90 protein-coding genes, 5 pseudogenes and 3 riboswitches (2 of these 98 cut by a window edge) are annotated in these 115,343 nt (G+C 66.4%); of the genes and pseudogenes, 63 read left to right on the top strand and 32 right to left on the bottom strand.

All coding sequences use genetic code 11. The annotated features are described in order from the left end of the window. The 11 genes and pseudogenes from ytfQ to mmsB form a co-directional block, all read left to right on the top strand. A pseudogene (gene ytfQ / locus ACFLEY_RS30390) lies at nucleotides 1–6 on the top strand (galactofuranose ABC transporter, galactofuranose-binding protein YtfQ) (it extends 950 nt beyond the left edge of the window). Nucleotides 7–123: 117 nt separating this feature from the next. Next, nucleotides 124–1,668 (top strand): sugar ABC transporter ATP-binding protein, encoded by a 1,545-nt coding sequence (locus tag ACFLEY_RS30385; RefSeq protein WP_060911253.1) that lies wholly within the window; start codon nucleotides 124–126, stop codon nucleotides 1,666–1,668. After that, nucleotides 1,665–2,657, top strand: a complete 993-nt coding sequence (locus tag ACFLEY_RS30380) for an ABC transporter permease (protein WP_011085986.1) — start codon at nucleotides 1,665–1,667, stop codon at nucleotides 2,655–2,657. The genes ACFLEY_RS30385 and ACFLEY_RS30380 overlap by 4 nt, the downstream gene beginning before the upstream one ends. Beyond that, complete coding sequence (gene yjfF, locus ACFLEY_RS30375) at nucleotides 2,654–3,634, top strand: galactofuranose ABC transporter, permease protein YjfF (protein ID WP_060911254.1); 981 nt, start codon at nucleotides 2,654–2,656, stop codon at nucleotides 3,632–3,634. The genes ACFLEY_RS30380 and yjfF overlap by 4 nt, the downstream gene beginning before the upstream one ends. Continuing rightward, nucleotides 3,631–4,401, top strand: coding sequence for a FadR/GntR family transcriptional regulator (locus tag ACFLEY_RS30370; RefSeq protein ID WP_060911255.1), 771 nt, complete (start codon nucleotides 3,631–3,633; stop codon nucleotides 4,399–4,401). Before yjfF ends, ACFLEY_RS30370 begins: the two co-directional genes overlap by 4 nt. Nucleotides 4,402–4,403: 2 nt before the next feature. After that, nucleotides 4,404–5,330 carry a Gfo/Idh/MocA family protein gene (locus tag ACFLEY_RS30365; RefSeq protein WP_060911256.1) on the top strand — a complete coding sequence of 309 codons (927 nt, stop codon included), beginning with the start codon at nucleotides 4,404–4,406 and terminating at the stop codon, nucleotides 5,328–5,330. Nucleotides 5,331–5,332: 2 nt separating this feature from the next. Next, nucleotides 5,333–6,409: an aldose epimerase family protein gene (locus ACFLEY_RS30360; RefSeq protein WP_060911257.1), complete on the top strand. Its 1,077-nt coding sequence runs from the start codon at nucleotides 5,333–5,335 to the stop codon at nucleotides 6,407–6,409. Then, nucleotides 6,409–7,287 (top strand): SMP-30/gluconolactonase/LRE family protein, encoded by an 879-nt coding sequence (locus tag ACFLEY_RS30355; protein ID WP_211433965.1) that lies wholly within the window; start codon nucleotides 6,409–6,411, stop codon nucleotides 7,285–7,287. Before ACFLEY_RS30360 ends, ACFLEY_RS30355 begins: the two co-directional genes overlap by 1 nt. A gap of 72 nt (nucleotides 7,288–7,359) precedes the next feature. Continuing rightward, nucleotides 7,360–8,433, top strand: a complete 1,074-nt coding sequence (gene chvE / locus ACFLEY_RS30350; protein WP_011085992.1) for a multiple monosaccharide ABC transporter substrate-binding protein — start codon at nucleotides 7,360–7,362, stop codon at nucleotides 8,431–8,433. Between the two features lie 113 nt (nucleotides 8,434–8,546). Further along, on the top strand, nucleotides 8,547–10,124 hold the full coding sequence (gene mmsA / locus ACFLEY_RS30345) for a multiple monosaccharide ABC transporter ATP-binding protein (RefSeq protein ID WP_060911259.1): 1,578 nt from the start codon (nucleotides 8,547–8,549) through the stop codon (nucleotides 10,122–10,124). Further along, the gene (gene mmsB / locus ACFLEY_RS30340; protein ID WP_011085994.1) at nucleotides 10,121–11,311 is read left to right on the top strand and encodes a multiple monosaccharide ABC transporter permease; all 1,191 of its coding nucleotides are present in this window, start codon (nucleotides 10,121–10,123) and stop codon (nucleotides 11,309–11,311) included. Before mmsA ends, mmsB begins: the two co-directional genes overlap by 4 nt. Before the next feature lie 102 nt (nucleotides 11,312–11,413). Here mmsB and ACFLEY_RS30335 read toward each other — a convergent pair whose 3' ends face one another. Continuing rightward, entirely contained in the window at nucleotides 11,414–11,569 is a 156-nt protein-coding gene (locus ACFLEY_RS30335; RefSeq protein ID WP_091892367.1) for a hypothetical protein, read from the bottom strand. Nucleotides 11,570–11,738: 169 nt separating this feature from the next. Here ACFLEY_RS30335 and ACFLEY_RS30330 point away from each other — a divergent pair, with 169 nt between their 5' ends. The 15 genes and pseudogenes from ACFLEY_RS30330 to ACFLEY_RS30260 all read left to right on the top strand — a co-directional run bounded on the left by ACFLEY_RS30330 (nucleotide 11,739) and on the right by ACFLEY_RS30260 (nucleotide 26,926). Further along, nucleotides 11,739–12,314, top strand: coding sequence for a cytochrome c oxidase subunit 3 family protein (locus tag ACFLEY_RS30330; RefSeq protein WP_060911260.1), 576 nt, complete (start codon nucleotides 11,739–11,741; stop codon nucleotides 12,312–12,314). Between the two features lie 2 nt (nucleotides 12,315–12,316). Next, nucleotides 12,317–12,577, top strand: a complete 261-nt coding sequence (locus ACFLEY_RS30325) for a cytochrome C oxidase subunit IV family protein (RefSeq protein ID WP_049832431.1) — start codon at nucleotides 12,317–12,319, stop codon at nucleotides 12,575–12,577. Between the two features lie 95 nt (nucleotides 12,578–12,672). Then, nucleotides 12,673–13,125: a cytochrome c gene (locus tag ACFLEY_RS30320; RefSeq protein WP_060911261.1), complete on the top strand. Its 453-nt coding sequence runs from the start codon at nucleotides 12,673–12,675 to the stop codon at nucleotides 13,123–13,125. Nucleotides 13,126–13,162: 37 nt separating this feature from the next. Further along, nucleotides 13,163–14,509, top strand: coding sequence for a cbb3-type cytochrome c oxidase subunit I (locus tag ACFLEY_RS30315; RefSeq protein ID WP_028172167.1), 1,347 nt, complete (start codon nucleotides 13,163–13,165; stop codon nucleotides 14,507–14,509). 62 nt (nucleotides 14,510–14,571) lie between these two features. Continuing rightward, nucleotides 14,572–15,381 carry a CbbQ/NirQ/NorQ/GpvN family protein gene (locus ACFLEY_RS30310; protein WP_011086000.1) on the top strand — a complete coding sequence of 270 codons (810 nt, stop codon included), beginning with the start codon at nucleotides 14,572–14,574 and terminating at the stop codon, nucleotides 15,379–15,381. A 10-nt stretch (nucleotides 15,382–15,391) separates the two neighbouring features. Further along, nucleotides 15,392–17,311, top strand: a complete 1,920-nt coding sequence (locus ACFLEY_RS30305) for a nitric oxide reductase activation protein NorD (protein ID WP_060911262.1) — start codon at nucleotides 15,392–15,394, stop codon at nucleotides 17,309–17,311. Nucleotides 17,312–17,384: 73 nt separating this feature from the next. After that, nucleotides 17,385–18,047 carry an HAD family hydrolase gene (locus tag ACFLEY_RS30300; RefSeq protein ID WP_028172164.1) on the top strand — a complete coding sequence of 221 codons (663 nt, stop codon included), beginning with the start codon at nucleotides 17,385–17,387 and terminating at the stop codon, nucleotides 18,045–18,047. Between the two features lie 6 nt (nucleotides 18,048–18,053). Beyond that, nucleotides 18,054–19,004, top strand: coding sequence for a DNA-binding transcriptional regulator (locus tag ACFLEY_RS30295; protein WP_011086003.1), 951 nt, complete (start codon nucleotides 18,054–18,056; stop codon nucleotides 19,002–19,004). Nucleotides 19,005–19,350: 346 nt separating this feature from the next. Further along, nucleotides 19,351–20,661, top strand: a complete 1,311-nt coding sequence (locus tag ACFLEY_RS30290; protein ID WP_051000291.1) for a sugar ABC transporter substrate-binding protein — start codon at nucleotides 19,351–19,353, stop codon at nucleotides 20,659–20,661. Between the two features lie 96 nt (nucleotides 20,662–20,757). Continuing rightward, nucleotides 20,758–21,630, top strand: coding sequence for a carbohydrate ABC transporter permease (locus tag ACFLEY_RS30285; RefSeq protein WP_038966047.1), 873 nt, complete (start codon nucleotides 20,758–20,760; stop codon nucleotides 21,628–21,630). Nucleotides 21,631–21,633: 3 nt separating this feature from the next. Further along, nucleotides 21,634–22,460: pseudogene (locus tag ACFLEY_RS30280) on the top strand (carbohydrate ABC transporter permease). A gap of 15 nt (nucleotides 22,461–22,475) precedes the next feature. Further along, a complete protein-coding gene (locus tag ACFLEY_RS30275; RefSeq protein WP_060911264.1) occupies nucleotides 22,476–23,483 on the top strand; it encodes an ABC transporter ATP-binding protein in 1,008 nt (335 codons plus the stop codon). A 30-nt stretch (nucleotides 23,484–23,513) separates the two neighbouring features. Then, nucleotides 23,514–24,287: an SDR family NAD(P)-dependent oxidoreductase gene (locus ACFLEY_RS30270; RefSeq protein WP_060911265.1), complete on the top strand. Its 774-nt coding sequence runs from the start codon at nucleotides 23,514–23,516 to the stop codon at nucleotides 24,285–24,287. Between the two features lie 39 nt (nucleotides 24,288–24,326). Continuing rightward, a pseudogene (locus ACFLEY_RS30265) lies at nucleotides 24,327–25,973 on the top strand (FGGY-family carbohydrate kinase). A 17-nt stretch (nucleotides 25,974–25,990) separates the two neighbouring features. Next, nucleotides 25,991–26,926 (top strand): carbohydrate kinase, encoded by a 936-nt coding sequence (locus ACFLEY_RS30260; protein ID WP_060911266.1) that lies wholly within the window; start codon nucleotides 25,991–25,993, stop codon nucleotides 26,924–26,926. A 7-nt stretch (nucleotides 26,927–26,933) separates the two neighbouring features. Here the strand turns inward: ACFLEY_RS30260 and ACFLEY_RS30255 are convergent, their stop codons facing one another. Beyond that, nucleotides 26,934–27,821 carry a LysR family transcriptional regulator gene (locus ACFLEY_RS30255; protein ID WP_060911267.1) on the bottom strand — a complete coding sequence of 296 codons (888 nt, stop codon included), beginning with the start codon at nucleotides 27,819–27,821 and terminating at the stop codon, nucleotides 26,934–26,936. A gap of 134 nt (nucleotides 27,822–27,955) precedes the next feature. On the opposite strand from ACFLEY_RS30255, the gene ACFLEY_RS30250 reads away from it, so the two are divergent. The 6 genes from ACFLEY_RS30250 to ACFLEY_RS30225 all read left to right on the top strand — a co-directional run bounded on the left by ACFLEY_RS30250 (nucleotide 27,956) and on the right by ACFLEY_RS30225 (nucleotide 34,894). Then, nucleotides 27,956–29,377, top strand: a complete 1,422-nt coding sequence (locus ACFLEY_RS30250; protein ID WP_060913004.1) for an amidase — start codon at nucleotides 27,956–27,958, stop codon at nucleotides 29,375–29,377. A 99-nt stretch (nucleotides 29,378–29,476) separates the two neighbouring features. Continuing rightward, the gene (locus ACFLEY_RS30245; RefSeq protein ID WP_028172154.1) at nucleotides 29,477–30,427 is read left to right on the top strand and encodes an ABC transporter permease; all 951 of its coding nucleotides are present in this window, start codon (nucleotides 29,477–29,479) and stop codon (nucleotides 30,425–30,427) included. Next, on the top strand, nucleotides 30,424–31,326 hold the full coding sequence (locus tag ACFLEY_RS30240) for an ABC transporter permease (protein WP_060911268.1): 903 nt from the start codon (nucleotides 30,424–30,426) through the stop codon (nucleotides 31,324–31,326). The genes ACFLEY_RS30245 and ACFLEY_RS30240 overlap by 4 nt, the downstream gene beginning before the upstream one ends. Before the next feature lie 2 nt (nucleotides 31,327–31,328). After that, entirely contained in the window at nucleotides 31,329–32,342 is a 1,014-nt protein-coding gene (locus tag ACFLEY_RS30235) for an ABC transporter ATP-binding protein (protein ID WP_028172153.1), read from the top strand. Further along, nucleotides 32,339–33,343 carry an ABC transporter ATP-binding protein gene (locus ACFLEY_RS30230; RefSeq protein WP_060911269.1) on the top strand — a complete coding sequence of 335 codons (1,005 nt, stop codon included), beginning with the start codon at nucleotides 32,339–32,341 and terminating at the stop codon, nucleotides 33,341–33,343. Before ACFLEY_RS30235 ends, ACFLEY_RS30230 begins: the two co-directional genes overlap by 4 nt. A gap of 54 nt (nucleotides 33,344–33,397) precedes the next feature. Then, nucleotides 33,398–34,894 carry an ABC transporter substrate-binding protein gene (locus ACFLEY_RS30225; protein WP_028172151.1) on the top strand — a complete coding sequence of 499 codons (1,497 nt, stop codon included), beginning with the start codon at nucleotides 33,398–33,400 and terminating at the stop codon, nucleotides 34,892–34,894. A 418-nt stretch (nucleotides 34,895–35,312) separates the two neighbouring features. Here the strand turns inward: ACFLEY_RS30225 and ACFLEY_RS30220 are convergent, their stop codons facing one another. The 3 genes from ACFLEY_RS30220 to ACFLEY_RS30210 form a co-directional block, all read right to left on the bottom strand. Beyond that, the gene (locus tag ACFLEY_RS30220; protein WP_038952271.1) at nucleotides 35,313–36,581 is read right to left on the bottom strand and encodes an IS256 family transposase; all 1,269 of its coding nucleotides are present in this window, start codon (nucleotides 36,579–36,581) and stop codon (nucleotides 35,313–35,315) included. A gap of 544 nt (nucleotides 36,582–37,125) precedes the next feature. After that, complete coding sequence (locus ACFLEY_RS30215; RefSeq protein ID WP_231166669.1) at nucleotides 37,126–37,509, bottom strand: hypothetical protein; 384 nt, start codon at nucleotides 37,507–37,509, stop codon at nucleotides 37,126–37,128. Nucleotides 37,510–37,517: 8 nt separating this feature from the next. Beyond that, nucleotides 37,518–37,691 carry a hypothetical protein gene (locus ACFLEY_RS30210; protein WP_165448148.1) on the bottom strand — a complete coding sequence of 58 codons (174 nt, stop codon included), beginning with the start codon at nucleotides 37,689–37,691 and terminating at the stop codon, nucleotides 37,518–37,520. Nucleotides 37,692–37,875: 184 nt separating this feature from the next. Between ACFLEY_RS30210 and ACFLEY_RS30205 the strand changes: the two are divergent. Together ACFLEY_RS30205 and tnpC are read left to right on the top strand one after the other, a co-directional pair. Next, nucleotides 37,876–38,057 (top strand): annotated as a pseudogene (locus ACFLEY_RS30205) (ABC transporter substrate-binding protein); the annotation flags it as partial. Between the two features lie 702 nt (nucleotides 38,058–38,759). Then, entirely contained in the window at nucleotides 38,760–40,304 is a 1,545-nt protein-coding gene (gene tnpC, locus ACFLEY_RS30200; RefSeq protein ID WP_224517700.1) for an IS66 family transposase, read from the top strand. 200 nt (nucleotides 40,305–40,504) lie between these two features. Here tnpC and ACFLEY_RS30195 read toward each other — a convergent pair whose 3' ends face one another. The 10 genes from ACFLEY_RS30195 to ACFLEY_RS30150 form a co-directional block, all read right to left on the bottom strand. Next, nucleotides 40,505–42,058 carry a hydantoinase/oxoprolinase N-terminal domain-containing protein gene (locus ACFLEY_RS30195; RefSeq protein ID WP_060911270.1) on the bottom strand — a complete coding sequence of 518 codons (1,554 nt, stop codon included), beginning with the start codon at nucleotides 42,056–42,058 and terminating at the stop codon, nucleotides 40,505–40,507. A gap of 6 nt (nucleotides 42,059–42,064) precedes the next feature. Beyond that, complete coding sequence (locus ACFLEY_RS30190; protein ID WP_060911271.1) at nucleotides 42,065–43,171, bottom strand: DUF917 domain-containing protein; 1,107 nt, start codon at nucleotides 43,169–43,171, stop codon at nucleotides 42,065–42,067. Then, nucleotides 43,168–43,854, bottom strand: coding sequence for an AroM family protein (locus ACFLEY_RS30185; RefSeq protein WP_060911272.1), 687 nt, complete (start codon nucleotides 43,852–43,854; stop codon nucleotides 43,168–43,170). The genes ACFLEY_RS30190 and ACFLEY_RS30185 overlap by 4 nt, the downstream gene beginning before the upstream one ends. A 2-nt stretch (nucleotides 43,855–43,856) precedes the next feature. Further along, nucleotides 43,857–44,939 (bottom strand): ABC transporter ATP-binding protein, encoded by a 1,083-nt coding sequence (locus tag ACFLEY_RS30180; protein WP_060911273.1) that lies wholly within the window; start codon nucleotides 44,937–44,939, stop codon nucleotides 43,857–43,859. Next, nucleotides 44,936–46,000 carry an ABC transporter substrate-binding protein gene (locus tag ACFLEY_RS30175; protein WP_060911274.1) on the bottom strand — a complete coding sequence of 355 codons (1,065 nt, stop codon included), beginning with the start codon at nucleotides 45,998–46,000 and terminating at the stop codon, nucleotides 44,936–44,938. The genes ACFLEY_RS30180 and ACFLEY_RS30175 overlap by 4 nt, the downstream gene beginning before the upstream one ends. A 28-nt stretch (nucleotides 46,001–46,028) precedes the next feature. Continuing rightward, nucleotides 46,029–46,895, bottom strand: a complete 867-nt coding sequence (locus tag ACFLEY_RS30170; RefSeq protein ID WP_060911275.1) for an ABC transporter permease — start codon at nucleotides 46,893–46,895, stop codon at nucleotides 46,029–46,031. A gap of 8 nt (nucleotides 46,896–46,903) precedes the next feature. Then, the gene (locus ACFLEY_RS30165; RefSeq protein ID WP_060911276.1) at nucleotides 46,904–47,779 is read right to left on the bottom strand and encodes an ABC transporter permease; all 876 of its coding nucleotides are present in this window, start codon (nucleotides 47,777–47,779) and stop codon (nucleotides 46,904–46,906) included. Beyond that, on the bottom strand, nucleotides 47,776–48,558 hold the full coding sequence (locus tag ACFLEY_RS30160; RefSeq protein ID WP_011086029.1) for an IclR family transcriptional regulator: 783 nt from the start codon (nucleotides 48,556–48,558) through the stop codon (nucleotides 47,776–47,778). Before ACFLEY_RS30160 ends, ACFLEY_RS30165 begins: the two co-directional genes overlap by 4 nt. Nucleotides 48,559–48,727: 169 nt before the next feature. Then, nucleotides 48,728–49,354: an alpha/beta hydrolase gene (locus ACFLEY_RS30155; protein ID WP_060911277.1), complete on the bottom strand. Its 627-nt coding sequence runs from the start codon at nucleotides 49,352–49,354 to the stop codon at nucleotides 48,728–48,730. Beyond that, the gene (locus ACFLEY_RS30150; RefSeq protein ID WP_211433305.1) at nucleotides 49,351–50,289 is read right to left on the bottom strand and encodes a ring-cleaving dioxygenase; all 939 of its coding nucleotides are present in this window, start codon (nucleotides 50,287–50,289) and stop codon (nucleotides 49,351–49,353) included. The genes ACFLEY_RS30155 and ACFLEY_RS30150 overlap by 4 nt, the downstream gene beginning before the upstream one ends. 127 nt (nucleotides 50,290–50,416) lie before the next feature. Between ACFLEY_RS30150 and ACFLEY_RS30145 the strand changes: the two genes are divergently transcribed. After that, a complete protein-coding gene (locus tag ACFLEY_RS30145; RefSeq protein WP_060911278.1) occupies nucleotides 50,417–51,340 on the top strand; it encodes a LysR family transcriptional regulator in 924 nt (307 codons plus the stop codon). Here ACFLEY_RS30145 and ACFLEY_RS30140 read toward each other — a convergent pair. Both ACFLEY_RS30140 and ACFLEY_RS30135 read right to left on the bottom strand, forming a co-directional pair. Continuing rightward, nucleotides 51,333–54,026, bottom strand: a complete 2,694-nt coding sequence (locus ACFLEY_RS30140; RefSeq protein ID WP_211433306.1) for a hybrid sensor histidine kinase/response regulator — start codon at nucleotides 54,024–54,026, stop codon at nucleotides 51,333–51,335. The two genes, ACFLEY_RS30145 and ACFLEY_RS30140, sit on opposite strands and share 8 nt — an antisense overlap. Next, nucleotides 54,023–55,054: an ABC transporter substrate-binding protein gene (locus ACFLEY_RS30135; RefSeq protein ID WP_060913005.1), complete on the bottom strand. Its 1,032-nt coding sequence runs from the start codon at nucleotides 55,052–55,054 to the stop codon at nucleotides 54,023–54,025. Before ACFLEY_RS30135 ends, ACFLEY_RS30140 begins: the two co-directional genes overlap by 4 nt. Nucleotides 55,055–55,348: 294 nt before the next feature. On the opposite strand from ACFLEY_RS30135, the gene ACFLEY_RS30130 reads away from it, so the two are divergent. From ACFLEY_RS30130 to ACFLEY_RS30120, 3 genes and pseudogenes are all read left to right on the top strand, one after another. Further along, nucleotides 55,349–56,095, top strand: coding sequence for a hypothetical protein (locus tag ACFLEY_RS30130; RefSeq protein ID WP_028172137.1), 747 nt, complete (start codon nucleotides 55,349–55,351; stop codon nucleotides 56,093–56,095). Nucleotides 56,096–56,167: 72 nt separating this feature from the next. Then, nucleotides 56,168–73,222, top strand: a pseudogene (locus ACFLEY_RS30125) (leukotoxin LktA family filamentous adhesin). A 4-nt stretch (nucleotides 73,223–73,226) separates the two neighbouring features. Beyond that, entirely contained in the window at nucleotides 73,227–74,912 is a 1,686-nt protein-coding gene (locus tag ACFLEY_RS30120) for a ShlB/FhaC/HecB family hemolysin secretion/activation protein (RefSeq protein WP_060913006.1), read from the top strand. A gap of 125 nt (nucleotides 74,913–75,037) precedes the next feature. On the opposite strand, the gene bluB is transcribed toward ACFLEY_RS30120, so the two are convergent. The 3 genes from bluB to cobU are packed head-to-tail and all read right to left on the bottom strand — an operon-like array spanning nucleotide 75,038 to nucleotide 76,957. Continuing rightward, nucleotides 75,038–75,670, bottom strand: coding sequence for a 5,6-dimethylbenzimidazole synthase (gene bluB / locus ACFLEY_RS30115; RefSeq protein ID WP_211433307.1), 633 nt, complete (start codon nucleotides 75,668–75,670; stop codon nucleotides 75,038–75,040). A 4-nt stretch (nucleotides 75,671–75,674) separates the two neighbouring features. After that, nucleotides 75,675–76,457 carry an adenosylcobinamide-GDP ribazoletransferase gene (cobS, locus tag ACFLEY_RS30110; protein WP_060911281.1) on the bottom strand — a complete coding sequence of 261 codons (783 nt, stop codon included), beginning with the start codon at nucleotides 76,455–76,457 and terminating at the stop codon, nucleotides 75,675–75,677. Beyond that, on the bottom strand, nucleotides 76,454–76,957 hold the full coding sequence (gene cobU / locus ACFLEY_RS30105) for a bifunctional adenosylcobinamide kinase/adenosylcobinamide-phosphate guanylyltransferase (protein WP_060911282.1): 504 nt from the start codon (nucleotides 76,955–76,957) through the stop codon (nucleotides 76,454–76,456). Before cobU ends, cobS begins: the two co-directional genes overlap by 4 nt. Nucleotides 76,958–77,084: 127 nt before the next feature. On the opposite strand from cobU, the gene cbiB reads away from it, so the two are divergent. Next, nucleotides 77,085–78,026, top strand: coding sequence for an adenosylcobinamide-phosphate synthase CbiB (gene cbiB / locus ACFLEY_RS30100; protein WP_060911283.1), 942 nt, complete (start codon nucleotides 77,085–77,087; stop codon nucleotides 78,024–78,026). Nucleotides 78,027–78,037: 11 nt separating this feature from the next. Further along, on the top strand, nucleotides 78,038–79,003 hold the full coding sequence (gene cobD, locus ACFLEY_RS30095) for a threonine-phosphate decarboxylase CobD (RefSeq protein WP_060911284.1): 966 nt from the start codon (nucleotides 78,038–78,040) through the stop codon (nucleotides 79,001–79,003). Here the strand turns inward: cobD and ACFLEY_RS30090 are convergent. Continuing rightward, on the bottom strand, nucleotides 78,992–80,440 hold the full coding sequence (locus ACFLEY_RS30090; RefSeq protein WP_060911285.1) for a cobyric acid synthase: 1,449 nt from the start codon (nucleotides 80,438–80,440) through the stop codon (nucleotides 78,992–78,994). The two genes, cobD and ACFLEY_RS30090, sit on opposite strands and share 12 nt — an antisense overlap. 11 nt (nucleotides 80,441–80,451) lie before the next feature. Beyond that, entirely contained in the window at nucleotides 80,452–81,087 is a 636-nt protein-coding gene (gene cobO, locus ACFLEY_RS30085; protein ID WP_060911286.1) for a cob(I)yrinic acid a,c-diamide adenosyltransferase, read from the bottom strand. A 40-nt stretch (nucleotides 81,088–81,127) separates the two neighbouring features. Further along, nucleotides 81,128–81,348, top strand: a riboswitch (cobalamin riboswitch). A gap of 95 nt (nucleotides 81,349–81,443) precedes the next feature. Between cobO and ACFLEY_RS30080 the strand changes: the two genes are divergently transcribed. From ACFLEY_RS30080 to cobJ, 7 genes are read left to right on the top strand one after another with little or no spacing between them, the layout of a single operon-like run. Then, nucleotides 81,444–81,818 (top strand): DUF1636 domain-containing protein, encoded by a 375-nt coding sequence (locus ACFLEY_RS30080; protein WP_060911287.1) that lies wholly within the window; start codon nucleotides 81,444–81,446, stop codon nucleotides 81,816–81,818. After that, nucleotides 81,815–82,864, top strand: a complete 1,050-nt coding sequence (cobW, locus tag ACFLEY_RS30075) for a cobalamin biosynthesis protein CobW (protein ID WP_060911288.1) — start codon at nucleotides 81,815–81,817, stop codon at nucleotides 82,862–82,864. Before ACFLEY_RS30080 ends, cobW begins: the two co-directional genes overlap by 4 nt. After that, entirely contained in the window at nucleotides 82,864–86,112 is a 3,249-nt protein-coding gene (gene cobN, locus ACFLEY_RS30070; RefSeq protein ID WP_060911289.1) for a cobaltochelatase subunit CobN, read from the top strand. The genes cobW and cobN overlap by 1 nt, the downstream gene beginning before the upstream one ends. Continuing rightward, on the top strand, nucleotides 86,109–87,272 hold the full coding sequence (gene cobG / locus ACFLEY_RS30065; RefSeq protein ID WP_060911290.1) for a precorrin-3B synthase: 1,164 nt from the start codon (nucleotides 86,109–86,111) through the stop codon (nucleotides 87,270–87,272). Before cobN ends, cobG begins: the two co-directional genes overlap by 4 nt. After that, on the top strand, nucleotides 87,272–87,901 hold the full coding sequence (locus ACFLEY_RS30060; protein ID WP_060911291.1) for a precorrin-8X methylmutase: 630 nt from the start codon (nucleotides 87,272–87,274) through the stop codon (nucleotides 87,899–87,901). The genes cobG and ACFLEY_RS30060 overlap by 1 nt, the downstream gene beginning before the upstream one ends. Nucleotides 87,902–87,903: 2 nt before the next feature. Next, entirely contained in the window at nucleotides 87,904–88,635 is a 732-nt protein-coding gene (locus ACFLEY_RS30055; protein WP_060911292.1) for a precorrin-2 C(20)-methyltransferase, read from the top strand. Next, nucleotides 88,632–89,366 (top strand): precorrin-3B C(17)-methyltransferase, encoded by a 735-nt coding sequence (gene cobJ, locus ACFLEY_RS30050; RefSeq protein ID WP_011086051.1) that lies wholly within the window; start codon nucleotides 88,632–88,634, stop codon nucleotides 89,364–89,366. Before ACFLEY_RS30055 ends, cobJ begins: the two co-directional genes overlap by 4 nt. Here cobJ and ACFLEY_RS30045 read toward each other — a convergent pair. Then, on the bottom strand, nucleotides 89,342–90,088 hold the full coding sequence (locus ACFLEY_RS30045; RefSeq protein ID WP_011086052.1) for a cobalt-precorrin-6A reductase: 747 nt from the start codon (nucleotides 90,086–90,088) through the stop codon (nucleotides 89,342–89,344). The two genes, cobJ and ACFLEY_RS30045, sit on opposite strands and share 25 nt — an antisense overlap. Between ACFLEY_RS30045 and cbiE the strand changes: the two genes are divergently transcribed. From cbiE to cobT, 8 genes are all read left to right on the top strand, one after another. After that, nucleotides 90,087–91,268 carry a precorrin-6y C5,15-methyltransferase (decarboxylating) subunit CbiE gene (cbiE, locus tag ACFLEY_RS30040; protein WP_396604278.1) on the top strand — a complete coding sequence of 394 codons (1,182 nt, stop codon included), beginning with the start codon at nucleotides 90,087–90,089 and terminating at the stop codon, nucleotides 91,266–91,268. The two genes, ACFLEY_RS30045 and cbiE, sit on opposite strands and share 2 nt — an antisense overlap. Then, nucleotides 91,265–91,633, top strand: coding sequence for a cobalamin biosynthesis protein (locus ACFLEY_RS30035; RefSeq protein WP_028172124.1), 369 nt, complete (start codon nucleotides 91,265–91,267; stop codon nucleotides 91,631–91,633). The genes cbiE and ACFLEY_RS30035 overlap by 4 nt, the downstream gene beginning before the upstream one ends. After that, a complete protein-coding gene (cobM, locus tag ACFLEY_RS30030) occupies nucleotides 91,630–92,412 on the top strand; it encodes a precorrin-4 C(11)-methyltransferase (RefSeq protein ID WP_396604277.1) in 783 nt (260 codons plus the stop codon). The genes ACFLEY_RS30035 and cobM overlap by 4 nt, the downstream gene beginning before the upstream one ends. Beyond that, the gene (locus ACFLEY_RS30025) at nucleotides 92,412–93,722 is read left to right on the top strand and encodes a cobyrinate a,c-diamide synthase (RefSeq protein ID WP_060911293.1); all 1,311 of its coding nucleotides are present in this window, start codon (nucleotides 92,412–92,414) and stop codon (nucleotides 93,720–93,722) included. The genes cobM and ACFLEY_RS30025 overlap by 1 nt, the downstream gene beginning before the upstream one ends. Further along, nucleotides 93,719–94,450, top strand: a complete 732-nt coding sequence (gene cobA / locus ACFLEY_RS30020; protein ID WP_011086057.1) for a uroporphyrinogen-III C-methyltransferase — start codon at nucleotides 93,719–93,721, stop codon at nucleotides 94,448–94,450. The genes ACFLEY_RS30025 and cobA overlap by 4 nt, the downstream gene beginning before the upstream one ends. 54 nt (nucleotides 94,451–94,504) lie before the next feature. Beyond that, nucleotides 94,505–94,716, top strand: a riboswitch (cobalamin riboswitch). A 36-nt stretch (nucleotides 94,717–94,752) separates the two neighbouring features. Continuing rightward, nucleotides 94,753–95,430: an energy-coupling factor ABC transporter permease gene (locus ACFLEY_RS30015; protein ID WP_060911294.1), complete on the top strand. Its 678-nt coding sequence runs from the start codon at nucleotides 94,753–94,755 to the stop codon at nucleotides 95,428–95,430. Between the two features lie 46 nt (nucleotides 95,431–95,476). Continuing rightward, the gene (gene cobF, locus ACFLEY_RS30010; RefSeq protein WP_060913007.1) at nucleotides 95,477–96,226 is read left to right on the top strand and encodes a precorrin-6A synthase (deacetylating); all 750 of its coding nucleotides are present in this window, start codon (nucleotides 95,477–95,479) and stop codon (nucleotides 96,224–96,226) included. 10 nt (nucleotides 96,227–96,236) lie between these two features. Then, nucleotides 96,237–97,289, top strand: coding sequence for a nicotinate-nucleotide--dimethylbenzimidazole phosphoribosyltransferase (gene cobT / locus ACFLEY_RS30005; protein WP_060911295.1), 1,053 nt, complete (start codon nucleotides 96,237–96,239; stop codon nucleotides 97,287–97,289). Nucleotides 97,290–97,295: 6 nt separating this feature from the next. Here cobT and ACFLEY_RS30000 read toward each other — a convergent pair whose 3' ends face one another. After that, nucleotides 97,296–97,868: a histidine phosphatase family protein gene (locus ACFLEY_RS30000; protein ID WP_060911296.1), complete on the bottom strand. Its 573-nt coding sequence runs from the start codon at nucleotides 97,866–97,868 to the stop codon at nucleotides 97,296–97,298. Between the two features lie 72 nt (nucleotides 97,869–97,940). After that, a riboswitch (cobalamin riboswitch) is annotated at nucleotides 97,941–98,143 on the top strand. Nucleotides 98,144–98,255: 112 nt separating this feature from the next. On the opposite strand from ACFLEY_RS30000, the gene ACFLEY_RS29995 reads away from it, so the two are divergent. Beyond that, nucleotides 98,256–100,604 (top strand): TonB-dependent receptor, encoded by a 2,349-nt coding sequence (locus tag ACFLEY_RS29995; RefSeq protein WP_060911297.1) that lies wholly within the window; start codon nucleotides 98,256–98,258, stop codon nucleotides 100,602–100,604. Nucleotides 100,605–100,616: 12 nt separating this feature from the next. Then, complete coding sequence (locus ACFLEY_RS29990) at nucleotides 100,617–102,038, top strand: PepSY domain-containing protein (protein WP_060911298.1); 1,422 nt, start codon at nucleotides 100,617–100,619, stop codon at nucleotides 102,036–102,038. Nucleotides 102,039–102,181: 143 nt separating this feature from the next. On the opposite strand, the gene ACFLEY_RS29985 is transcribed toward ACFLEY_RS29990, so the two are convergent. Both ACFLEY_RS29985 and ACFLEY_RS29980 read right to left on the bottom strand, forming a co-directional pair. After that, on the bottom strand, nucleotides 102,182–103,549 hold the full coding sequence (locus ACFLEY_RS29985; protein ID WP_060911299.1) for an amidase: 1,368 nt from the start codon (nucleotides 103,547–103,549) through the stop codon (nucleotides 102,182–102,184). Beyond that, a complete protein-coding gene (locus ACFLEY_RS29980; protein WP_060911300.1) occupies nucleotides 103,530–104,726 on the bottom strand; it encodes an MFS transporter in 1,197 nt (398 codons plus the stop codon). The genes ACFLEY_RS29985 and ACFLEY_RS29980 overlap by 20 nt, the downstream gene beginning before the upstream one ends. A 26-nt stretch (nucleotides 104,727–104,752) precedes the next feature. On the opposite strand from ACFLEY_RS29980, the gene ACFLEY_RS29975 reads away from it, so the two are divergent. After that, nucleotides 104,753–105,088: a hydroxyisourate hydrolase gene (locus ACFLEY_RS29975; RefSeq protein WP_060911301.1), complete on the top strand. Its 336-nt coding sequence runs from the start codon at nucleotides 104,753–104,755 to the stop codon at nucleotides 105,086–105,088. Here the strand turns inward: ACFLEY_RS29975 and ACFLEY_RS29970 are convergent, their stop codons facing one another. Genes ACFLEY_RS29970 through ACFLEY_RS29955 form a run of 4 tightly spaced genes read right to left on the bottom strand, consistent with a single transcriptional unit; the run spans nucleotide 105,089 to nucleotide 108,957 of the window. Next, nucleotides 105,089–105,904, bottom strand: coding sequence for an ABC transporter permease (locus tag ACFLEY_RS29970; protein ID WP_028172112.1), 816 nt, complete (start codon nucleotides 105,902–105,904; stop codon nucleotides 105,089–105,091). Further along, the gene (locus tag ACFLEY_RS29965; RefSeq protein WP_011086069.1) at nucleotides 105,904–106,767 is read right to left on the bottom strand and encodes an ABC transporter permease; all 864 of its coding nucleotides are present in this window, start codon (nucleotides 106,765–106,767) and stop codon (nucleotides 105,904–105,906) included. The genes ACFLEY_RS29970 and ACFLEY_RS29965 overlap by 1 nt, the downstream gene beginning before the upstream one ends. A gap of 19 nt (nucleotides 106,768–106,786) precedes the next feature. Further along, on the bottom strand, nucleotides 106,787–107,833 hold the full coding sequence (locus tag ACFLEY_RS29960) for an ABC transporter substrate-binding protein (RefSeq protein WP_011086070.1): 1,047 nt from the start codon (nucleotides 107,831–107,833) through the stop codon (nucleotides 106,787–106,789). A 29-nt stretch (nucleotides 107,834–107,862) separates the two neighbouring features. After that, a complete protein-coding gene (locus tag ACFLEY_RS29955; protein WP_028172110.1) occupies nucleotides 107,863–108,957 on the bottom strand; it encodes an ABC transporter ATP-binding protein in 1,095 nt (364 codons plus the stop codon). A gap of 88 nt (nucleotides 108,958–109,045) precedes the next feature. On the opposite strand from ACFLEY_RS29955, the gene ACFLEY_RS29950 reads away from it, so the two are divergent. Then, nucleotides 109,046–110,425: an amidase gene (locus ACFLEY_RS29950; RefSeq protein WP_060911302.1), complete on the top strand. Its 1,380-nt coding sequence runs from the start codon at nucleotides 109,046–109,048 to the stop codon at nucleotides 110,423–110,425. Here ACFLEY_RS29950 and ACFLEY_RS29945 read toward each other — a convergent pair whose 3' ends face one another. Together ACFLEY_RS29945 and ACFLEY_RS29940 are read right to left on the bottom strand one after the other, a co-directional pair. Next, nucleotides 110,426–111,175, bottom strand: coding sequence for an aspartate/glutamate racemase family protein (locus ACFLEY_RS29945; RefSeq protein WP_038966024.1), 750 nt, complete (start codon nucleotides 111,173–111,175; stop codon nucleotides 110,426–110,428). Nucleotides 111,176–111,177: 2 nt separating this feature from the next. Beyond that, nucleotides 111,178–111,912 (bottom strand): GntR family transcriptional regulator, encoded by a 735-nt coding sequence (locus ACFLEY_RS29940; protein WP_249162685.1) that lies wholly within the window; start codon nucleotides 111,910–111,912, stop codon nucleotides 111,178–111,180. 174 nt (nucleotides 111,913–112,086) lie between these two features. Between ACFLEY_RS29940 and ACFLEY_RS29935 the strand changes: the two genes are divergently transcribed. The 4 genes in view from ACFLEY_RS29935 to ACFLEY_RS29920 are tightly spaced (at most 3 nt apart) and all read left to right on the top strand, a layout consistent with a single transcriptional unit that may run on beyond the window. Further along, complete coding sequence (locus ACFLEY_RS29935; RefSeq protein WP_060911303.1) at nucleotides 112,087–113,091, top strand: ABC transporter substrate-binding protein; 1,005 nt, start codon at nucleotides 112,087–112,089, stop codon at nucleotides 113,089–113,091. Next, on the top strand, nucleotides 113,075–114,037 hold the full coding sequence (locus tag ACFLEY_RS29930; protein WP_249162686.1) for an ABC transporter permease: 963 nt from the start codon (nucleotides 113,075–113,077) through the stop codon (nucleotides 114,035–114,037). Before ACFLEY_RS29935 ends, ACFLEY_RS29930 begins: the two co-directional genes overlap by 17 nt. Further along, a complete protein-coding gene (locus tag ACFLEY_RS29925) occupies nucleotides 113,931–114,707 on the top strand; it encodes an ABC transporter ATP-binding protein (RefSeq protein WP_011086077.1) in 777 nt (258 codons plus the stop codon). The genes ACFLEY_RS29930 and ACFLEY_RS29925 overlap by 107 nt, the downstream gene beginning before the upstream one ends. A gap of 3 nt (nucleotides 114,708–114,710) precedes the next feature. Continuing rightward, nucleotides 114,711–115,343 carry the 5' portion of an aspartate/glutamate racemase family protein gene (locus ACFLEY_RS29920; RefSeq protein ID WP_060911304.1) on the top strand. It continues 105 nt past the right edge of the window, so the window shows 633 of its 738 coding nt (coding positions 1–633); its start codon is at nucleotides 114,711–114,713; its stop codon lies beyond the right edge, outside the window.

The raw sequence follows: 115,343 nt of genomic DNA, 5'->3' as shown, positions 1-115,343 counted from the left end.
TACTGAGGCGGGCGCCGTGCCGGACCGCCCATTTGTGGTCCGGCACCCCCTTCGGCACCGCTGCGCAAACGAATAGGCTGGGTGTCCGCAGCATCAGCGGACGCCGGTGGGAGTGAGGTCGCTATGGAGAACAGCCCCGATCCTGCTCCGCCCCTTCTGGAGGTGCGCGGGATCAGCAAGAGCTTCGGCGCTGTGCGTGCGTTGCAGGAGGTCGACTTCACGCTTCGCGCCGGCGAGATCCATGCGCTGCTCGGCGAGAACGGCGCCGGCAAGTCCACGCTGATCAAGGTCGTCACGGGCGTATTTCCGCGCGACGCCGGCATCGTCAGGCTCGGCGGCGAGGAGGTCGCGCCGCGCTCGGCCAAGGCCGCGCTTCAGGCCGGCATCGCCACGGTCTACCAGGAGGTCAATCTGCTGCCGAATCTCTCGGTGGCGCAGAACTGGTTTCTCGACCGCCAGCCGATGCGCTTCGGCATCGTGCGCGACGGCGAGATGCGCCGCCGCGCCAAAGCGCTGCTCGCGGAGTTCGGCCTCGACATCGACGTATCAGCGCCGCTCGGCAGCTATTCCGTCGCCGTCCAGCATGTCACCGCGATTGCGCGCGCCGTCGATCTGTCCGCGCGCGTGCTGATCCTGGACGAGCCGACCGCGAGCCTCGATCGTCACGAGGTCGAGATCCTGTTCGGCATCATGCGCCAGCTCGCGGGGCGCGGCATCGGCATCGTCTTCGTTAGCCATTTCCTCGACCAGGTCTACGAGATCTCCGACCGCATCACCGTCTTGCGCAACGGCCGCCTGGTCGGTGAGCGCGAGACTGCCTCGCTGCCGCGGATCGAGCTGATCCGCATGATGCTCGGCCGCGAACTGGCCGAGACCACCGGCGCGCGGGCGGCGACACGCGAGCATCAGGCGCGCGAGATCTGCGCGAGCTTCGAGAATTACGGCAAATCCGGCTATGTCGCGCCGTTCAATCTCGAGCTGCGCCATGGCGAGGTCGTGGGCCTCGCCGGCCTGCTCGGCTCGGGCCGCACCGAGACGGCGCGGCTGGTGTTCGGCGCCGAGCGCGCCGATCGCGGGCAGGCGAAGGTTGAAGGCGCGCCCGTGCGGCTGCACTCGCCGCGCGACGGCGTGCGCCACGGCTTTGGCTATTGCCCGGAGGAACGCAAGACCGACGGCATCGTCGCCGAGCTCAGCGTGCGCGAGAACATCGTGCTGGCGCTTCAGGCCAAACGCGGGCTGCATCGCCCGCTGTCGCGCCGCGAGCAGGACGAGATCGCGCGCCGCTACGTCAGGATGCTGGACATCCGTCCGTCCGATCCGGAGCGCCCGGTGGGCCTGCTCTCCGGCGGCAATCAGCAAAAAGTGCTGCTGGCGCGCTGGCTCGCGACCTCGCCGCGGCTGCTGGTGCTGGACGAGCCGACCCGCGGCATCGACGTCGGCGCGCATGCCGAGATCATCCGCCTGATCCGCGACCTCTGCGACGAAGGGCTCTCTCTGCTCGTGATCTCCTCGGAGCTGGACGAGATCGTGACCTATTCGGATCGGGTCGTGGTGCTGCGCGACCGCGCCCATATCGAGGAGCTCGCGGGCGAGGCGATTGACGTCGGCAACATTCTCGCGGCCATCGCGGCCGACGGCGCCGCCACAGCGCATGAGGGGCGGGCATGATAGCGCTGTTGCCGCGCCGCGGCCTTGCCCAGATCCTCGCACTGATCGTCATCCTCGCGGTCGACCGCGTGGTGTCGCCGCAATTCTTCGATTTGCGCCTTCAGGACGGCCGTCTGTTCGGCAGCCTGATCGACGTGCTCAACCGCGGCACGCCGGTGGCGCTGCTTTCGCTCGGCATGGTGCTGGTGATCGCGACGCGCGGCATCGACCTCTCGGTCGGCGCAATCATGGCGATCTCGGGCGCGATTGCGGCGAGCCTCGCTGACAGCCACGGGCTTCCGATCGTGCTGGCGGCCGCGCTCGGCGCCGGCCTCGTCTGCGGATTGTGGAACGGCTTTCTCGTCGCGGTGCTCGGCATGCAGCCGATCGTGGCGACGCTGATCCTGATGGTGGCGGGGCGGGGCATCGCCCAGCTCATCACCGAGGGACGTATCGTGACGTTTTCCTCGCCCGACCTGGTCTGGCTCGGCAACGGTGCCATCCTCGGCCTGCCGGTGCCGGTCGCGATCGCCTTGGTCATGCTGATCCTCACCGGCGCGGTGGTGCGCGGCTCGGCGCTCGGGCTTCTGATCGAGGCGACCGGCGGTAATGCGCGGGCGAGCGAGCTTGCCGGCGTCGGCACCCGCGCGATGATTCTTTCGGTCTATGTCTGGTGCGGCGTCTGCGCCGCGCTGGCCGGCGTGATTGCGGCCGCCGACATCATGGGCGCGGATGCCAACAATGCCGGCCTCTGGCTCGAGCTCGATGCGATCCTGGCCGTCGTGATCGGCGGCACCTCGCTGTTCGGCGGCCGCTTCAGCCTCGTTCTGGCCGTACTCGGCGCGCTGATCATCCAGACCATGAACACCGGGATCCTGCTGTCCGGCTATCCGCCGGAGTTCAATCTGCTGGTCAAGGCGGTGGTCGTGCTCGCGGTTCTGCTGCTGCAATCGCCGAAATTCTCGGGGCTTGCCGGTATCGCGGCGCGGCTGCGGAGGGCGAAAGCATGAAAGGCCTGCCGCCCGTCCTGATCACGGCCATCGTGCTCGTCGCGGGCTTCGCGCTCTGCGCCATGCAATTCCCCAACATCGCCTCCACCCGCGTGGTCGGCAATCTCCTCACCGACAACGCTTTTCTCGGCATCGTCGCGACCGGCATGACCTTCGTCATCATCTCCGGCGGCATCGATCTGTCGGTCGGCTCGGTGATCGGCTTCACCACCGTCTTCGTCGCGCTCGCGATCGAACGCTGGGGCGTGCCGCCGCTGGTCGCCTTCGTCGCCATCCTCGCGCTCTCGGCGGCGTTCGGTGCGGCGATGGGCGCGGTCATCCATGTCTTCGATCTGCCGCCTTTCATCGTGACGCTGGCGGGGATGTTCCTGGCCCGCGGCGCGAGCTTCCTGCTCTCGACGGAGTCGGTCCCGATCACCGCGCCGGTCTATTCCACCGTGTCGGACTTCGCCCTGCGGATGCCCGGCGGCGGGCGGCTGACCGCGATTGCGATCATCATGCTCGTGATCGTGATCGGGGGCGCCTTGCTGCTGCATCTCACGAGGTTCGGCGCCAATGTCTATGCGCTCGGCGGCAGCCGGAGCACCGCAAGCCTGATGGGCGTTGCGGTCGGCAAGATGACGGTGAAGATCTACATGCTGTCGAGCCTGCTCGCAGGCATCGCCGGCATCGTCTTCTCCTTCTACACCAGCGCCGGCTACTCGCTGTCCGCCGTCGGCGTCGAGCTCGACACCATCGCCGCCGTCGTGATCGGCGGCACGCTGCTCACGGGCGGGCAGGGCTCGGTGATCGGCACCTTCCTCGGCGTGCTGATCCAGGGCCTGATCCAGACCTACATCAATTTCGACGGGACGCTGTCGAGCTGGTGGACCAAGATCGCGACCGGCGTGCTACTGTTCGCCTTCATCGCCTTGCAGCAGGGGCTGGTCGCGCTCGCGCGCCGGCCCGCGGCCAAGAGTGCGGGAGCTGCCACATGACCTCGCGCATTGTCGTCATCCCGACGCGCCGGGCCCACTCCAATCACGCGGAGGTGGCCCGCTCGATCGGCGTCGACATCATCGCCGGCCGTTACGCGGAGGGGACACGCCTGCCTGGCGATGCCGAGATGATCGCGATGTTCGGCGTGTCGCGGCCGGTGCTGCGGGAGAGCGTGAAGACGCTGGTGGCCAAGGGCCTGCTCACCACCAAGGCCCGCGTCGGCACCGTCGTGCGCGAGCGCGCGGCCTGGAACATGTTCGATGCAGACGTGCTGGCCTGGCATCTCGACGCCGGCATCGACAAGCGCTTCCTCAACGACCTCGCCGAGATTCGTCTTGCGGTCGAGCCGCGCGCGGCCGAGCTCGCAGCGAAGCAGCGGTCCGAGGAGGACGTCGCCGAGCTCCGGCGCAGCATGGAGCGCATGCGGCGTGAAGCCTCCGACTCGGTGGGCTTTGCCGATGCCGACCTCGCGCTTCACGTTGCCGTGGCGCGGGCCTCCGGCAATCTGTTCATGCGCTCGATCGGGCATGTCATCGAAGCCGCCTTGCGCACCTCGTTCCTGCTCAGCGCCCCGGTCGAGCCGGAGGACCGCGACGCCGTGCTGCTCTGGCATCAGAAGATCGTCGACGCGATCGCGGCCGGCGATGCCGAGGCGGCATCGGAGGCCATGGTCTTTGTCATTCACAACGGCATGAGCCGCCACGAGGATACGGTGATCGAGACCGCCCCGGCCGAGGTGCTGCCGTCAGCCGATACTGGAGAATAAGCGTGACCGACCTTCGCATTGCCATCGTCGGATTCGGCAAGATCGCGCGCGACCAGCATGTCGGTGCGATCGCGGCGGTACCGGGCGCGACGCTCGCGGCTGTTGCCAGTCGCAATGCCTCGCTGCCGGAGCTGCCGCATTTTGCTACCATCGAAGAGCTGCTGGAGAAGGGCCCGGCGATCGACGCGGTCTCGCTCTGCACGCCGCCGCAGGTGCGGCGCGCCCAGGCCGCCACGGCGCTCGCCGCCGGCAAGCACGTCATGCTGGAGAAGCCGCCCGGCACCGGCGTTGCCGAGCTCGATCCGCTGATCGCGATGGCGGCCGATGCCAGGCGCACGCTGTTTGCGACCTGGCATTCGCGTTATGCGCCGGCGGTCGAGCCGGCCCGCGAATGGCTGGCGACACGCCGGATCAAGTCCGTGCACATCAACTGGAAGGAAGACGTCCGCGTCTGGCATCCCGGCCAGGCCTGGATCTGGGAGCCGGGCGGGCTCGGCGTGTTCGATCCCGGCATAAATGCGCTGTCGATCCTGACCCGCATCCTGCCCAAGCCGGTGTTCGTCACCGCGGCCGAGCTTGCCTTTCCGGCCAACTGCCAGGCCCCGATTGCCGCGAACCTGACGCTGACCGATATCGGCGGCCTGCCGGTCACCGCCGAATTCGACTTCCGCCAGACCGGGCCGCAGAGCTGGGATATCCTCGTGGAAACCGATCAGGGCCGGATGAATTTGTCCGGCGGCGGGCGTCGGATGGCTGTCGACGGCAAGGCCATTGCCGAGGCGCCCGATCAGGAATATCGCGAGCTGTACCGGCGCTTTGTCGAACTCGCGGCGACCGGCGCAAGCGATGTCGATCTGGCGCCGTTGCGTCTCGTTGCCGACTCTTTCCTGCTCGGCAGGCGCACGATCGTCGAACCGTTTGTGGACTGAACATGGCTGGCTCAAAAATAACAAAAGACGTCTTCGGAACGCTGCCGGACGGCCGCAATGTCGAGCGCATCGTGCTGCGCGGCGAGGGCGGCTTTGAAGCCCGTATCATCACCCATGGCGCGGTGATCCAGGCGCTGATCGCGCCGGACGCCAAGGGCGGCTACGACGATGTCGTGCTCGGCCACGACGCCTTCGCCGGCTATCTCGCCGAACGAAAATTCCTGGGCGCCACCGTCGGCCGCTACGCCAACCGTATCGCCAGGGGACAGTTCTCGCTCGACGGCGAGACGGTGCAGCTTCCCGTCAACAATGGCCCGAATGCGCTGCATGGCGGCCTCGACGGGTTCGACCGCAAGCTCTGGGCGATCGCCGGGATCGAAGAGGGCGCCGAGCCCGCGGTGACGCTCACCTATACGAGCCCGCACGGCGAGGAGAATTATCCGGGCCGGCTCGATGTGCGCCTGACCTATCGCGTCACCGGCCCCGCCGAGCTGTCGCTGATGATGGAGGCGCGGACGGACCGGCCGACCATCGTCAATTTGACCAACCACAGCTTCTTCAATCTCGAAGGCGCGACATCAGGCACGTCCATTCTCGACCACAGACTGACGGTCGCAGCCGAGCATTTCCTCGCGATCGATCCCACCGCCATTCCGTTGCCGGAGCCGCCGCGCAGCGTTGTCGGCACGCCGTTCGACTTCCGCAACCCGCATGCCGTAGGCGAGCGCATCCGCGAAAACGATCGGCAATTGCAGAGCGGCAGGGGTTACGACCACACCTACTGCCTCGGCCGCGACGGCAAGCTCGCGCTCGCGGCACGGCTGGAGGCGCCGCGTTCGGGACGCATCATGGAGCTGTTCACCAATCAGCCCGGCATCCAGGTCTATTCCGGCAACTATCTCGACGGCACGATCTCGGGCAAGGGCGGCAAGCTGATCCGGCAATCGGACGCCATGTGCCTGGAGCCGCATATCTGGCCTGACGCGCCGAACCGGCCGGATTTTCCGAGCCCGCGTCTCGATCCCGGCGGAATCTACCGGCATCACACCGTCTATCGCTTTGCAGTGAGGGCGCCATGATGGAAGAAGTGCCGACCTCCGTGCTCTCCGCCGAGCAATGTCATCTCGGCGAAGGGCCGACCTATGACGTCACCACCGATACCGCCTGGTGGTTCGATATCCGCGAAGGACGCCTGTTCGAGGCGCATCTCGGCGGCGGGGGCATCCGCGTCCACGCGCTCGGCCGGATGGCGAGCGCGCTCGGACGCATCGATGCCGATCGGCAGTTGATCGTCGCGGAAGACGGCCTCTATATCCGCAGTCTCGCCGACGGCGCGATGACGCTGTTCTGCCCGCTCGAAGCCGACAATCCCACGACGCGCTCCAATGATTGCCGCGTGCACCAGTCCGGCACGTTCTGGATCGGCACCATGGGCAAGAAGGCCGAGCCGAAGGCGGGCGCGATCTACGCGCTCCATCGCGGCAAGATCTCGACGCTGTTTCCCGGCATCAGCATTCCCAACTCGATCTGCTTCTCGCCGGATGGCGCGACCGGCTATTTCACCGACACCCCGCGCGCCATGCTCTACGCCGTCCCGCTCAATCCCGCGACCGGATTGCCGCGCGGCGAGCCGGAGGTGCTGCTCCGCCACACCGGCATCGGCGGCCTCGACGGCTCGGTGTGCGACGCCGACGGGCAGATCTGGAATGCGTGCTGGGGCGCGAGCCGGATCGACGTCTACTCTCCGCAGGGCGAGCGCCTGCGCTCGCTGAGTGTGCCGGCCAGGCAGGCGAGCTGCCCGGCCTTCGTCGGCCCTGACCTGTCGCGTCTCCTCGTCACCTCGGCCTGGCAGGATATGGACGCGGCGGCACGCGCTGCCGATCCGCAAGCCGGCTGCACGTTTTTATTGGAGGCATCCGCGCGCGGTCGCGCGGAGCCCGACGTCAAGCTCGCATAGGAGGCTCGGAGCCGCACACGACGAACGTTCTCGACGACACGAAAAACAGTCTGACACCCAAGGGAGTGAAGCATGCTGAAACTGAAGACGACATTCCTCGCGCTGGCGCTGGCCGGCGCTGCGACGATGGCCGCGGGCGTCACCGCCTCCGCGCAGGACAAGGCGACCGTCGGCATCGCCATGCCGACCAAATCGTCGGCGCGCTGGATCGACGACGGCAACAACATGGTCAAGGTGCTGAAGGAGCGCGGCTATAACACCGACCTGCAATATGCCGAGGACGACATCCCGAACCAGCTCTCGCAGGTCGAGAACATGGTGACCAAGGGCGCGAAGGCGCTGGTGATCGCCGCGATCGACGGCACCACGCTGTCCGACGTGCTCAAGCAGGCGAAAGCAAAAGGCATCACGGTGATTGCCTATGACCGCCTGATCCGCGGCACGCCGAACGTCGACTACTACGCGACCTTCGACAATTTCCAGGTCGGCGTGCTCCAGGCGGAGTCGCTCGTGCAGGGTCTCGGCCTGAAGGACGGCAAGGGTCCGTTCAACATCGAGCTGTTCGGCGGCTCGCCCGACGACAACAACGCCTACTTCTTCTACAACGGCGCGATGAGCGTGCTGAAGCCCTACATCGACAGCGGCAAGCTCGTCGTCGTGTCTGGCCAGATGGGCATGGACAAGGTCGCGACCCTGCGCTGGGACGGCGCCACCGCGCAGGCCCGCATGGACAACCTGCTCAGCGCCTACTACGGCAACAAGAAGGTCAACGCCGTGCTGTCGCCCTATGACGGCCTCTCGATCGGCATCATCTCCTCGCTGAAGGGCGTGGGCTATGGCAGCGCCGACCAGCCGATGCCCGTCATCTCGGGCCAGGATGCCGAGGTGCCCTCGATCAAGGCGATGCTGCGCGGCGATCAGTATTCGACCATCTTCAAGGACACCCGCGATCTCGCCAAGGTGACCGCCGACATGGTCGACGCCGCGCTCGCCGGCAAGCAGGTCACGGTCAACGACACCAACACCTATGAGAACGGCGTCAAGAAGGTTCCGTCCTATCTGCTCAAGCCGGTCGTGGTCTACAAGGACAATTGGGAGAAGGTTCTGGTGGACAGCGGCTACTACAAGAAATCGCAGTTCCAGTAGACGTTCTTGTTCCGTCATTCCGGGGCGATGCGTAGCATCGAACCCGGAATCTCGAGGTTCCGGGTTCGCCCTTCGGGCGCCCCGGAACGACCGCGATTTAGGACACCAAAGCCATGACCGCCATGCTGGAGATGCGCAACGTCAGCAAGAGCTTTGCCGGCGTCCAGGCGCTGCGCGACGTCAATTTCTCGGTTCACGCCGGGCAGATCCACGCGCTTGTCGGCGAGAACGGTGCCGGCAAGTCCACGCTGATGAAGGTTTTGAGCGGCGTCTATCCCCACGGCAGCTACGAAGGCACCATCATCTTCGAGGGCGAGGAGCGCCGCTTCCGCGACATCAACGATTCCGAGGCGCTCGGCATCATCATCATCCACCAGGAGCTGGCGTTGATCCCGTTGATGTCGATCGCCGAAAACATCTTCCTGTCGCATCCGCCGTCGAAATTCGGCGTGATCGACCGCGACGAGGTGTACCGGCGCACCCGCGAGCTGCTGGCGCAGGTCGGCCTGAGGGAATCGCCGGATACGCTGATCACCGACCTCGGCGTCGGCAAGCAGCAGCTGGTCGAGATCGCCAAGGCGCTGTCCAAGCGGGTGCGGATGCTGATCCTGGACGAGCCGACCGCGAGCCTCAACGAAGCCGATAGTGCCGCATTGCTCGAACGCCTGATGGCGTTCCGCGAGCAGGGCATCGGCTCGATCCTGATCTCGCACAAGCTCAACGAGGTGGCCAAGGTCGCCGACCACATCACCGTGCTGCGCGACGGCCGCACCGTCGACAGCATCGACTGCCGTGCCGAGCCGATCCAGGAAGACCGCATCATCCGCAGCATGGTCAACCGCGATCTCGCCCATCGCTTCCCCGAGCGCAGCGTGAAGATCGGCGAGCCCGTGCTCGCCATCGAGAACTGGTCGGTCTATCACCCCATTCATCCCGAGCGGCAGGTCATCAAGAACGTCAGTTTCGGCGTGAAGCGCGGCGAGGTCGTCGGCATCGCCGGCTTGATGGGCGCCGGCCGCACCGAATTCGCCATGAGCCTGTTCGGCCGCTCTTGGGGCACCAATATCAGCGGCCATATCCGGCTCGAGGGCAGGGAGATCGTGCTGCCGAGCGTCGCCGCCGCGATCGACGCCGGCCTTGCCTATGTCACCGAGGACCGCAAGCAGCTCGGCCTGATCCTCGCCGACGACGTCCGCAAGAACATCACGCTCGCCAGTCTCGACCAGGTCGCGCCGGGGCGGGTGATCGACGATATCGCCGAGCTGAAGGTCGCCAGCGACTACAGGAACCGCATGCGCATCCGCTGCTCCGACGTCTACCAGGAGACCGGCCAGCTCTCCGGCGGCAACCAGCAGAAGGTAGTGCTGTCGAAATGGCTGATGACCGACCCCAAGGTGCTGATCCTGGACGAACCGACAAGGGGCATCGACGTCGGTGCCAAATACGAGATTTACTGTATCATCAACGAGCTTGCGGAGGCCGGCCGCGGCGTCGTGGTCATCTCCTCGGAGATGCCCGAGCTGCTCGGCATCTGCGACCGCATCTGCGTGATGAACGACGGCGCTTTCGTCGGCGAGTTCTCCGGCACGGAAGCGACGCAGGAGAAGATCATGCGCGCCATCATGCGCAACCAGAGAAGCAACGGAAACGGCGTGCCTGAGGCCGCGGAGATGGGAGGATTGCAGCCATGACCGACAAGACGGTTTCGCTGCCCGAGGAGCGCCGGCACGGCAGCTTCATCAAGAACAATTTGCGCAATTACGGCATGCTGATGTCGCTGATCGCGATCATGCTGTTCTTTCAGGTCATGACCGGCGGCACGCTGCTGCAGCCGCTCAATTTGACCAACCTGGTGCTCCAGAACAGCTACATCGTCATCATGGCGCTCGGCATGCTGCTGGTGATCGTTACCGGCCATATCGACCTCTCGGTCGGTTCGGTCGCGGGCTTCGTCGGCGCGGTGGCCGCCGTGCTGATGGTGACGTACAAGGTCGACTACACGCTGGCCTTCATCGCCTGCCTGCTGCTGGGCGCGGCGATCGGCGCGGCGCAGGGCTATTGGGTGGCCTATTTCAAGATCCCGTCCTTCATCGTGACGCTGGCCGGCATGCTCGTGTTCAAGGGTCTTGCGCTTGCGGTGTTGCAGGGCCAGTCGCTCGGGCCGTTCCCGGCGACCTTCCAGAAACTGTCCTCGGGCTTCATTCCGGAGATACTGCCCGAGGCCGGCACGCTGCATCCGACCTCCATGCTGATCGGCGCCGTGCTCGCGCTCGGCCTCGTCTATGTCAGCGCCAAGGGCCGGTCGCGCGAGCAGTCGCACGGCATCGAGGTCGAGCCTTATGCCTTCTTTCTCGGCAAGAGCATTTTGCTGGCCTGCGCCGTGCTCTACTTCACCTATCTGATCGCCTCGCATCGTGGCCTGCCCAACGTGCTGGTGATCATGGGCGCGCTGATCGCGCTCTACGGCTTCGTCACCCGTCGCACCGTGATCGGGCGGCAGATCTACGCGGTCGGTGGCAATGCCAAGGCGGCAAGCCTGTCGGGCATCAAGACCGAGCGGCTGACCTTCCTCACCTTCGTCAACATGGGCGTGCTGGCCGCGCTCGCCGGCCTCGTCTTCGCCGCGCGCCTCAACACCGCAACGCCGAAGGCGGGCTTGGGCTTCGAGCTCGACGTCATCGCCGCCTGCTTCATCGGCGGCGCCTCGGCCTATGGCGGCGTGGGCCGCGTCGGCGGCGCCGTGGTCGGCGCCATGATCATGGGCGTGATGAACAACGGCATGTCCATCCTCGGCATCGGCATCGACTATCAGCAGGTCATCAAGGGCCTGGTGCTGCTGGGAGCGGTGTGCATCGACGTGTATAATCAGCGGCGGTGAGTGGACTGTTGTAGGGTCGGCAAAGGCGCGTAAGCGCCGTGCCTACCACCTTTCCACGATCGCGCGAGAAGTGGTGGGCACGCGTCCACCCTACGGCAGCCGCTACTGCGTGGTGAACAGCACCGCCGCGATGGCGACGGAGAGGCTGACCGCCGAGACGGTCGCCACGGTTGACAGTACCCCCATGCGCCTGAGCGCGATGGCGAACGCGATGATGATGGGGGTCGCGGTCATCAGCCCGATTTGTGCATCGCTCATGTCGTTGCTCGCCGCTCCCTGAAATCCTGAGGCGGTTCCTACCGTGATCCGGGCGGGCGGACGTTGCGTCGGCGCAAACAAGCCGGCGCAATCCACCAGTTTGTCCGCCGACAAACTCGGATCGGGGCGGGTCAGCTAAGTCTGTCCGGTGTCCTGATCCGGAAGGCAGATGTCGGCAACCGATTGCGAACAACAGGGAACCGGCTGGGGCATCCTCGAGGATCTCCCCGGCGATCCCATGATCTGGGTGCTGATCTTCAGCGAGCTGGCCGCGTTCGGCCTGTTCCTCGGCGCCTTCATCGTGGCCCGCGCCGTTCATCCCGTGATGTTCGCGGCCGGACAGGCCACGCTCGATGCGCATCTCGCCGGGCTCAATACCGTTGTCCTGGTGACCAGCGGCTGGGCCGCCGCCCGCGGCACGGCCGCCGCACGGGCTCGCCGCAAGCAGGCCGCGCGCGGCTGGCTGTTCGGTGCCATGGCCCTCGGCGGCGTCTTCATCGCGATCAAGCTGCTCGAATATGCCGGCGAGATCGCGCAGGGAAACGGGCTGGAGACCAGCCCGTTCTTCACGCTGTACTTCCTTCTCACCGGCTTCCATCTCCTGCATGTCGGCCTCGGCATCGTGATCCTGGCCGTGGTTTCCCGGGGGGCGGAGGTGATCGGCGTCGAGACGGGGACCGCCTTCTGGCACATGGTCGACCTGCTCTGGATCGTCATGTTCCCGATCCTGTATCTGGTGCGCTGATGATGCCGGATCGTCTCGACCTCACATGGATCGTGCTGATCGGCCTCGCGCTCGCGACCGTCCTGGTGCCATCCCTTGTGACGCGTCCGCTGCTCGGCAACGCCCTGCTGCTGGCCTTCGCCGCGCTCAAGGGGCGCCGGATCGTGCTCGATTTCCTCGATCTCCGCGCCGCGCCGGCGCTCTGGCGCGGCCTCGTGAGCGCCTGGGTCGTCATCGTCGTGCTCTTTGCCTGGTCCGTGTCGGCCGTCGTCGCCCTGATCTGACGCGCTCATTGCGCCCTGACAAAGAACCGGCCGCGCGAAGCGGCAATAAATCACAGCATCGGACCTCGACAGGAATCAACCGGAAAGGATTGGCAATGGCTGAACGCCTGACCAAGTCGGCCGCTCGAAACGTCTTCTACGGCGGCTCGGCTTTTTTCTTCGCCATCTTCATAGGGCTGACGGCGCACAGCCACTACTACATGGCCACGACCTCGACGGACGCGTCGACGCTGACGTCGTCGGTCGCCCGCGGCAAGCATGTCTGGGAGAAGAACTCCTGCATCAACTGCCACACCTTGCTCGGTGAGGGCGCCTATTTCGCGCCCGAGGTCGGCAACGTCTGGGATCGCTGGGGCGGCAAGGAAGATCCGGCAAGCGCGCGCGAAACGCTGAAGGCCTGGATGCAGTCGCAGCCGTCGGGCGCCGAGGGCCGGCGGCAGATGCCGCAGTTCAACCTGACCGACCAGGAGCTCAACGATCTTGCCGACTTCCTGCAATGGGTGAGCGCGATCAAGCGCCAGGACTGGCCGCCGAACAAGGCCGGTTGAGCGCCGCTAATCCTCTTTCAAGACAGAGAGAACCGAGATGAAATATCAGACCCAGAAAGTCGCGATGCTGTATTTCTACGGCGCGCTGACGCTGTTCCTGGCCCAGGTCCTGTTCGGCCTGCTCGCCGGAACCATCTACGTCCTGCCCAACACGCTGTCGACCCTCCTGCCGTTCAACATCGTCAGGATGATCCATACCAACGCGCTGATCGTATGGTCGCTGATCGGCTTCATGGGGGCGACCTACTTCCTGCTCCCGGAAGAGACCGAGACCGAGCTGTACAGCCCGCTGCTCGCCAAGATCCAGTTCTGGATGTTCTTCGGCGCGGCCGGCGTCGCCGTGGTCGGCTATCTCTTCCACTACCACGAGGGCCGCGAATTCCTCGAGCAGCCCTTCATCATCAAGGTCGGCATCGTCGTGGTCTGCCTGATGTTCCTGTTCAACGTGACCATGACGGCGCTCAAGGGCCGCAAGACCACGGTGACCAACATCCTGCTGTTCGGCCTGTGGGGCGTTGCGATCTTCTTCCTGTTCGCGTTCTACAATCCGGCGAACCTCGCCGTCGACAAGATGTACTGGTGGTACGTCGTCCATCTCTGGGTCGAAGGCGTCTGGGAGCTGATCATGGCCTCCGTGCTCGCCTACCTGATGATCAAGCTCAACGGCATCGACCGCGAGGTGGTCGAGAAGTGGCTCTACGTCATCATCGGCCTTGCCCTGTTCTCGGGCATCCTCGGCACCGGCCATCACTTCTACTGGATCGGCGCGCCCGGCTACTGGCAGTGGATCGGCTCGCTGTTCTCGACGCTCGAGGTCGCGCCGTTCTTCACCATGGTGATCTTCACCGTGCAGATGACCTGGAAGGCCGGCCGCAAGCATCCGAACCGCGCCGCGCTGCTGTGGTCGGTCGGCTGCTCGGTGATGGCGTTCCTCGGCGCCGGCGTCTGGGGCTTCCTGCACACGCTGTCCTCGGTGAACTACTACACCCACGGCACCCAGGTCACCGCCGCGCACGGCCATCTCGCCTTCTTCGGCGCCTATGTGATGCTGAACCTGTCGGTGATGGCCTATGCGATCCCGCAGCTGAAGGGACGCGCGCCCTACAACCAGTGGCTCAGCATGACGAGCTTCTGGATCATGTGCACGGCCATGATGACCATGACCTTTGCGCTGACCTTCGCCGGCGTGGTCCAGGTCCACCTCCAGCGCGTGCTCGGCCAGAGCTACATGGACGTGCAGGACCAGCTCGCGATGTTCTACTGGGTCCGGCTCGGTTCCGGCGTGTTCGTCGCGATCTCCGCGCTGATGTTCGTCTGGGCGGTGCTGGTGCCGGGCCGCGAGAAGCAGGCGACCGTGCCCGCCGCGCTGCAGCCGGCTGAGTAAACGCAAATGGCGGCCGCGGTTCGCCGCGGCCGCCTGCTTCCTGGAAAGTCCGGAGAGACATCATGAAACCTGCCCTTCACACGGTGACCTCGGCGCCCGCGTTGCCGGCCTATGTCGCAACCGGCAATGAATGCGCGCTGTTCGAGCACGCCTGGCGTCATCAGCTTCCGGTCCTGCTCAAGGGGCCGACCGGTTGCGGCAAGACGCGCTTCGTCGCGCATATGGCGGCGCGGCTCGGACTGCCGCTTCACACCGTCGCCTGCCACGACGATCTCACCGCCGCCGATCTCACCGGCCGCTATCTGCTGAAGGGCGGCGACACCGTATGGACCGACGGTCCGCTGACGCGCGCGGTGCGCGAGGGCGGCATCTGCTATCTCGACGAGGTGGTGGAAGCGCGCAAGGACGTCACCGTGGTGCTGCATCCGCTCACCGACGATCGCCGCATCCTGCCGCTGGAGCGCACCGGCGAGGAGCTGGCGGCACCGAAGAGCTTCATGCTCGTCGTGTCCTACAATCCCGGTTACCAGACGCTGCTCAAGGCGCTGAAGCCCTCGACGCGGCAGCGCTTCGTCGCCATCGAGTTCGGCTTCTTAGCCCCCGAGCAGGAGATCGCGGTGGTGTCCGCCGAGAGCGGGCTGCCGCCGGATCGCGTGCGGCCGCTGGTTGCGCTGGCCGGGCGGCTGCGCGCACTTAGGGGGCACGATCTGGAGGAGGGCGTCTCGACGCGCCTCGTCGTCTATTGCGCGACCCTGATCGCCGCGGGCACGCCGATCGCCGACGCCGTGCTGGCCGGCATGATCGAGCCCTTGACCGACGATTCCGACGTCAAGGCCGCGCTGCTCGACGTCGCGCGCGCCGTGATCGGGTGAGGACGGGCCCATGCTCGACTTCCTCGAACTGGAGGAAACGGTCGGCCGTGCCTGGCACCGGATGGTTGGTGGCACCGCGAGCTATCCGGTTCACGCCGATCACGCGGTGTCGCTTTCGGAGGTGAGAGGCCGGATCGCGGTGATGTTCCGTGCGCTCGGTGGCGAGGCCGGCGTGCAGATCGCAAGCGCCGGCGCCCGCAAGTCCGGGCACCGGCTCGGCTGGCGGCAACGCATCGGCCTCGGCGACGAGCGTCTCGAGCAGCCGGGCCGCGACGCCGCAACCATCTTCCTGCCCGATCGCATCGCGATCTTTCCCGACCGCGAGCTCAACGCATGCCTCTATCGCTGGCTCGCGGCATGGTTCGCGGTCGCGCCGATCGAGACGATTGTGGAGGCCGATCCGCTCAGGCGCGATCTGCTGGTGCTGCGCCGCGCCGCCGAAACGGCGGTCTTTGTGCTCACGCAGTTTCCCGGGCTCGTCGCCGATTACGCGCAGCTTGCCGCGGCAACCGCCGCGGCCCGGCCGCGGCGTCCGTTGCCGCGCATCGAGCAGGAGATCGAGCAGATCGTTCTCGCCCTGCTCGGAGCGGGACCTGCGCCCGCGGGCAAATTATGGCCGGCGATGATGGGAACGGAGCCGCTGCCGGACAAGGCGCCGCCGGGCTATCATTCGATCCTGCCTTGCCCGCTCTGGGGCGATTGCTGGACGCGCGAGCTGTCGCCCGCGCATGCCGGCGAGGACGAGTGCGCTGATGGCGCGGAGCCCGCAGCCCAGGACAATCGCAAGCGTTTCGCCGTCCGCGAGCGCGAGGACGGCGCCAATCGCCGCGATCCCTTCGTGCTCAACCGCTTCGAAAAGATCCTCGCGATGGCCGAGATGGTCAATGTCGATCGCCCGGCCGACGACAGCGATGATGAAGACGCACAGAAGGCGGCCGACGATCTCGAGGAGATCACGCTCAGCCGCCGCAGCGGCAAGCCGGCGAGCCGCTTCAAATTCGATCTCGACCTGCCGCCGGAAGCCCTCGACGCCTCGCGCCTGAACGCGGATTTGACCTATCCCGAATGGGATTATCGCAGCAGCTCCTATCTGTCCGATCATTGCCGCGTGCTCGCCGGCGCGGCCTCCGAGCGAGGTGAGAGCTGGACGCCGGACGAGACGATGCGCCGCCACATCCGCCAGGTGCGCCGCCGCTTCGAGATCCTGCGGCCGCGCCACGAATTGATGCGTGCGCAGGCCGACGGACACGATCTCGATCTTGATGCGCTCGTGCGCGCGCGGTGCGATCTTCGCGCCGGCGGCAATGGCGCGGGTCTTGATCGCGTCCACATGGCGATGCGGCCGCAAGGGCACGATCTCGCCGTCACGCTGCTCGCGGACGTCTCACTCTCGACGGATGCCTGGGTTGACGGCTATCGCGTGCTCGACGTCGAGAAGGAGGCGTTGCTCGTGCTCGCACACGGGCTGTCGGCCTGCGGCGACCACCACAGCATCCTGACCTTCACCTCGCGCCGGCGGTCCTGGGTGCGGCTCGAAACGATCAAGGCGTTCGGCGAACCGATGAGCGGACTGGTCGAGCGCCGCATCGGCGCGCTCAAGCCCGGTTATTATACGCGGATCGGCGCCGCAGTGCGCCACGCCTCGGCCGAGCTGGCGCGCCAGCCGCAGCGCAAGAAGCTGCTGCTCGTCCTCACCGACGGCAAGCCGAACGACGTCGATCACTACGAGGGGCGCTTTGCGGTCGAGGACACCAGGAAGTCCGTGCAGGAAGCGCGCCGGCTCGGCATCGCCGTCTTCGGCGTGACGGTCGACGCGACCGCGCAATCCTATTTTCCAACGCTGTTCGGGCGCGGCGGCTATGCGATCGTCGGCAACATCAAGCGATTGCCTGCGGCGCTGCCGGCGATCTACCGGCAGGTGGCGCATTGAGGCGGGAACGCCGCGGCACCGCGTTCTTGCCTGAGCTATTGCTCATGCGATGAGTATATGATCGAATGTCCGAATGGACCAAGGCCGGCCAAAACCCGATCTCATCATCTTCGATTGTGACGGCGTGCTCGTCGATAGCGAGCTCTTGAGCTGCCGGTGCTTGTCCGAGGTGCTGGCCGAATTCGGCCTCGCGCTCAGCGAGGAGCAGGCGCTCGAGCTGTTTCTCGGGCGCAGCACCAGGGCGATCGAGCAGCACTACCGTGATCTCGGGCAGGTCGTGCCGGATGGCTTCCTGCCGCGATTGAAGTCGCGTGTGCTGGAGACGTTCTCTGCTTCGCTCGAGCCGATCCCCGGGGTAGGGGCGGTGATCTCCGGGCTCGCCGCGCCGTTCTGCGTGGCCTCGTCCAGCGACATCGACCGTGTCTCGCTCTCGCTCGATGTCACCGGCCTTCGGGCGCATTTCGGCGCGCGGCTCTACACAGCGCAGATGGTCAGGCACGGCAAGCCGGCGCCGGATCTCTTTCTTCACGCGGCGGCGCAGATGGGCGCGGAGCCCGCGCGCACGCTGGTGATCGAGGACAGCGTCAGCGGTGTGCAGGCCGGCAGGGCGGCCGGCATGACCGTATGGGGATTTGTCGGCGGCAGCCATTATCGCGCCCGCGACGGCCGGGCTATATTGTCCGCCGCCGGGGCCGATCGGGTCTTCGCGCGCATGAGCGATTTCTGGGAGATGTGAGCCCGCATGGCCGCCGAGAACGACAAGTCGAGACTCGACGACGCCGCGCGGGCCGGCTGGCTCTATTTCATTGCCGGCCACACCCAGGACGAGATCGCAAAAATGCTCCAGGTCTCGCGCGCCTCGGCGCAGCGGCTGGTCTCGCTCTGCCTTGCCGAGCGGCTGATCACCTTCCGGCTCGAACATCCCATCGCCGCCTGCATGGAATTGGCGGCGCGTCTGAAGGAGCGGTTCGATCTCGTCCATTGCGAGGTGGTGCCAGAAGATCCCGCCGCGCCGCAGGCGACCGCCGGCATTGCCGAGCGCTGCGCCAACCTGCTCGATTCCACGCTGCGCTCCGAAACGCCCGTCATCGTCGCGCTCGGCACCGGGCGGGCGGTGCGCGCCGCGGTCGAGCGCGTCACGCCGATCGACCGGCCCAATCACCAGATTGTTTCGCTGGTCGGCAACATCTCCGCCGACGGTTCGGCGAGCTTCTACGACACCGTCGGGCGGCTCGCCGACCGCACCGGGGCGCGGCACTACCCGATGCCGCTGCCGTTCCTGATGTCGTCGGAGGACGAGCGCAACAGGATGGTGCGCATCGAGCCGATCGCCAAGGTGAAGGCGGTCGCGGCCAAGGCGGATCTGCGCCTCGTCGGCATCGGCCAGATGGACCAGAAGGCGCAGGTCCATATCGACGGCTTCGTCACCCGCGACGAACTGTTCGAGATGATGCGGCAGGGGGCGATCGGCGAGATCACCGGCTGGGCCTATGACGCCAAGGGTCGCCTGCTCAAGGCCGGCACCAACAAACGCCTCACCAGCATCCCGCCGGAAGTGCCGGCGAAGACCACGACCATTGGCGCCGCGGTCGGCGCGGCCAAGGTCCCGGCGATCGCGGCGGCGTTGAGCGGGGGCCTGATCAACGGCCTGATCACCGACGAGGCGACGGCCAGGGCGATCCTGGAGCGGTAGGCCGTTCGCTGTAGCGGCAACGGAGCTGCGCTCCCTCTCCCGCTTGCGGGAGAGGGCTGGGGAGAGGGTGTCTCCGCAGTGGGGCTCCCCAAGAGGAGAGAACCCTCACCCGTATCGCATCTTCGATGCGATACGACCTCTCCCGCAAGCGGGAGAGGTGATGCAGGCCGCGGCGCCCGTTCCGAACAACTACCGTCGCAGCACGACCTCCCGCCCCCTCCCGCATCGCAGCACTCAGAAGTTGCCCAAACGCCTGCGCGCCTGCTTGACAATCTTCCGTCCGTGAGTTGAACATACGCCCAACGCGTGGGCATATGCTCAAAGCGCGAGTTTGAGGGAGGTCACCGTGAAACACGTCCTCGGCGCCGTCTGCGGCGCGTCCGTCCTGCTGGCCATCCCCGCGATGGCCGAAACCACCCTGACGATCGCCACCGTCAACAACGGCGACATGATCCGCATGCAGGGGCTGACCGGTGAATTCACCAAGAAGAACCCCGATATCAACGTGAAATGGGTGACGCTGGAGGAGAACGTGCTGCGCCAGCGCGTCACCACCGACATCGCCACCAAGGGCGGCCAGTTCGACGTGCTGACCATCGGCACCTATGAGGTGCCGATCTGGGCCAAGAAGGGCTGGCTGGTGCCGCTCGCCAATCTCGGCGCCGATTACGACGTCGCCGACCTGCTGCCCAGGATCAAGGACGCGGTCTCTGCCGACGGCAAGCTTTATGCCGCGCCGTTCTACGGCGAGAGCTCGATGGTGATGTACCGCACCGACCTGTTCGACAAGGCCGGCCTGAAGATGCCGGAGAAGCCGACCTGGGATTTCGTCATCGACGCCGCCAAGAAGCTGACCGACAAGAACGCGGGCGTCTACGGCATCTGCCTGCGCGGCAAAGCCGGCTGGGGCGAGAACATGGCGTTCCTCTCCGCGATGGCCAATTCCTACGGTGCGCGCTGGTTCGACGAGAAGTGGGTGCCGCAGTTCAATACGCCGGAATGGAAGACGACGCTCACGACCTATGTGAACCTGATGAAGGACGCCGGCCCTCCCGGCGCGAGCTCCAACGGCTTCAACGAGAACCTGGCACTGTTCAACGCCGGCAAATGCGCGATGTGGATCGATGCGACGGTGGCGGCGTCCTTCGTCACCAATCCCAAGGATTCCAAGGTCGCCGACAAGGTCGGCTTTGCGCTTGCGCCCAACACCGGGCTCGGCAAGAACGCCAACTGGCTGTGGGCCTGGAATCTCGCGATCCCTGCCGGCTCGAAGAAGGCGGAGGCGGCCGAAAAGTTCATCGCCTGGGCAACGAGCAAGGACTACACGAAACTCGTGGCCTCGAAGGAGGGCTGGGCCAACGTGCCGCCGGGCACGCGCACCTCGCTCTACCAGAACCCTGAATACCTGAAGGTCGCGCCCTTCGCCAAATTGACGCTGGCCTCGATCGACGCCGCCGATCCGAACAAGCCGACGGTGAAGCCGGTGCCCTATGTCGGCGTGCAATACGCAGCGATCCCCGAATTCCAGGGCATCGGCACCCAGGTGGGGCAGCAGTTCTCGGCGGCGCTTTCGGGCTCCATGACGGTCGATGCCGCGCTCACCGCCGCGCAATCCGTGACCGAGCGCGAGATGAAGCGCGCCGGCTACATCAAGTGAACCCGAGCTCTCCCTCCTGAGCTCAAACTGGCGGCCATCCTCCAGCCCAGCCCCGGATGGATGGCCGCCTTCTTTCGGCAAGCGGAGAAGTCAGGGATGGCAACCCGGCAGACGCAGTTTCTGGCGCGCGCGCTCCTGACCCCGGCCGTCGGGCTGCTCTTCATCTGGATGATCGTCCCGCTCGCGCTGACGATCTATTTCTCGACGCTGCACTACAGCCTGCTCGATCCCGGCTCGGAAGAATTCGTCGGGCTGGAAAACTTCCGCTACTTCCTCACCGATCCCGCTTTCCTCGCGTCGCTCCAGAACACGCTGGTGCTGGTCGGCTCGGTATTGGCCATGACCATTCTGCTCGGCATTCCCTTGGCGTTGCTGATGGACCAGCCCGTGATCGGCCGCAACATCGTGCGCCTGATGGTGATCGCGCCGTTCTTCGTGATGCCGACGGTGAGCGCGCTGGTCTGGAAGAACCTGTTGATGCACCCGGTGTCCGGGCTGTTCGCCTGGCTCGCCAAGCTGTTCGGATTGACGCCGATCGACTGGTTCAACGACGTGCCGCTGTTCGCGGTGATCCTGATCGTCGCCTGGCAATGGCTGCCGTTCGCGACGCTCATCCTGCTGACCGCGCTGCAATCGCTCGACGAGGAGCAGAAGGAGGCCGCCGAAATGGATGGCGCGAGCGCCGTCTCGGCCTTCATCTACATCACGCTGCCGCATCTGGCGCGTCCCATCACCGTGGTGATCCTGATCGAGACCATTTTCCTGCTCACCGTGTTCGCCGAGATCTTCGTCACCACCGGCGGCGGGCCGGGCCTGCAGACCACCAACATCGCCTTCCTGATCTATTCGCAGGCGCTGATCCAGTTCGACGTCGGCAGCGCCTCCGCCGGTGGCCTCGTCGCGGTGGTGATCGCCAACGTCGTCGCCTTCTTCCTCGTCCGCATCGTCGGCCGCAATTTGGAGGCCTGAATCATGGCGCGGATGGCAACGACGCAGCGGGTGGTGATCTCGACGATCGGGGCGTGGTTCTTCGGCTTCCTGATCTTCTTCCCGATCCTCTGGATGGTGCTGGCAAGCTTCAAGACCGAGCTCGAGGCCTTCGCCATTCCGCCGTCCTTCCTGTTCTTCCACTGGACCACCGAAAATTACGCGACCGTGCAGGAGCGGAGCGACTATCTGCACCACGCCATGAACTCGGTCATCATCGCGGGCGGCTCGACGCTCATTGCGCTCTTGATCGCCATCCCGGCGGCCTGGTCGATGGCGTTCGCGCCGACCAAGCGCACCAAGGACATCCTGCTCTGGATGCTCTCGACCAAGATGATGCCGCCGGTCGGCGTGCTGGTGCCGATCTACCTGATCTACAAGACCTTCGGCCTGCTCGATTCCCGCATCGGCCTCGTCTTCATCCTGTGCCTCGGCAATCTGCCGATCGTGATCTGGATGCTGTTCACCTATTTCAAGGAGATCCCGCGCGACATCCTCGAAGCCGCGCGCATGGATGGCGCCACCATCGGCCGCGAGCTGGTCTACGTGCTGACGCCGATGGCGATCCCGGGGCATCGACCCTGCTGCTCAATCTGATTCTGGCCTGGAACGAGGCGTTCTGGACGCTGAACCTGTCGACCTCGAACGCCGCGCCGCTCACCACGTTCATCGCCTCCTATTCGAGCCCGGAAGGGCTGTTCTGGGCAAAGCTGTCGGCGGCCTCGACGCTGGCGATCGCGCCCATTCTCGTCCTCGGTTGGTTCAGCCAGAAGCAGCTCGTGCGCGGGCTGACCTTCGGCGCGGTGAAGTAGAGGGGCTGCCGGATCATGGGTCAGATCACACTTCAGGACGTGCAGAAATCCTTCGGCCCCGTGCACATCATCAAGGGCGCAGATCTCGACATTGCCGACGGCTCCTTCGTGGTGTTCGTCGGTCCCTCCGGCTGCGGCAAGACCACGCTGTTGCGGCTGATCGCCGGCCTCGAGGACGTCTCCGGCGGCAAGATCCTGATCGACGGCAAGAACGTCGTCGACACGCCGCCCGCCAAGCGCGGGTTATCCATGGTGTTCCAGTCCTACGCGCTCTATCCGCACATGAGCGTGCGCGGCAATATCGGCTTCGGCCTGAAGATGGCGGGCCTGCGCAAGGACGAGATCAACCGCAAGGTCGAGGCCGCCGCCGCGACGCTGAACCTCAGGCCCTATCTCGACCGCAAACCGCGCGAGCTCTCCGGCGGCCAGCGCCAGCGCGTCGCGATCGGCCGCGCCATCGTGCGCGAGCCCAAGGCGTTCCTGTTCGACGAGCCGCTGTCGAACCTGGATGCCGCGCTCCGCGTACAGATGCGCATCGAGGTGACGCGGCTCCAGAAGCAGCTCGGCACCACCGCGATCTACGTCACCCATGACCAGGTCGAGGCCATGACCATGGCCGACAAGATCGTCGTGCTCAACGGCGGCAAGATCGAGCAATACGGCTCGCCGCTGGAGCTTTACGAGAAGCCTGCCAATCTCTTCGTCGCCGGCTTCATCGGCTCGCCCAAGATGAACTTCGTCACCGGCGAACTCGCCAGGCAGCAGGGCGCGGCCACGATCGGCGTGCGGCCGGAGCACCTCAGGATCGAGCGCGACGGCGCCGGCGGCTGGCAGGGGACGATCGCGGTCGCCGAGCATCTCGGCAGCGACACCTTTCTCTACGTCGATGCCGGTCCGCTCGGCATGCTGACCGCGCGCTACATCGGCGAATTGAGCCTGCATGCCGGCGATCACGTGTCGCTGGTGCCGGACCCCGCGCGGATCCACCGCTTCGATGCGAGCGGCAACGCGCTTCGCGGCTGACAAGAAACGGCAAAGAACGGAAAGACCAACATGTACCTGGAAAAATTCAAGCTGAACGGCAAGACCGCGTTCATCACCGGCGGCGGGCAGGGCATTGGGCTCGCCTGCGCCGAGGCGCTCGCCGAAGCCGGCGCCAGGGTCGTCATCGGCGACCGCGACAGCAAGGTCGCCGACAGCGCCAAGGCCAGCCTGAAAGCCAAGGGGTTCGACGCCGAGACCGCGATCATGGACGTGACCGATACCAGGCGCGTCGCCGAGGTCGCCAATGACCTCGTCGCCCGCCACGGCAAGGTCGACATCCTCGTCAACAATGCCGGCATCGCCCGCAGCGAGACGCCGGCCGAGACCGTGACCGACGAGCACTGGCTCAACGTCATCGACGTCAACCTCAACGGCACCTTCTGGTGCTGCCGCGAGTTCGGCAAGCACATGCTGAAGGCGCAAAGCGGCGCCATCGTCAATGTGGGCTCGATGTCCGGCTTCATCGTCAACAAGCCGCAGGAGCAGTGCTTCTACAATGCGTCGAAGGCCGGCGTGCACCATCTGACCAAGTCGCTCGCCGCCGAATGGGGCGCGCGCGGCATCCGCGTCAACGCGGTGGCGCCGACCTATATCGAGACGCCGCTCAACGCCTTCGTGAAGAGCAATCCCAAAATGTACGACGCCTGGATCGGCGGAACCCCGATGGCGCGGATGGGGCAGGTCGAGGAGATCGCCTCCGTCGTGCTGTTCCTCTCCTCGGAAGCCGCGAGCCTGATGACCGGCAGCATCGTGCTGGTGGATGGCGGCTACACTTGCTGGTAGGCTTACCGTCAAAACTGACGAGAGCGACCGGGAGCGACAATGCCGCGAGCGTATATCGGCGTCGACGTGGGGACCACCAGCACGCGGGCAGGGGTGTTCGACGAGGCCGGCACGCTGCTGGCGACGGCGCGGCACCCGATCAGGATCTGGCATGAGGCCGGCGATATCGTCGAGCAGTCATCCCGGGACATCTGGGAGGCCTGCGCAAAATCCGTGCGGGCGGCGATGGCGGAAGCTGCCATTGCGCCCGACAGCGTCGGCGGCATCGGCTTCGACGCCACCTGTTCCCTCGTGGTGCTCGACCGCCAGGGCGAGCCGCTCACCGTCAGCGCCTCAGGCGAGGCGCAGCGCAACGTCATCGTCTGGATGGACCATCGCGCCACCGCCGAGGCGCGGCTGATCAACGAGACCGAGGATGCGGTGCTGCGCTATGTCGGCGGCTCGATCTCGCCCGAGATGGAGATGCCAAAACTGTTGTGGCTGAAGCGCCATCTGCGCGCGAGCTTCGATGCCGCAGGCCACTTCTTCGATCTGGCAGATTACCTGACCTGGCGCGCGACCGGCTCACTGCAACGCTCGACCTGCACCGTCACCTGCAAGTGGAACTAGCTCGCCCATGACGGTGGCGGCTGGAGCGCGCAATTCTTCAAGCGCATCGGGCTGTCCGACTTCGTCAGCGAGAAATACGCCCGCATCGGCACCGAGATCGTCGCGCCGGGCACCCGGCTCGGCGCAGGCCTCACCCGCACGGCCGCCGCTGAGCTCGGCCTGTCGCCGGGTACGCCGGTCGGCGCATCCCTGATCGATGCCCATGCCGGCGGCATCGGCGCGATCGGCGGCCGCGACGGCTCGGGCGCAACGACCGATGTCAGCGATCGCCTCGCATACATCATGGGAACGTCGGCCTGCATCATGGCGACGACGAAGGAGCCGTGCTTCGTGCCGGGCGTGTGGGGGCCTTATTATTCCGGCATGGTGCCGGACTTCTGGCTGAACGAGGGCGGGCAGTCGGCGGCGGGCGCGGCGATCGACCATCTCCTCAAATCGCATCCGGGCTTTGCCGAGGCGAGCGCGGCTGCGCGCAACAAGGGCCTCGACCTCATCGACTTCCTCGAGCGCCGCATCATCGCGCGCGCCGGTGATGCCAGCCGCGCCGCGCTGCTCGCCCGCGATGTCCACGTCCTGCCCGAATTCATCGGCAACCGCTCGCCTTACGCTGACCCCGATACGCGCGCGGTGATCGCGGGCCTCGATCTCGACATCGATGTCGCTTCTATGGAGCGGCTGTTCGTCGCCGGCCTTTGCGGGCTCGCTTACGGGCTTGCCGAGGTGATCGAGGCCTTTGCCGCGCATGGCGTCCGCTCCAGCATCATGATCATGGGCGGCGGCGCCAGCCGCAGTCCGCTGGTGCGCCAGATCATGGCCGACACCACGGGCCTCACCGTCGCACTGCCGCAGACCAGGGAGCCGGTGCTGCTCGGCGCCGCGATGCTCGGGGCAGTGGCCGGCGGCGCCTGTGCCTCGATCGGCGAGACCATGGCCAAGATGTCGGCGCTGGGTCGGAAGAGCGAGCCGACCGCGCCCGACATGGCCGCCTTCCACGCCCGCAAGCGCGACGTGTACAAGCTGTTGCGCGAGGTCGATCGCGGCAGCCGGGCCGCGATGCGCGACATCGCAAAGGACTGAATTCGGGGTTGAAACGAATGCTGATATCCTGCGGCGATGCGCTGATCGATTTCGTGCCGACGCGAAATGCCGACGGACGCGAGGCGGTGATGCCCGCGGTCGGCGGCTCCTGCCTCAACGTCGCGATCGGCATGGCGCGGCTGGGCGCACCGACCGGCTTCGTCGGCGGCATCTCGACCGACCTGTTCGGCCGCATGATCGCCGATCACGCAACCGCCTCGCATGTCGAGCTCGGCCTTGCCACCCGCAGCGATCACCAGACCACGCTCGCTTTCGTGCGCATCGTCGCGGGCGAGTCGCATTACGCCTTCTACGATGCCGAGACGGCGACACGGAACTGGACCTACCGGCGCGGGTCCATTCCCTTCGATACGGTCGAAGTCCTCCATGTCGGCTCGACCACGCTGGTCAACGACCCGGGCGCCGCCGAAACGAAAGCCCTGATCGCGGACGCGCGGATGTCGTCGACCATCTCGTTCGATCCGAACTGCCGCCCCAACCTCGTCAAGGACAAGCCGGCCTATCTCGCCCGCATGGCCGAGTTCGCGCATAGCGCCGATCTCATCAAGATGTCGGACGTCGACTTCGCCTATCTCTTCGGCGACGAGCCCTATCAACAGCGCGCGAGCACGCTGCTCGGGCAGGGCACGAGCCTCGTCGTCATCACCCGTGGCAACAACGGCGCGATCGCGTGGCACGCGGGAGCAGGGCAGATCGAGGTCACCGCGCCCAAGGTCGCGGTCGCCGACACCATCGGCGCCGGCGATAGTTTTCAGGCGGCGCTGCTGTTCGCCCTGCACAAGCAGGGACGTCTGGCGCGGCAGCAGCTGAAAGTCATCAATGCCGACGAGCTCCGCCGCGCGCTGTCCTTTGCCGCCAATTGCGCTGGTCTCACCTGCACCCGCCCGGGCGCCGATCCGCCCTGGAGCCACGAGATCACCTGGAGCCCGTAGCGCCGCGTCACATCCGCGCGACGGCCTTCTCGGCGCATTTGATGAAGGTTCCGTTCAGCGGGCTCTGCGAATCCCGCCGCCAGCACACCGCGATGTCGAGGGAGTCGGTGGCATCGCGGAGCGGCCTGAACACGATGCCGCGCGGGGCGCCGAGCTGCGCGCAGGCCGGCAGGATCGCGAGGCCTTCGCCCGCCAGCACCAGGCTCATCGCCGAATGCACCGTCTCCACGCGGCTCGCGATCGGCATCACCACCTGGTGCCGGCGCAGCAGGGGGACCACGGCGGACGATGCGGGACCATGGTCCGGATGCGGCAGCGCGATCAGCGGACGTCCGTGCAACCGGGCCATCGGCACGGAGCCCAGGCGGGCGAGCGGCGAGCTGGTCGGCATCGCCAGCATGAAGCGCTGTGCACCGATCCGCGCCACCTGGATCTCGGGATGGTTGATGGCCGGCATGCACAGCGCGACCGTGACGCTGCGATCGAGCACCCGCGCCTCGCGTGTCGATGCGCTGAGCTCGGCGAAGTCGAGGTCGACACCGGGAACCGAGCGGCGCAGCTCGGGGATCAGCCGCGGCAGGATCGCATTGGCCAGCACGAACATGTAGCCGACCGACAGCCGCCCGCGCTTGCCCGATGCGACCGCGCGGGCGGCCTCGATGCCGTCGGACGCCAGCGCCAGCGCCTCGCTGGCGCGCACCAGCAGCGCCTGGCCCGCCTCGGTCAGGTCCATGCCGCGGGTGCCGCGGCGGAACAGCGGCGCGCCGACCTCGGCCTCCAGCTTGCGGATCTGGACCGAGAGCGGCGGCTGCGCCATGCGCAGCCGCTCGGCGGCCTTGCCGACGCTGCGTGCCTCGGCGACGGCGACGAAATAGCGGAGCCGACGAAGATCCATTGGCATACCGAAAACGTATGGGTTGGCGACCAAAATCGTATTGGACGGCGAGTTAACAAAACTGTCATTCTGGCTGTCAATGGCTTGTCTAATGCCTTGGCCAACGGTGGCCGGCTTCGGAGCGTGATATGACGATGAACGGCGATCCCTGCCTGCTGTCCGCAACCGAACTGCGCGGCCTCATCGCCGACAAGCGGATCTCGCCCGTCGAGATCACCCGGGCCGTGCTCGCGCGCGCCGAGGCGCTCCAGCCCCAGTTGAACTGCTTCATCACGATCTGCGGCGACGAGGCGATGGCGGCCGCGCGCGCCGCCGAGCGCAGGGTCATGGCCGGCGAGCCGCTCGGCCTGCTGCATGGCATCCCCTACACCGTCAAGGACATCGTCAACACCAAGGGGGTGAAGACCACCTTCGGCGCCGTTCCCTACAAGGACAATGTGCCAGTTGAGGACGCGGTGGCGGTCGCGCGGCTGCGCAGCGAGGGTGCGATCCTGATCGGCAAGACCACGACGCCGGAATTCGGCAGCAAGTGCCTGACGGATTCGCCGCTGTTCGGCCGCACCCGCAATGCGTGGGATGCCTGCCGCTCCTCCGGCGGCTCCAGCGGCGGCGCGGCGGTTGCTGTGGCCAGCGGCATCGCGCCGCTCGCGGTCGCGACCGACGGTGGCGGCTCGACGCGGATCCCCGCCGCCTGCAACGGCGTGGTCGGCCTGAAGCAGAGCAACGGAATCATCCCGCACAGCCAGGCGCTGGATGTGTTCGGCAACCAGACCTATGTCACGCCGACGACGCGCACCGTCGCCGATACCGCGCTGATGATGCAGGCGATGGCCGGCGAGGACCCCTGCGATCCCTGGTCGATCGGCGTTCCCGTATCCGACTTCGTTGGCACCGCCGCCCCGCGCGGCGATCTGCGCGGGCAGAGGATCCTGTACTGCCTGACGCCGCCGGGCCGTCCGGTGTCCGCCGAGGTCGCGGCCAGCTTCAGGGCGAGCCTCGACCGGCTGGCCGGGCTCGGTGCCGAGCTCGAGGAATTCTCCGGCGAGGGTTTCGACATCGAGCCGATCTGGCGCGCCATCAACCACACCGTCTGGCGCACGCGCTTTGCAAAACTCGCGGCCGAGCACAAGGACGAGCTGAGCGAGGCGTTCCTCAAGCAGCTCGCGCTTGCCACCGAGGTCAGCGGCGTTGACTACCAGGAGGCGATGTTCGCGCGCACCGCGCTGTTCCGCCGCGTGCAATCCCTGCTTGCGCGCGGCCACTTCCTGGCGATGCCGACGCTCACGCGCTCCGCGCTGCCGATCAAGCAGGATTTGTTCGGCACCATCGAGATCGACGGTCGGCATTTCGACAGCGTCCGGCCGCACTGGTTCCCCTGGACCATGCCGTTCAACATGACCGGGCATCCCGCCGTCAGCCTGCCCTCGGGCTTTGGCCGCGACGGCCTGCCGATCGGGCTTCAGCTCGTCGGCCGCTTCCGGGCTGATGCCGAATTGCTGCGCGTGAGCGCGCTGTTCGAGGCGTCCTCCAATCTTCTCTCCCGCTGGCCGGAATAACGACATGCGCATGCAGCAAAGCACTTGCGCGCAAAGGACTTGCGTCCGCCGTCCGGACATGTTGATCGTGCCGCGGATGAGCTTTGAAACCGGGCGCGCATGAGCGTATTTGTCCTCCGACGTGTCTTGACCTTGCTGGCGACGCTGGTCGGCGCGTCGCTGATCATCTTCCTGGTGCTGGATGCGCTTCCCGGCAACGCCGCGCAGATGCTAATGGGCGCCGATGCCTCGGCCGACGCGGTGCGCGCGCTCACCGTCAAGCTCGGGCTCGACCAGCCGCTGGCGGTTCGCTACCTGCAATGGATCAAGGGCCTGCTCGTCGGCGATCTCGGCAACTCCTATGTCTACGGCACGCCGGTCGCCAGCCTGATCGCGGAGCGGCTGGTGCTGACCATTCCGCTCGCGATCATGGCCATGTCGATCACGGTGACGCTGGCGCTCTCGGCCGGCATCTACACCGCCGCCAACCACAACAAGCTCGGCGATGTCGGCGTGATGTCGCTGACTCAGGTCGGCATCGCGCTGCCGAACTTCTGGTTCGCGATCCTGCTGGTCCTGTTGTTCTCGGTGCGGCTGCAATGGCTCTCGGCGGGCGGCTTCGCCGGCTGGGAGGACGGCATCTGGCTGGGGGTCAAGTCGCTGCTGCTTCCGGCGATCTCGCTCGCGGTGGTGCAGGCCGCGATCCTCGCCCGCGTCACGCGCTCGGCCGTGCTCGAAGTGCTGCGCGAGGATTTCGTGCGGACGGCGCGGGCGAAGGGGCTCGGCAAACGCGAGGTGCTGTGGCGCCACGTGCTGCGCAACGCCATGATCCCCGTGATGACGGTGATGGGCCTGCAATTCGCCAACCTGCTCGCCGGCACAATCGTGATCGAGAACGTGTTCTACCTGCCGGGCCTCGGCCGCCTGATCTTCCAGTCGATCGCCAACCGCGACCTGATCGTGGTGCGCAATTGCGTGATGCTGCTGGCAACCATGGTCGTTATCGTCAATTTCGTGGTCGACGTGCTCTATGCCTTCATCGATCCCCGCATCAAGGTTCACGACCTGTGAGCGCGCCGCTGACCACCCCGATTGACGCAGCAGTCGCCACGCGTCCGCTGCCCGCGCGCACGTTCTGGCGCCGTGCGCTGCGCCATCGCAGCTTTGTCCTCGGCGGCGCGCTGAGCCTGCTGGTGCTCGCCTCGGCGCTGCTGTCGCTGGTCTGGACGCCCTGGACGCCCTGGTCGCCCTACGAGATCGACATCGCCTCGAAGCTCCGGCCGCCATCGGCGGCGCACTGGCTCGGCACCGATTCCTTCGGCCGCGACATCGTCTCGCTGCTGCTCGCCGGCGCCCGCTCCACCATCATGGTCGGCATCATCGCGGTCAGCATAGGTCTCACCTTCGGCGTTTGTCTCGGCCTGATCGCCTCGGCGCGGCGCGGCTGGACCGAAGAGATCATCATGCGCTTCTCCGACTTCACCTTCGCCTTTCCGGCCGTGCTCTCCGCGATCATGCTCGCCGCGGTCGTAGGGCCGGGCATGGTGACCTCGATCGTCGCGATCGGCATCTTCCAGATCCCGACATTGACGCGGCTGACGCGCGGCTCGGCCAACGCGATCTGGGCGCGCGAATTCGTGCTGGCCGCGCGAGCGTCGGGGAAGGGAAAATTCCGCATCACCATCGAGCACGTGCTGCCCAACATCCTGTCGATCCTGATCGTGCAGGCGACGATCCAGTTCGCGCTCGCGATTCTCGCGGAAGCCGCACTATCCTATCTCGGCCTCGGCACGCAGCCGCCGCAGCCATCCTGGGGCCGCATGTTGAACGATGCGCAGACCCTGCTGTTCCAGTCGCCGATGCTCGCGGTCTATCCGGGGGCCGCCATCGCGGTCGCCGTGCTCGGCCTCAATCTCCTCGGCGACGGCTTGCGCGATCTGCTCGATCCACGACTGGCGCGGGAGCGATGAGGATGGCTGAGCGCTCCACCATGCCGCTGATCGAGGTTGATAATCTCGGCGTTCGTCTCAACACCAGCCGCGGGCCTGCGCAGGCCGTGCGCGGCGTCAGCTTCTCGCTCAAGCGCGGCGAGACGCTCGGGCTCGTCGGCGAATCCGGCTGCGGCAAGTCGGTGACCGCGATGTCCCTGATGGGCCTGTTGCCGGACAGCGCCGTCGTCACCGGCAGCATCAAGCTCGATGGCAGCGAGCTCGCCGGGCTTGCGGACGCGGATTACTGCCGCCTGCGCGGCAACCGCATCAGCATGATCTTCCAGGAGCCGATGACCGCGCTCAATCCGATGCACACGATCGGCCACCAGGTCGCCGAGCCGCTGCGGCGTCACAAGAACTACTCGGCGTCGCAGGCGCGGAAGGAGACGATCGCCTTGCTCGACCGCGTCGGGCTGCCCGATCCGGCGCGGCGCGTCGATGCCTATCCGCACCAGTTCTCCGGTGGCCAGCGCCAGCGCATCACCATTGCGATGGCGCTCGCCTGCGAGCCCGACCTGTTGATCGCGGACGAGCCGACCACGGCGCTCGACGTCACCATCCAGGGCCAGATCCTCGACCTCATCGCCGATCTCGTCGAGGAGCGCGGCATGTCGATGATCCTGATCTCGCACGATCTTGGCGTCATCGCCGAGAACGTGCAGCGCATGATGGTGATGTATGGCGGCACCGTGGTCGAGAGCGGGCCGACCGACGAGGTGTTCCGCCGCATGGGCCATCCCTATACGCAAGGCCTGTTCCGCGCCCGTCCGAAGCTCGGCGCGCGCAAGGGGACGCGGCTGAAGACGATCTCGGGCACCGTGCCGGAGCTCGCGGATCTTCCGGCCGGCTGCACCTTCTCCGCGCGATGTCCGCTCGTGATCGATCGGTGCCGCGCCGCGCTGCCGGCGATGGTCGAGGTCGGACCCGGTCATGTCGTGCGCTGCGTGCGCACCGATGTCTCGATGGCCGAGAATGTCGGAGCCCTGTCCGCATGAGCACCGCGCCTCTTCTCGACGTCAGGGATCTGGAGCAGCGCTACATGCTGCCGCGCGAGAGCCTGTTCCGTCCGCCCGGGCAGGTGCGCGCGCTCAACGGCGTGAGCGTGCAGGTCCTGCCCGGCAAGAGCCTCGGCATCGTCGGCGAGTCCGGTTCGGGCAAGTCGACCTTCGCGCGCGTCGTGATGGCGCTGGAGCGGCCGACGTCGGGGCAGGTCGCGCTGCTCGGCCGCGACCTCAACCGCCTCCCGGCCGACGAGCTGCGCCGTGCGCGTCGCGATTTCCAGATAGTGTTCCAGGACCCTTACGGCTCGCTCGATCCGCGCCAGACCATCGCGCGCATCGTTGCCGAGCCATTGACCGTGCTGGACGGCGCCGATCGCACCACGTTCCGGGAACGCGTCGCCGCGGTGCTGCGCCAGGTCGGCTTGCGCGATGCCGACATGGACAAATATCCGCACGAATTCTCCGGCGGCCAGCGCCAGCGCATCGCGATCGCGCGCGCCCTGATCACCCAGCCTAAGCTGATCGTCGCCGACGAGCCGGTCTCGGCGCTTGACGTTTCCGTGCAGGCCCAGGTCCTGAACCTGATGCAGGACCTTCAGGACCAGTTCGGCCTGAGCTATGTCCTGATCAGCCATGACCTCGCCGTCGTCGACTATCTCTGCGATGAGGTCGCGGTGATGTATCTCGGCCGGATCGTCGAGCAGGGGCGGCCGGAGGATCTGTTCGAGCGCTGCGCCCATCCCTATACGCGGGCGCTCCTGGATGCCGTGCCGCGGGCGCGCGCGGGCGGCGGCCGGCGCCGGCGCGGGGCCCAGGCGATCGCCTCGCAATCGGCGGCCGCCACGGGGTGTCCCTATGTCGCGCGTTGCGCGCTCGCCGACCAGCATTGCCGCGAGGCCCTGCCTGAGCTACGCAAGGTGGGCGAGGGACACCTTGCCGCCTGTCACAAGGCGGAGGCCGTGATGGCGTTGCCGCCGCCCGCTGCGGAGGGTTAGTCTCGGGCGCAGGATTGGCGTAGACTGGGAATTGAGAAGGCAGGGGAGTTACGCATGTTCAGGAAACTATCCATCGTCGCACTCACTGCCGCGTTTGTCGCGGCGCCGCTGCCGGTGCTGGCACAAAGCAAGAAGGACAGCGTCGTCATGGCGATGGCGCTGGAGCCGCCGGGTCTCGATCCCACCAACGCGGCCGCTGCCGCAATCGCCGAAGTCGCGCTCTACAACATCTACGAGACCCTGACCAAGATCAACGAGGACGGCACCACCTCGCCGCTGCTGGCGGAGAGCTGGACCGCTTCGCCCGACCTGAAGACCTACACCTTCAAGCTGCGCAAGGGCGTCAAGTTCCACAACGGCGAGCCGTTCGACTCCGCCGCGGTGAAGTTCTCGTTCGAGCGCAACGCGGTGCCGACCAGCACCAACAAGGACAAGAGCCTGTTCCAGAGCTTCGAGTCCGTTGCCGCGCCCGACGCCGACACGGTCGTGATCACCCTGAAGAATTCCGAGCCGAACCTGCCGTTCCTGCTGGGGCAGGCGAGCGGCTCGATCGTCGAGCCGAAGAGCGCGCCGACCAATGTCACGCAGCCGGTCGGCACCGGGCCGTATCAGCTCGGCGCCTGGGCCAAGGGTTCCTCGATGACCCTGACCAAATGGGCCGACTATCGCAACGCCGCGGCGATCAAGCTGTCGAAGGTGACGATCCGCTTCATCTCCGATCCGGCGGCGCAAACCGCGGCGCTGCTCTCCGGCGACGTCGATGCCTTCCCGCGCGTCGCGGCCCAGCGCACCATTGCCCAGTTCAAGGCCGATCCGCGTTTCACGGTTCTGGTCGGCGGCTCCAAGGCCAAGACCATCGTCGCGATCAACGAGCGCAAGAAGCCGCTCGATGACGTCCGCGTCCGCCGCGCCATCCTCGCCGCGATCGACCGCAAGGCCATGATCGACGGTGCCGTCGACGGCTTCGGCACGCCGATCGGCAGCTTCTACGTGCCGGGATCGCTCGGCTATGTCGACACGACAGGCATCAACCCCTACGACCCCGAGAAGGCCAAGAAGCTGCTCGCCGAGGCCGGCGTCACCACGCCGCTCGAATTGTCGCTGAAGCTGCCGCCGCCGTCCTATGCGCGGCAGGGCGGCGAGATCGTCGCAGCCCAGCTCGCCAAGGTCGGCATCATCGCCAAGATCGAGAACGTCGAATGGGCGCAATGGCTGTCGCAGGTATTCGCCGGCAATGGTCCGCACAATTTCGACCTCACCATCGTCAGCCATGTTGAGCCGTTCGACCTCGTGAAGATCACCGAGCCGGACTACTATCTCGGCTACAACAACGAGGCGTTCAACGCGCTCTACAAGCAGATCGTGTCCACGCCCGACGAGGCCGCCCGCGCCAAGCTGCTCGGCGACGCCCAGCGCATGCTGGCCACCGACGCCGTCTCCGCCTACATGTACCAGCCGCAGCTCATCACCATCACAGCCAAGAAGCTGAAAGGCGTCTGGAAGGACGTCCCGCAATACGAGAACGATTTCTCGACCTGGTATTGGGAGTAGGGGGCACCCTCGTCGTTCGAGGCGCGCCCTGCCCGTTGCTGTGCCCTCTCCCCTTGTGGGAGAGGGCGGCGACGCCGGTAGACACTGACTCGCAAGGTGAGGGGTCTGTCTCCGCACACGAATCTCGCGAGATGAATTCGCGGAGAGCGCGATTTTAAGCCGACCATCCGGTGGCGGTCTCTAGAGCCCTGGCCTCAGCCCACGGCGCGCCGATCCAGACATCGCGCTCGTTAAGGAACTGGTTACCCGTCACTGTCACCATTTGCATATAGCTCGTCGCCATGCGCGGCAGCGTATTCTAAGAACGGTTGGATATTTCGACACGCCCGGTTGGCGGTCTCTTTCAGGAGAGGCCCAATGTTTAAGGGCTTTACGGTGGCAGTTGGAGCTATGGCTGATTTTGGGTGACGCGGCCTGATCAGGCGGCGTGGCTTTCAGTGTTCGGAATGACTTCGATTCCGTCGATGAACTTTACACCGGCGATGACTTTCGGCAACTGGTTCGTGCTCTTCAATCGCCGCCAGGTCTTCGATGCGGCGTCGATGAGCTTGAACACCATCAGCTTCGCAGTTTGTTGCGACAGCGATCCCTTGGTCCGCACCGTTCGGTGGCGCACCGTGGCGAAGACGCTCTCGATCGGGTTCGAGCTGCGTAGGTGGATCCAGTGCTCAGCAGGGAAGTCGAAGAAGGCGAGCAGCGCATGGCGATCCTTGATCAGGCACTCCACCGCACGTCCGTATTTGACGTGGTATTTCTCGACGAAGACGTCGATCGCGGTTTCAGCTTCGGCCCGGTGTGGGGCCAGATAGATGTTCCGCAGGTCGTTCTTCATGGGGCCCTGCACGGATTTGGCGACCTTGTCGAGTACGTTGCTCACTTTATGGCACCAGCATCGTTGGTGCCGCGTGCCGGGAAAGGCCTCGTCCAGTGCCTTCCAGAAGCCGAGGGCGCCGTCGCCGATGGCGAGTTGCGGGGCAATCCGTAACCCGCGTTGCCGCAGGTCGATCAGGAGTTCGCGCCAGCTCTGCGCGCTCTCGCGCACGCCGACCTGGAAGCCGATCAGCTCCTTCTTGCCTTCCGGCGTGGTGCCAATCAGCACCAGCATGCATTCGCTGTGATCTTCCATGCGGGCCTGCAGGTACACGCCATCGGCCCAGATGTAGACATAGCGACGCGCCGACAGATCGCGTCTCTGCCAGCGTTCGTACTCGACCTGCCAATCGGCCTTCAGGCCGGCGATCACCGAAGGCGACAGGTTCGGCGCATCCTTGCCGAGCAGCGCCGAGAGCGCCTCCTGGAAGTCGCCGGTCGAGATGCCGCGCAAATAGAGGACCGGGATCAAGGCATCCAGGCTCTTCGTCCGCCGCGCCCATAGCGGCAGGATTGCCGAACTGAAGCGGAGGCGGTCGCCTGGCCCGCTCGCTCCGCGGTCGCGGACCTTGGGACGAGCGACCTCCACCGGACCGATGCCGGTCGCAATCTCGCGCACCGGACCGTGCCCATGTCGGACCAGGCGCGCTCGACCGTCGGGCAGCGTCAGATTGGCCGTGCTGGCCAGAAACGCGCCAACCTCGATCTCGATCGCCCTGGCAAGCAGGTCCCGCGCGCCGGCTCGAACGATATCGGTCAGTGGATCATCAACCGCGGACGGCTGACGGAAAGCAAGAACATTGGTAGTCTCGGTCATGGCGTATCGCTCTCCTCGAGAGGTTCTGGCAGGCTCGTCACCCGCCTCGATACGCCGCCTTCCTCACACCGTCATCACCCAGATTCCGCCATAGCTCTGGCAGTTGTGGCGCTGATTAGCACAGCGCAAGTGGATCGATACCTAACCAACGGTCGGTACACCGACGCGGCCATGGCCATGCTGCGGCAGATCAGGCACGCGTTTGGGTTTTGAGATACCCTTGGGAACAATTTTTAGGTGCTTTGATGGAAGGCATCTTGTGGACTGATCTCGACGCGGATGAGCAACGCGCCCTTGCGACCTTGGGAGCCGGACTTTCTATCGAGCTGTGTGACCCCGTTGCTCTCCTGACTTTAAGGCGGCTCGGTCTGATCGTAGGCTCTCATTTGACGGCTGCTGCGCACGAGTTGCGGAGGGGCGTTGTTCTGGACGAACTCAGGCGCGTGATTGCATGATGTAACCAAGCGCACGGCCGCGAACAGGCAGTCGAAAGTCCTCGCCCGCGATAAGCGGTATGCAGGATCGCTTAGGTCGTTAGTATCGGTCAGTCATGCCCTGTGTTTGAGCTGGAGATGATCCTGGCACGCCATCGCTCTTCAAAAGTGTCAGGGCCCTCTTTCAGTGCCAACGCTCGTGCATCCAGGGGATTGCCGGGCTTGCTAGCTATGACAATGCCTGTCGCTTCTCCGCGAGCACCGAGTTGGGGGGACCGCTCCATAGGCCATTCCAGCAATGCTTTCGACAGCATGGGCTTACCCGCGTACCAGCATTTTCGTCCGTCAATGAGACGATAAGACCACCATTGCCCTTGCGGATTTGGCGGCATTGCGGTGCTGCATTGTTGCTTGGCATGCACGCTGGTCATTTCGAGCAATGAGAGCGCAGCAATGCAAACGGTTAAAGCAAACGATCGAAGGGGTTTGCTCATGGACGCGCTCAATTGCCCTGTTGCTGCAATCGACTTACGGCAACGATCAAGGCAGGCCGTTCGAGGACTTCCACCAACTTTTCAAGGATAAGCGCATTATCCTTGGGGCAGGGCTGAAGGTATTCTTCCAGTATGAGTTGCGCGTCGCTAATCGCTTCCAGGGCTAATTGCTGATCAGTCATCACTGCTTACTCATCAATTAGTTGCGCCAGGAAAGCGAGCGGAGAGAGAAATCAAGTCAGCTTTGAGGAATATCCCCGCTCTTCTTTTCACTTTTTATTTCAAGTTCTCGGCTTCCCGCTGTTTGTCTCGATGTCGTCGGGGTCAATGTTGCGCAAATAGTCCCGCGAGGGTGTGTCGCGAGCGAGGGGCGCGGCGACCAACGTCACGCAGCCGGTCGGGACAGGGCCGTACCAGCTCGGCGCTTGGGCCAAGGGCTCCTCGATCACGCTCAACAATGGGCCGACTACCGCAACGCCTCGGCGATCAAGCTGTCGAAGGTGACGATCCGCTTCATCTCCGATCCGGCCGCTCAGGCCGCACCGCTGCGTTGCCATCAACGAGCGGCCTGTATCTCAATTCCCACACTTGCGATCAAAAGAGATCCGTTTGTCGCTTTTCGAACAGACGGAAAAAGCCTGGTCCGTTCCAATTCCCCAACGATTGAAAACAGTCATCGGTTGGGGGAGACGATGGTACGTTCCCTGCTCATTGAGCTGGCGCGCGATAAATATGTCGAGCGTTGCAAGCAACGGGCCTTCGATCATCTGGACCGACGCGATCTCAAGAACGCGGTCGCCTCGTTTGTCGCCAATATCAACGCGCGTCCTGATCGCGAACTGCCATCCTACTTGGCAACGCTTGGCGCTTTGCTGCTTCGGGCCAGTTCGGGCGGGCTGAGGTATGAGTCGTCATGCTCCCATCGGCTGCGCTGGGCAGTTACCTTGATGGCGGCGGCACGACGGAGGCGCTGCGGCTTTTCCCTTCTCGCCGCCTGCGAGGTTCGGCTTGCGGGGACCTCAAAGACCGCAATACGGCGATCGAGTTGCCATAGCAGGGCTGAACTGGAAGCGAGTGGGCGAACGGATTGTCGCGACGCCAGCTGCGGCGAACTGACTCAGACCCGACAACCTGTTTCGCGCGGGGCTTTGGGATGATAGCTTGCGGATGTGCCGCCGTCCCCCATTGATCCCGCCCGTCTTGCAGCGCTGCCCGCCGATTTGCGCGCGCTCTTCCGCGCGCAGGAAGCGATGATTGAAGCCGAGCGTCGTCGCGCAGACGATGAATGCTCGGCGCGCCTTCATGTCGAGAGTGAACTGGCTGCGTCCAAAGAGAGCGTCGAACGCCTCGAACTGCTCGTGAAGGAGTACGAGCGCGCACGTTTCGGTAAACGCTCGGAAAAGTTCAATCCCGATCAGATGCAACTGGTTCTCGAGGACATCGAGATTGCCATCGCCGAAGTCCAGGAACGCCAGGACGATCGTGCGCGCCGCGCCGGCACGGCGCCGTCCAGCCGCCGGACCAGGCGCGCTGCCCGTGCCTTTCCCGCGCACCTGCCGCGCATCGAGCAGGTGATCGAACCCGAGAACCTCGAGTGTCCCTGCGGCTGCGGCCGGATGGTCCAGATCGGCGAGGATCGCTCCCGCCGTCTCGATGTCATGGCCGCCCAGTATCGTGTGATCGAGACGGTGCGACCGCGCTACGCCTGCGCAAAGGGCTGCACCGGTGTTGCTCAGGCGCCGGCGCCCGCCCATCTCGTGGAGGGTGGCATCCCCACCGAGGCGCTGCTGGCGCAGGTGGCGGTCGCCAAGTTCAGCGAGCACATGCCACTCTATCGTCAGTCGCAGGTTCTGGCTCGGCATGGCATCTTCATCGATCGCGCCGTTCTGGCAGACTGGATGGGAACGGTCGCCTTCCACCTCGCGCCGCTGGTCGAGCGCATGAGCGTCGTGATGAAGCAATCGGGCCGCTTGTTCATAGACGAGACCAGGGCGCCTGTGCTCGATCCGGGCCGGGGCCGAACGAAGACCGGCTATCTGTGGGCTGTCCTGCGCGACGATCGCGGCCACGGCGGCGCTGATCCACCAATCGTGGTCTACCACTACGCGCCAGGACGCGGTGGTGACCATGCTGAGCGCATCCTCGAGGGCTTCGACGGCATCCTTCAGGTCGACGGATACCAGGGCTATCATCGGCTCGCACGGCCCAAGCGCAAAGGCGGCGTGCCGCTGCGGCTGGCCGCATGTTGGTCCCACTCAAGGCGCAAGATCATCGCAGCGACTCCGAAAGCCGGCTCACCCATCGCCGAAGCCGTTCTCGCGCGCATCGCCGCACTCTATGCGATCGAGAAGGAGATCCGTGGCGCCGACGCCCCGGCTCGGCAAACGACCCGTAACGAGCGATCACGGCCGCTCGTCGCTGAACTCGAGAGGTTTCTGCGCGAGCAAGCCGCTCGCCTGTCGCCGGGCAGCGAGATGGGCAAGGCGATCGCCTATCTCCTGAACCATTGGGATGGCCTCACCTTGTTTCTCGACGATGGTTGCGTTGAGATGGACACCAATCCCGTCGAAAATCAAATCAGGCCGCTGACTCTGACGCGTAAAAATAGTTTATTTGCTGGTCACGACGAAGGTGGTCGTTCATGGGCGCGCATAGCTTCGCTCATCGCCACCTGCAAAATCAACAGCGTGGAGCCCTACGTCTGGATGAAAGCGACGCTCAAAGCGATCGCAACCGGTCACCCGCAGTCCCGGATCGACGAGCTCCTGCCCTGGTCGTTCGGCCGCACCTCGTAATTCTCCGTCGTTGCCGCCTCCATACCCCCCGCCAACGATTTGCAAACACGTTGATCAACAGCCTGCAATCCCCACGCCAAACCTTTGCGAATGGGACGCGAACGTCGCTTACTGTGCATGGGGTTGTTTTCGAGTTTTATTTTGACAGGGGTGGAGGCCGACACGCGAGGTCGTCGTGCCGGGCTCCCGGCCCGCATCCGCTACGCCGCCGCCGGCAGATCCGGATCGGCGATCGCGCCGGCGACACGGACACGCACGCGCAGCGCGTTGCCGGGCAGATAGGCGATCGGCATGTCCTCGACATCGACGGTCTTGAGGCTGTCGCGTGCCGCACCTGCCTGCACCGCGCGGTCCGCCGCGATGTCGCGCGCGGCTGCGATCGCGTCCTCGCGGCTGAGGTCGCGGAACACCTGGTCGGCTTCGCCGCTGACCTGCGCGATCGCGGCGCCCACCGCGTTGGCGCAGTCGCCGTGCGGTACGCGCACGATCTCGGAGATGCCGGGCAGGCGGTCCGGCACCAGGAAGGCGCCGCCGCCGACCGCGAGCAGCGGTACGTCGCCGGCCTCGGTCTTCATGCGGTCGATGTCCTCCTCCAGCTTGCGCCAGGCATCGCGCAGCGCGGCCTCGATCAGGCGCTTTGGCAGTTTGGCGACGCGCGAGCGGTCGCCGATGTCGATGAGACCTGCGGCCACCGCAATGTCGGTGGCGGTGAGGCGCGAGCCGCCGAACACCAGAGCATCCGACGTCAGGCGGTAGCCGACGCTGAGCGGGCCGACGCGAACCGGGTCCTCGTCGACATGGCTGCCGCCGCCGAGCCCGATCGAGAGCAGGTCGGGCATCCGGAACAGCGTGCGGACGCCGCCGACCTCGACCACGGCATTGGCCTCGCGCGGAAAGCCGTGACGAAGCTGGCCGATGTCGCTTGTGGTGCCGCCGACATCCACGACCATGGCGTCGTCGAGGCCGGACAGATGGGCGGCGCCGCGCATCGAATTGGTGGCGCCGGAGGCAAAGCTCATCACCGGGAAGGCAGTGGCGATCTCGGCCTGCATCACCGTGCCGTCGTTCTGGGTCAGGAACAGCGGCGCGTCGATGCCGCTGTCGGCGATCGCCTTGCGGAAGGCCGCAACCGTGGTGACCGCGAGATCGTGCAGGGAGGCATTGAGCAGCGCGGCATTCTCGCGCTCCAGAAGACCGATGCGGCCGAGATCGTGCGACAGCGTCACCGCGACGTCGGGACAGATCTCCGCGAGGATTTCGCGCGCTGTCGTCTCGCAGGAGGGATCGAGCGGCGAGAAGCTCGAGCACACCGCGACCGAGCGCAGGCCCTTGGCCCTGATTTTTCGCGCGGCCTCCTTCAGCCTGGCGGTGTCGAGCGGCATGAACGGGCGGCCGTCGTAATCGTGGCCGCCCTCCAGCATGAAGATCTCGCCGTTGACGAGGCTGGCCAGATCCGTCGGCCAGTCGCAGAACGGCGGCAGCGAGGCGCTTGCCGGCATGCCGATGCGGATCGCGCCGATCTTCTGCACATGGCGGCGCTGTACCACTGCATTGATGAAGTGCGTGGTGCCGATCACGACCGCATCGACCTTCACCGCGGCGGCGGGCTCGGCGCGCAGCGCCTTGAGGGCGTCGAGGATGCCCGAGGTCACGTCGGCGGTGGTCGGACGCTTGACGGAATGGACGACCTTCTCGTCGACGATCAGCACGGCGTCCGTGTTGGTGCCGCCGACATCGATGCCAATACGCTTCATGGGATCTTAAGCTCCTGCCTCAGCGGGCGCGAAGAGGGAACGGTAGTCGAGGTCGTAGCCGAAGGCGCGCGGGCCGACGAATTCGAGACCCCGGGGACTCGTCAGCACGGCCGGCGCCGGCAGCGCCACGACGGTGACGCGCTGGCCATAGCGCACCGTTTCGGTGCCGACGCCGTGGCCGTTGACGCTGTCGAGCACGCAGATCAGATCGGGCGATGTCGCGATCGCTTCCTCGCCGCGCCAGGCCACGATCCATTCGTTCTGGAACGAGAGTGTTAGCTTTGTGCCGCGATCCGCGTCGCTGCCGTCGACCATGGCCGAACCGCGCAAGAATCCTTCCGTCGTGCGCCGGGCGACGTCGACGATCTTGCCGGTGAAGAGTTTCTTGCCGCCTTCGGTCGAAAGCAGCGCGGCGATCGGATCCTCGTGACGACGATTTGCCTCCTGCACGGCGCGACCGATGCGGATCGCCTTGGTGGTCGTGAAGTGGATGCCCCAGTCCTTCACCTCGCGTCCGGTGCGCGGCGCCTTGCTGGTGGAGGCGATCGAGCCCATCTCGACGCAGATCTTGCGGCTCGCCCGCTCCATCCACTTCCAGCTCGGCACCTTGGTGACGACGGCCTCGATGCCGCGGGGATCGTGGAGGGTGCAGGGATAGGGACGCAGGTCCCCGATCGCGACCGAGGTCATCTGCGCCTCGGGGAAGGCGCGGCCCATGCAGTCGGCGTCGACCACGGGAATGCCGAGATGCGCGGCCGCCATCAGCGCCTGCACGCCGTTGCCGCCGCCGATCTCGACCGACATCACGGCGCGGAACTTGATGCCATTGATCTCTTCCTGCATCCGCACGGCGCGCGCGATGTTGCGGCTGTCCGCGAGGCGCTCCTGTCCGACCAGCGGCGCGCCCATGTTGGAGACCACCGCGACCCAGTCCTCGTCGTCGAGATCGAGCGGCGACATCAACTGCACACGATGGCCTTCGGCGTAGAGTCGGCGCAGATTGAGCAGGCCGAGATAAGGGCTGCCGCCGCCGCCGGTGCCGAGAATCCAGGCGCCGACCGCGAGCGCCTCGATCTCCTCGAGGCTGATCGTCTTCAATTCCACCTTGCTCACGACACCAGTTCCTCGACGATGCGGGCCGCGGCGGCAATGCCGAGGATCACGGGACCCGGATAGGCCGTGCGCACGCGCGCCTTGTTGGCGCTGGTGTAGCTGATGCAATCCATCACCACGAGATCGGGCTCGAGGTCCGCCATCGTGCGTGCGGCTTCGTCGACGACGGCGTCGCTCGAACCGGGTCGCAGCGTGATGCCGACGACCTCGACGCCGTCGCACTGCCATTTCTTGTCGATCAGTACGGTCTGCTCGGGCAGCGGCGAGAACACGCCGAGCCGGCCTTTCGGCAGCACGGCCTCGACGAGATTGTGCAGGATGGCCGAGGGCAGGATGACGAGGCCATCCGCCGCGAGGTTGGGAAACTTGCCGGTGCAGGCCATCAGCGTCACGCCGACGCCCTCGTGCTTGAAGCGGGTGATCTGCTGGCTCGCGCGGCGCTCGACTTCCTTCTTGCTGATGGTGACGCCGTCGCCGTTTGGCAGCAGCGTGAACAGCGTGTCGTAGCCGTCCATCGGCGGGATGGCGTCGATCTCGGCGCGGCTCATGCCGTCGAGCGCGCCGCGCAGCTCGATCTCGATGCCCGGCGACAGCACGGCGGCGATCTCGGAGGCGACGGTGGGACGCGGGCTCTGGCCGATCACGACCACCCCGATGCGCTGGTGCTTCAATGGCATGTTCATGGCTAGTCCTTCAAGACGACGAGATCGGCCGGCGTCCAGTGGAGCGTGACACCGTTGCCGGGAACGAACAGGCGGCTCGTGCCTGCATTGGGCTGTTGCACGAGGACACGATGGCCGCCCTCGAGCGTGATCCGGTAGAGCACCGCGCCGCCGAGGAAGTTGGTGTTCTCGACGATGCCGTGGGCGGAGCTGCCGGCTGCGGTGGCGTCAGTGCGCGGGATGAGGCGAATCTTTTCGGGGCGCAGAGCGACCGAGAGAACGCCGGTGCCCTGCGCTTCGGAGGACGGCAGCGCCAGGATCAGGCCTTTGCCGGCGTCGAGCGCCGGGCCGCCCGCGCTCGTCATGGTGCGCTCGCCACGAAAGATGTTGGTGTCGCCGATGAAGTCGGCGACAAAGCGCGTCGTGGGCTGGTTGTAGATCTCGGTCGGCGTGCCGACCTGCTCGACACGGCCGCCGTTCATCACGGCGATGCGGTCGGACATTGCGAGGGCCTCCTCCTGGTCGTGGGTGACGAAGACCAGGGTCAGGCCGAGCTTCTTCTGGAGCTGCTTGAGCTCGAATTGCATCTGCTGGCGCAGTTTCTTGTCCAGCGCGCCGAGCGGCTCGTCGCAGAGCAGGACGCGCGGTGCGATCACGATGGCGCGGGCAAGCGCGACGCGCTGCTGCTGGCCGCCGGAGAGCTGGGCTGGGCGGCGGTCCTCGAGGCCGGACAGCTCGACCATGGCGAGCGCCGCCTTCACCTTGGCTGCGATGCTCGCCTTGTCGAGCCCGCGCATGCGCAGGCCGAAGGCGACGTTCTCGGCGACGGTGCGATGCGGGAACAGCGCGTAGTTCTGGAACACCATGCCCATGTCGCGCTTGTGCGCGGGCACATGGGTGATGTCGGCGCCGTCGACGCGGATCGCGCCGGCGCTCGGCGTCTCGAAGCCGGCAATCATGCGCAGCGTCGTGGTCTTGCCGCAGCCGGACGGGCCGAGCAGGGAGAAGAACTCGCCCTGCCTGATGTCCATCGCGACCGCGTCCACCGCGCGCACGCCGCCGTCATAGACCTTGCTGACGCCGGCGATTTCGATCGATGCGCTCATGCGCGGAAGATCCGGTTGACGCGCTGGTCGATCTCGTCCTTGCGCTCGTTGTACCACTTCCAGTCGACCTGGATCAGCTTCGAGACCTTCTCGGGCGTGGTGAGCAGCTTGGCGTCATACTTGGCGTCGAGCTTCACGCGTCTGTTGGCCGGGGAATACCACACGGTCTCCGCAAGGCGCTTCTGCACCTCCGGGCGCAGCATGTAGTTCACGTAGGCGTTGGCAAGCTCCTTCATCTTGCTGCCGGGCGTGATGGTCAGGACCTGCTCGAGCGACAAGACGCCTTCGCTCGGCGAGACGAAATCGGTCGGCTGGTTCTGGCCGTCATAGCGGTAGATGCCGGAATCGTGGATGACGCAGAGGCCGACTTCGCCGGACAGCAGCATCTTCTCCATCGCGCCGGTGAAATCGACGATCTTGATCGGCTTGAGCTTCTCCAGCGCGGCATAGGCCGCGTCGAGATCGGTCTGGCCCTTGCCGAACAGGGTACCGCACATCATCAGGAAGGCCTGGCCGAGGCTGTTGACGGGAATGACGTAGCCGCCGCGGACGCCGTTGTATTTCGCGTCCCACAGCTCCTTCCACGAGGTGATGTTGCCGTAGCCCTTGTCGGTGCGAAGTCCAAGGCCGATGGCGCTGGTGAAGATCGAGACGCCGACGATCTTGTCGCTGATCGCGTAGGGGTAGACGTCGGCAAGGTTCGGGACGAGCTTGGGATCGATCTTCGGCTCGACCAGGCCCATCTCGGCCGCCGCCCACTGCTCATTGGAATTGGTGTGCAGCACGTCGTAGATCGGCGCCGAGCGCGAGCTTGCCTGGAGCTTCGGCAGATAGGGGAAGGCGGAGTCGGTCTGGAGCTTGCACTTGAACTCGCTCTCGAAGGCGGGGCCGATCTCGGCCTTCATGATCTCGCCCCACTTGCCGCCCCAGCCGGTGATGCGCAGCGTCGGATCGTCGGCGCGCGCGACATAGGGTGCGGCGATCGTGCCGATGCCGAGCGAGGCGCTCGCGGTCAGAAAGCGGCGGCGGCTGAGCCGTGAGGATCCCAGAGCTTTCATCATGTCTCGATTCCTTCGGTGCAATGAGCGGTTACAATTTGACGTAGGAGCGCAGGCCGACCGTGCGGTCGAGCCCGATGACGACGACAAAGGCGAGGACGATGGAGACCACCGAGGCGGCGCCGATGGTGCCGTCCAGATCGAACTTGAGATAGTTGAACAGCGTGACCGGCAGCGTCTCGTTGCCCGGACTGACCAGGAATAGCGACACCGGAAACTGGTCGAACGAGACGATGAAGGCGAAGATCGCCCCCGCCAGCACGCCCGGCTTGATCAGGGGCAGCGTCACCTCGAAGAAGGTGCGCAAGGGACTTGCGCCGAGATTGCGCGCGGCTTCCTCGAGGCGCAGGTCGAAATTATGCAACACGGCAAGCGTCGTGCGCACCACGTAAGGCAGCGTCACCAGCGTATGGCCGGCAACGAGGCCCCAGGTCGGACGTCCGACATCGAGCAGCACGTAGGTCTGGAACAGTGCAAGGCCCGTCAGGATCGCCGGCAGCATCAACGGCGAGAGCATCGTCGCGACGATCAGCCGCGTGCCCGGCAGATTGCCGCGCGCGAGCGCGAGCGCCGCGGAAGCGCCGAGGATCGTTGCCGATATGGTGGTGAGGACCGCGACTTCGAGGCTGAAGCCGAGCGCATGCATGAAGTCGCGCGAGGCGAAGAATTTCTCGAACCAGCGCAGCGACACGCCGACCGGCGGAAACTGGATGAACGGCGTCGGGTTCAGGGCGAACACGACGACGATCGCGATCGGTGCCAGCAGGAAGATCAGGATCGCGATGTTGCCGGCGAGATAGAGATAGCGGCCGTAGTGCCTGACGCTTCCCGTCGTCCGCGCGGGAGCTGCCTGCCGGGCCGCGGCGAGCGATGGGCTGTGCGAGGCGGTGGTTTGCATCGTCGGCCTCACTGCAATTCGCGCTGGCCGGAGACGAGGCCGAGCGCGCGGTTATAGGCGACGACGAGCCCGAGCGAGATCATCAGCAGGATGATGCCGAGCGCGGCGGCGAAGCCGACGTTGAAGTTCGCCGAGATCTGCTGGTAGATCAGGATCGGCAGCGTCATGATCTGGAAGCCGCCGAGCAGGATTGGCGTGACATAGGCGCTGATCGCCAGCGCAAACACCAGCAGCGAGCCGGCGAGGATGCCGGGCAGGCTCAAGGGCAGCGTCACCTCGAGGAAGGCGCGCAAGGGGCTCGCGCCGAGATTTTCCGCGGCCTGCTCCAGCCGCTCGTCGATGCGGCCGATCACGCCGGTCAGCGTCAGCACCATGAACGGAACGTAGATGTGGACGAGACCGACCACGATGCCAGTCTCGGTGTACATCAGCTTGAGCGGCTGGCTGATCACGCCGAGCGACATCAGGGTCTGGTTGACGACGCCCTTGTCGGAGAGCAGCGTCATCCAGGCGAAGGTGCGCACCACGATGCCGGTCAGCATCGGCGCCAGCACCGCCATCAGCAGCAGCGCGTGCCCGGTGCGGCTCTTGATGCGCGCCATCCAGTGCGCCAGCGGATAGCCGATCGCGAGCGCGACCAGCGTGGTTACGAGCCCGATCCAGATCGTGGTCCAGATCACCTCGAGATAAAAGGGATCGTCGATCATGCGGGCGTAGTGGCGCGTGGTGAAGGCGACCTTCGGCGCCACCACCGGATTGCCGGTGAGCACGCTCATCAGCGCCATCAGCCCGATCGGCAGGAAGAAGAAGAGGGCGAACAGCAGCGCGCTCGGCAGAATGAAGAGCGCAAGGCCGTTGGGGCGCTGGGTGGTGGCGCTGCTCATCGCGTCCCCGTCTGAACGCGCGCTGTATCCTGGTCGAGCGGATCGCCGGTCATGCGCCGCAATTTTGCGGCCATCGCCGCCAGCTCACGGCGGACATTGGCGCGCTCGGCGGCAGTGGTCGCCTGCACCGAATAGGACACCGCGATCCCGATCATCTCGCCGGTCTCGCCGCTCTTCAGCGCAAAGCCTTGCGAGCCGACGCCCTCGATCGATTCATCGGCCGCCTCGGACACGCCGGTGCGGCGGATCTCGTCGAGGCGCGCCATCAGCTGCTTGAAGTTCTGCGGCGAGTTGCGCGGCAGCTTTGGATAGGTCGCAGGCACCCGCGCGCGGACGTCCTCGTCGGCGAGGCGGGCGAGCATGGCGCGGCCGTTCGAGGTGGCGAGCGCCGGCGTGCGCTGGCCGGGCGGATTGACGACACGCAGGGGATTCGAGCCCGGAACGATCCGGAGCACGACCTGCTCGTAGCCGTCGAGCACGGCGATGTAGCCGGTGTGGCCGGTGCGCGCGCAGACCTCGCGCAGCTCGCGCTCGGCCATGCTGATGAGATCGTCATGGGCGCGGTGCAGCCGGCCGAGCTCGAAGGTGAGGAGGCCGGGGCGGTAGCGGCGGGTGTGCGGGTCCTGCTCGAGCAGACCGCAGTCGCGCAAGGAGCGCAGCAGCCGCGAGGTCGAGCTCTTCGGCTTGCCCGTCAGCGCCATCACGTCCGCGAACGACAGATCCGGCCGCGCGCTGGAAAAGCAGCGCAGGATCTCGATCGCGTTGGTGAGGGCGCTCATGCAGGTCGGTCCAAGGTAGTTCCATATTTCGGAACCTTGTCCCAAATCGCGCGGAAACGAGCAAGCGGAAATTTCCGGCAGGGTGGTGCCCGATTGCGCAGATGCGGCGGAAGGTCGCTCGGATATAACGAAGCGGCGCACCGCGGTGAGGCGGTGCGCCGCTTTGGGATCAGGCCGCTTCCGCGGCGACGTTGCCGATCCAGTCGCGGGCGAGCGTCACGTCGGCTTGCGACAATTGATGGCCCGCCGGCAGGACCTTGTGGGTCACGCTGGCGCCTGCTTGCGACAGTAGGGCTGCGAGCCGGGCCGAGTTGCTCGCCGGCACGATCGGATCAGCCTGTCCGGACAGGAGCAGGACGGGCTTGCCGCCGAGCTCGGCCTTGGGCGGATCTGACAGTGGCACCATGGCGCGCAGCAGGATCGCGCCTGCCAGCACGCCCGGCTGCAGCAGCAACAGCGCGGCTGCGATGTTGGCGCCGTTGGAGAAGCCGACAGCAACCGGCGCGGCGATGCCGTAGCGCTGCCGCGCCTCGCCAACGAAATCGCCGAGCTCGCGCGCACGCCGGCGCACATCGTCCTCGTCGAACACGCCCTCGGCAAGGCGGCGGAAGAAGCGCGGCATGCCGTGCTCGAGCACGCGGCCGCGCGGCGAGAGCAGGGCGGCACCGGGCGAGATCATCTTGCCGAGCCCGAGCAGGTCGTTCTCGTCGCCACCGGTGCCGTGCAGCAGCAGGAGCGGGGCCGAGCCCGCGTCGCGCGCGGGCTCGAAACGATGGATGAATGCACTCTCGGTCATGACACGCTCTCTTCCAGGCTCGGCAACACACCCTCGATCTGCTTGCGATGCGCTTCGAGGAAGGCCGGCAGCTTCAGGTCGCGTCCCAGCGTCGCAACGGGTTCGTCGACGGCGAAGCCGGGAATATCGGTCGCGATCTCGAACAGCACGCCGCCGGGCTCGCGGAAGTAGATCGAGCGGAAGTAGTTGCGGTCCCTCTGCTCGGTCGGGTGCAGGCCGTGATTGCTGACGAGCTTTTGCGCCATCGCTCCCTGCTCGGCGTCATCGGCCGCACGGAAGGCGATGTGGTGCACCGAGCCGCCGCCCTGATGGCCGCGCAAGAAGCCCTTGGCCTCGTAGATGTCGACGACGCTGCCCTCGGCATCGCCCGGCGCCTTGAAGCGGATCACCGAGCCCTCGCGTCCCGTCTCCTTGAAGCCGAATACGTCGGTGAGGACGGCGGCCGTCTTCGCCGCGCTGTCGAGCAGCAAGGTCACGCCGTGGAAGCCGCGGATCGCATGCTCGGCCGGCACGTCGCCATTGCTCCAGCCGGGCTCGTTCTCGGCACCGGGAACGCCGACGAGCGCGAGCGCCATGCCATCGGGGTCGGTGAACGGCAGCACGGACTCGCCGAAGCGCTTCTCCAGGGCTTCATAGGCGATGCCCTTCTCGGTGAAGCGCTGCGTCCAGTAGCCGAGCGAACGCTGAGGCACGCGGAAGGCGGTCTGATGGGTTTCGCCGACGCCGCGGCGCCCAGCCGGCACGCCGGCCCAGGGGAAGAAGGTCAGGATGGTGCCGGGGCGGCCGGTCTCGTCGCCATAATAGAAGTGATAGGTGCCGGGATCATCGAAATTGACCGTCTTCTTGACGAAGCGCAGGCCGAGATCCCTGATGTAAAAGCCGAAATTCCTGATGGGATCGCCGGCGATCGCGGTGACGTGGTGCAGTCCAGACATGTCGTCCTCCAAATTCGGGGAGCAGTCTTGCTCTGGCCGGAAATATCGTTCCGCTTTGGATTGGAGACAATCCATGCAAATATGACGTCTATGTCTACGATTTGGAAACAATCGCTGGAGCGGCAGCTTGGATAAGGTCGTTAGCCTCCGGGCCTTCGTGAAGGTGGTCGAAAGCGGCAGTTTTGCCGAGGCGGGCCGTCAGCTACGGCTGTCGCGGTCGGCGATCAGCAAATACATCGCCGACCTCGAGGAGAGCCTCGGCGTCCAGCTCCTGAACCGGACCACCCGCCACGCGAGCCCGACCGAGAACGGCCAGCGTTATTTCGAGCGCGCGGTCGTGATCCTCTCGGAGATCGAGGCCGCGGACCAGGCGGTGGCGCAAGCCCAGTCCGCGCCGCGCGGGCTGCTGCGCGTCAACGCGCCGATGTCGTTCGGCACCATGCGGCTCGGGCCGGTGCTCGCCGATTTCATGGCGCGCTTTGGCGAGCTTCAGCTCCAGATCGTGCTGAGCGACGATCTGCTGGATCCGGTCCAGGACGGCTTTGACGTGACGCTGCGGATCGCCGAACTGGAATCCTCCAGCCTGATCGCGCGCAAGATCACGCCGGTGGCGCGCATGATCTGCGCCTCGCCCGATTATCTCGCGCGGCACGGCACGCCAAAGCATCCGCAGGATCTGCGCGAGCATGCGTCGCTGACCTACGGCTTCCTGCTCACCGGCAATCAGTGGAAGCTTACCGGCGCGGATGGCGATCACTGGATCCAGCCGACCTGGTCGCTCTGCGTCAACAACGCCGAAGTGCTGCGCGACGTCGCGATCAAGGGCAGGGGGCTCGCGCTGCTCCCGGAGTTCATCGCCGCCGACGCTTTGCGGAAGGGCGAGTTGCTGACGGTGCTGGATGATTATTCGGCGCCGCCGCTCGCGCTCTATGCGGTCTATCCGCCGACGCGGCATTTGTCGGTGAAGGTACGGCTGTTCATTGATTTTCTGGTCGAGCGGTTTGGACGGGAGGATGAGGCGGGCGTACGCAGCCGCGCCGCGGCTAGCTGACCGAACGCTGTTCGACGGGCAGAAGCAATTCGTCCAGCGCGCTCATCGAAGCTTTCTGAAGGGCGGCAAGTTCGCGGGCGGCACCGTGGCATTCGGATGCGGACATCGTGGCTACCGCCAGCTCAACCTCGCGGCAGCGTTCGAACAGGCGAACGAGGCCGAGCGCGCTCGCCGCGCTGCCAAGCTGGTGTGCGGATCGCGCCAGCTGCAGGTGATCGCCGATCGCCGCAGCCTCGGCGATGTCCTCGATCAGTTGTTGGCTCGTTTGCCGCAAAAGCTGGTGGAGCTTGGCGATCTGCGTGGCGCCCAGCAGTTCTTTCTGGTCGTCGAGGAAATGCCGGTCGATCAACGCGCCTGCGGCGAGCCGCACTTCTGCCGGCTGGTCCGGCGGATCGTCCTCGATCGCCTCGCGCAGGGCATTGATCAGGATCGGCTTGCCGACAACCTTGGAGATCCCTGCACTGGCGAGCCGCTCGCGTGCGCTGCGCGAGACGTCGGCGGTCACGGCGATGATGCGCGGCATGCTCGGCAGACCGAGCTTGCCGATCTGCGAGGCCGCCTCCACGCCGTCCATGTCGGGCATGTGCAGATCCATCAGGATGATGTCGAACGCCTGATCGCGGGCGAGTGCGACGGCCGACGCGCCGTTTCTGGCGATGGTGGGATGATGGCCGAGTCGGTTCAGGATGGCTTCGCCGACCTGGCAATTGACCGGATCGTCGTCGACCAGCAGCACGCGAAGCCGCCGCGACGGCGGCGGAAGCGCACCTTGCGCGATGCCGCTCGCGGCAAGGCCGAGCGGTACTTCAAGCGCGAACGTGCTGCCTGCGCCCGGCGTGCTCTCCACCGTCAGCTCGCCGCGCATCAGGCGCGTCAGCCGCCGCGCGATCGCAAGGCCAAGGCCGGTGCCGCCGAACCGCCGTGCGATGCTATCGTCCGCCTGCACGAAATCCTCGAAGATCCGCTCGTGCATGTCCGGCGCGATGCCGATGCCGGTATCGCGAACCGTAATGCTCAGCAGGATGTGATCCTCGTGCTGCTCCGCTGACGCCTTCAGGCCGATCCCGCCGCGCGGAGTGAATTTGATGGCATTGCCGATCAAATTGAGCAGGATGCGATTGAGCCTGACAGGATCGCCGTGCACGGACGTGTTGACCGTCACGTCGCTGGCGAGATCGAAGGTCAGTCCCTTGCCGAAGGCCTGTGGGCGCATCAGATCGGCGGCGGCCTCGATGAGCTGATCGAGACGGAAGTCGCGCGTCTCCAGCGTTTCGGCGCTGGCCTCCAGACGCGCATATTCCAGGATGGCATCGACCAGCGCGATCAGCGTCTCGCCCGATGCGGCGGCGGTGGCGAGATGGCGTCGCTGCGCTTCGCCGAGGCTGCCGTCGTCCAGCAGTTGCAGCACGCCCATGACGCCGTTCAGCGGCGTGCGCAGCTCGTGGCTGACGACGGCGAGGAAGCGCGACTTGGTCTCGTTGGCCTGCACGGCAATGCTGCGCGCACGTTCGGCCGCGTCATGCTCGGCGAGGGCGTGGTCGCGCGCCTTCTCGAGCTCGGAGGTCCGCTCGATGACCTTGCGCTCGAGCGTCGCGTAGGATTCGCGCAAGTGCGCGGCCATCCGGTTGAACTGGTCGCCGAGCGCCTCCAGCTCGTCGCCGGTCTTGATCGCGAGCCGCAGGCCGAGATCGCCGCTGCCGATCCGGCGCGCACCCTGTGTCAGGATCTGGATCGGCACGGTCATGCGCCGGCTGAGAAAGAGCGAGACCAGCACCGCGCAGGCGAGCAGAGCGACCAGGAGAAACGTCGAGCGGCCGATCGACGCGTAGATCGGCGCATAGGCTTCGGTGAGCGGAAGCTCGACGAATACCAACCAGCCGAGCGAGGGCACCGTCGCATAGGTCGACAGCACGCGTTGACCGGACAGATCTTCCTTGACCAGGCCGCCTGACGGCGGCCCGACGCCATCGAGTGCGGCTCGAACGTCGGCATGTCCCGAAAGATCGCTGCGGCGTAGCGCCGGCCACAAATCGGGATGTGCGATCAACAGCCCCATGCGGTCGACCACATAGGCCTTGCCGGTGTTGCCGACCCTGATCCCCGCGACGAGGTCCCAGATGAAGCGCAGATTGACCTCGGCGACGATCACATTGGGACCGCGGCCGACCCCGCGCGCGGCGAGGGTCATGAACGGCTCGGTGTCGCCGATGAAGTAGACCGGCCCGTAATAGGTCCGGCTTTCGTTGGCGCCGCGGAAGGCGGGCGAAGCGGACAGGTCGATCTTGCTGCCGACCCTGTCCGCGACACGGCGCGACACGCGCACCTGCTCGCGGCCCTGCGCGTCGAGCTCGGCAATCTCCGCGATCGCAGGCGAGAGGCGCAGGAGGCGGATCGCGTTCAAGCGCTCGTCCTCGTTCGTCGACAGCTCCGGGGGCAGGCGGGAAAGCCATCTGATCTGGTTTTCGATCTGGCCGATGAACTGGCCGATCTGAATCGCCGCAGACGCTGCCTGCTCGCGCTGGGTTGCCGCGAGGAGCTGCTTCTGCTCGCGATAGGAGAACCAGACGTCGAAGCCGGTGTTGATGGCGAGCGCGGCAAAGGCGAGGGCGACGATCGAGTAGAGATATTTGCGGAACAGCCGGCCGGGAGGCGTCCGCAAATGTCCCTGGTCGACCTGCTCGTTCACTCGCGAATCTCGTCGGCGCGTGCGAGCAGCGTGAACGGTATGGTCAAATCCAGCGTACGGGCGACCGTGCGGTTGATCAGCAGCTCGTATTTGCGTGGCGATTGCACCGGGAGATCGCCGGCCTTGGTGCCGCGCAGGATCAGATCGACATAGTCGGCCGAGCGCACTTCGAGCGTCGGCCCGTAGCTCATCAGCCCGCCCGCATCCATGAAATAATGGAACGGATAGATCGTGGGGACGCGATATTTGGCCGCTGCCGCCACGACCGCCTGCCGGTGGATCACGAGGAAGCTGTCGACCAGCGCAACCATCGCCGCTTTGGGCGGCTCGGAGAGGCGCCTGATGACCTCGTCAATTTCCGTTGGCGCGTTGACGGGGGCGGGGACCACGGAGACGCCGCATGCTGCGGCCTCTTGCTCGATGGAGTCGAGGAAGAAGCGCCCGCCGCGCGGCGTGGTCGCCGGGTTGAACAGCACACCGACGCGCGCAACGTCAGGCACGGCCTCCCGGATGAGCTGAAGCCATTTGCCGCCCATCTCGGCGGAGCTGTTGGTGAAGCCGGTGACGTTGCCGCCGGGATGCGCGAGGCTCTCGACGAAGCCATTGCCGACGGGATCGTTGGCCGTCGCGAAGACGATCGGGATGGTTTTGGTAGCTGCCAGGACTGCCGCGGTTTCGATCGTCGAGCCGGTCAGGATCACGTCCGGCTTCAGCTCCAGCAATTCCTGGACCGCGGTCTTCAGTCTATCGGAGCTGCCGAAAGTCGAACGGAGTTCGAGGCGGAAGTTGACGCCTTCGACCCAGCCTCGCTGCCTCAAACCCACGATGAGGCCGCCGAGGCGGGAGGTCGGGCTGTCGGTCATGCTCCTTCTGGTCAATTCGTCGTCGAGCGGTAATCCCGTCAGCGAGGCGACGATCCGCATGCGATCAGATGTTGCGCCGAGCGCGAGCCATCCCGCAGCGCTTGTCCCCGCAAGGCGAATGAACCCGCGGCGATCGACCGCGAAAGCGGAAGGCCGTTCGGTCATGAAATTCTTTGCATGATGATTGCCCCAAGGCGGATGCTTAGCGCGAACCGCCGGCATCCACAATTGATGAAAAAATGCGCTTGTGAATGTTCATTCGCAGCGTTTGGCAACCCGATACCGTATTCCTACGCCGCTGAGGAGTCGCTGTTTCGAGCCTTGTCTGCTCCGTGATGTTTTGTAGCGCCTTATGGCATTGCAACATTTTCCGTCTCGGTTGCGACGGCGGTTCGGAGAAGCCGATTTCGTGACTGCCGATTTTTGAAGCGTTCTTTCAAGTTGTTTCGAAGGTTCTCGATGCGCAAAATCTATCTCGTTCCGGCCCTCGTCGGCCTTCTCACCTTTGTGGCTACAGGTCCGGTGGCGGCTCAGGGCGCCGTTCCAAAGCAGAAGGCGGCGCAAGCCCCGAAGGCTGCTGCGGCTGGGGCTGCTCCGGCGGCCGGCGCCCCGGCGGCGGCCACGACCGAGGCGCCGAGCGCCGGCGCGGACGACAAGGCAAAGTCAATCGACGGCTTCCGCTCCGCCAAGTTCGGCATGGGCGAAGCCGACGTGCGCGCGGCGATGATCAAGGACTTCAACGCCAAGCCCGACGCCATCAAGGCGCAGGACAACGCGTCCGAGCTGACGCATAGCATCCTCATGTCGGTTCCCGAGCTGCTGCCGAACGGCGGTACCGCCGAGCTTTCCTACGTGTTCGGCTACAAGTCCAAGTCGCTGATCCAGGTGGGCGCCGTCTGGTCGAAGGGGACCGACGCGGCGATAACGCCGGAAAAGCTGTTCTCCAACGCCAACATCCTGCGCGCCCATTTCATGGGCGAAGGCTTCAAGCCTGATTCCATCGCGGTCAACATGCCGGTTGCCGGCGGCATCGTGATGTTCCGCGGCAGCGACGCCAAGGACCGCTCGGTGATCCTGCTGCTCCAAGGCACGTTCGAGAACAAGGAGAACAACCAGCGTGTGCTGACCCCGACCAGCCTGCTGCTGTTCTACGTAGCCGACGCCAAGAGCCCCGACATCTTCAAGCTGCCGCCCGGCCAGTTCTGATGCCGGACGCCTTCGACGACATTCTCCCACCCGGTTGTGGATCGGCGCCAATGCCGATGAAGAGGATATGAAATGCGCGGACCATCTGCGACGCGAAACAACGATGAGCTGACGACGCTGCGGGGGCTTGCGCGCTTCCGCTCGATGTCGCTGCTCTGCGCGATGCAGATGGTCTTCCTGCCGGTGTTCAGCGTCCGCGTTCAGGCGCAGACGGCGAACGTCATCGTTCCGGACGGACGCACCGGGACGTCCTTGCAGACCTCCGGCGGCGTCACCAACGTCACGACGTCGACGGTCTCCGGCAACAACGCCTTCAACTCGTTCTCGCAGTTCAGCGTCGGGCAGGGCAACACCGTCAACCTGCAACTGCCGACCGGCACGCAAAACCTCGTCAACATCGTTCGCGACGCGCCGGTCTACGTCAATGGCACGCTGAACTCCTACATGAACGGTGCGATCGGCGGTAACGTCTATTTCGCCGATCCCAAGGGGTTCGTGGTCGGCCGTTCCGGCACGGTGAATGTCGGCAGCCTCAACGTCTCGACGCCGACGCGCGAGTTCACCGACAGCCTGATCGGCGCGGGCGGGGCGATCAACCAGTCGGCCGTCGGCAATCTGATGGCCGGCTCGTTCCCGGTCTCGCCCGACGGCAACATCCGCATCTACGGCCGGGTCAATGCGCAGGATGGCGTGCGGTTGACCGGGCAGAACGTCTATGTCGGCGGCGCCACCCAGCGCGACATCGCCAATCTCGATCACGCCGCGAAGTTTGCGGCCTCCGTCAACTCCAAGGGCCTGCGCAGCGCCAGCGCGATCACCGTCAGCAACGGCTCGATCCATATCGGCGCGGTCAACAACGCCAGGGTCAACGGGCGTCTGACCGCGCAGAGCAAGACCTCGACGCCGAGCAACATCACCGTCGATGCGGGCAAGAACATCGATATCGGCAAGAAAGCCAATCTCAACATCGCAAGCGCAAACGGCAATGCCGGAGAGATCCGCCTGAAGGCGGCGCAGAACCTGACCGTCGCGGGCGGCGCCAGGTTCGACGCCAGCGCGAAGACGGGCAATGCCGGTCTCGTCGACTTCAGCGCGAACGGGATCATCGACATCGGGAGAGGCATCAAGGTCGATCTCAGTGCGGACAACGGCAAGGCCGGCACGCTGCTGATCGACCCCACCGACGTGGTCGTGGGCGATGCCGCCCAGGGCGACTCCGGCGTGACGCTGTCGAACAGCTCCATCGCTAATGCGCTCGCCGGGCTCAGCGCGGGTGCAGACTACCTCATCCAGGCGGATCATTCCATCACGCTCGCCGCGCATGCGATGATCGATGCCCGCCGTCTCGATGGCTCCGGCCATTCGACCGGCAACGCCAACAACGTCATCATCGACGCGCCCAACATCGAGATCATGAATGGCGCGCAGATCCTGGCCCAGTCGGTCAATTTCGGCGGGACCACCTACGCCGACGGCAACGTCACGCTGAGGGCGACGGCGAGCGACATCAAGCTGTCCGGCCAGGCCACTGCCGCGACGGCGATCACGGTCGACGGCAAGATCACCGGCGGCATCATCTCGATCACCGCAACCTCGACCGCCGTGTCAAGTTTCCTGAACGGTTCTGTGGCCGGTGATTTCGCGCTTGTCGGCTCGACGCTGGCCGCCTCGCTGCTCGGGCTCAATGGCGGCTATGTCGCGGCAAGCGCCACTGCGACCATCAACATCAACAGCCATGCCGACATCAACGGCCGCGGCGATGTCACCATTTCCGCGCATGCCACGGAGACCGCGTCGGATCCGGCGGTCGCCTCCACCTTGCTTGGCAGCCTGACGCCGGTCGCGGCGGGCGTGGTCGTCGGCAAGATCGACGGCACCGCCACGACCAACGTGGCCTCGGGCGCGACGGTCAACGCCGGCGGAAACCTCGAGATCAAGGCGCTCAACGATGCGACCATCGCCGTCTCTGCCCTCGCGGCATCGACGAGCGCGCAGATCGTCCCGACGGTGGCCTATTCCAAGGGATCAGTGTCGACGACCGCCAACGTCGCGACCGGCGCGCATATTGCGGCGGGCCTGGTGAACACGACCGGCAGCACCCTGAAGGTGCGCGCGATCAACAACAATTCCTTCTCGACCAGCGCAACGTCGGTCGCGGCACCCGGGACGGGGGCGAGCGGCGCCGTCGGCGGGGCGTTCGCCATCAGCGACATCACGACGTCCGTGACCGCGACGCTCGGCGCATCGCTCGGAACCGATACCGCCAACCGGATGAACGGCTCCGCTCTCGTTGAAGCGACGTCGGACACGACGAGCAATTCCACGATGGCCTCGTCCATCGCCGGCCTGCCGGCGCTAATCGCGGCGATCGAACGAGGACTGCGCGCCGTCACCTCGCCGACGTCGATCATCAGGGACCATATGGGCTCGCTGATGCCGTTGAGCTTCGATTTCAAGGTCGCAGGCGCGCTGTCGCTGGCCAACAGCAGCCAGAGCGCGACCGCCGCGATCGCGCAAAATCCGAGCGGCGGCGCGCCGAGCATCTATGCCAGCGGCAACGTTGCCGTTGCCAGCAATGTCATCGATCGCGGCGTTCGCAGCAATGCGACGTCCAGCGCGATCACGAATGATCCGGTGTCCGGCGAGAGCACCGCGATCAGCGCGGCCGTCGCCTGGGGCAATTTCACGCATAATTCGAACGCCTATGTCGGCAATGGCACACTGATCAACGCAGCGAACATCGCCGTCGATGCCACCACCGAACTGCCGATCACCAATTCCTGGCTGAAGTGGGATGGTTTGGGCGCGGTGCTGAGCCACCTCAACGGCAATCTCGGCGTCGGCGGCAACATCCTGACCAGCTACGCCAATGCCACCGCGGACGCCGGCGACACGATCGGCATCGCCGGTTCGCTGAATCATTTCGTCGTGAACAACAACACGACGGCGTGGGTGGCCGGAAGCGCGAGCCTGACGGCGACCTGCGCGACCGCGGCCTGCGGCAGTGGCACCGGCTGGTCGGTCGGGATGGACAATGGCGACGTCCATACCTACAACGCCAGCATCCAAATCGCGGCCACCACGACCACGGCGTCGATCGACGCCGCCGGCAATGTCGGCACGCTCGGCTTCCTGTTCGGCAACACCTCGGGCGGCTCCTCCGTCGGCGGCGCGCTCAATCTCGTCCAGTTCAACACCAATACCATCGCCGGCGTTTCGGATCGCGCGACGCTGCGTGCGGCGGACGACATCGCCGTCAACGCGATCACTTCAGACCGGTTCGTCGCTGTCGCACCGTCGTCCGGCAAGGCTGCCGGCACGCTGGCGCTGAATGGCATCACTTCGCTCGGTTTCCTGAACAACACGACGCACGCGTCGATATCGAGCCAGGCCACCGTCTATGCACCGACGGTCGGCATCCTGGCGCAGCAGGATCTGTCGGTCGTGACGCTGTCCGGCGCGATGAGCTATAACGGGAGCGGCGGTTCGGCGGTCGGCTTGTCGGTCGCCTATCTCGGCGCAAATACCGACACCTCCGCCTATATCGGCGACAACCATTCCGACATCCGGCCCGGCGTGTTCAGCGCCAACGATCCGTTCGCTGGCACCAGCGGCGGAAGCGGGGCGGTCAATGTCGACAATCTGACACTCAGCGCGACAACCTCGGGGCGCATCACCGCGGCCGCCGTCGCGGCATCGGTCTCCGATCCGGCGTCGTCCAGCTTCTCCGACAAGGCGGACGCCGCGGGCGCGGCCTCGACCGGCGGGGCCGGTGGCGTCGCGACGGCCGCAAGCAAGATCGGTTCGACCTCGGGATCGAGCACCAGCGGCTTCAGTCTCGATCTCGCCGGCAGCTCGTCGGTGAGCGACGTCTCGCTCGGCACCAGCGCCTACATCAGGAATACGACGGTCAACAAGTACACCACGAGCGGCGCCGTGCTGACCAACACGATCGTTCAGGCGCTCAACGACACCATGCTCAACAACGGTTCGGGCTCGGCGGCGCTCAATCTGGCCGGAGGGTCCGCCACGGGGGCTGCGATCGGCGGCGCGATCGCAGCGGCCATGTCGAACAATGCGACGCTCGCCTATATCTACGGCACCACGATGAACAACCAGAGTTCGGTGACCGTGCAGGCGCTCAATGGCGGCTCGGAAACGGTCGTCGCCATCGGCGTGGCGGGATCGAAGTCCAATTCGGCGTCGCTGTCCGCTTCGGTCGGCATCATCACCGACAGCGCCAACGCCTATATCGAGAGTTCGACGATCACGGGGCAGGCGAGTGGCGTCAACCGGGCGCTCGAGGTCGACGCCTACCAGACCACGAACATCGCGATCGGCGGCGGCTCCCTCTACATTACGGGCGGCCAGGCCGGCGTCGGCATCGGGCTGACCTATGCGTCTATCGGCGATCCCACCGGCGGCAACGCGACCGACGCGCATATCCGCAGCACAGGGATCTCGAACTACGACAGCCTGTTGGTGCTGGCCGACAGCGCCAGCGTGATTGCGGCTGGTGCGGCCTCGGGCGGGGCGGGGTCCAACGGGCTCGCCGGCGCGGTCGTCGTCAGCGAGATCACGCCGACCACCACGGCCTACATCAACAGCGGCTCGACGGTGAGCATCAATGTCGGCCGCGTGACGGTGCTGGCTGACAGCGGCGCGGTGTCGGCACTGGACACGGCGCTCGGCAACCTCGTCAAGAAGTCGAACAACAATCATCTCGCCTCGGACACCTGTACGGTCGCCGGCGGCACCGGCGGGCAGAACTGCATCGACTTCAGCGCGGCTGCGCTCAATGACGGCGCGGGCAACGGTCCGGGCGCCAGCATCGTCTCCGTTGCGGGCCTGATCCAGGCCGGCAAGAACAATGTCGGCGCCTCGATCGTCTACAACACCGTTGCGACGACGCACTCGGCCTATATCGCCAACGTCCTGATGACGGCCGGCAGCAACGGCAATGTCAGCGTGAGCGCGATCGATTCCTCCAAGATCCAGGCTGTCACGATCGGCTTCGGCCTTGCGACCGGACAGTTCGCGGGCGTCGGCGGCACGACGATCAGCTCGATCGGCAACACCGTCTCGGCGGCCATCGGCAACAATTTGTCCAGCACGACGCAATCGAGCGTCACGGCCAAGAACATTTCCGTCAACGCGACCGACAATTCCAGCATCACCGGAACCGCCGCCATCGCGGGGGCGTCGACGCAAGGAAGCGCCGCGGGTCTGGCGCTCGTCTACAGCAGCATCGCCAACAACGTCAGCGCCGGCGTCACCGGCTCCAAGCTGACCGCATCCGGCAGTGTCGCCGTCGGTGCGAATTCGAATGCCGCCATTTCGACCGTTGCCGTTGGCGTTGCGATGTCCTCGCAGGTTGGCCTCGCCGGTTCGGTCGCCACCAATCTGATGGGGACCAACGTCACCGCCAACATCACTGCCGCCGGCACCAACGGCATCAACGGGGCCGATGTCACGGCCACCAACAATGTCGGCGTGGTCGCGGGCAACAACGACAAGGCGGCCGTGTTCGCCGGCGCCCTGTCGATCAGCAAGGGCGCGGCTGGCGGCGCTGGTTCGCTGGTGACCAACCAGATCACCGGAACCACGGCCGCCTATATCAGCGGGGTGAACACCAAGGTCGACGCGCTGGGAACCAGCACCACCGATACGCTGTCGGTCAACAACGGCACCCTCGTCCATGCCTTCGATCTCGGCACGGCCCACGCGCCGACCGACACCACGCCCGACCTCACCGAGAACCAGGACGTCCTGCGCGGCCTCGCCGTGGTCGCGAGCTCGCACCAGGCTGTCGTGACCAACGTCGCGTCGGTCGCCGCGAGTGGCGGCATCTCGATCATGATCAACCCGATCACTAACGTGATGAGCGGGGCGACACGAGCCTATATCGACAGCGCGTCCATCGACACGCGCCTGACCTCGTCTACGCTCAAGCCGCAGATCGAGGTGGCCGCATCGAGCTTCTCCTATTCCGGCGCATTCGGCGCAGGCATCGCCTACGGCAGCAGCGGCGGCGGTGGCGCGACGATTGTCTCGACGACGATGTCGCGCGAGACCTTCGCCTATATCACCAATGCCACGGTCGGCGGCGTCCAGTCGTCGAGCGCGACGTTGGGCGCCGTGACCGTGAAGGCCAATGCGGAGCAGGATGCGTCCTCGATTGCGATCGGCTTCAACAGCGGCTCGGTCGGCCTGAACGTCTTCCAGGCGACCATGGAAGCCTATGTCGACGGCGGCGCGCTGACCGCTTCGTCGCTGACGGTCAACGCCAACAACAACACCGGCATCTTCTCCGCGAACGGCTCTGGTGCCTATGGCAGCCAGGCCGCGATCGGCGCGGCGTTCCTGGTCCAGGTCTCCTCGAACCGGACGCTGGCCTATGTCGGCGATGAGTTCCGCTATCAGGGCAATGGCGCCGCGCACACCACCGCGCTCAATTTGAGCGGTGCGCTCGACGTCGAAGCCAAGACCAAGAACCGCTTCGAGGCCTATGCAATCGGTGGCGCGCTCTCGACGGGCACCGCCGCGATCGCCGGCATGGCGAACATCGAGGTCGCCAACAACAACACCATCGCCGGCGTCTACGACACCACGCTGCAGGGGGTGACGGGCGGTGCGGCCGGCGCGGTCACGGTCAACGCCAACGAGGACGTCGCGATCAAGGAGATCGCGGGCGCGCTCGCGGTCGGCGCCAGCGGAGGAGGGGTCGGCGTCGGCGCTGCGGCCAACGTCATCGTGTTCAAGAGCCGGACCGTTGCCGAGAGCTGGAACAGCAATCTGAACTCGTCAGGCGCGATCAACGTCAACGCGCTCAGCACCAAGGAGGTGCTGTCCTACGCGGTCACCGCCGGCATCGGCGGCAGCGCCGGCATCGGCGCGACCGTCGGCGTCATCATCATCGGCACCAACACCGCGGACGCCGACACGCAGGGCCAGCAGACCGGCCAGCTCAACCAAGGTGGCAACGGCACCATCGCGTTCGTCAACAGCGGCACCAGCAACACGCATGGCAGTGGTGCCGTCGCGAGCGGCACGGCCGGCAATCCGAACAGTGCCAATGTCAGCTCGACCTACGACGTCAGCAATATCCTGAGCGGCGGCAATGACGCGGTCATCGCCCAGATCGCGGGCGGCAACGTCACGGGCACGCAAGTCAACGTCTCGGCCACCAGCGCCAACGCGGCCAAGATGTATCTGCTCGGCGCGGGCTTTGCCAAGAATCTCGGCATTGGCGCCGGCATCGGCTACACCAGCGTCAACAGCACCGTGGTCGCCAATTTGAGTGACTACGGACGCAACGGCTCCGGCGATCTGGTGGCCGCGGGTACGCCTCTGGCTGTCTCGGCGCCCGCCGTCAACGTCGTGGCGATCGCCAAGGACGCCACCGACGGGCCTTATGCCGGAAAAACCATCGACACCGAGGCGATAGCCGGTGGTGCGGCGCTCTACTTCGGCGCTCAGGCCGCCGTGGCGGTCGGCAATGTCAGCAACACCGTGGTGGCCCTGCTTGGCGGCCAGATTACCGGCACGGGCGGCAACGGCGTCGCCGTCCTGGCGCAGGATTCGACGAGCCAGGTCGTCTTCACCGGTGGTGCGAGCGCCGGTGCTGTGGCCGTCGGCGCTTCTGTCGCAACGGCAAGCCGGAGAAGCTCGGTCGCAGCGCGGGTGCTGGACGGTGCCACCATCAACACCTCGACCTTGGGTGTCGGGGCCTCGGGCGCCGGCATTTTGAGCTCGACGGCAACGGCGCTCTCGGGCGGCATCGTTTCCGGCACCGGCGCGGATGCGGAGGCCCACGAGAACTCGGGCGTGCTCGCTGAGATCGGTTCCGGCGCAGCGATCACCACGTCAGCGACCGGTGACGGCACGCTGGTGGGGGCTGCGATCACGCCTAATCTGTCGAGCGAGGCGATTGGTGTTTCGGTCGGCGGCGGCGCGGTCGGCGTTGCCATCGCCCAGTCGACGGTCGAAGCCACTGTGACCGCGGATGTCGGCGACAACACCAGCTTCTCGGGCGGTAAGCTCGGCGTCACCGCCATGGCGCTCGTCCCGATCATCGGTACGCAGACCAACGGAACGACCACGACGCCGATCTACGGCACGACGACCTGGGCCAAGGCGCTCGCTGGTGGCGGCGGCTCGCTGATCGGCGCACAAGGCAGCTACGCAAAGGCCTCCGAAAACGCGACGGTCAAAGCCTATGGCGGGACGGGGATTCGGCTTCCGAATGCCGACGTGTCCATCAAGGCTGAAAACGACAGCGCCCAGTATGCCGAGGCGACAGGCATTTCGAGCGGGTTCCTGGCGCTCGGCGCCACCGTCGCGCAGACGTCGTCGAACGCGCAGACTTACGCCTATCTGGGCGCGCCAGCGGATATGGATGCTCTCAACCGGGGCAGCTACACGGGTAAGCTCACCATCCGGGCGGATGGGACGGACACCAATGTCTCCAACGCGACGGTCGGCGCGGGCGGTACCTACGCCGGGGCGGCAGCGGTCGCCACCACCAGCTCGACCGCCGTGACGAATGCGCGGTTCGACGGCGGCACGACGGATGACACGATCTATCTCGGAGGCCTCACGATCAAGGCGACGCACACCACGAACTACGTGGCCAGCGGTGACGCCTATCAGGCCTCCACGGCCGGCGTCTCCGCCGGCAAGGCGCAGAACGACGTCGACTCGACCACCACTGCCGAGATCGGAACGCACCTGATCATCAATTCGGCGGGCGGCAACATGGTCGTCATCGCCAACGACATCGTCAACCAGGGCGGCGGCGGCGCGCGGTCGGGCTCCGGCGGATCGTTCTCGGGGGCTGCCGCACTCAGCACCTCGACCGTCACCCAGCACGTCAACACCAATATCGGTGCCGGCACGGTGCTGAGCCTTAACGACGATCCGCGGACGTCGGCGGCGTTCATCAATATCGAGGCCTACAACACGCTGAACGCCAACGACACCGCGAGCCTCGCCACGGCCAGCTTCTTCGCCGGCGGCGGCGCCGAATCCAACATGACGGCGAATGCCACGCTCGCGGTTAACATCAATGCCCGCGAGCTGTTCAGCGCCGGCAAGATCTATATCGGCACGGCGGCTAAGATGGCGGCGGCGAACAACGCCAACGCCAGCCTATACGGCGCGATCGCGGGCGTCGGGGCCAGCACCAACAGTTGGGTTCACGCCAACCAGTCCGTCAATGTCGGCGACAGCGCGAAGATTGTGGCCTGGCGCGACATCACCATCTATGCGGGCCTCGCGGGTGACGGCACCGTCTTCAGCAGCGTGCAGGCGACGGCGACGACGGTCGTCTACAACAACACCGCCGTTCCGATCTCCGCGCTCTATCGCGGCACGGCCAATGCCGAGGACACCACGAGCCTGACGCTCGCTCCGACCTCGAGCATTCTCGGCGCGCGCGACATCTATCTCGGCGGCACGCAGGGGCAGGTCACGGCCACCGGCAACGGCAGCAATTACAACCCGTATCTCGACATCTTCAGCGCCAAGAACAGCGACAACCACAGCCACACCAGTGGAACCGGCGACGTCGCGCTCAACGGCCGGGTGGTTGCTGGCGTCAACAACGATTTGACGATCACGATCAATCTGGGCGCATCCACGCCGACATTGAGCACGACCAGTCCGGACTCGACGCTGACCAACGGCTCCTCGTCGGTCCTCGAGTCCGTCTCCGACGTCAACCACTTCAGTTCGGTGATGAGCTGGAACCACCAGACGGTCCAGTACACTATCGTCGGCAACTTCAATCCTTACGATCTCGTCGTCAGCCAGCTGGCGACGCTGACCGGCCTGATCGCGGCGCAGGTCCGCGCGCAGCTCGCGGCGGCGACGCCGACGTCGCCCGCCAGCATGTCGCCGTCCGGCACCGATCCGACCGGCGACATCCAGCGGCAGATCGATACGCTGATCAAGCAGGCGCCGTTCACCTCCGACGCGCCCGGCAACGCCTTTGCGTTCGGCGACATCCTGGTGTCCGCCGGCAACGCCTCGATCCTGGCGCAGAAGCTCACCGGAAACAGCGGCACGAATCCTGCCGCGCCCGCGGTCATCGCGCGCAGCTCGCCTTTGATCAAGATCGAGAACAAGGGCCTCGACTTCATGAGCCTGGGCAACCTCACGGTCACCGATGTGACCGGAGGTAACATCACCTATCGCCAGATCGACCATGTCGACCCGGATTCGCACTCCAATGTGACCTTCACCGCGATGCCGAGCGCGACGCCGGTCATCGACGTCTCCGCCACCTACAACCGCCTGGATCCTGACTCCGGTCAAGGCATTGACCAGAACGGCAACGTGCTGACCCGCACGCCCGACATCTATTTCAATGGCGCCGTCAACAACGCGAACGGCCTGCTCAAGATCATCAACAATCTCGGCAGCGTCGTCGCATCGCAGTCGCTCAGCGCCGCGACCGTCCAGATCGTGGTGCCCAAAGGCACCTTCACCTTCCTCGGCGGTATCGGGAGCTTCTACGAGAGCGGCAGCGCGGTCACCTCGCAATGGGCCACCACTGAAAACAGGCCGGAAGACACGCTGACCGCGGTGATGACGGCGGCGACCTATCTCGGCGCCTACGGCGACTACTATACCGCTCCGCATATCGCTTCGGGAACCGATCACCCCTATTTCTATTACTGCTGCACCGACGGCAGCCACGGAGTGTATCAACCCGTCGGCAACGCCGACGCCAGCACGATCTTCACCGCGCGCATGCTGATGACGTATTACGACGGCACCTCGCCTCTATTCATCGATCTTCCTGCCGGTGGGCAGGGGTACGCCTGGGAACACCAGCACTCCCGATGCCGGCAGCGTGCCTGACATCGCGACCCTCAAGATCATCGAGGGGCAGTCGCAGGACTCGGCCAATGTCGTGCTCGCGCAGTGGAAGAAAACGACTTATGACGGCCGCAACGTCTACACCGATAGCGGTCCGTACAAGACGCCGTTCAACTGTGCGTCAGCCTGCGACAGCTCGGGCTTCTTCCAGGTGATCAACATCCAGCCGGATGCGATCACGCCGAAGACCGCGGATTCGCCGGCCACCGCGACAGCCACCCGGACCATCAGCGGCCAGGCGGTCATCATCTCGGCGTCGGTGATCAACATCAACGGCATCATCCAGGCCGGCTCGAGCAGCAACTACTCGGTCAACATCGGCGCCGCTGCGTACGATGCCATCTATGGCAGCAACGGCCTCAAGAATCGCAACGGCGGCGCGGATTTTGCCGCGGCCCAGGCCAATGCGCGGAACGGCGTCTATTACGACATCTCGGGCTCCGTGACGGCGTCGGCCAGCGGCGACGCCAAGATCGGGGTCAGGTACAACGCTCTCACCGACCAGCTCATCCTGAATGGCGTGGCGCAGGGCGCCGGCGGCTACGTCTACCTCAACGGCAAGATCATCTCGACCTCGACCGACAACACCCAGACCCAGGGTAACATCGAGATCAAAGGCGGCGCCGGCACGGTCACCGTCAACAACACCAGCGGGCTCCAGCTCGTCACACCATCAATACCAGCGTCACTGCCCAGAGCGTGGTCGAGATCGTCGACCAGCTCAAGGGGAAGACGACGTGGTGGGTTTACGATCCCAAGGCTGCAAGCAGCCAGCAGGTGTCGCGGTACGAGACCAACAGTGTCACTGCGGCCGCGATCGATCCGTCGATGCTTACGGCCAGGACCGGTACGGCGGGCGTCCAGTACGCGACGCAGGAGAACATGCTCTATCAATGGGTCGACACCGCGACGCTGGATCGTCTACCCACCAGCACGCAGTTCGACTATGGCTGGAGCTTCACGCCCAATCAGGTCACCGGCGAGAACTGGACCCGTTCGACCAACCTGGTTTCAGGCACGCAGAGCAGCAACTATCAGAAAGTCACCACCGCCACAGGCAGCTATCACTGGGCGGGAGGCGTGAATCCGGATGGGAGCCCCGTTGGACTCAACACCCATTCCAACGCGTGCTGCGGCGCGGACGCCCAGTACAACTGGTACCAGGCGATCTATGATCACCTGACGCTCACGCTGACCAACACGGTCAAGGCGTCGAACCCGATCAACATCAAGTTCATCGGCGGCAGTAGCAGCGACGTCGTGGTCAATTCGACCTCCGGCATCGTCATCAACGGGTCGATCAACAACCAGCAGGGCACGACGACGCTTGCCGCCACCGGCACCAACTCGTCGATCACCGTCGGCGCCAATGCCAACAACCCGGTGATCTCGGGGACGAGCGTGACGCTTCGGGGTGACGGCGGTATCGGCACGCTCGGCACCACCAAGGCGCCCGTCCAGGTGCAGCTCTATGGCGGCAGCCTGACCGCGAGCTCGATCGACCGCGACATCGCGATCTCGGCCATCGGGGCGCTGTCGATCAACCAGGTGAAGGTGAATGCCGCGGGCGCCACGCCGCAGGGCAACGTCTTCCTGTCGGCGACCGGCGACATCAACTCGGCTTCCGCCTACAACGTCGCCAACCCGGTCGTGATCGGCAAGAATATCGAGATCAACTCCACGTCCGGTGCGATCGGCGCGACGAGCGCCGTCGTCAACAACGCCTCCACCCTGACCAATATCAATCCGCTGGTGATCCAGGCGACGGGGACGGTTCAGGCCAACGGCACGGTCGATGGCGGCGTTCTCGACAGCGCCTCGGCGACCGGCACCTACATCGTCCAGTCCAAGGGCGATCTGCGCCTCGGCACGGTGCAGTCGAGCGGCGGCCCGGTCTTCCTGGAAGCGGCGGGTTCCGACAACAATCCGGCCAACATCCTGAACGGCCGGGCGGCGGTTGGCCTGACCCAGGCGCAGAGCCAGCATCTGCAGGACGTCTGGGCCAGCCTCGACCTGCTCAGCGGCAATGCGGCGACCAACGCCGTCAACAGCTACCAGTCGATGGTGACGTCGGCCTACAACGACTACTTCCAGCTCAAGAACATCGCGTTCACGAACGGCAGCACCTACAACCCGACCTCGGTGGGGCTGACGGTGCTGCGGGCGCAGGTGGCTGCCAAGCTCGGCATCGACCCCGCCAATGTCACGACGACGCAGATGCAGGTCGAGGCCACGACGCGATTCCTGAGGGATCAGTTCCTGCTCGGGAAGATCACCACCGACGAGCTCAAGAGCTCGCTGACGACATTGCTCGGCACCGCACCCGCAGATCCGCTGGCGACGTTGTTCGGCAGCTCGCTGTCGACGACCCTGTTCACCAAGCTGTTCGACGGCGTGGCGACCACCAGCCAGCGGATGCCGAGCAACACGGCGCTTCAAACGGCGCTTGGCGCTTACAATGCGAACTACAGCTACACGCTCGCATCGACCGAGCGGGTTTACAGCATCATCACCGCGGGCTCGCAGTGGACGCAGAGCCAGCTCGCCTACACCGTGTCGTCGTCGGCCGTCGGCGCGGCGCCGCCGCCGATCGACGAGAACGTCGTGGCCAATGTCAGCGCCAACCAGATCATGCTCTATGCGCCGCGCGGCTCGGTCGGCAATTCGGCCGCGCCCCAGACGTTCACCTTCACCAGCGTCGATTCCTCGTCGCTGACGCCGGAGCAGAGGGGATTGCTCGCCACCGCCGGTCCCGGCCAGCTCACCGTCGGCGCGGTCACGGACCCGACGACCCATGTGACGACCTATACGGTCAGCCTGTCGCAGCAGAACCTCGTCGTCGTCGACAACCCGATCGCGATCTCGGCCAAGGCGCTGACGAACATCTATCTCGGCAGCAAGAACAGCCTCGCGCTCGGCGGCGTCACCGCGAATTACGGCCCGATCGCGGCCGCGCAGGTTGGCGGCATCCAGGTGACCGGCCGCGGCGACGTCAAGCTCGACGCCGTGACCAGCATCTTCGCCAATGTGAGCGGGCCGGTCATATCAGGTGATATCGGCAACCTGACCCTGATCGCGGAGCGCGGCAGTGTCGGTGCCCCCGGGGCCGCCGGAAGCAATCCCGCGACCAACACCAACGCGCTTCAGATCGCGTTCGCCGATCCGAGCAACGACCAGCTCGACCAGGTCTCGTCGGCGCAAGGCATCTATGTGAAGCAGACCACCGGCGATCTCATCCTCGGCAACATCTCGGCCGGCAATGCGATCCAGCTCGCCGCGGCCGGCAGCATCTACGCCGAAGCCGACTTCACGGATCGGACGGCGATCCACATCCTGGGCACCGACCTCGATCTGCGTGCCGGCGGTAACATCGGCTTCAACGGCTCGACCTTCCAGCCGCTGCAGGTGAACATCTCGGGCGCGGTGACCGGCTCGGCGGTCGGCGACCTCAGCATCCTCGCGGTCGCCGGCGATCTGATGGTCGGCACGAGCGGTACCTACGGGGCGCTGACGGCCGGCGGCGCCCTGACGCTGAACGTGCCGCGCGGCGTGCTCACCATCAATACCAGCATCACCAGCGACGGCCTGATGCAGCTGCTTGCCAATCGCGGCATGACTTTCGCCGCCGGCACCAGCGCGGCGCCGGTGGTCGCGACCAGCAGCTCGAGCGGCGTGACGCTGGTCGCTGCGACGCTGTCGATGGGCGCCTATTCGGCCATCAACGCGGCGGGCGTGATCTCGGTGACCACCACGGGCGATGCGACGATCGGCCAGCTGAATTCGTTGCTGTCTTACGCGGCGGCCCCGAACGCGCCCTCGATCATCGTCACCGCGGGCGGCGTCGCCTCGCTCGGAGCGATCATCGACAACGGCGACGGCCAGACCAAGTTGGTCGCGTCCGGCTCGGGCGCCGAAGTTTCGCTGAGCGCATCCAACGGCATCGGCAACGCGACGACCCGGTTCGCCCTCAGGGCGGCACGGCTGTCGGCGAGCGCGAGCGCCGGCGATATCTACCTGAAGGCCCTGACCGATACCGAGGCGAGCCTGCTGTCTGCAGTGAAGGGCCGCGTGGACATCATCGGCACGGGCGGCCTGACGCTCGACCAGGTGCTGGCGGGCACCGCGACCGGCGCGAGCGGTAGCTTCAGTGCCGCCGCGAACAACGGCAGCATCGTCATCGGCACCGCCGACAGCAGCGGCTCGCAGACGGTTCATGCCAGCCAGAACGTGACATTCAAGTCGCTCGCGACCACCGGCAACAGCGGTGACGTCGGCAACATCAATGTCACTGCCGACAACGGCTTCATCCTGGCCCAGACCGTGACATCAGGCGGCGTGACCACCCTGGGCGCGGTCTCGGCCAACGGCTCGGCGACGCTGCTTGCCGCCACGACCATCACCGGCAACACGCTCGCTACGACGACGGGCTCGGCGCTGCTGACGGCCGGCAGCGGCCCGATCAACTGGAATACGCTCAACGTCGGCACGACGCTGGGCGCGATGGCAAGCCAGGGCAGCATCACCTTCCGGACCGCGCAGAGCGGCGGCACGCAGACCATCCGCGCCCGCGACAACGTGACCCTCAACGCCCTGACCGCCACGGGCATCACCGGCGATGCCGGCAGCATCAATGTCACCGCTGACAACGGCTTCATCCTGGCGCAGACGGTGACGTCGGGCGGCGTGACGAGCCAGGGCTCGGTCTCGGCCCATGACTCGGCGAGCCTGGTTGCCGCCACGACCATCACCGGCAACACGTTCGCCGCAACGACCGGCGCGGGGCTGCTGACGGCCAGCGGCGGCCCGATCAACTGGAACGTCCTCAACGTCGGCACGACGCTGGGCGCGACGGCGAGCCAGGGCAGCATCACCTTCCAGACCGCGCAGAGCGGCGGCGCGCAGACTATCCACGCCCGGGACAACGTGACGTTCAACGCCCTGACCGCCACGGGCATCACCGGCGATGCCGGCAGTATCAATGTCAATGCCGACAACGGCTTCATCCTGGCGCAGACGGTGATGGCCGGTGGCGTGCCGACGCTGGGGTCGGTCACGGCCAACGGCTCGGCCAGGCTGATCGCGGCGGGCACCAACACCGGTCATAACCTCACAGCCTCGACCGGCAACGCGGTCCTGGGCGGAACGGTCGTTCATTGGGATAATCTCAACGTGGGCGGCACGCTCGGCATCACCGCGACCGCCGGAGGGATCACTGTTGGCACCGCCACCAGCGGCGGCACGCAGACCGTGCACGCCGTGAACGACATTGTCTTCAGCCAGCTTACCACGACGGGTATCCCGGGCGATGCCGGTGACCTCGACGTCAAGTCCGACACGGGCTCGCTCCGCGGCGGATCAATCTCAGCGCACGGCGATACACATTTCGAGGTGGCCGGATCGGTCTCGTTCGACCGGATCAGCGGCGACACCGTCAAGATGACCTCGTCGGGTGACCTGACGATCGGCTGGGTCAGCGTCGTCAGGGAGCTCGATCTTGCGGCAGACACGATCAACGTCAGGGGCGAGCAGATCCGCTCGAACCCAGCGGTCCCGCTGATCATGAACATCACCGGCTACAACGGCGGCGTTGCGAAGTCCGCCAACATCTCGATCGACCCGGACAGCATCATCGTCAACCAGTTCAAGGTGGTGGACGCGAACTTCTTCACCGATGCGCACGCCGTGACGATCCTGAACGGCTATGTCCCGGGCCAGCTCCTGCTCACCACCGCCACGCAGCAGGTGTTGCTCAACAACCGCACGCTGGCGCCGTCCAACGGGCCGACGATCCAGCTGTACCAGCCGGACGGCGTGTTCACGATGAGCCAGGTCGGCAACGCCAATGTCAGCAATGCCTATGTGGTGTTCTACACCGGCGACATCTCGGCAACCGTCACCAATTACGGTCCTAACCACATCTGCTGCAGCAACTTCACCGGCGCCAGCATGGTGCGCAACATTTCCGTCGACGGCGAGGATAGCGAGAGCATCGAAACCTGGATTGCGAAGAAGGACGGCGGGACGTTCTACCTGCTCGGCCTCTCCGGCCAGGCGCGTCTCGATGCGCTGCTGACGCCGCGACCGGTCGAAACCATCGGTTCCGGTCCCGCCGTCAATATCGAGGGGCTGAGCGACATGCGCAAGCTGCGCCGCCAAGGGCAGCGTACGGGACGTCAGGGCTGGAAGGACGCCGCGATTGAAACAGCGAAGCCGGCCGTTGGCCGTCTCGCGGAAGCGTGGTAGCGGGATGCGGATCCTGGGGGCAGCATTGGGGGTCGGGCTGGCAGCTTGCTGCATTGTCTCCGCGCGCTCCCAGTCGATCAATCCCGGCGTGATCCAGAACGACGTCGACCGGCAGCGCCGGCAGCTCGAACAGCAGAGCGCGCCGCCCAAGATCAACGGGCCGGCGGTGATTGGCGGCGAGCGGGAGAAGTCCCAGCTGTTGAAACCGGGCGGGCCGAAATTCCGCCTGCGCAAGGTGGAGTTTGACGCGTCGAAGTTCATCACGCCCGCGGAGCTCGACGAGATCGCGAAGAAATATGTCGGCAAGGATGTCGACATCGCCTCGCTGTTGCAGCTCGTCGCCGACATCAATGCCGTCTACACCGCGCGCGGCATCGTCACCGGCATCGCGACGCTGCCCGATCAGGATGCCAAGGGCGGGGTGGTCAAGATCAAGCTGACCGAAGGCCGGCTCCAGAAGACGACCATCGAAGGCAACAAGCAGACTCGCACCGACTACATCCTTCAGCGCGTCAAGGAGCCGGAAGGCGAAGTCTTCGACGTTCCAAAGCTCAATCGCGACGTGATCTGGTTCAACCGCACCAACGATGTGCAGATCAAGGCGCTGCTCCAGCCCGGCACGAGCTTCGGCCTGACCGATCTGCAGTTCGCTGTGATCGAGCCGCCGATCGATACCTTGCAGCTCTTCGTCGACAACCAGGGCGTGGAGAACACCGGCCGTTGGGAAGGCGGCACGTTCTACAAGCGCCACGGCCTGTTCGGCGTCGACGACCGCCTGACCTTCTATGGCGTGCGCTCCGACGGCAATCTCAACGGCAACGCCGCCTACAGCATTCCGGTCAATCCCTGGGGCGGCCGCGTCGGCGTCAGCTACACCGAAGGCAAGATCAAGATCATCCAGGGACCGTTCGTCGCGCTCGACGTCACCGGACGCTCCAGCCAGGCCGCGATCAATTTCAGCCAGCCGATCTGGGTGACACAGAACTGGCTGGTGCTGTTCAACGCCGCCGAGACCGAGGGCAAGACGGTGAGCCGCTTCGCCACGGTCGCCGTCACCGACGATCATTACGACAAGGCCACGGCCGGATTTTCGGTGACCAATTCCGGCAACAGCTATTCGATCACGGTCTCGCCGGCGGTGAACTACATCGCGTGGCAGGACCACGTGCTCGGCAACAACCGCGCGTTCAACACCTATACCGGCTCGTTGATCGCGACCAGCGCGGCGGGACCGGCGAATTTCAGCGCCAACGTGCTTGCGAGCTGGCAGTACACGCAGGAGAAGCTGCTGCCGGGCGACCAGATCTTCTCGATCGGCGGTCCGACCACCGTGCGTGGTTATCCCTCCTACTCGGCGTCCGGCGACAGCGGCTATTATTTCAACGCCGAGCTGCACTACAATTGGTCGTCATGGCTCAAGGGCTTTGACACCTACGTCTTCACCGACTGGGGTGCGGTATATTCGACATTCCCCGGCGTCACCGAACTGGGCTCGGTCGGCGTCGGCTTCTCCTGGACCTACGCGCCGTTCATGACCTTTGAGGCAAACTACGCGACGCCGCTGAAGATGGCGGTCTCGACCCAGAACCACTACGAGGCCTATGGCCGCATCATTTTCCGGCCGCTGTTGATGTTCCAGAAACAGGAAAGCGCCGCGCCCGTGGCGGCGGTTGCCGGCAGCAAGTCGTAGCGGCAGGTTGCCTCTCTCTCCGTCGTCATTGCGAGGAGCTCTTGCGACGAAGCAATCCAGACTACCTCCGCGGCAAGATTCTGGATTGCTTCGCTACGCTCGCAATGACGGAGGAGGGCGCGGCCCTAGCGCCGCAGCGTGAATTCGTCCGTGCTGCGCCGGTGCTCCCATTTCGCCTGCTCCAGCTCGGGCTGGTCGCATTCGACTTCCGGATAGCCGATGCAGAGATAGGCGATGAATTTCCAGGTATCAGGCACGTCGAGAATGGTGTGGATGCGATCGGGATGCAGGATCGACACCCAGCCGAGGCCAATGCCTTCCGCACGTGCGGCGAGCCACATTGCGGTGATCGCCGCGACGACTGAATACTCGGTCGTCTCCGGCATGGTCGCGCGGCCGAGGCCGTGCCCGGTGTCGCTGGCCTTGTCCGCGAACACGGCCAGGTGGCCGGGGGCCAGTTCGAGGCCCGACAGCTTTAGGGTGGCATAGCGCGCGGCGCGTTCACCGGCATACGCATTCAGCGCGTCGCCGCTGCAAGTCCTGAAATCGTCGATCACGGCAGTGCGCCGTGCGGCATCGTCGACGATGACGAAGCGCCAGGGTTGGCTGAGGCCGACCGACGGGGAAAGACAGGCCGTCTCAATCAGGCGTTCCACCGCGCCGTCCGGCAAGGGATCGGTGCGAAAGCGGCGCACGTCACGACGCCATACGAACAGCTCGCGCAAGTGTTGGCGGAAGGTGTCGTCGAACTCGACCATGAGGTCATCGTCCCATCTGGAAGGCCGCGGCAACGAGCAGGATCACGATTTCGCCGGTCTGCTCGAAGGCGCCGAGAATGTCGCCGGTCTGCCCGCCGATCTGGCGGATGGCAATCCGTGCCAGGATCAGGCCTGCGAGCGACAGCAGGATCAGGCCGACCAGCGCCTTGCCCGGTCCAAGTGCGAGGGTGAGCGCGAGAGTTCCAACGGCAAAGGCGATGGCGACGCTGCGGCCCGGCGGCGCTCCGGCGCTTGCCGACAGGCCGTCAGGCCGCGCCGGCGGTACCAGCGACATCAACGCCGGCACGCCCGCGCGGGCTGCGCAATGCGCAGCGCACAGCGCCAGCGTCACCAGCCACGGATTGGCGATCGCCGCGAGCGCGCTCCAGCGCAGGCCGAACGACAGGATCAGTGCGCAGACGCCATAGGTCCCGATGCGGCTGTCGCGCATGATCTCGAGCTTGCGCTCGCGCGTCTGGCCGCCGCCGAGCCCGTCGGCGGTATCGGCAAGCCCGTCCTCGTGCAGCGCGCCGGTGATGAGGGCGGTCGTGGCCAGTGCGAGCAGGGCGGCAAGGTTCGGCGTCAGTCCGAGCCGGCTGGCGATCTTGTAGACCAAGGCGCCAGCAAGTCCGACCAGCAGTCCCGCGACGGGCAGCGCCCAGGTCGCGCGCGCGATGGCGCCTTCGGCCGCAGGCTTTGACGATCCGACCGGCAGGAGCGTGACGAACGAGGCCGCGATCCTGAGATCGGCGACGACATTCCGGATCGTCTCGGTGCCCGGTATCATTTCAGCTTCATCGGCAGTCCGGCGACCACGAACTCGACCTCGTCGGCAACGCCGGCGAATGTCTGGTTCATGATCCCGGCGGCATCGCGATAGGCGCGCGCCAGTTCGTTGTCGGGCACGATTCCGAGGCCGACCTCATTGGTGACCATGACGACGGGACTGCGCAAGCGAGGGAGAACCTCAGCGAGGTGCGTCACCTCGCGCGACCAGTCGCGCTCGGAATGCAGCAGGTTGGACAGCCAGAGCGTCAGGCAATCGACCAGTCTCGCGCCGCCGCCCTCGGTCTCGACCAGGGCCTGCACAAGGTCGAGCGGCACCTCGCGCTCGATCCAGTCGGCTCCGCGTCGCGCGCGGTGCTTTGCGATGCGGTCCGCCATTTCGGCGTCGAGCGCCTCGGCTGTGGCAATGTATACGGGCCGCCCGGGAAAGGCCTGCGTGCGCGTCTCCGCACGCCGGCTCTTGCCCGATCGCGCTCCGCCCGTGATCAAGATGACGGCCATAAAAGTCTCCTGTCGGCCAGCACTAATCACCAAACGGGGCCAAAGACAAAGCCGAAATCAGGTGGCCAGGGGCTTGCGCTCGGCCGCCGTCTTGCGCAACAGGGGCGGAGCGAGACGGGAGATTTGTGTGGGCTTTGCGGGTGCGATGGCGGTGGCGATGGCGGTGGATGCCCTGTTGGGCTGGCCGGCCCCGCTGTTCGCACGGATCGGCCATCCCGTGACCTGGCTCGGCCGCCTGATCGCGGCCATCGACACCGCCTGGAATCGCGGGTCCGATCCGCCGGCGCTGCGCCGTGCCGCGGGCATTGCCGGAGCGTTCCTTGTGATCGCGGTCTCGGCCGCACTCGGCTGGGCGCTTCAGTCGTTGCTCCCCTCGGGCTGGATCCAGATCGTGCTGGCGGGGGTCCTGGCCTGGCCGCTGGTCGCGCTGCGCTCGCTGCATGATCATGTTGCCGCCGTTGCCGCACCTTTGCAGGCCGGCGACATCGCCGGCGCGCGCGACGCGGTCTCGCGCATCGTCGGCCGCGATCCTGCGGCGCTCGATGAAGCCGGTATCGCGCGCGCGGCGATCGAGAGTCTTGCGGAAAACGCCTCCGACGGCATCGTGGCGCCCGTGTTCTGGGGCGCGCTGTTCGGTCTGCCCGGCATTTTGGGTTACAAGGCCATCAACACGCTGGACTCCATGATCGGCCATCGCAGCGAGCGACACGAAGCCTTTGGCTGGGCGGCGGCGCGGATCGACGACGTCGCCAATTTCATTCCGGCGCGGCTGACCGGGTTTCTGTTCGTGCTGCTGGCGCCGCACAGGGCGGAAGCATTGTCGTGCACGACGCGCGATGCGCGCCGGCATCGCTCGCCCAATGCCGGCTGGCCGGAAGCGGCGCTGGCCGGCGCGCTCGGCGTGCGGCTCAGCGGTCCCCGGATCTACCACGGCAGCATCACGAACGAGCCCTGGCTGAACGAAGGTGCGCGCGATCCGCTCGCCGCTGACATCAGCGAGGGACTGACGGTCTACCGCCGCGCCATGCTGCTGCTCGCCGGCCTCCTTGCGATCCTCAGCTTCGCGTGAAAGAACGGGACATGCGTGAGCACGGCGGAAATCTCGATCTGGCCCAGCAGCGTTTTGGCGGACGCGCGGAGGACTGGATCGATCTCTCGACGGGGATCAACCGGCTGCCTTATCCGGCGGGCGAGGTGAGCATGCGCGCGTGGAGCGCGCTGCCGTCGCGTGCCGAGATCGATGCCTTGCATCAGGCGGCGCAGCACGCCTACCGCACGAGCGCGGCGCTCGTCGCGATGGGCGGCGCGCAAGCCGCAATTCAATTGCTGCCGCAGTTTGGGCCGCGCGGCCGCGCCCGCATCCTCGCGCCGACCTATAACGAATATGCCGGAGTCCTGTCGGCTGCGGGCTGGGATGTCCTGGAGGTCGGCGATCTTGACGCACTGGTGGGCGCGGATCTCGCCATCGTCGTCAACCCCAACAACCCCGATGGCCGGTGCCATACGCCGCAGGATTTGCTGGCACTGCTGCCGCGCGTCGGCCGTCTCGTCATCGACGAGAGCTTTGTCGACGCCGTTCCGCAGCTGTCGCTTGCGCCGGAAGCGGATCATCCGGGGCTGCTGATCCTGCGCTCCTTCGGGAAGTTTTATGGTCTGGCCGGCCTGCGGCTTGGGTTTGCACTCGGTAGCGCGGCGGACATCGCCAGGATTGCGGCGATGTCGGGGCCATGGCCGGTCTCGGGGGCGGCGATCGCGATCGGCTGCCGCGCATTGCGTGATGATGCCTGGGCGGAGTCCACGTCAGCGCGGCTTGTGCGCGACTGTGCCCGTCTCGACGACATGGCGCGAGCGCAGGGCTGGCGGTTCGTTGGCGGCACGCCGCTGTTTCGTCTCTACGAGACGCCGGATGCGCTGGCCGCGCAGGAGAAGCTCGCGCGCGGCCAGATCTGGTCGCGCGTCTTCGTGCAGAAGCCGACATGGCTGCGGCTCGGACTTCCGGGCAGCGAGCCCGAATGGACGCGCCTCGCCGAGGTCCTAGCGCGCTAGCGAAAGCAGGCCTTCGACGTCGAGATGCTTTTCGATGTGATCGGCGAGCGCATCGAGCGCGCTCTCGACCCTGCTGTGATAGGGCTCGTCGCCTGCCGGGATGTCGAGCTTGGTCAAAAACGCTTTCCGGAAATCATCCGACGTGAACAGGCCGTGCAAATAGCTACCCTGTACGCGGCCATCGCTGGAGATTGCGCCTTCAGGCTCGCCATTCAGTTTGGCGAACGGACGGGCGCGATCGGGCCCGTCGGTGCGGCCGATGTGGATTTCGTAGGCCTCGATCGGCTGGTCGGTCGCCGCATGCACGGCCGCAACCCGCGTCAGCGTCTTCTGCGGACTCATCACCGTTTCGACATCCAGGAGTCCGAGGCCCGGCGTGTCGCCGGCAGGGCCTTCGATCCCGTCGGGATCGGCAACGCTGCGTCCGAGCATCTGATAGCCGCCGCAGAGGCCGAGCACGTGGCCGCCGCGGCGATAATGCGCCAGGAGATCAATGTCCCAGCCCTGCGCGCGCAGGAAGGCGAGGTCGCCGCGGGTGGATTTGGAGCCGGGGATGATGACGAGACGCACATCGCCAGGGATCGCTTCACCCGGCCGCACCATGACGAGATCGACGCCCGCCTCGAGCTTGAGCGGATCGAGATCGTCGAAATTGGCGATCCGCGACAGCGCAAGGCAAGCGATCTTGCATTGGCCCGGCTTTCGCGCATCACTCAGGCCCAGCGCGTCCTCGGCGGGCAGCTCGCCGGCGCGCGCAAACCAGGGCAGCACGCCAAAACCGCGCCAGGCGGTCTTTGCTTCGATCAGCTTGTAGCCGTCATCGAACAGCGTGGGATCGCCGCGAAATTTGTTGATGACAAAACCCTGGATCATCGCGGCATCGTCGGGGTCGATCACCATCTTGATGCCGACGAGCTGGGCGATGACGCCGCCACGGTCGATATCGCCGATCAGCACGACGGGCACGTCGGCCTTGCGCGCAAAACCCATGTTGGCGATGTCGGCCTTGCGCAAATTGACCTCGGCGGGGCTGCCGGCGCCTTCGACCAGCACGAGATCGGCGCGCGCCTTCAGCCGCTCAAAGCTCTCCAGCACCGCGCCCATCAATGACGGTTTCATCGCCGCGTATTCGCGCGCCCGCGCGGTCGCGATGCGTTTGCCGTGGACAACGACCTGCGCGCCGACATCGGTCTCGGGCTTCAGGAGCACCGGGTTCATGTCGGTGTGCGGCTCGACGCCGGCGGCGAGGGCTTGCAGTGCTTGGGCGCGGCCGATCTCGCCGCCGTCGACGGTCACGGCGGCATTGTTCGACATGTTCTGCGGCTTGAAGGGAAGCACGCGCAGCCCACGCCGCGTGAAGGCGCGCGCAAGGCCGGCGACGATGAGCGACTTGCCCACGTCCGAGCCGGCCCCCTGGATCATCAATGCGCGCGCCATCGCGTGTGTCTTCAGAACTCGACGCCGGCTTGCGCCTTGATGCCGGAGCGGAACGGATGTTTCACCAGCGTCATCTCGGTGACGAGGTCGGCGATCTCGATCAGCTCGTCCTTGGCATTGCGCCCGGTGAGCACGACATGTGTCATCGCAGGCTTTTGCGTCGTCAGGAACTCGACGACCTCAGCGATATCGAGATAGTCGTAGCGCAGCGCGATGTTAATCTCGTCGAGCACGACCATGCGCAGGTTCGAATCGAGGATCAGCTCCTTCGCCTTCTCCCAGCCGGCGCGCGCGGCCGCGATGTCGCGGGCGCGGTCCTGCGTCTCCCAGGTGAAACCTTCGCCCATCGCATGGAACTGGCAGAGATCGCCGAAATGGCCGGTGAGCAGGCGCCGCTCGCCTGTATCCCAGGCCCCCTTGATGAACTGCACGACGGCGCAGGGGAAGCCATGGGCGACGCAGCGCACGATCATGCCGAAGGCGGAGGAGGACTTGCCCTTGCCGGCGCCGGTATGGACGATGATGAGGCCCTTCTCGCCGCTCTTGGTCGCCATGATCTTGTCGCGGGCGGCCTTCTTCTTCGCCATTTTCGCGGCGTGGCGGGCGTCGGTTTCCTCGGCCGTTTGGGTATCCGGTTCAGGCGTCATCGGACGGGGTCCTTCGGCTTGACAAGAGGCGGCCAGGGGCAAATGGTGGCCCGGCGTTGGTTCCTGTCCTATGACAGGCGAAGAGGGAATGCGATAGGGTCCGAATCGGCAAGATTTGGGTCCAAAATGCAGCCGCCCCCGCGACCGTGACCGGAGAGATGCCCGAGGCCACTGATCCCTAACGGGATCGGGAAGGCGGGGATCGAAGGGCAAAACCCTGCTCCGCAAGCCGGGAGACCTGCCAGCGCGGACGATTTTTGGACCGGCGGACGGGGTGTTCCGCGACGGGGAAACGGACCCTCGCAAGACCGGTTCGTGGGCCTCTTCGCCTCCCGCTGTTTATTCTGGAAGAGGCGATGACCGTCACACTTCACGTCTGCATTACCTGCCGTGCCGGCGAGACGCTTGGCGAGGGCGAAGTCACGCCGGGCAAGCGCCTTCACGGTGCGATCGTCGACGCCGGCGTGCCCGATGGCGTCAATGTGGTTCCCGTTGAATGCCTGTCCGCATGCAGCCAGGGCTGCTCGGTCGCGCTCAGTGCGCCCGGCCGCTGGTCCTATGTCTATGGCCGCCTGTCGGATGCCAACGCGCGCGACGTGATCGCAGGCGCCGCCGCCTATGCGGCCGCGCCCGACGGCCTCGTGCCCTGGCGCAGCCGTCCCGAGATCTTCCGCAAGCAGTCACTTGCGCGCATTCCCCCCATTGCCGTCGTGCCGGAGGCCGCCGAATGAACTCGCTCGCAAAAGTCCCGGTCACGGTGATCACCGGCTTTCTCGGCTCCGGCAAGACGACGCTGATCCAGCATTTGCTCGCCAACCCCAACGGCAAGAAGCTCGCGGTGCTCGTCAACGAGTTCGGCAGCGAGGGCGTCGACGGCCAGATTCTGAAGTCCTGCGCCGATGCCAATTGCCCGGAGGAAAACATCGTCGAGCTCGCCAATGGCTGCATCTGCTGCACCGTTGCCGACGATTTCATCCCGACCATGGAGCTGTTGCTGGCGCGGCCGGTGAGGCCCGATCACATCCTGATCGAGACCTCGGGCCTGGCGCTGCCCAAGCCCTTGCTTAGGGCGTTCGACTGGCCGGAGATCCGTTCGCGCATCACCGTTGACGGTGTGATCGCGCTGGCCGATGCCGAGGCCGTCGCCGCCGGCCGTTTCGCGCCGGACCCGGCCGCAGTGGAAGTGCAGCGGGCGGCGGACGAAAATCTCGATCACGAGACGCCGCTGTCGGAAGTGTTCGAGGACCAGATCGCCTGCGCCGACATCGTGCTGCTGACCAAGGCCGATCTTGCCGGCCCGGCGGGACTCGAAGCGGCCAAGGCTGCCATCACCGCCGAGATGCCGCGCCGCGTGCCGATGCTTGCCGTTACCGACGGCGCGATCGATGCGCGCGTCATCCTCGGTCTCGGTGCCGCCGCCGAGAATGATCTTGCCGCGCGCCCGTCGCATCACGACGGCGAGGAGGAGCATGAGCACGACGATTTTGCGTCCGTCGTGATCGATCTTCCGGAAGTCGGCGACGTCGATGCGCTGGTCGCCTCGGTTCAGCGCCTGGCGCGCGAGCAGAACGTGCTGCGTGCCAAGGGTTACATCGCGGTCGCGGGCAAGCCGATGCGCCTGCTGCTCCAGGCCGTCGGCGAGCGCGTGCGTCACCAGTTCGACAAGCCCTGGGGCGCGCTCGCGCGGCAGTCAAAGCTCGTCGTGATCGGCGAGCACGGCGATATCGACGAGGCCGCGATAAGAGCGGGACTTGGTCTTTCAGGATCTGGCATCTGATGCACGTCGTCTTCCGCGAGAGCCGCGGTCTCGAGGAGACCGCGACGCCAAGGGACATCGGCCAGGACCCGGCCGATCTCGTGGTGCTCTCGTATTCGGATTCCGATCTTGCCGCGTTCGCGGCCGGCTGGCGGCGTGGCCGCGACAGCCTGCCGTCGCTGCGGCTCGCCAATCTCGCCGAACTGCGTCATCCGCTTTCGATCGACACCTACATCGAGCGCACGCTGGCCCAGGCACGCGGCATTCTGGTCCGCCTGATCGGCGGCGAGTCCTATTGGCCCTACGGTCTCGCGGCTCTCCAGCAACTCGCGCAGGCGCGCGGTATCGTGCTCGCCGTGCTGCCGGCCGACGGCCGCGACGACACGCGGCTCGATGCATACTCAACGCTGCCTGTCTCGACGCTGCGCCGGCTCAAGGTGCTCTGCGACACCGGCGGTCCGGTCGCAGCGCAGGCCGCGATTGCGCAACTTGCGCTGGCCTCGGGACTCTATGCCGGTCCGGTCGTCGGCGAGACGACCGTGCCCGAGATGGGCTTTTACGAGCCCGCGCGCGGTGTCATCGCCGTGCCGACCGCCGGCGAGGGCAAGCCTCGCGCGCTGGTGACGTTTTATCGGTCGTACCTGACCGCCGCGGACACCGGCCCGGTCGATGCGCTGATTGCCACGCTGCGCGAGAAGGGATTTGACGCCTATGGCGTGTTCGTCACCTCGCTGAAGGCCGCGGGCGTCGCGGACTGGCTGCGGCTCCAGCTCGTGGAAAATCCTCCGGCCGCGATCGTCAATGCGACCGCGTTCTCCGCGATCGGCGACGACGGCACGACACCGTTCGATGCGGCATCGTGTCCCGTGTTCCAGGTCGCGCTCTCCACCGCGCGGCGCGAGGACTGGGCGGAATCGCTGCGCGGCCTGTCGCCCGGCGACCTCGCGATGCATGTGGTGCTGCCCGAAGTCGACGGCCGCCTGTTTGCGGGGGTGGTGAGTTTCAAGTCGGCTGCGGAACGTGATCCCGACCTGCAATTCGCGCATCTGGCCCATCGCCCGGATCCAGGGCGCGTGAAGGCTATCGCCGCGCGCGTCGCGGCCTGGCAGAAGCTCGTGGTGAAGCCGGCCGGCGAGAAGCGGCTGGCGATCGTGCTGTCCAACTATCCGGGCCGCCCGCACCAGATCGCGCACGCAGTGGGTCTTGACGCGTTGGCTTCGGTCGAAGCCTTGATGTCCGATCTTGCGGGGACCGGCCTCGATGCCGTGCCGGTCCAGGCTCTCGGTGAGACGCTGCTGAGGCGGCAACTCACCTGGAGCGTCGCCGAATACAGCGCGGCGCTCTCGCGTCTTCCGCAATCCTTGCAGGATGATCTCGCGCAAGCCTGGGGCGCGCCGGAGAGCGACCCGAGCTGCCGCGACGGCGCGTTCCACTTCGCCGCGATCCAATGCGGCAAGTCGATCATCGCGGTTCAGCCGGAACGCGGCGATGCAACCACGCGCGACGCCGACTATCACGATCTCGCCCGCACGCCGCGGCATGCCTATGTCGCATTCTATCTCTGGCTCCGCGAGCAGGGCTGCGATGCTGTCGTGCACATGGGCGCGCATGGCACGCTGGAATGGCTGCCGGGAAAATCCGTGGCGCTGTCATCGAGCTGCTGGCCGGAAGCCCTGATCGGTGATCTGCCTGTCATTTATCCTTTCATCGTCAACGATCCCGGCGAGGCCGCGCAAGCCAAGCGGCGCATCGGTGCCGTCACCATCGGCCATCTGCCGCCGCCGCTCGAAAAGTCCGCCGTGCCGGATGGCCTGCGCCGGCTCGAACAGCTCCTCGACGAATATTCGACGGCCGATGGTCTCGATCCCGCCCGCCGCCAGCGGCTGATCGCCGCGATCCGGGACGAAGCCCGCGTGGCCGGACTGGAGGACGATCTCGGCCTCGATGCATCGGCAGCGCCAGCCGAAGCGATCCCGCGGATCGACCGCTTCGTCTGCGATCTCAAGGAAAGCCAGTTCGGCGACGGCCTGCACGTGTTCGGCCGCGGCGCCTGCGGCGAAGCGGAGCGGGACGCGCTGCGTGCCGCACTTGCCGGCCGGCGCATCGCGCCGGGGCCGTCGGGCTCGCCCTATCGCGGGCGCCAGGACGTGCTGCCGACGGGACGCAATCTGTTTGCCGTCGATCCGCGCGCCGTGCCGACGCCCTCGGCGCATGCGCAAGGCATCAAGCTCGCGGAAGAGCTGCTTCGCCGCCATTTGCAGGATCACGGCGACTGGCCGAAAGGCCTCGTGGTTGATCTCTGGGGCTCGGCGACGATGCGCACCGCCGGCGAGGAATTCGCGATGGCGCTGCATCTGGCGGGACTTGCGCCGCGCTGGGATCACGCCTCCGGCCGCGTCACCGGCTATGACATCATCGCGCCGGCCGAGCTCGGCCGTCCCCGCATCGACGTCACGCTGCGGCTGTCGGGCCTGTTCCGCGATGTCTTCTCCGGCCTCGCCCAGTTGTTCGAGGCGGCGGCCGAGGCGCTCGCCGCGCGCGAGGAGGAGGGCGACGAGAATCCGTACCGACACCGTGCGTCCCGCGTGTTCGCGCCGCGTCCCGGGCAATACGGCGTCGGCCTCTCGGCGATCCCTGATGCCTTCACGGCGGAGACGCGCGATGCGGCCGGCGAAGCCTGGCTGTCGGCGTCGTCCTGGGCGTTCTCCGCCGACGGCGAGATCAAGCCCGATCGCGCCGGCATCGAAAAGCGGCTCGCGTCGGCCGATGCTTTCGTCCACGTCCAGGACTTGCCGGAAACCGATCTTCTGCTCGCCGCCGACTATGCCGCGCATGAGGCCGGCGTTGCCGCGGCCGCAGCACATCTCGGCGCGGCGGGACCATCGCTCTATCATCTCGACGCGACGCGTCCCGACCAGCCGCATGCGCGCACGCTGACGGAGGAAATCTCACGCGTTGTCCGCGCGCGCGCGGCCAATCCGGCCTGGATCGCCGGCATGATGCGCCATGGTTTTCGCGGCGCCGCCGAGATCACCGCGACACTCGAGCACATGGCCGCCTTCGCCCATCTGGCCGGCGCCGTGCCGCCGCATCTGTTCGATCTCTACTACGATGCGACGCTCGGCAACGACGACGTCCGCGCCTTCATGGCCCGCGAGAATCCCGCGGCGCTCGCCGCGATGGAGACGTGCTTCACCCGTCTGCATGAGGCCTCACTCTGGCGAACGCGTCGCAATTCGATCGCGGCAGCGTTGCGGGAGGCGTCATGAGCGCGGCCATGGTCAAGGGCTGGTGCCCCGGCGCGCTGCGGCCGATGCAATCGGGCGACGGGCTCGTGGTTCGCGTGCGCCCGTTCGGCGGCCGGCTCGATGCGGCGCAGATCTCCGGACTGGCGCATCTGGCCGAACGCCATGGCAACGGCCTGATCGATGTCACCAGCCGCGCCAATCTCCAGATCAGAGGCGTCAGCGAAGGCAGCCACCGGCTGCTGCTCGACGGTCTTTCGCAACTGGCGCTGCTCGATCCCGACGCCGACACCGAGTCCCGGCGCAACATCCTGGTGACGCCGTTCTGGCGCGCGGGCGACGAGACCGAGGCGCTTGCCGCCGAGCTCGAGGAGGCGCTCGAGAATAGCGTGCTCGCGCTTCCGACGAAATTCGGCTTTGCCATCGATGACGGCACTTCGCGCGTGCTCGCCGGCGATTCCGCGGATGTGCGGATCGAGCGTGATGGCGCTGGCGGACTGCTGGTGAGGGCCAATGGCGCCAGCCTCGGCCGTTCCGTCGGACGCGGCGAGGCTGTGACCGCCGCCCTAGCGCTCGCAACCTGGTTCGTGACATCAGGCGGTGCCCGGGACGGGCGAGGGCGGATGGCGGCGCATCTTGCCGCTGGCGCAGCCCTGCCTGGCGCGTTGCGCGGCGAGGCCGAGCCGGCGCCGATCATGGCTGCGGCGCGCCCCGGCCTTTATCCGCAGGGCGCGATGGTCGGCGTCGCCTTCGGGCAAATGCCGCATGCGACGCTCAGCCAGTTCGCCGGCTGCGGACATGCCCTGCGCATGACGCCGTGGCGGATGGTTCTGAGCGAGGGCAAGCGGACCATGCCGTCCACGCCCGGTCTCATCACCGAGGCCTACGATCCGGCGCTGCGTGTCATCGCCTGCAGCGGCGCGCCGCGTTGCCGCGAGGCGCATGCCGATACCCGCGCGCTGGCGGCAGCGCTCGCGCCGAACATCGGCGCGGCCGCACGACTTCACGTCTCCGGCTGCGCCAAGGGCTGCGCTCATTCTGGTGCGGCCGCGATCACGCTGGTCGCTACCGGCGCCGGCTTCGATCTCGTGCGCGGCGGTTCGACGCGCGACGAGCCCATCCTGCGCGGCTTGAACCGTGACGACATCGTCGGCAATCCCTCCATCCTGATGGGAGGGCACTGATGCCGCATGCCTACGAGACCGACGGCGCGGCGATCTACCGGCAATCCTTTGCGACCATCCGGGCCGAGGCCGATCTTGCCCGCTTCACGCCCGATGAGGAACCGGTCGTCGTGCGGATGATCCATGCCGCCGGCATGGTGGGCCTGGAAGCGCATATCCGCTTCACATCAGGCATGGCGACCGCCGCGCGCGTAGCGTTGCAGAAGGGGGCGCCGATCCTGTGCGATGCGCGCATGGTCTCCGAGGGCATTACGCGCGCTAGACTTCCGGCGGCCAATGCCGTCATCTGCACCCTCGGCGATGCCGCGGTCCCGGCGCTGGCGCAATCCATGCGCAACACCCGCTCGGCCGCGGCGCTGGAGCTGTGGCGGCCGCATCTCGCCGGCGCGATCGTCGCGATCGGCAACGCGCCGACCGCGCTGTTTCATCTCCTCAACATGCTGGAGGACCGCGACTGCCCGCGGCCGGCGGCGATCATCGGTTGTCCGGTCGGCTTCGTCGGCGCGGCTGAATCCAAGGCCGCGCTGATGGCCGATCCGCCGGTGCCGGCGTTGACGGTCGAGGGCCGCCTTGGCGGTTCCGCGATCACCGTTGCGGCCGTGAATGCGCTGGCGAGCCGGAGCGAATAGTCATGGGACGCATCATCTGCTGCGGTCTCGGCCCGGGTGATCCTGACATGATGAGCGTGCGCGCCGATCGTACCGTGCGCGGCGCACAGCACGTGGCCTATTTCCGCAAGAAGGGCAGGCCGGGTCAGGCGCGCCGCATCGTCGAGGGCATGCTCGCCGGCGATGTGACCGAATATCCCATGGAATACCCTGTTACGACCGAGATCGCTTTCGACAGCGCGGAATACGTCCAGTTGCTCGCCGGCTTCTACGACGAATGGGCCGAGCGCCTGGCGCGGCTGGCGCGCGCGGTCGACGTGGTCGTGCTCTGCGAGGGCGACCCCTATTTCTACGGCTCTTTCATGCATCTGCACACGCGCTTGCAGGGACGCGTCGAGATCGAGGTGATCGCGGGCATTCCCGGCATGGTCGGCTGCTGGAATGCCGTCGGCCAGCCGATCGCGCTCGGCGACGACGTGACGACGGTGCTGATGGGCACGCTCGCGGAGGACGAGCTCGAGCGCCGCATGCGGGACTCCGATGCGCTGGTCGTCATGAAGACCGGCCGCAATCTTGCGAAAGTGCGCCGCGCGCTTGCCGCCGCCGGAAGGCTGGACGATGCCTGGCTGGTCGAGCGCGGCACCATGCCGGGCGAGCGCGTCGCGCGGCTCGCCGAGATCGATGCCGCCAACTGTCCCTATTTTGCGATCGTGCTCGTGCACGGCAAGGGCCGGCATCTGGACGCCGCCGAATGACGGGCACGCTGACCATCGCGGGCCTCGGCCCGGGCAGTGACGCGCTGGTGACGCCCGAGGTCTCCGCCGCGCTGGGCTCCGCCACCGATATTCTGGGCTATGCGCCCTATGTCGCGCGCGTGCCGCCGCGACCGGGGCTCACGCTGCATCCATCCGACAACCGCGAGGAGCTCGCGCGAGCGAGCGAGGCGCTGCGCCTGGCCGCCGAAGGCGGGCAGGTCGTCGTCGTCTCCTCCGGCGATCCTGGCGTCTTCGCGATGGCATCGGCCGTGTTCGAGGCGCTCGAGCAGGCGCCGCAATATCGCGAGCTCCCGATCCGCGTGCTGCCCGGCATCACTGCGATGCTGGCGGCGGCCGCGCGTGCCGGCGCGCCGCTCGGCCATGATTTCTGCGCGATCAATCTCTCCGACAATCTCAAGCCATGGGCGCTGATCGAGAAGCGCCTGCGGCTGGCCGCGGAAGCGGATTTCGCGATCGCTCTGTACAATCCGCGTTCGGCGAGCCGGCCGGAAGGATTTGGCCGCGCGCTGGCCGTGCTGAAGGACGCCGGCTGCGGCGAGCGGCTCGTGATCTTCGCGCGCGCGATCAGCGCATCCGACGAGACGATCGAGACCGTCACGCTCAACGCGGCGCGGCCCGAGATGGCCGACATGCGAACGCTGGTGATCGTCGGCAACTCGCAGACGCGCCGTGTCGGCCGCTGGATCTATGCGCCGAGGCAGGTGCGATGACCAAGCCACTGCATGATCTCGGCCACGCTCTCGACCCGCTGGCGCTCGGGCAACTCCGGCCGCGCGATCATGATCACGGGCAGGCCGAGCGTGCGGGCCGCGTCGATCTTGGCGCGCGCGCCATCGCCGCCGGAATTGCGGGCGACGATCCATATGACGCCGCGCGTACGCAGCATCTCCAGCTCGCCATCAAGCGTGAACGGTCCGCGCGACACGATCACGTCAGCCGGGAAGGGCAGCGGCGCTTCGGGCGGATCGACGAAGCGCAGTGTGTAGGCGTGCTGCGGTTTATTCCCGAACGGCGCGATGTGCTGGCGGCCGATGGCGAGGAACACGTTTGCCGGCGACTCGGGCAGAGCGGCGACCGCTGCATCGACGTCGCCGACCTCGATCCAGTTGTCACCGGGTGTTTTAGCCCAGGGGGTGCGTTCGAGCGCGATCAACGGCGTGCCGGTTTCCGCGCATGCCGCGACGGCGTTGCGGCTCATCTCGGCAGCGAAAGGATGCGTCGCGTCGATCACATGCGTGATGCCTTCACGGCGAATGTAATCGGCGAGCCCGCACACGCCGCCGAAGCCGCCGACGCGGGTCGGCAGCGGCTGGTCGGCAGGCGCACGGGTGCGGCCGCCATAGGAATAGACGGCATCCATGCTGGCGTGCGCGATCTCCGCGGCAAGCTGACTCGCATCGCTCGTTCCGCCCAGAATGAGGGCGCGTGTCATGGCTGATCCCTGGCTGACCATCATCGGTATCGGCGAAGATGGCCTTGCCGGGCTGTCGGACGCAAGCCGAAAGGCGCTGCGTGAGGCCGAAACCATCTTCGGTGGTGAGCGTCATCTCGCGCTTGCCGGTGTGACCGGGCGCGGCCATCCGTGGCCGGTGCCGTTCGATGCGGAGGCCGTGCTCAGCCGCCGCGGCCGGCCGACCGCGGTGCTGGCCTCCGGCGATCCGTTCTGGCACGGCGCCGGCGCAAGCCTTGCCGAGAAGCTTGAGGCGGGTGAGTGGGTCGCACATTCTGCGCCGTCGACATTCTTGCTCGCCGCTGCGCGGCTCGGCTGGCGTCTTGAATCCGTCGTCTGCCTCGGTCTCCACGCCGCGCCCTTCGAGCGCCTCGTGCCACACCTTGCGCCTGGCGCGCGCATCATTTGCCTCGTGCGTGACGGCAAGGCCGCAGGCGACCTTGCAAAGTGGCTGAGCGAGCGCGGATGGGGCGCCTCGGCATTCTGGACTCTCGCCGCGCTCGGCGGGCCACGCGAAAGCATTGCGGAACATCGTGCCGATGGTTTTACTGGCGATCTCGCCGGAAACCTGGTCGCGGTGGCCGTGGAGGCGAAGGGAGCTCAGGGCATTCCTCGCAGCTCGGGACTTCCCGACGATCTCTTCGCTCATGACGGCCAGATCACCAAGCGGCCGGTGCGTGCGCTCGCGATTTCTGCGCTGGCACCACGCCCGGGCGAACGGTTGTGGGATATCGGCGCCGGATCGGGTTCGATCTCGGTCGAGTGGGCGCTTTGCGGCGGGACGGCGACGGCAATCGAGATGCGCGAAGATCGCGCCGCGAATATCCGCAGCAATGCGGCGGCGTTCGGATTGGCGCATCGGATCGCTGTTGTCACGGGCCGTGCGCCAGAGGCTCTCGCCGGGCTGGACGCGCCGGATGCGGTCTTCTTCGGCGGCGGTCTCGATAGCGCGATGTTCGATGCCATCTGGTCGCGCATCGGGGCAGGCACACGGCTCGTTGCGCATGCGGTGACGCTGGAGACGGAAGCGCTGCTTGGCGAACTGCACCAGCGCCACGGCGGCGAGTTGATGCGGGTCGAGATCGCCCATGCCGGCCCGCTCGGCCGCTACCGATCCTGGGAAGCGGCGCGTCCCGTGGTGCAGTGGAGTGCGGTCCGATGAAGGTCGCCGGGCTCGGATTCAGGCAGGATGTCACGCTGGCCTCGTTGCGTGAGGCGCTGCTGGCGGCGGGCGGCGCTGAAGACCTTGCGGCGGTGGCGACCGTCAGCGACAAGGCCGATGTAGAAGCGCTGCAGCAGCTCGCGCGCGAATGCGGTGTGCCGATCAGGGCGGTGTCGCCCGAGGTGCTGGCCGGCATCGACACGCCGACGCAGTCCAGGCTCATCGCGGAAAAGTTCGGGACCGGATCGGTCGCCGAAGCCGCGGCGCTCGCCGCGGCCGGCCCTCGCGCCCGATTGATTGCGACCCGGGTGATTTCGCAGGACCGTACCGCGACGGCCGCGATCGCGGAAGGAGACGGTGCATGACGGTGCATTTCATCGGCGCCGGGCCGGGTGCTCCCGATCTGCTGACGTTGCGCGGACGCGACCTGATCGCCGCCTGTCCGGTCTGCCTCTATGCTGGCTCGCTGGTGCCTGAGGGCGTGCTGGCGCATTGCCCGCCGGGCGCGCACATCGTCAACACCGCGCCGTTGTCGCTTGACGAGATCATCGCGGAGATCGCCGCCGCGCATGCGGACGGCAAGGACATCGCGCGGCTGCATTCCGGCGATCTCTCGATCTGGTCGGCGATGGGCGAGCAGCTCCGCCGTCTCCGTGCGCTTGACATTCCCTTCACCGTGACGCCCGGCGTTCCGTCTTTCTCGGCCGCCGCCGCGGCACTCGAGGTGGAGCTGACTTTGCCGGGGCTCGCTCAGACCGTGGTGCTGACGCGCACGCCGGGCCGCGCCAGTGCGATGCCCGAAGGGGAGAAGCTCGCCGCCTTCGCTGCGACCGGTGCGACACTCGCCATCCATCTGTCGATCCATCTGCTCGACCAGGTGATTGCGGAGCTGCTGCCTCACTACGGCGCGGATTGCCCGGTCGCCATCGTCTGGCGCGCGAGCTGGCCGGACCAGTGCATCGTCCGCGCCACGCTTGCGACGCTCGATGCCGCCGTCGGCGCCGAGATGGAACGCACCGCGCTCATTCTCGTCGGCAAGACGCTTGGCGCCGCGGATTTCGACGAGAGCCGCCTCTATGCCGCCGACTACGACCGCCGCTATCGGCCGGTCGGCGCCGAGCCGCGCTTTCCGGAGGCCTCCTGATGCCGGCAGGGCTCGTCATCTCCGCGCCTGCCTCCGGTGTCGGCAAGACGACGCTGACGCTGGCGCTCGCGCGCGCCTGGCGCAATCGCGGACTGAGCGTGCAGTGTTTCAAGAGCGGGCCCGACTATATCGACCCCGCCTTCCATGCCGCTGCGACGGGCCGCGCTTCCGTCAACGTCGATAGCTGGGCGATGGATCGCGGGGGAATCGCGCATCTCGTCGGCCGCGGCGCCGACGCCGATGTCGTGCTTGCCGAGGGCTCGATGGGTCTGTTCGACGGCGTCGCCGCGCGTGGCGTCTCCGGCACAGGCGCCACCGCCGACATTGCGGAGATGCTGGGTTGGCCGGTGCTGCTGGTGATAGATCCCTCGGGACAGGCGCAGACGGCGGCGGCGATCGCTGCGGGCCTTCGCGACTACCGCCCGGGCGTGCGCCTTGCCGGCGTCGTGCTCAATCGCGTCGCCAGCCCGCGCCATGAAGACCTCGTACGGCGCGCGCTTGACGACGCCGGTATCGCCGTGTTCGGCGCGCTGCCGCGCCATGCCGAGATCAGCCTGCCGAAGCGGCATCTCGGCCTGGTGCAGGCCGAGGAGCAGGCGGAGATCGGAAAACTAATCGACGAGGCCGCGCGTTTCGTCGCCGAGCATGTCGATCTCGATGCGGTGCTGCAATCGGCTGCCGCCTGGGCGCCGCAACCCGCTGCGAACGGTCTGAACGTGACGCCGCCCGGGCAGCGCATTGCGCTTGCCCGCGATGCGGCATTCTCCTTCGTCTATCCGCATATGCTGGAAGCCTGGCGCGCGGCGGGTGCCGACATCTCGACCTTCTCGCCGCTTGCCGATGAGGCGCCCGACGCAAGCGCCGATGTCTGCTGGCTGCCCGGCGGCTATCCCGAGCTTCATGCCGGGAAGATCGCGGCCAACGCGCGCTTTCGCAGCGGCTTGCGCGCCTTCGCCGAGACACGACCGGTGCATGGTGAATGCGGAGGCTATATGGTGCTCGGAACCGCTTTGACCGACGCCGACGGTGTCCGCCATGAGATGGCGGGCCTGCTCGGCCTGGAGACGAGCTTTGCCAAACGCCGCATGCATCTGGGCTATCGTCTCGCCGAACTCGCCGCACCGATGCCGGGACATAGCCCCGGCGCGCGCCTGCGCGGCCACGAATTCCACTATTCGACGATTGCCGCCCAGCCCGACACGCCGCTCGCGGTCGTGCACGACGCGACCGGTGCGGTCATCGCAGAAACCGGTTCGCGCCGAGGCAATGCCACCGGCACGTTCTTCCATCTGATCGCGGAGGACCGGTGAGCGGTTTTGTCTCCTTCATCTCCGCCGGTCCCGGCGACCCCGAGCTTCTCACGCTTAAGGGTGCCGCGCGGCTGCGCGAGGCCGATGTCGTGCTTTATGACGACCTCGCGTCCGGCGCGATTCTCGATCTCGCCCGTCCCGGCGCCAATCTCGTTGCGGTCGGGAAACGGGCCGGGCGGCCCTCGACCAAGCAGCATCACGTCAACCGCCTGCTGGTCGATTATGCCGCGACCGGCGCGCGCGTGGTGCGGTTGAAGTCGGGCGACGCCGGCATCTTCGGACGGCTCGAGGAGGAGCTCGAAACGCTGCGCGAGGCCGGCATCGGCTACGAGATCGTTCCCGGCGTCACCTCGGCCTGCGTGGCCGCTGCGCAAGCCGGCATCCCCCTGACCCGGCGCCACACCTCGCGTCGCGTGCAGTTCGTGACCGGAGCCGACGTCACCGGCGAGCTGCCGCAAAACCTGAACTGGGCGGCGCTGGCCGATCCGGAGGCGACCACCGTGGTCTATATGGGCCGCCGCACCTTTCCGGCGCTTGCCGCAAAATTGATCGCTCACGGCCTCGCGCCGACCACCCCGGCGCTGTTCGCCGAATCCCTCGGCCGCCCCGACGAGCGGCTGGTCCGCACCACGATTGCCGAGCTTGCCGAGCAGCTTGCGCGGGGCGGGGCTGCCTCGACGGCCGCCGTGATCCTGTTTGGCGCACTGGCGGGAGAATACCCGTCATGACGGCCACCGCCGCCGTTCGGCCCTTGACGCAGGCTGCGCGAAAGGGGCACACAGGACAAGCATGGTGCTCGAGGTGGCGCAAAGCGCCGGAGCATAATCGGGAATGGGGATGGGCGGACCCAGTTGCGGCGCCCAAAACCCCAGCCGCCCCCGCGACTGTAAGCGGTGAGGGGCTCCGAACCGCCACTGGGCCGCAAGGTCCGGGAAGGCCGGAGAACCCCAGTGAACCGCGAGCCAGGAGACCGGCCGTGCATGTTTTGAGGCCAAGGCCGTCGGGTGTGACGGCAGGAAAGGACTGAGCCATGCATATCGAACCCGGGATCGTGACGGGCGCCAAGCTCGTGTTGAGTTACGCAACCGGCATCGCCGCAGGCGGCGTTGCGCTGAAGCTTGCGGTCGAGACCGTGCGCGAGCAGGGCGTCACGTCGTTCGCGGCGCGGACACTCGCCACCACGGGCCTCGTGTTCACCTTCTTCGAGATCCTGCCGCACTTCCCGGTCGGCGTGTCCGAGGTGCACTTCATCCTCGGCTCGACCTTGTTCCTGCTGTTCGGTGCTGCGCCCGCGGCCTTCGGCCTCGCGCTCGGCCTGCTGTTCCAGGGCGTCTTCTTCGAGCCGGCCGACCTGCCGCAATACGGCATGAACGTCACCACGCTGCTGGTGCCGCTGTTCGCGATCCAGGCGATCGCCACGCGGATCATTGCCCGCAACACCGCCTATGTCGATCTCAGGTATCGCCAGGCGCTGGCGCTTTCGACGACCTATCAGGCCGGCGTCATCGGCTGGGTGGCGTTCTGGGCGCTCTATGGCTCCGGTTTTGCCATGACCAACCTCGTCAACATTGCGACCTTCGCGGCCTCCTATGCGCTCGTCATCGTGATCGAGCCGCTGGCCGATCTCGCCGTGCTGGCGCTGGCGAAGTCGCTGCGCGGCGTCACCGCGCCCGGCCTCGTCACCCCGCGCCTGCACAACGCGGCCTAAGAGACAAGCGAAAGGGCGGCCGTCATGGCCGCCCTTCGCGAACATGATGCTCACTCTCTCCCTGATAGGCATCGGTTGCGGCGATCCCGAGCAGCTCACGCACGCCGCGACCCGCGCCATCAACGCGGCCGATCTCGTCCTGATCCCGCGCAAGGGGAGCGCAAAGTCCGATCTCGCCGATCTCAGGCGGACGATCTGCGCGGATGCGCTGACCAGCGACAACACGCGTATCGCCGAGTTCGATCTTCCCGTGCGCGACGCAGGCGAGGCGGACTACCGCAAGGGCGTCGACGATTGGCACGATGCGGTCGCCGCGAAATGGTCGCAGACCATCACGAGCCATCTCGAAGGGGATGGCAGGGTCGCGCTGCTAATCTGGGGCGATCCGTCGCTCTACGATTCCTCGCTGCGCATTGCGGGCCGGCTCGATCCCTTGCCGGAGATCGAGGTCATCCCCGGCATCACGTCGATCCAGGCGTTGTGCGCGGCGCATGCGCTGCCGCTCAACGACATCGGCGAGCCCTTTCTGGTCACGACAGGCCGCCGCTTGCGTGAAGGCGGCTGGCCGGTAAGCGCAGACACCGTGGTCGTGATGCTCGATGGCGGCACGGCGTTTCAGTCGCTCGATCCGGTCGGGCTCCAGATCTGGTGGGGCGCCTATCTCGGCATGCCCGATCAGATCATCATGTCCGGCGCGCTGGCCGAGGTGGGCCCGCGCATCGCCGCGCTGCGGCAGGAGGCGCGCGAGCGGCACGGCTGGATCATGGACTGCTACATCCTCAAGCGCAGGCCGTAAGCGAGGCAGCATGCTCCCCGAATGGGTCTACTATAAGTGCCCCGAGATCTCCGCGGTCCATCGCGACGCGGCGATCGTGCGGCAGGCGCAACTGACGAAGCCGACCGGCGCGCTCGGCCGGCTCGAGCAGCTCGCGATCGAGCTCGCGGGCCTGCAAGCGACCGAGCAGCCACGCGCGGCACGCGTGCCGATCATCATCTTCGCGGGCGACCACGGCATCGTTGCGCAAGGCGTGTCGGCCTATCCGCAAGCCGTGACCATCGCGATGATGGCGAACTTCGCCTCGGGCGGCGCCGCGATCTCGGTGCTGGCGCGTGAGTTGGGTTCGCACCTGGAAGTCGTTGACGCCGGCACACTGGCGCAAGACGAGATGATAGGCATCGTCACCGACAAGCCGCGCAGCGGCACGCGCGATTTCAGCGTCGAGGCTGCGCTCACGCCTGCAGAGCTGGCCTTCGCCTTCGAGGCCGGCGAGCGTGCGGTTGCGCGCGCGGCAGCCGGCCAGCCCGATCTTCTGATCTTCGGCGAGATGGGTATCGGCAACACCACGACCTCGGCGGCGATCGCGGCGAGTCTGCTCGGCGTGAGCGCCGAAGAAATCGCGGGCAGCGGCACCGGCGTCGATGCCGCCGGCCGTGCGCACAAGGCGCGCGTGATCGATGCCGCGGTTGCGCGCCATGGCGTTGCGGCTGCGGCGCCCGAAAAAATCCTGTGCGCCGTCGGCGGCCTCGAGATCGCGGCCATTTGCGGTGCGATCATCGCGGCCGCGCAACGCCGCATTCCCGTATTGATCGACGGCTTCATCGTGTCGGTCGCGGCGCTGGCCGCCGTGCGCCTCAATCCGTCATGCCAGCCTTTCCTGCTGCCGTCGCATCAATCGGCGGAGCAGGGGCATCGGCTGGTGCTTCGCGCCCTGAACGTGCAGCCGTTGATCAGCCTCGATCTGAGGCTCGGGGAGGGATCTGGCGCCGCCATCGCGCTGCCGCTGGTGCGATCGGCCTGTGCGCTTCACAACGGCATGGCGACCTTCGCGCAGGCCAATGTGCCGGATCGCCCGGCCTGATCCGGCTCACACCACGCGCTGATTGACCGACACGACGCGCCAGCCGGTCGCGAGCCGGTCGATCCTGGTGAGCGACAGCGGATCGATCACGAAGCGCAGGGCAGCTTGCGGCGCAAGATCCAGCGCGATGCACAGTGCGGCGCGGATCGTGCCGGAATGCACGACGAGCGTTGCTGGCCCGGCGCCGATCCGTGACAGGCCCAGGCGGACGCGCGCGACCTGATCCTCGAAGCTTTCGCCGCCCGGTGGTCTCAGGTGCGCAGGGTCGCTCCAGAATTGCGCGTAGACTTCGCCGCCCATTGCGGCGAGTTCGTCATGCCGCCGGCCGGTCCAGTCGCCGAAATCCTGTTCGCTGAAGTTGCCCATCAGCTCCGGTTCGAGCCCCAATGCGCGCGCCGTCTCGACCGTGCGCCGCGACGGGCTGGCATAGCTCGCAGAGTCCCACGGCAGGCGCTGGCGCAACGCTTCCAGTTGCGCGCGATCGCCGAGATCGGCAGGCGCGTCCTGCGCGTGAATCGTCCCCGCGACGCCGTCGACGGGTGCATGGCGTATCAGCCAGAGGAAGGTCTCGCCTTCCATGCTTATCTCCAAGGAAGTTGGTCGCTGAGGCAATAACGCCGCAACTGCCACATTGACTCTGTCTCGATCGTAATCCTAGATGCTCGCGACGGTTTCCCCCGAGAGGGGATGAAAAGGGAATGCGGTGCGGGGATGTTTCCCCAATGCCGCGGCTGCCCCCGCAACTGTAAGCGGATAATCCTTCGTCAGAAGCCACTGGGTCCTCGGTCCCGGGAAGGCGACGAAGTGGTGACGACCCGCGAGCCAGGAGACCTGCCGTCAGCCGTGGTCACACGCGAAGATGTCGGTCGGGGAGTACAGACATTCGGCTTCATCGGAGGGCTGAAAGGCCAAAGGTGAGACCTCGTTCGCTGTGACGTGCCACTGACGTCATACCGAGGTCCCGCTGTGTCTTCTATCCGTATTGTACGGTCGCGCCGTTTCCTGCTCGCCTCTGCTGCTCTCACGTCGTTTACAGTCGCCGATCTGCCCGCCGCGCAGGCGCAGCAGGTCCGCGAACCGCTGCCGCCTGTCGAGGTGTCGCCCGCCCAGTCCCGCAAGCCGGCCAAGCCGGCTGCCCGGGACGCGCAGAGTGCGCGCCGCGCAGCAGCACGCAGGCCAGTGGTCGCATCGGCGGCGCCCAAGCCCGCCGTGCCGGCCGCGGGGGCGCCAACGCCGCTCAACAGCAATGCGGTGGCTGAGAGCGCCTCGCGTCTCGGCCTGACCGTGCGCGAGACGCCCGCGACCGTCGAGGTGATCTCGGCCGAGACCATGCGCGAGCAGGGCTATCGCACCGTGTCCGAGGTCGCACAAGGCGCGGTCGGCGTCACCTCCGGCGACGCTCCGGGAGAGCCGGCAGGCTTCTCGATGCGCGGCTTCACCAACAGCCAGATCAACACGCTCTACAACGGCATCAAGATCGGCCCGCAGAACATGACCTCGCGAATCATGGACACCGCCAATCTGGAGGCCGTCGAATTCCTGAAGGGCCCGGCCTCGCTGATCTCGGGCGAGGGCGCCGCCGGCGGCTCGATCAACCTCGTCACCAAGCAGCCGCACACCGGAGCGATCCGCAACGAGGCGGACTTCTCGTACGACTCCCTGAACTCGTTCCGCGCGCATTACGGCTCGGGCGGCAGCACCAACGTTCAGGGCCTCGACTACCGCTTCGACATCAGCCGCTCCTCGCTCAACGGCTTTGTCGACGACACCAACACCAAGACGCTCGACGTGTCCGGCCAGCTCAACTACCGCATCTCCGACAGCCTCAAGGTCTGGGGTGCGATCGAGTACCGCGAGGATCGCGGGAAGGCCTATTGGGGCGCGCCGCTGGTGCCGGTCGCTTTCAGCGGCTCGCATGCGACGACGGGGATTGTTTCCGGCACCTACTTCAACAGGACCGACCTCGGGGCCGTCACGATCGACGACCGCACCTTCAACACCAACTACAACGTTCTCGACAACCGAAACGTAGCGCAAGAGGTCTGGTTGCGCGGCGGCTTCGAGCTGAAACTGGCGCCGGACCTGACGCTGAAGAGTCAGGCCTATGGTTACGGCGCGGAGCGGTCGTGGTTCAACAACGAGATCGAGGCGTTCGATTCCACGAAAAACCAAGTGTATCGCGAGCGCTTCTATGTCGCGCACAGCCAGCGCCTTGTCGGCAATATCACCGACCTGATCTGGGACACGAACATCGCAGGCTTCGACAACCGGCTGGTCACGACGCTGTCGTCGAGCTATCTCGACTTCGTCAGGCCAGGCGCGGCGAAATTCCCGAACGACTATGTTCCGCTGGTCGATTTCGATCGTGGCTATTACGGACTGCTCGCGACCAAGCAGCAGACCGCGCGCATCGACAACGAGGCGCTGTCGTTCGAGGACCGGCTGAAGCTGACGCGGACCTTCGCGCTGATCGGCGGGCTGCGCGTCGAGCATATCGGGCTCGACCGCAACTCGACCGACGAGAACGGTCTGGTGAACGCGGGCTTTCCGTTCACCAAGGACTGGGCGCCGGTGACGGGACGCATCGGCTACACCTGGGAGGCCGTTCCGGGCCTCACCTTCTTCAGCCAGTACGCGACCGGCGCTGATATCTCCGCCAACAACATCTTCCTGCTGCTGCCGACCCAGCCGCTGGACCTCACGATCGCGCGGACCTACGAGACCGGCGTCAAGCACCTGTTCTGGGACAACCGGGCGGAGTGGTCGTTCTCGGCTTACGACATCCTGCGCAAGAACGTCTATGCGGCGGCCGGCGGGCAGGCGCTCAATATTGCGGGACGGCAGGAGTCGAAGGGCGTCGAGCTCGCGGCCTCGGTGCGGCCGATCGAGCCCCTTCGGCTGTGGGGCAACATCGCTTATGTCGATGCGCGCTATGCCGACTACAATTTCGTCGGCGGATCGTTCTCGGGCAACACGCCGCCGAACGTGCCGCGCATCGTTGCCAATGCTGGCGCCTTGTACCGCTTCTTCACGCCGTGGCCGGTCGAAGTCGGCATCACCGGCCGTCATGTCGGCGACCGCTACAATACCGATGCCAACACGGTGACGATGAAGGCGTATACCGTCGCCGACGTCTATGCCTTCGTCGACATTCCCAAGACGGTATTCAACGCGGTCGATCAGGCTCGCCTGACCTTCCGCGTGCGCAACATCGCCGACAAGCGCTACGCGATATGGGGCGATCCGTTCTATCCCGACCAGATCTTGCTGGGCGCGCCGCGAACCTATGAACTCTCGGCCGCATTCAAATGGTAGGGCGCTGACCACATGATGGGTGCGATCGTCCTGCTGCATCGCTGGCTCGGGATCGCGTTCTGCCTGCTGTTCGCGATGTGGTTCGCGACGGGAATCGTGATGCACTTCGTTCCGTTTCCATCGCTGACGGAAACGGAGCGGATTGCCGGTCTCGCGCCGGTGGATCGTACGGAGGTGAGGATCGGCGTTGCCGATGCCGTGGCCGCGAGCGGCATCGCCGATGCTACGCGCCTGCGCCTGATTCAGCGGAGCGACGGGCCGGTCTACGTCGTGTCGGGGCCCTCGCGCCTTCGCGCGGTTCGCGCGACCGACGGGCAGGATGCATCGGTGCGGTCGCCCGAGGTCGTGCTCGCCATCGTGCGGGCTCATGCGCGCCAGCGCGGGCTCGATGCCGCGCATGCGGCTGTCGTTGCGCAGGCGGACTACGACCAGTGGAGCGTGCCGAACGGCTTTGACCGTCACCGTCCCTTGTTTCGCGCAACGCTCGGCGACGCGGCCGGAACGGAGCTCTACGTCTCGTCGCGCACCGGCGAGGTTGTGCTGGATACGACGCGAAGCGAGCGCGGCTGGAACCTCGTCGGCAGCGTCCTGCACTGGATCTATCCGACGGTCCTCAGGAGCAACTGGGCGCTGTGGGACGGCGTGGTCTGGACGCTGTCGCTGTTGGCGCTGATTGCAGCCATGCTGGGTGCAGTGCTCGGAATCGTGCGGTCCAGGATGCGAAGATACCGGATCTCCTCGCCTTATCGCGGCTGGCACGCCCTTCATCATATCATCGGCCTCGTGGCGACCGTCTTCGTGCTGACGTGGATCTTCAGTGGATGGCTCTCCATGGATCACGGCCGGCTGTTCTCGCGAGGGCAGCTGACCCCGGCCGAAGCCGGCGTGATCGATGCATCGCCGGACTGGACGACCGCCCCATCGGCGGAACGGAAGCGAATATCGCCCTCGGCCCGAGAGGTCGAATGGTTTGCCGTTGACGGCAGCCTCTATCGACGCGAGCGGATTGGTCTCGAGAAACAGGTTGTGGTTGGGCCCGACAGTGAGGAGGCGCCGATCGTCAGTGCGCGGGTGATCGGGAGCATGGTGACGAAGCTTGCGACAGCCTGCAATGCGCCGTCTATTCTCGCGGATAGCGACGATTATCCCGCGCAGTCCGTCGTTCCCGGTGGACCCGTCTACCGTTCCCGCTGCGGCGGCCTCTGGTTCGACATCGACAGCGCCGACGGCCGTGTGCTGCAAAGGCTGGATGCGTCGCGGCGAGCCTATCGCTGGTTCTACGGCGCGCTGCACACGCTAGATTTTCCAGTCCTGCAGGCGCATCCGCGTTTGCGCGATGTCCTGATCGTGGGCCTCTGCGCGCTCGGACTGGTGTTCTCCATCACCGGCATCGTCATCGGCTGGCGGCGGTTGCGTCTGTCTTTCATCAGCTAGGACGTCCGATCAAACAAAAAGTGCGAAAACAACCCCATGCACAGTAGCCGGTGATAGTGGAATCAACGGCTTACGCAGGCATCGGCGCGATTTGACCCGTCGGGCAAAACAGAATATTCCGAAATCGTCGCGATCTCGCAAAGTTACGCCTGCAACTGCGCCTCGATATGCCGCGCGGCGCGCAGCAGCGTGCGGTCCTGGCCGCGCCGGGCGATGATCTGGAGACCGAACGGAAGCCCGCGGGCGTCGGTGCCGCAGGGAAGTGAAATCGCCGGCAGGCGGGCGTGATTGACGAACGGCGTGAACACCGCATGCGCGCGCGGGCTCGCCGCGCGGCCGCCGATCGTGTCGGGTCCGAGCTGGGTGAACGGCCAGGCGACACAGGGGACGGTCGGCGTCAGCAGCAGATCGACCTCGGCGAAGAAGGCCGCGAATGCATTGGCGATCGCGGCGCTCGCGACCAGCGCACCCGCGACGTCCGCGCCTGACCAGGACAGCCCTCGCTCGATCTGCCTGGCGATGTCAGGGTCGAAGACAGTCGGGTCCTTGCGAAAAGCGTCTCCATTGAGCGCGGCAAGGCCAGCGTGCTGAAGCGGCATGAGGGCCTCTTCCGTCGCACCCGCCGGCCAGGTGGGATCGCGCAGCGCGATGCTGAGGCCTGCGGCGGAGAGACGCGCGACTGCGGAAACGAGCCCGTTGGCGACAACGTCATCGACCGCAACGTCGAGCCCGAGCCGCGGTGAGAAGGCGATGCGAAGGCCGGCGATGTCCTCGGCTTCTTGCGCAATGCCGGCTGCATCCGGATCGCGCGCATCGACACCGGCCATGGCCTCGAAGGCCAGCGCGATGTCGGCGACGTCGGCGGCGATCGGCGCGATGACCGACAGACCGAAGAACGGCTCGGCGAAGCCGGGTCCATAAGGGATCGCGCCGTAGGACGGCTTGAAGCCGGCGACGCCCACATGGGCCGGCGGCCTGCGGCTGGAGCCGCCCGCATCGGTGCCGATCGCGAGGGGCACGAGGCCGGCTGCGACGGCGGTGGCGGGTCCACCAGAGGAGCCGCCCGGCGTCAACGCGGGATCGAGGGGATGCCGCGTCGGGCCGAACAGCGGCGATGTCGTGACGCCCTTGCTGGCGAATTCGGAGGTTGCGCCAATGCCGACGATGACCGCGCCGGCCTTGCGCAGGCGCTCGATCGCAATTGCATCCTGTGGCGCGATGAAATCGGCGAACAGGCGCGAGCCCTGCGTGATGCGCCAGCCGCTGGCCCAGATGTTGTCCTTGACGAGGATGGGGACGCCGGCCAGCGGCATTGTCTCGCCGGCACGCAGGCGATCGTCGACCGCCGCCGCGTCGGCCAGCGTGCGTGCGGGATCGGTCGTGACCACTGCGTTCAAGGCCTTGGCGGCGTCTATGCGGCCAAGGGCGGCCTTCGCCGTGTCGACGGCGGTCATCCGCCCGGCGGTGACGGCGGCTGCGATCTCGCGCGCACTATGCGTCGGTTTTGTCATGGCCTCCCCACATCAGCGCCAATGTGCCGCAGAGGGCAAGACAGGCCAAGGCGAAGAACGCCGCGCCAAGGCCGGCCACACCGTCCAGGATCGACACCACGGCCGGCGCCGCCAGTAGGCCCGCATAGGACGCGGTCAGCACCGCGCCGGTGGTCTCGCCGATCCGGTCCTGCGGGGCGAGGCGCGCGATCTCGGCGATGAAGACGCCGTTCCAGCCCGACGCCGTCAGGCCGAACAGCGCCGCAACTGCGAACTGCCAGGTGCGGCTGAGCGATCCGCCGTCGAGGCCGAGCAGCGCGGCGCAGAAGGCCATGCCGAGGCCGATGACGATGAGCACGGCGCGGGGGGCGTCGAGGCGCATGGCGACGTAGCCCCAGCCGAGCCGGCCGACGAGGCCGCCGGCTTGCGCGCAGGCGAGCGCCATGCCGGCCTCGATATGGCTGAGACCAAGCTCGCGGGTGCCGAGCGTGACGAAGACGGTGTTGAGCGACACCTGCATCGCGCTGAACGGCATCGATGCCAGCGCCAGCATCGCGATCCGCCGGTCCGCGGTCACCAGTGCCAGCCGCGCGCGCAGATCGAGCTTTGGGGGCGGGACGAGCTTGCCGGCGTAGGCCGGCCGCAGCCACTCGAACAGCGCGATCGCGAACAGCGCCAGGGCAGCAACGGCCGCATAGCACCAGGCCGGCCCGAACGCGATGGCGATCGCGGGCAGGGCCAGCGAGCCGCAGACCGCGCCGATCTGGTTGCCGGTCTGGCGCACCGAGAAGACGAAGGCGCGGCGCTCGGCGGTCACCAGCCGCGCCAGCAGCGCTGCGCTTGCCGGCGTCTCGGGGCCCATGGCAAGGCCGAGGCAGAGGCCCGCGGCGAGCAGGGCGGCGCTCGATCCGAGCGAAGCCAGTGCCATGCTGACGACGATGGCCGCCGCGCAGAGGCTCGCGATCCGCAGCGAGCCAACCCGCGCGATGAAGCCGCCGCCCCAGAACGAGGCGGGGATACCGACGGCGAACACCGCGCAGGAGAACATCGAGAGCTGCCAGACCTCGATATGGGCGCGGGGCGCGACCACGCCGGGCGCGAACAAGGCGAGCGCGACGAGGGCCTGAAGCGCGGTCATCGCCCCCAGGGCCGGCAGCAACGCGGGTGCTGGCCGGATGGCGGTGTTTCCGTCTACCATGGCGCTGCGCTCATGGGAGGAACATTGTGGCAGGCGGTATTTCCATTCACGCGGTCGATGTGGCGAGCGGACGGCCCGCGCAGGGGCTGCGCGTCGAGATCTGGCGCATCGATCCCGACTCCTCGCGCATCGCCGACGGGCGGCTCGGCGCCAATGGCGTGCTCGATCACCCCATAGCGCAAGGCGCCGGTGTGACGGCCGGCGAGTACGAGGTCCTGTTTCATCTCGGCGAGTTCTTTGCGGACAGCGACGGTTTTCTCACGGTGACGCCGTTCCGCTTCCGCATCAAGAACGTTGACGAGCATTTTCACCTGCCGCTGAAATTCACGCGCTGGGGGTATTCGCTGTTCCGCGGCGCCTGATCAGTTCGTCAGCCGCCGCGACAGGCCCGTGACGCGCTCCATGACGGCGACCAGCGCGACGGTCGCAATGATCAGCACGCCCGACAGGGCGGCGATGGTGACATCCAACTTGCCCTCGAGGTCCTGCCACATCCGGATCGGCAGCATGTCGGTGGCGGCGTCGCGCAGGAACAGCGACACCGGCACATTGTCGAACGACGACATGAAGGCGATGAAGGCACCCGCGATGATGCCCGGCCGGATCAGCGGCAGCACGATCCGGCGGAACGTGTAGAGCCGGCTCGCCCCCAGCACCGCCGAGCTCTCCAGCAGGGTCGGCTCGAGCTGGGCGAGCGCTGCGACCGTGTTGCGCACGACATAGGGCACGCACACGACAGTGTGGCCGATCACCAGCGTCAGCGGCGAGACCGGCAGGCCGACCAGCGAGAACAGCATCAGGGCGGCAAGCCCGAAGGCAAGCGCCGGCAGCACCAGCGGCGACATGAACAGGGAATCGAGCAGTCGTGCCGACAGCGTCCGCGAGCGCGAGATCGCAAGCGCGGCGGCAACGCCGAGGACGACGGACAGGCCCGTCGCCCACAGCGCGACGATGAGGCTGTTCTTCGCCGCGAAGTGAAGCTGCCAGGCCTCCCACAGTTCGGCGTACCAGCGCAGCGAGTAACCCGGCGGCGGGAAGCGCAGCGAGAAGCCGCTGGTGAAGGAGACGATCAGCACCACCAGCGACGGCGCGATGATGATGATCAGCGCGATGACAGCGATCACGGTCATGGCCAGCTCGAAGCTGATCGCCTCCAGGGTGCGCTTGCGACCGCTCATCACGCGCCTCCATAGCCGCGCGACAGGCGGCCGAGCGTGGTGAAGACGGAGACGACCGCGAGCACGGCGAGCAGGAAGATGATCGAGATCGCGGATGCAAAGGGCCAGTTCTGCAGCGTGGAAGCCTGCTGATAAAGATACATCGGCATGAACAGCATCTGTCCGCCGCCGATCAGCGACTGGGTGATGAACGCCGTGATCGCGGCGGCATAGGTCAGCGTGCAGCCGGCGATGACGCCCGGCAAGGACAGCGGCAGCACGATCCTGAAGAAGGTGCGCCAGCTCCCGGCGCCGAGCGAGCAGGAGGCATCGTCGAGATTGGGATCGATGCGGCCGAGCGCGGTGATCAGCGGCAATGTCATCAGCGGCATCTGCACCTGCGCCAGCGCGATCACGACGCCGAACTGGGTGTAGAGCAGCTTCAAGGGCGTATTGATGATGCCGAGCGATTGCAGCGTCGCGTTGATGATGCCCTGGCGGCCGAGGATGACGATCCAGGCGAAGGTGCGGACAACGACGCTGGTCAGCAGCGGCAGCAGCACGATCAGGATGATGATGGTCTGGAGCTTTGGCCCGACCCGCTGATAGAGCCAGGCGATGGGAAAGCCGAGCACGAGGCAGACGGCCGTCACCTCCGCGCCTAGCAGCAGCGTCGAGCCGAGCACCCCGAGGCTGAAGGGATCGGTGAGGAAGTGCAGGTACTGGCCGAGCCCCCAATGGAGCCCGGCCGTGTCGTTGTGCAGCGAGAGCCAGAGCAGTTGCAGCAGCGGCGCCACGAAGAAGACCAGGAAGAACAGCGCCAGCGGCACTGCCAATCCCATCCCGTAGGAGGTCACGTCCCGTGATGCCGGTGCTGCGCCCATCGTCAGGTCCTTGGAGCTCTTAGATCTTGATCTCGCGGTTGAAGCGCTCGATCCAGGCCGAGCGCTGCTCGTTGATCTTCTTCCAGTCCTGGAACACGAACTTCTGCTTCAGCTCGGCCGTGTCCTTGGCGAGCACGCGGGCGATCTCGCCGCCCATCGTCACCTTGGAGTTGGTGGGCACGATCAGGTAGGGCGGGTTCATCAGTGTGGTCTGCACCTCGGGCGTCAGCGCCGCCTCGATCAGCTTGAAGGCGAGCTCGCGGTTCGGCGAGTTCTTGACGATGTGGATCGTGGTCTTGAAGGCGATGGCGCCTTCCTTCGGCGCCACGAACTCGACCGGCACGCCGCGCGCCTTCAGGATCTGGATGGCGTTGAAATTGCCGGGCGAGATGTCGATCTGGCCTTGCTGGAACAGGGTGGCGAGCGCGCCGGGATTGGCGGCGACCGCGGCGAGATTGGGCTTCAACTCCTCCAGCGCCTTGAAGCCGGGATCGACATTGGCTTCCGAGCCGCCGCGCATCTTGGCGATCTCGACCAGCCAGCCGGTGCCGAGCGTCGAGTTGAGATTGGTGATGCCGACGCGCCCCTTGAACTCCGGCTTCCAGAGATCGGCCCAGGAGGTCGGCGGCGTCTTGACGGCTTCCGGATTGTAGGTGAGGCCGACGACCTGGAAGAACGGGGCGGGGCCCATCGGCTCCTGCGCCTCGGCGATCAGGTCCTTGTAGTAGGCGCTCTTCTCGACCGGATAGGGCTCGACCAGGTCCTGGCCGATCGCGACGAGGGCGGGGCCGGGATCATGCAGCATGACGTCGATCGGCGGATTGGCCTTGGCGGCATTGACCTTTGCGATCTGGTCGACCGAGAGCATGGGATCGAGCACGATCGCGGCGTCCGCGTTGGCTTTGCGGAACGCGGGAACCAGCACGGCCTTGTGCGCCTCCTCCCAGCTTCCGGTGAAGGTCGCGAACACCAGCGGGCGGGCCTGGGCGAAGCTCAGGCCCGGAAACGCCTTCATGGCGCCGAGTGTGAGTGCGGTCGTCATCAGGCTTCGGCGGTTCATGATCATGTGGAACTCCCTCTGGACAAGAACTGGATCTAAAGCGTTGCGGGAAAGGCGTTGGCGAGCGATGGGGCGAGCGGTGCGAGGCGCACCGCCGCGCCGTTCTCCAGCGCGCGCGTCTCGCCGATGCGCGCCTGCGAGACCTTGACGCCGGAGCCGTCGGCGGTCGTGACTTCGTGCACGACGGTGGCGCCCAGCGGCAGCGACATGCCGACCACGCCGGCAAAGCCGGTTTCGTCGCCGACGAATTGCAGGTGCTCGGGCCGGATGCAGACGGTGACGCGGCCACCTTCGGCGAGCGCGCCGCCCGCGGGCCGTGCGATGATCTCCGCGCCGGCATCGAGGCGGACCTTTGCGGCGGTGCGGTCCGCCGAGACCACGACACCGGGCATGCGATTGGTCGAGCCGACAAAGGTATTGACGAACAGCGTCTGCGGACGGTCGTAGACGTCGGACGGCGAGCCGAACTGCTCGAGCTTGCCATGGCTCAGCACGGCGACGCGGTCGGCCATCGACAGCGCCTCTTCCTGGTCGTGGGTCACGATTAGCGTGGTGATGCCGGAGACGCGTTGCAGCCGCTTGACCTCGATCTGCATGTCGAGCCGCAAATTCTTGTCGAGCGCGGCAAAGGGCTCGTCGAGCAGCAGGATCGACGGCTTGATCGCGAGCGCGCGGGCGAGCGCAACGCGCTGCTGCTGGCCGCCGGAGAGCTGCCGCGGCAATCGTTCCGCCATGGTCGGCAGCTGCACCAGCTCCAGCAGGCGCTGCGCCTCGCGCTGGCGGCTCGCCTTGTCGATGCCGCGCGCGGCGAGCCCGTAGGCAACGTTCTCGCTGATCGACAGGTGCGGAAACAGCGCGTAGTTCTGGAACACGATGCCGACCGCGCGGCGGTTCGGCGGCAGCGAATCGACGATGTCGTCGCCGATGATGATGCGCCCTTGCGTCTGCGCGATGAAGCCGGCGATGATCCGCAGCAGGGTGGTCTTGCCGCAGCCTGACGGACCGAGCAGGGCGATGATTTCGCCGCCCTTGATGTCGAGATTGATGTTCTCGACCGCGAGTGCGCCGCTCGGATAGCGGTGCGTCACCGCATCGACGACGAGCGAACGTCCGCTTGGCGCATCAGCCATGGTGTTGCCTCCCGTTGCTCCAGAGGAGAAAGCAAGTCTCGTGCCCGAAGCGCTCGCCTTTCGATGCGCGTTTTGGCATGGTGGGCCGATGACATCGGTTTGCGACCTCACGGCCACGGAGCTTGCGCGCGCTATCGCGAGAGGCGAGCTGTCCTCGCGTGACGCCGTCGAGGCGCACCTCGCACGGATTGCAAGCCTCGATGCCCAATTGGCGGCGTTCGTCACGGTCGATGCGGAGGGCGCCCGCCGCGCGGCGGGAATCTGCGATGCAGCGCCCGCGCCGATCGGACCGCTGCATGGCGTGCCGATCGGGATCAAGGACCTCACCGATACCGGCGGGCTGACCACCACCTACGGATCGGCTCTGTTCCGCGATCACGTCCCGGCCGAGGACGATCTCGTGGTCGCGCGGCTGCGGCGCGCCGGTGCGATCATTCTGGGCAAGACCAACACGCCGGAATTCGGCTTCGGTGCGGTCTGTACCAACCGGTTGCGCGGGCCGACGCGCAATCCCTTCGATCCCGCGCTGACCTCCGGCGGATCGTCCGGCGGCTCTGCCGTTGCGGTCGCGGCCGGCATGGTGCCGCTGGCGCACGGCACCGATTTCGGCGGCTCGGTGCGCACGCCCGCAAGCTTCTGCGGCGTCGCCTCGATCCGGCCGACGCCTGGGCGCATCCCGTCGCCGCGCCGTCCGCTCGGCTGGGATATGCTGGCCAGCCACGGCTTCCTCGCCCGCAATATCGACGATCTCGCGCTTGCGCTGTCGGGATGCGCGGGAAGCGACGCGCACGATCCGCTCTCGGCCGGCGTTGTCGGTGACGATCGAGCGATCGCAGGACCTCCCCGGATCGCCGTCACGCCTGACTTCGGCGTCGCACCGGTTGCGCGCGACGTTCGAGCGCGTTTCGCAGCGGCTTGCGAGGCGCTCGCGCGTGTTGTCGATGTCGTGCCGTCCTCGCCCGATTGCGGCGGAGCGATCGAAACCTTCCGCACCTTGCGCGCCGCGCACATTGCCAACAGCTTTGGCGAGTTGCTGAGGACCCGCCGCGCCGAGCTCACACCCACCGTGATCTGGAATATCGAGGCGGGCGCAACACTCTCCGCCGACGACTATCTCACCGCCGAGCGGCGGCGCACGGCGATCTATCGCAGCTTTCGCGAGCTGTTCACGCGCGCCGACTTCCTGGTCGCGCCGGCGGCATCGGTCTTGCCCTGGCCGAACGAGATCAGCGACGTCACCGCGATCGACGGCGCCGCGCTGGAGACGCCGATCGACTATCTCGCCGTCACCTTCATCGTGTCGCTGGTCGGGTTTCCGGTCCTGACCTTGCCGGCACCCAGGGATGTGAACGAGCTGCCGTTCGGCATCCAGATCATCGCGCCGCCCGGCGGCGAATCCCGCTTGTTTGCCTTCGGCCGTGCCATCGAGAACGAATTGGGGTTTTCGCATCGCCGGCCGCCTCTCTGATCAGCTGTCGCGATGCTCGAGCCGGGCGGCGAGGGCCTCGGCAAGACCGATGGTCGGCTTGGCGGCGGGCCGGCGGAACGTGCCTGCCGTTGCCTTGCGCAGCCGCAGCGCATGAAGCGCTTCGGCCTGCTTCACTGAGGCGACGACTTGATCGACGACGGGGACGGGAATCCGGTCGGCCACGCGTTCGGCGAGGCCCGAGAGCGGCGCGCCCGCAAAAATCAGCACGTCGGCGTCATCCTCGACGATGGCGCGCTGGGCGAGATCGACCAGCACATCCTCCTTCTCGGTGCCGACCTCGGAGATCGCCTGGAACGGCGTGTCGAGCATGCGGATGCCGGCGCAGCGCTCCCATAGCCCGTGGGCGCGGACGCATTCCTCGTACCAGGGGCCCAACGCCTGCGCGAAGGTGACGATGGCGAAGCGGCGGCCCGCCATGCAAGCCGTCAGCATCGCGGCTTCCGCCATGCCGACCACGGGAATGTCGAAGGTTTCGCGCGCCGCGAACAGGCCGGGATCGCCGAAGGCGGCGATGATCGCGGCATCGACGTTCCGGTGCTGCTCGGCCAGCATCTCCAGCGCAATGGCGCCGCCGATCTGCGCCTCGGTCCGCGTCGCGATATAGGGCACGCCGCGGGTCGCGGTGCAGGGGATCAGCTCGGTGCCTGATGAGGCCGCGCGCTGCCCGACCCCCATCATCAGGTGCGTGACTTCGGTGCTGGTGTTCGGATTGAGCAGCAGCAGCTTCATGGTCACGCCGCCGTCTGCTTGGCTTGAGAGCCGGCGATCACTTCGAGCAGGGCAGTGCCGGTGCGCCGGACATGGGCGCCGAGCAGGCGGCCGGCCGCTTCGCTGTCGCGCGCCTCGAGCGCTGCCAGGATATCGGCGTGCTCGTCGACCGAATTGCTCCAGCGGCTGTTAGCGCCGAGCGCGAGGTAACGCGCGCGTTCGGCGCGGGAGATCAGCGTCTCGTGCGCCTCGCGCAGCGGCGTGTTGCGCGCCATGCGGACGATGGTGTTGTGGATCTCGCCGTTGATGGCGAAGTAATCGTCGAGCTTGCCGTTGCGGTGATGACCCTCCATGCGGGTCTGAAGCGTGCGCAGGCGGGCGAGATCGCGCTCGGTGGCGCGCTCCGCGGCAAGCTCGGCGGCCAGCCGTTCGATTCCGGACAGCGCCTCGAACAGCTCCGAGATGCCGTCGACCGCGATGTCGGCGATGCGCGGGCTTCGATTGGGGCGTAGCTCGATCAACCCTTCGGCCGCCAGCACCTTCATCGCCTCGCGCAACGGCGTGCGCGACACGCCCAGCTCTTTCGACAGCCTGGTCTCCTGGGTCTGCGATCCCGGCGGCAGCTCGCCGCGGATGATCATCGTCCGCATCCGCGCGGCGGCGCGCTCATGCAGGCCCATCCGCTTGAGTTTGGGCGACTTTCGTCCCTTCGGCGCTTCCGATTTCTGCTGCACGCGTGCCTCACTGCTTCCGCTCATCTTAGCCGTTTCCAGCCCTTTGACTTGCCCAAAATACCGACGCATCTCGCTGAAAACAATGGCACAACGCGCAAATTGTATGCAGCATGCAGAATCCCCGTTGCGCTGCCGCAAAGGCCGGCCGATGATCTCTGGTGACGCGCGAGACCTCGCGCCTTCGAAACGGAGTGAGCGATGCGGACGAGTTTGCGATGGGGCCTCGTGGTGATGGCGGCGATGTTCGGTGGCAGCGATCTCGCCTCCGCGCAGACCGCCAAGATCAAGCTCGGTTACGCCAAATGCGCGCACTGCCTGCCGATGTCGCTGATTGCAGGCATGGCGAAGGGTGTCGAGGTCGAGGCCACCGGCTTCAACTCGGGCAATGACGTGCTCACCGCGCTGGTGTCGAAGAGCATCGACGTCGCGCAGGTCACTTACCTCCACTACATCACCGCGCTCGACAAAGGCTTTGACGTCGTCGCCGTATCAGGCCAGATCAATGGCGGCTCGGAATGTCTCTCCTCCGCGAAACTGAACCTTCCCCCTGAGGATTGGACCACTTTCAAGACGACCGCTCTGAAGGCGAAGAGCGACGGCCAGCCGCTGAAGGTCGCAGCGTTCCGCGGCAATGCGCAGGACATCCACATGCGCGGCGCGTTCCTCAAGCAGGGCGTCGATCCGAACAAGGACATCCAGTTCATCAACATTCCGAATCCGTCGGACCATCTCGCGGCGCTCCAGCGCGGCGAGGTCGACATGATTTGCTCGGTCGAGCCGTTTGCCTCGCAGATCCGGCTCGCCGGCGCCGGCAAGCACTTCGTGCTGCCCTACGACCAGGCCGCGGGGAATCTCACCAACCTGATCGTCACCCGTTCCGACGTGATCGCGAGCCAGCGCGCCGGCGTCCAGGGCGTCGTCAGCGCCGTGGTCGAGCTCGACAACAAGCTGATCGCCGACAAGGGGCCGTGGATCGAGGTCATCAACAAGCTCACCGGCCTCGACAAGACGGTGGCGACCGAAGCGCTGAAGAACGCCTCGCCGGATCCGGCGATCCATCGTTCGCAGACGCTCGCGATCGCCGCAATGATGCGCGACCTCAAATACATTGCGAAGGACGTCTCCGCGGAAGCGGAGAAGAACATGGACTATTCGTTCCTGGAGCAGGCCACGGGAAAAGCCAAGAATGACCTCGGTTATTGATGCCGCGCCGGCCAAGCCGGCGTTCCGGCTGACACGGGCGTTCCAGGGGCTCGAACGCGTCGTCGTTCCCGCGCTGCTGATCGCCGGTTGGGAGGCCTTTGCCCGCAGCGGCATGCTGCCGACGGCGCTGCTGCCGGCGCCGAGCGCGGTGCTGCATGCGCTCGGCGACTGGGTGTTCGGCTTCGACGAGACCACGCAGACCTATTCGGGGCACTGGCTGCGCGATGCGCTCGCCAGCGCTCTTCGCGTCTTCGGCGGCTTTGCGCTGGCAAGCGCGCTCGGCATTCTCGCTGGCGTCGCCATCGGCTGGTCGCGCCTGTTCGAGAAGACGCTGGAGCCGACGCTGCAGATGCTGCGGCCGATCCCGCCGGTGTCCTGGATTCCGCTGGCCATCATCTGGTTCGGCATCGCCGACAAGCCCGCGATCTTCCTCGTCTTCCTCGGCGCCTTCTTTCCCGTGCTGATGAACAGCATTCACGGGGTGAAGACCGTGGACCACAATCTCGTGCGTGCCGGCGCGATGATGGGCGCAAGCCAGCGGCAGATGTTGACCGATATCGTGCTGCCGGCGGCGCTGCCCTCGATCTTCGCAGGCCTGCGCATCGCGGTCGGATCGGCCTGGATGCTGACGGTCACGGCCGAGATGGTCGCGGTGAAGAGCGGCCTCGGCTACGTCCTGTGGGATTCCTACTACTTCCTGCGCTACGACATCGTGCTTGCCGCGATGATCTCGATCGGGCTGCTAGGCTATCTCTCCGACCTCGGCCTCAAGGCGATCATGGCGCGCACGCTGCGCTGGCAGCAGACGACCACCGTGCAGGGCAGGGCAGGGCAGGCTGATGGCGGCAATCGAGCTTCGCAACATCGTCAAGGTATTCTCCGACAAGCGGCGCGGCCGCGATCTCCTGACGCTGGACAACATCAATCTCGACATCGAGGCCAATGACTTCGTCTGCCTGCTCGGCCCGTCCGGCTGCGGCAAGTCAACCTTGCTCAACATCATCGCCGGCTTCGAGCAGGCGACGAGCGGCCGCACGCTGGTCGGCGGCAAGCAGGTGGAGCGGCCCGGCTCGGACCGCGGCGTGGTGTTCCAGCAGCCGACCCTGATGCCGTGGCTGACGGCGATCGACAACATTGCGTTCCATCTCAAGCTCAAGGGCGTCGGCAAGGCCGAACGGCACCACCGCGCCATGGAGTTCATCGATCTCGTCGGCCTGCGCGGCTTCGAGCACCATCATCCGTCCGAGATGTCCGGCGGCATGAACCAGCGGGTCGGGATAGCCCGCGCGCTGCTGATGAACCCGAGCGTCATCCTGATGGACGAGCCGTTCGCGGCGCTCGACGCCCAGACCAAGCTCGAAATGCAGGAGGAACTGGTCGCGATCTGGCAGAAGCGCCGCTGCACCATCGTGTTCGTCACCCACAGTGTCGACGAGGCGCTGGTGCTCGGCAACAAGATCGTGGTGATGACCAAGCGGCCCGGTCGGATCCGCGAGGCCGTCAATTTCGACCTGCCGCGTCCGCGGGACATCACCAGCCCCGAATTCAACGACGCGAAGCGCCACATCCTGGCTCTGATCCGGGAGGAGTCGACGCGCCTCGCGCAGGCGTCGTAGAGTATGGTCATGCGCAAGCGTCTCGGCATGATCACGCCATCGTCCAACTCGGTGCTCGAGCCCGTCACCAGCGCCATGCTGCGTGGCGTGGCCGATGTCACCGCGCATTTCTCACGCTTCCGCGTCACCGAGATTGCGCTGGACGCCGCCGCGCTGAGCCAGTTCGACGCCTCGGTGATGCTGCCGGCGGCGGACCTGCTGGCGGATGCGAAAGTCGACGCGATCGCCTGGAACGGCACGTCCGCAAGCTGGCTCGGCATCGGCCGCGACAGGAACCTTTGTGAGGCGATCACGGCGCGCACAGGCGTGCCCGCGACGACGTCGACGCTCGCCTGCATCGATGCCGCCCGGACGCTCGGTGCCAAACGCGTCGGCCTGGTCTCGCCCTATACGGACGACGTGCAGCGGCGGATCGCAGAGGTGTGGGCCGAGGAGGGGATCGCCCCGCGTGCCGAGCGGCATCTTGGACTGCGCGACAATTTTTCCTTCGGCGAGGTCGCGCCGGCGACGATTGCGGGTATGATACGCGCGGTGGCGGCGGAAGGATCCGATGCGATCGTCATCCTCTGCACCAATCTCGACGGGGCCGCGCTGGCCGCCTCGCTGGAGCGGGAACTGAATATCGCCGTGCTCGAT

This window comes from Bradyrhizobium sp. YCK136, assembly GCF_044570075.1.
GTDB classification, from domain to species: domain Bacteria; phylum Pseudomonadota; class Alphaproteobacteria; order Rhizobiales; family Xanthobacteraceae; genus Bradyrhizobium; species Bradyrhizobium diazoefficiens.
Note: the sequence above shows the minus strand (reverse complement) of the source record. Positions and strands in the feature narration are given on the sequence as shown.

What these genes read in the sequence shown, in the direction of transcription:
- ACFLEY_RS30385 (WP_060911253.1), top strand. Translation starts at nt 124, where the DNA reads ATGGAGAACAGCCCCGATCCTGCTCCGCCCCTTCTGGAGGTGCGCGGG.
- ACFLEY_RS30380 (WP_011085986.1), top strand. Translation starts at nt 1,665, where the DNA reads ATGATAGCGCTGTTGCCGCGCCGCGGCCTTGCCCAGATCCTCGCACTG.
- yjfF (WP_060911254.1), top strand. Translation starts at nt 2,654, where the DNA reads ATGAAAGGCCTGCCGCCCGTCCTGATCACGGCCATCGTGCTCGTCGCG.
- ACFLEY_RS30370 (WP_060911255.1), top strand. Translation starts at nt 3,631, where the DNA reads ATGACCTCGCGCATTGTCGTCATCCCGACGCGCCGGGCCCACTCCAAT.
- ACFLEY_RS30360 (WP_060911257.1), top strand. Translation starts at nt 5,333, where the DNA reads ATGGCTGGCTCAAAAATAACAAAAGACGTCTTCGGAACGCTGCCGGAC.
- ACFLEY_RS30355 (WP_211433965.1), top strand. Translation starts at nt 6,409, where the DNA reads ATGGAAGAAGTGCCGACCTCCGTGCTCTCCGCCGAGCAATGTCATCTC.
- chvE (WP_011085992.1), top strand. Translation starts at nt 7,360, where the DNA reads ATGCTGAAACTGAAGACGACATTCCTCGCGCTGGCGCTGGCCGGCGCT.
- mmsA (WP_060911259.1), top strand. Translation starts at nt 8,547, where the DNA reads ATGACCGCCATGCTGGAGATGCGCAACGTCAGCAAGAGCTTTGCCGGC.
- mmsB (WP_011085994.1), top strand. Translation starts at nt 10,121, where the DNA reads ATGACCGACAAGACGGTTTCGCTGCCCGAGGAGCGCCGGCACGGCAGC.
- ACFLEY_RS30335 (WP_091892367.1), bottom strand. Translation starts at nt 11,569, where the DNA reads ATGAGCGATGCACAAATCGGGCTGATGACCGCGACCCCCATCATCATC.
- ACFLEY_RS30330 (WP_060911260.1), top strand. Translation starts at nt 11,739, where the DNA reads ATGTCGGCAACCGATTGCGAACAACAGGGAACCGGCTGGGGCATCCTC.
- ACFLEY_RS30325 (WP_049832431.1), top strand. Translation starts at nt 12,317, where the DNA reads ATGCCGGATCGTCTCGACCTCACATGGATCGTGCTGATCGGCCTCGCG.
- ACFLEY_RS30320 (WP_060911261.1), top strand. Translation starts at nt 12,673, where the DNA reads ATGGCTGAACGCCTGACCAAGTCGGCCGCTCGAAACGTCTTCTACGGC.
- ACFLEY_RS30315 (WP_028172167.1), top strand. Translation starts at nt 13,163, where the DNA reads ATGAAATATCAGACCCAGAAAGTCGCGATGCTGTATTTCTACGGCGCG.
- ACFLEY_RS30310 (WP_011086000.1), top strand. Translation starts at nt 14,572, where the DNA reads ATGAAACCTGCCCTTCACACGGTGACCTCGGCGCCCGCGTTGCCGGCC.
- ACFLEY_RS30305 (WP_060911262.1), top strand. Translation starts at nt 15,392, where the DNA reads ATGCTCGACTTCCTCGAACTGGAGGAAACGGTCGGCCGTGCCTGGCAC.
- ACFLEY_RS30300 (WP_028172164.1), top strand. Translation starts at nt 17,385, where the DNA reads ATGGACCAAGGCCGGCCAAAACCCGATCTCATCATCTTCGATTGTGAC.
- ACFLEY_RS30295 (WP_011086003.1), top strand. Translation starts at nt 18,054, where the DNA reads ATGGCCGCCGAGAACGACAAGTCGAGACTCGACGACGCCGCGCGGGCC.
- ACFLEY_RS30285 (WP_038966047.1), top strand. Translation starts at nt 20,758, where the DNA reads ATGGCAACCCGGCAGACGCAGTTTCTGGCGCGCGCGCTCCTGACCCCG.
- ACFLEY_RS30275 (WP_060911264.1), top strand. Translation starts at nt 22,476, where the DNA reads ATGGGTCAGATCACACTTCAGGACGTGCAGAAATCCTTCGGCCCCGTG.
- ACFLEY_RS30270 (WP_060911265.1), top strand. Translation starts at nt 23,514, where the DNA reads ATGTACCTGGAAAAATTCAAGCTGAACGGCAAGACCGCGTTCATCACC.
- ACFLEY_RS30260 (WP_060911266.1), top strand. Translation starts at nt 25,991, where the DNA reads ATGCTGATATCCTGCGGCGATGCGCTGATCGATTTCGTGCCGACGCGA.
- ACFLEY_RS30255 (WP_060911267.1), bottom strand. Translation starts at nt 27,821, where the DNA reads ATGGATCTTCGTCGGCTCCGCTATTTCGTCGCCGTCGCCGAGGCACGC.
- ACFLEY_RS30250 (WP_060913004.1), top strand. Translation starts at nt 27,956, where the DNA reads ATGAACGGCGATCCCTGCCTGCTGTCCGCAACCGAACTGCGCGGCCTC.
- ACFLEY_RS30245 (WP_028172154.1), top strand. Translation starts at nt 29,477, where the DNA reads ATGAGCGTATTTGTCCTCCGACGTGTCTTGACCTTGCTGGCGACGCTG.
- ACFLEY_RS30235 (WP_028172153.1), top strand. Translation starts at nt 31,329, where the DNA reads ATGGCTGAGCGCTCCACCATGCCGCTGATCGAGGTTGATAATCTCGGC.
- ACFLEY_RS30230 (WP_060911269.1), top strand. Translation starts at nt 32,339, where the DNA reads ATGAGCACCGCGCCTCTTCTCGACGTCAGGGATCTGGAGCAGCGCTAC.
- ACFLEY_RS30225 (WP_028172151.1), top strand. Translation starts at nt 33,398, where the DNA reads ATGTTCAGGAAACTATCCATCGTCGCACTCACTGCCGCGTTTGTCGCG.
- ACFLEY_RS30220 (WP_038952271.1), bottom strand. Translation starts at nt 36,581, where the DNA reads ATGACCGAGACTACCAATGTTCTTGCTTTCCGTCAGCCGTCCGCGGTT.
- ACFLEY_RS30215 (WP_231166669.1), bottom strand. Translation starts at nt 37,509, where the DNA reads ATGAGCAAACCCCTTCGATCGTTTGCTTTAACCGTTTGCATTGCTGCG.
- ACFLEY_RS30210 (WP_165448148.1), bottom strand. Translation starts at nt 37,691, where the DNA reads ATGACTGATCAGCAATTAGCCCTGGAAGCGATTAGCGACGCGCAACTC.
- tnpC (WP_224517700.1), top strand. Translation starts at nt 38,760, where the DNA reads ATGATTGAAGCCGAGCGTCGTCGCGCAGACGATGAATGCTCGGCGCGC.
- ACFLEY_RS30195 (WP_060911270.1), bottom strand. Translation starts at nt 42,058, where the DNA reads ATGAAGCGTATTGGCATCGATGTCGGCGGCACCAACACGGACGCCGTG.
- ACFLEY_RS30185 (WP_060911272.1), bottom strand. Translation starts at nt 43,854, where the DNA reads ATGAACATGCCATTGAAGCACCAGCGCATCGGGGTGGTCGTGATCGGC.
- ACFLEY_RS30180 (WP_060911273.1), bottom strand. Translation starts at nt 44,939, where the DNA reads ATGAGCGCATCGATCGAAATCGCCGGCGTCAGCAAGGTCTATGACGGC.
- ACFLEY_RS30175 (WP_060911274.1), bottom strand. Translation starts at nt 46,000, where the DNA reads ATGATGAAAGCTCTGGGATCCTCACGGCTCAGCCGCCGCCGCTTTCTG.
- ACFLEY_RS30170 (WP_060911275.1), bottom strand. Translation starts at nt 46,895, where the DNA reads ATGCAAACCACCGCCTCGCACAGCCCATCGCTCGCCGCGGCCCGGCAG.
- ACFLEY_RS30165 (WP_060911276.1), bottom strand. Translation starts at nt 47,779, where the DNA reads ATGAGCAGCGCCACCACCCAGCGCCCCAACGGCCTTGCGCTCTTCATT.
- ACFLEY_RS30160 (WP_011086029.1), bottom strand. Translation starts at nt 48,558, where the DNA reads ATGAGCGCCCTCACCAACGCGATCGAGATCCTGCGCTGCTTTTCCAGC.
- ACFLEY_RS30155 (WP_060911277.1), bottom strand. Translation starts at nt 49,354, where the DNA reads ATGACCGAGAGTGCATTCATCCATCGTTTCGAGCCCGCGCGCGACGCG.
- ACFLEY_RS30150 (WP_211433305.1), bottom strand. Translation starts at nt 50,289, where the DNA reads ATGTCTGGACTGCACCACGTCACCGCGATCGCCGGCGATCCCATCAGG.
- ACFLEY_RS30135 (WP_060913005.1), bottom strand. Translation starts at nt 55,054, where the DNA reads ATGACCGAACGGCCTTCCGCTTTCGCGGTCGATCGCCGCGGGTTCATT.
- ACFLEY_RS30130 (WP_028172137.1), top strand. Translation starts at nt 55,349, where the DNA reads ATGCGCAAAATCTATCTCGTTCCGGCCCTCGTCGGCCTTCTCACCTTT.
- ACFLEY_RS30120 (WP_060913006.1), top strand. Translation starts at nt 73,227, where the DNA reads ATGCGGATCCTGGGGGCAGCATTGGGGGTCGGGCTGGCAGCTTGCTGC.
- bluB (WP_211433307.1), bottom strand. Translation starts at nt 75,670, where the DNA reads ATGGTCGAGTTCGACGACACCTTCCGCCAACACTTGCGCGAGCTGTTC.
- cobS (WP_060911281.1), bottom strand. Translation starts at nt 76,457, where the DNA reads ATGATACCGGGCACCGAGACGATCCGGAATGTCGTCGCCGATCTCAGG.
- cobU (WP_060911282.1), bottom strand. Translation starts at nt 76,957, where the DNA reads ATGGCCGTCATCTTGATCACGGGCGGAGCGCGATCGGGCAAGAGCCGG.
- cobD (WP_060911284.1), top strand. Translation starts at nt 78,038, where the DNA reads ATGCGTGAGCACGGCGGAAATCTCGATCTGGCCCAGCAGCGTTTTGGC.
- ACFLEY_RS30090 (WP_060911285.1), bottom strand. Translation starts at nt 80,440, where the DNA reads ATGGCGCGCGCATTGATGATCCAGGGGGCCGGCTCGGACGTGGGCAAG.
- cobO (WP_060911286.1), bottom strand. Translation starts at nt 81,087, where the DNA reads ATGACGCCTGAACCGGATACCCAAACGGCCGAGGAAACCGACGCCCGC.
- ACFLEY_RS30080 (WP_060911287.1), top strand. Translation starts at nt 81,444, where the DNA reads ATGACCGTCACACTTCACGTCTGCATTACCTGCCGTGCCGGCGAGACG.
- cobW (WP_060911288.1), top strand. Translation starts at nt 81,815, where the DNA reads ATGAACTCGCTCGCAAAAGTCCCGGTCACGGTGATCACCGGCTTTCTC.
- cobN (WP_060911289.1), top strand. Translation starts at nt 82,864, where the DNA reads ATGCACGTCGTCTTCCGCGAGAGCCGCGGTCTCGAGGAGACCGCGACG.
- cobG (WP_060911290.1), top strand. Translation starts at nt 86,109, where the DNA reads ATGAGCGCGGCCATGGTCAAGGGCTGGTGCCCCGGCGCGCTGCGGCCG.
- ACFLEY_RS30060 (WP_060911291.1), top strand. Translation starts at nt 87,272, where the DNA reads ATGCCGCATGCCTACGAGACCGACGGCGCGGCGATCTACCGGCAATCC.
- ACFLEY_RS30055 (WP_060911292.1), top strand. Translation starts at nt 87,904, where the DNA reads ATGGGACGCATCATCTGCTGCGGTCTCGGCCCGGGTGATCCTGACATG.
- cobJ (WP_011086051.1), top strand. Translation starts at nt 88,632, where the DNA reads ATGACGGGCACGCTGACCATCGCGGGCCTCGGCCCGGGCAGTGACGCG.
- cbiE (WP_396604278.1), top strand. Translation starts at nt 90,087, where the DNA reads ATGGCTGATCCCTGGCTGACCATCATCGGTATCGGCGAAGATGGCCTT.
- ACFLEY_RS30045 (WP_011086052.1), bottom strand. Translation starts at nt 90,088, where the DNA reads ATGACACGCGCCCTCATTCTGGGCGGAACGAGCGATGCGAGTCAGCTT.
- ACFLEY_RS30035 (WP_028172124.1), top strand. Translation starts at nt 91,265, where the DNA reads ATGAAGGTCGCCGGGCTCGGATTCAGGCAGGATGTCACGCTGGCCTCG.
- cobM (WP_396604277.1), top strand. Translation starts at nt 91,630, where the DNA reads ATGACGGTGCATTTCATCGGCGCCGGGCCGGGTGCTCCCGATCTGCTG.
- ACFLEY_RS30025 (WP_060911293.1), top strand. Translation starts at nt 92,412, where the DNA reads ATGCCGGCAGGGCTCGTCATCTCCGCGCCTGCCTCCGGTGTCGGCAAG.
- ACFLEY_RS30015 (WP_060911294.1), top strand. Translation starts at nt 94,753, where the DNA reads ATGCATATCGAACCCGGGATCGTGACGGGCGCCAAGCTCGTGTTGAGT.
- cobF (WP_060913007.1), top strand. Translation starts at nt 95,477, where the DNA reads ATGCTCACTCTCTCCCTGATAGGCATCGGTTGCGGCGATCCCGAGCAG.
- cobT (WP_060911295.1), top strand. Translation starts at nt 96,237, where the DNA reads ATGCTCCCCGAATGGGTCTACTATAAGTGCCCCGAGATCTCCGCGGTC.
- ACFLEY_RS30000 (WP_060911296.1), bottom strand. Translation starts at nt 97,868, where the DNA reads ATGGAAGGCGAGACCTTCCTCTGGCTGATACGCCATGCACCCGTCGAC.
- ACFLEY_RS29990 (WP_060911298.1), top strand. Translation starts at nt 100,617, where the DNA reads ATGATGGGTGCGATCGTCCTGCTGCATCGCTGGCTCGGGATCGCGTTC.
- ACFLEY_RS29985 (WP_060911299.1), bottom strand. Translation starts at nt 103,549, where the DNA reads ATGACAAAACCGACGCATAGTGCGCGCGAGATCGCAGCCGCCGTCACC.
- ACFLEY_RS29980 (WP_060911300.1), bottom strand. Translation starts at nt 104,726, where the DNA reads ATGGTAGACGGAAACACCGCCATCCGGCCAGCACCCGCGTTGCTGCCG.
- ACFLEY_RS29970 (WP_028172112.1), bottom strand. Translation starts at nt 105,904, where the DNA reads ATGAGCGGTCGCAAGCGCACCCTGGAGGCGATCAGCTTCGAGCTGGCC.
- ACFLEY_RS29965 (WP_011086069.1), bottom strand. Translation starts at nt 106,767, where the DNA reads ATGGGCGCAGCACCGGCATCACGGGACGTGACCTCCTACGGGATGGGA.
- ACFLEY_RS29960 (WP_011086070.1), bottom strand. Translation starts at nt 107,833, where the DNA reads ATGATCATGAACCGCCGAAGCCTGATGACGACCGCACTCACACTCGGC.
- ACFLEY_RS29955 (WP_028172110.1), bottom strand. Translation starts at nt 108,957, where the DNA reads ATGGCTGATGCGCCAAGCGGACGTTCGCTCGTCGTCGATGCGGTGACG.
- ACFLEY_RS29950 (WP_060911302.1), top strand. Translation starts at nt 109,046, where the DNA reads ATGACATCGGTTTGCGACCTCACGGCCACGGAGCTTGCGCGCGCTATC.
- ACFLEY_RS29945 (WP_038966024.1), bottom strand. Translation starts at nt 111,175, where the DNA reads ATGAAGCTGCTGCTGCTCAATCCGAACACCAGCACCGAAGTCACGCAC.
- ACFLEY_RS29940 (WP_249162685.1), bottom strand. Translation starts at nt 111,912, where the DNA reads ATGAGCGGAAGCAGTGAGGCACGCGTGCAGCAGAAATCGGAAGCGCCG.
- ACFLEY_RS29935 (WP_060911303.1), top strand. Translation starts at nt 112,087, where the DNA reads ATGCGGACGAGTTTGCGATGGGGCCTCGTGGTGATGGCGGCGATGTTC.
- ACFLEY_RS29930 (WP_249162686.1), top strand. Translation starts at nt 113,075, where the DNA reads ATGACCTCGGTTATTGATGCCGCGCCGGCCAAGCCGGCGTTCCGGCTG.
- ACFLEY_RS29925 (WP_011086077.1), top strand. Translation starts at nt 113,931, where the DNA reads ATGGCGGCAATCGAGCTTCGCAACATCGTCAAGGTATTCTCCGACAAG.